This window comes from Vibrio sp. G-C-1, from assembly GCF_021728015.1.
Classification (GTDB): Bacteria; Pseudomonadota; Gammaproteobacteria; order Enterobacterales; family Vibrionaceae; genus Vibrio; species Vibrio splendidus.
In genome coordinates this window covers 576,714-690,530 of the sequence record NZ_JAKKCR010000001.1, presented here as the reverse complement: position 1 = coordinate 690,530, position 113,817 = coordinate 576,714, and the positions used below count along the sequence as shown (strand labels likewise).

At 43.6% G+C, this 113,817-nt stretch carries 107 protein-coding genes (1 of these 107 cut by a window edge); 18 read left to right on the top strand and 89 right to left on the bottom strand.

Annotation, left to right across the window (positions count from 1 at the left end):
* Positions 1 to 311: 311 nt before the first annotated feature.
* The gene (locus L3V36_RS03155) at positions 312 to 2,567 is read right to left on the bottom strand and encodes a peptidase U32 family protein (RefSeq protein WP_208774288.1); all 2,256 of its coding nucleotides are present in this window, start codon (positions 2,565 to 2,567) and stop codon (positions 312 to 314) included.
* Positions 2,568 to 2,740: 173 nt separating this feature from the next.
* Here L3V36_RS03155 and L3V36_RS03150 point away from each other — a divergent pair, with 173 nt between their 5' ends.
* The 3 genes from L3V36_RS03150 to gltS all read left to right on the top strand — a co-directional run bounded on the left by L3V36_RS03150 (position 2,741) and on the right by gltS (position 6,260).
* On the top strand, positions 2,741 to 3,337 hold the full coding sequence (locus L3V36_RS03150; protein ID WP_065681835.1) for a glutathione S-transferase: 597 nt from the start codon (positions 2,741 to 2,743) through the stop codon (positions 3,335 to 3,337).
* Between the two features lie 248 nt (positions 3,338 to 3,585).
* Positions 3,586 to 4,959 carry a patatin-like phospholipase family protein gene (locus L3V36_RS03145; RefSeq protein ID WP_208774284.1) on the top strand — a complete coding sequence of 458 codons (1,374 nt, stop codon included), beginning with the start codon at positions 3,586 to 3,588 and terminating at the stop codon, positions 4,957 to 4,959.
* Between the two features lie 77 nt (positions 4,960 to 5,036).
* Positions 5,037 to 6,260: a sodium/glutamate symporter gene (gene gltS, locus L3V36_RS03140; protein ID WP_017078222.1), complete on the top strand. Its 1,224-nt coding sequence runs from the start codon at positions 5,037 to 5,039 to the stop codon at positions 6,258 to 6,260.
* A 173-nt stretch (positions 6,261 to 6,433) separates the two neighbouring features.
* Here the strand turns inward: gltS and L3V36_RS03135 are convergent, their stop codons facing one another.
* From L3V36_RS03135 to L3V36_RS03125, 3 genes are all read right to left on the bottom strand, one after another.
* Positions 6,434 to 6,883: a GyrI-like domain-containing protein gene (locus tag L3V36_RS03135; RefSeq protein WP_102447875.1), complete on the bottom strand. Its 450-nt coding sequence runs from the start codon at positions 6,881 to 6,883 to the stop codon at positions 6,434 to 6,436.
* A gap of 67 nt (positions 6,884 to 6,950) precedes the next feature.
* Positions 6,951 to 7,184 (bottom strand): hypothetical protein, encoded by a 234-nt coding sequence (locus tag L3V36_RS03130; RefSeq protein ID WP_004733848.1) that lies wholly within the window; start codon positions 7,182 to 7,184, stop codon positions 6,951 to 6,953.
* An 8-nt stretch (positions 7,185 to 7,192) separates the two neighbouring features.
* A complete protein-coding gene (locus L3V36_RS03125; RefSeq protein WP_004733849.1) occupies positions 7,193 to 7,444 on the bottom strand; it encodes a Rho-binding antiterminator in 252 nt (83 codons plus the stop codon).
* A 244-nt stretch (positions 7,445 to 7,688) separates the two neighbouring features.
* Between L3V36_RS03125 and L3V36_RS03120 the strand changes: the two genes are divergently transcribed.
* Positions 7,689 to 8,054 (top strand): cytochrome c, encoded by a 366-nt coding sequence (locus L3V36_RS03120; RefSeq protein ID WP_102447876.1) that lies wholly within the window; start codon positions 7,689 to 7,691, stop codon positions 8,052 to 8,054.
* Positions 8,055 to 8,172: 118 nt separating this feature from the next.
* Positions 8,173 to 9,351 (top strand): BamA/TamA family outer membrane protein, encoded by a 1,179-nt coding sequence (locus L3V36_RS03115; protein ID WP_208774283.1) that lies wholly within the window; start codon positions 8,173 to 8,175, stop codon positions 9,349 to 9,351.
* Positions 9,352 to 9,420: 69 nt separating this feature from the next.
* On the opposite strand, the gene catB is transcribed toward L3V36_RS03115, so the two are convergent.
* The 4 genes from catB to L3V36_RS03095 all read right to left on the bottom strand — a co-directional run bounded on the left by catB (position 9,421) and on the right by L3V36_RS03095 (position 12,158).
* Complete coding sequence (catB, locus tag L3V36_RS03110) at positions 9,421 to 10,047, bottom strand: type B chloramphenicol O-acetyltransferase (RefSeq protein WP_102447877.1); 627 nt, start codon at positions 10,045 to 10,047, stop codon at positions 9,421 to 9,423.
* Positions 10,048 to 10,140: 93 nt separating this feature from the next.
* Positions 10,141 to 10,872, bottom strand: coding sequence for a glucose 1-dehydrogenase (locus L3V36_RS03105; protein WP_102447878.1), 732 nt, complete (start codon positions 10,870 to 10,872; stop codon positions 10,141 to 10,143).
* Between the two features lie 88 nt (positions 10,873 to 10,960).
* Positions 10,961 to 11,344, bottom strand: coding sequence for a nuclear transport factor 2 family protein (locus tag L3V36_RS03100; RefSeq protein WP_102447879.1), 384 nt, complete (start codon positions 11,342 to 11,344; stop codon positions 10,961 to 10,963).
* A 97-nt stretch (positions 11,345 to 11,441) separates the two neighbouring features.
* A complete protein-coding gene (locus L3V36_RS03095; protein WP_102447880.1) occupies positions 11,442 to 12,158 on the bottom strand; it encodes an HAD hydrolase-like protein in 717 nt (238 codons plus the stop codon).
* Positions 12,159 to 12,411: 253 nt separating this feature from the next.
* Between L3V36_RS03095 and L3V36_RS03090 the strand changes: the two genes are divergently transcribed.
* The gene (locus L3V36_RS03090; RefSeq protein WP_004733856.1) at positions 12,412 to 12,744 is read left to right on the top strand and encodes a PBPRA1643 family SWIM/SEC-C metal-binding motif protein; all 333 of its coding nucleotides are present in this window, start codon (positions 12,412 to 12,414) and stop codon (positions 12,742 to 12,744) included.
* Between the two features lie 128 nt (positions 12,745 to 12,872).
* Here the strand turns inward: L3V36_RS03090 and L3V36_RS03085 are convergent, their stop codons facing one another.
* The 37 genes from L3V36_RS03085 to L3V36_RS02910 all read right to left on the bottom strand — a co-directional run bounded on the left by L3V36_RS03085 (position 12,873) and on the right by L3V36_RS02910 (position 34,498).
* Complete coding sequence (locus L3V36_RS03085) at positions 12,873 to 13,115, bottom strand: hypothetical protein (RefSeq protein ID WP_029222243.1); 243 nt, start codon at positions 13,113 to 13,115, stop codon at positions 12,873 to 12,875.
* Positions 13,116 to 13,247: 132 nt separating this feature from the next.
* A complete protein-coding gene (locus tag L3V36_RS03080; protein ID WP_017090678.1) occupies positions 13,248 to 13,763 on the bottom strand; it encodes an adenylate kinase in 516 nt (171 codons plus the stop codon).
* 266 nt (positions 13,764 to 14,029) lie between these two features.
* Positions 14,030 to 14,488, bottom strand: a complete 459-nt coding sequence (locus L3V36_RS03075; protein ID WP_029406454.1) for a DUF302 domain-containing protein — start codon at positions 14,486 to 14,488, stop codon at positions 14,030 to 14,032.
* Between the two features lie 151 nt (positions 14,489 to 14,639).
* Complete coding sequence (locus L3V36_RS03070; RefSeq protein ID WP_102447881.1) at positions 14,640 to 15,644, bottom strand: S66 peptidase family protein; 1,005 nt, start codon at positions 15,642 to 15,644, stop codon at positions 14,640 to 14,642.
* A 139-nt stretch (positions 15,645 to 15,783) separates the two neighbouring features.
* Positions 15,784 to 16,041, bottom strand: a complete 258-nt coding sequence (locus L3V36_RS03065) for a hypothetical protein (RefSeq protein WP_004733861.1) — start codon at positions 16,039 to 16,041, stop codon at positions 15,784 to 15,786.
* A 198-nt stretch (positions 16,042 to 16,239) separates the two neighbouring features.
* Entirely contained in the window at positions 16,240 to 16,632 is a 393-nt protein-coding gene (locus L3V36_RS03060; protein WP_102447882.1) for a hypothetical protein, read from the bottom strand.
* 122 nt (positions 16,633 to 16,754) lie between these two features.
* Complete coding sequence (locus tag L3V36_RS03055) at positions 16,755 to 17,336, bottom strand: HD domain-containing protein (RefSeq protein ID WP_102447883.1); 582 nt, start codon at positions 17,334 to 17,336, stop codon at positions 16,755 to 16,757.
* Between the two features lie 66 nt (positions 17,337 to 17,402).
* Positions 17,403 to 17,810: a GNAT family N-acetyltransferase gene (locus L3V36_RS03050; RefSeq protein ID WP_102447884.1), complete on the bottom strand. Its 408-nt coding sequence runs from the start codon at positions 17,808 to 17,810 to the stop codon at positions 17,403 to 17,405.
* A gap of 85 nt (positions 17,811 to 17,895) precedes the next feature.
* Positions 17,896 to 18,318 (bottom strand): GNAT family N-acetyltransferase, encoded by a 423-nt coding sequence (locus L3V36_RS03045; RefSeq protein ID WP_102447885.1) that lies wholly within the window; start codon positions 18,316 to 18,318, stop codon positions 17,896 to 17,898.
* Positions 18,319 to 18,370: 52 nt separating this feature from the next.
* Positions 18,371 to 18,787: a VOC family protein gene (locus L3V36_RS03040; protein ID WP_009846821.1), complete on the bottom strand. Its 417-nt coding sequence runs from the start codon at positions 18,785 to 18,787 to the stop codon at positions 18,371 to 18,373.
* A gap of 119 nt (positions 18,788 to 18,906) precedes the next feature.
* Entirely contained in the window at positions 18,907 to 19,251 is a 345-nt protein-coding gene (locus L3V36_RS03035; protein ID WP_102447886.1) for a hydroxylase, read from the bottom strand.
* Between the two features lie 88 nt (positions 19,252 to 19,339).
* A complete protein-coding gene (locus tag L3V36_RS03030; RefSeq protein ID WP_102447887.1) occupies positions 19,340 to 19,810 on the bottom strand; it encodes a GNAT family N-acetyltransferase in 471 nt (156 codons plus the stop codon).
* A gap of 36 nt (positions 19,811 to 19,846) precedes the next feature.
* The gene (locus tag L3V36_RS03025; RefSeq protein WP_065675216.1) at positions 19,847 to 20,203 is read right to left on the bottom strand and encodes a hypothetical protein; all 357 of its coding nucleotides are present in this window, start codon (positions 20,201 to 20,203) and stop codon (positions 19,847 to 19,849) included.
* Positions 20,204 to 20,292: 89 nt separating this feature from the next.
* Positions 20,293 to 20,727 (bottom strand): GNAT family N-acetyltransferase, encoded by a 435-nt coding sequence (locus tag L3V36_RS03020; RefSeq protein ID WP_017080552.1) that lies wholly within the window; start codon positions 20,725 to 20,727, stop codon positions 20,293 to 20,295.
* A gap of 34 nt (positions 20,728 to 20,761) precedes the next feature.
* Positions 20,762 to 21,181, bottom strand: a complete 420-nt coding sequence (locus L3V36_RS03015; RefSeq protein ID WP_102447888.1) for a GNAT family N-acetyltransferase — start codon at positions 21,179 to 21,181, stop codon at positions 20,762 to 20,764.
* A gap of 126 nt (positions 21,182 to 21,307) precedes the next feature.
* Positions 21,308 to 22,228 carry an alpha/beta hydrolase gene (locus tag L3V36_RS03010; RefSeq protein ID WP_208774281.1) on the bottom strand — a complete coding sequence of 307 codons (921 nt, stop codon included), beginning with the start codon at positions 22,226 to 22,228 and terminating at the stop codon, positions 21,308 to 21,310.
* A gap of 222 nt (positions 22,229 to 22,450) precedes the next feature.
* Positions 22,451 to 22,882 carry a DUF2000 domain-containing protein gene (locus tag L3V36_RS03005; RefSeq protein ID WP_102447890.1) on the bottom strand — a complete coding sequence of 144 codons (432 nt, stop codon included), beginning with the start codon at positions 22,880 to 22,882 and terminating at the stop codon, positions 22,451 to 22,453.
* 133 nt (positions 22,883 to 23,015) lie between these two features.
* Positions 23,016 to 23,423: a VOC family protein gene (locus L3V36_RS03000; RefSeq protein WP_017083593.1), complete on the bottom strand. Its 408-nt coding sequence runs from the start codon at positions 23,421 to 23,423 to the stop codon at positions 23,016 to 23,018.
* Between the two features lie 87 nt (positions 23,424 to 23,510).
* Positions 23,511 to 23,948 (bottom strand): NUDIX pyrophosphatase, encoded by a 438-nt coding sequence (locus L3V36_RS02995; protein ID WP_004733877.1) that lies wholly within the window; start codon positions 23,946 to 23,948, stop codon positions 23,511 to 23,513.
* A gap of 25 nt (positions 23,949 to 23,973) precedes the next feature.
* Entirely contained in the window at positions 23,974 to 24,390 is a 417-nt protein-coding gene (locus L3V36_RS02990; RefSeq protein ID WP_102447891.1) for an NUDIX hydrolase, read from the bottom strand.
* A gap of 98 nt (positions 24,391 to 24,488) precedes the next feature.
* Positions 24,489 to 24,746, bottom strand: coding sequence for a hypothetical protein (locus tag L3V36_RS02985; protein WP_102447892.1), 258 nt, complete (start codon positions 24,744 to 24,746; stop codon positions 24,489 to 24,491).
* Positions 24,747 to 24,943: 197 nt separating this feature from the next.
* Entirely contained in the window at positions 24,944 to 25,297 is a 354-nt protein-coding gene (locus tag L3V36_RS02980) for a tRNA-binding protein (RefSeq protein ID WP_017087128.1), read from the bottom strand.
* Positions 25,298 to 25,436: 139 nt separating this feature from the next.
* Positions 25,437 to 25,994, bottom strand: a complete 558-nt coding sequence (locus tag L3V36_RS02975; protein ID WP_102447893.1) for a nucleotidyltransferase family protein — start codon at positions 25,992 to 25,994, stop codon at positions 25,437 to 25,439.
* Between the two features lie 38 nt (positions 25,995 to 26,032).
* Positions 26,033 to 26,878, bottom strand: coding sequence for an MBL fold metallo-hydrolase (locus L3V36_RS02970; protein WP_102447894.1), 846 nt, complete (start codon positions 26,876 to 26,878; stop codon positions 26,033 to 26,035).
* Positions 26,879 to 27,005: 127 nt separating this feature from the next.
* Positions 27,006 to 27,626: a glutathione S-transferase N-terminal domain-containing protein gene (locus tag L3V36_RS02965; protein ID WP_102447895.1), complete on the bottom strand. Its 621-nt coding sequence runs from the start codon at positions 27,624 to 27,626 to the stop codon at positions 27,006 to 27,008.
* Positions 27,627 to 27,724: 98 nt separating this feature from the next.
* Positions 27,725 to 28,705: a phosphotransferase gene (locus L3V36_RS02960; protein WP_102447896.1), complete on the bottom strand. Its 981-nt coding sequence runs from the start codon at positions 28,703 to 28,705 to the stop codon at positions 27,725 to 27,727.
* 126 nt (positions 28,706 to 28,831) lie between these two features.
* Positions 28,832 to 29,464, bottom strand: coding sequence for an RraA family protein (locus L3V36_RS02955; protein WP_102447897.1), 633 nt, complete (start codon positions 29,462 to 29,464; stop codon positions 28,832 to 28,834).
* Positions 29,465 to 29,525: 61 nt separating this feature from the next.
* On the bottom strand, positions 29,526 to 30,002 hold the full coding sequence (locus L3V36_RS02950; RefSeq protein WP_054546367.1) for a GNAT family N-acetyltransferase: 477 nt from the start codon (positions 30,000 to 30,002) through the stop codon (positions 29,526 to 29,528).
* Positions 30,003 to 30,219: 217 nt separating this feature from the next.
* Entirely contained in the window at positions 30,220 to 30,429 is a 210-nt protein-coding gene (locus tag L3V36_RS02945; RefSeq protein WP_102447898.1) for a DUF3955 domain-containing protein, read from the bottom strand.
* A gap of 235 nt (positions 30,430 to 30,664) precedes the next feature.
* Complete coding sequence (locus L3V36_RS02940) at positions 30,665 to 30,916, bottom strand: hypothetical protein (RefSeq protein ID WP_004733888.1); 252 nt, start codon at positions 30,914 to 30,916, stop codon at positions 30,665 to 30,667.
* 229 nt (positions 30,917 to 31,145) lie between these two features.
* Complete coding sequence (locus L3V36_RS02935) at positions 31,146 to 31,559, bottom strand: GFA family protein (RefSeq protein ID WP_004733889.1); 414 nt, start codon at positions 31,557 to 31,559, stop codon at positions 31,146 to 31,148.
* A gap of 76 nt (positions 31,560 to 31,635) precedes the next feature.
* The gene (locus tag L3V36_RS23855) at positions 31,636 to 31,770 is read right to left on the bottom strand and encodes a hypothetical protein (RefSeq protein ID WP_086049349.1); all 135 of its coding nucleotides are present in this window, start codon (positions 31,768 to 31,770) and stop codon (positions 31,636 to 31,638) included.
* A 224-nt stretch (positions 31,771 to 31,994) separates the two neighbouring features.
* Entirely contained in the window at positions 31,995 to 32,333 is a 339-nt protein-coding gene (locus L3V36_RS02930; RefSeq protein WP_017090233.1) for a hypothetical protein, read from the bottom strand.
* A 160-nt stretch (positions 32,334 to 32,493) separates the two neighbouring features.
* On the bottom strand, positions 32,494 to 33,102 hold the full coding sequence (locus L3V36_RS02925) for a sugar O-acetyltransferase (protein ID WP_048664954.1): 609 nt from the start codon (positions 33,100 to 33,102) through the stop codon (positions 32,494 to 32,496).
* 96 nt (positions 33,103 to 33,198) lie between these two features.
* Positions 33,199 to 33,573, bottom strand: a complete 375-nt coding sequence (locus tag L3V36_RS02920) for a VOC family protein (protein ID WP_102447899.1) — start codon at positions 33,571 to 33,573, stop codon at positions 33,199 to 33,201.
* 65 nt (positions 33,574 to 33,638) lie between these two features.
* Positions 33,639 to 34,337 (bottom strand): pseudouridine synthase, encoded by a 699-nt coding sequence (locus tag L3V36_RS02915; protein ID WP_102447900.1) that lies wholly within the window; start codon positions 34,335 to 34,337, stop codon positions 33,639 to 33,641.
* Entirely contained in the window at positions 34,337 to 34,498 is a 162-nt protein-coding gene (locus tag L3V36_RS02910; RefSeq protein ID WP_012604036.1) for a hypothetical protein, read from the bottom strand. Before L3V36_RS02910 ends, L3V36_RS02915 begins: the two co-directional genes overlap by 1 nt.
* Positions 34,499 to 34,706: 208 nt before the next feature.
* On the opposite strand from L3V36_RS02910, the gene L3V36_RS02905 reads away from it, so the two are divergent.
* Positions 34,707 to 35,108 (top strand): YkgJ family cysteine cluster protein, encoded by a 402-nt coding sequence (locus L3V36_RS02905; RefSeq protein WP_102447901.1) that lies wholly within the window; start codon positions 34,707 to 34,709, stop codon positions 35,106 to 35,108.
* Between the two features lie 53 nt (positions 35,109 to 35,161).
* Here the strand turns inward: L3V36_RS02905 and L3V36_RS02900 are convergent, their stop codons facing one another.
* The 20 genes from L3V36_RS02900 to L3V36_RS02805 all read right to left on the bottom strand — a co-directional run bounded on the left by L3V36_RS02900 (position 35,162) and on the right by L3V36_RS02805 (position 70,628).
* A complete protein-coding gene (locus tag L3V36_RS02900; RefSeq protein ID WP_029406108.1) occupies positions 35,162 to 35,563 on the bottom strand; it encodes an NUDIX domain-containing protein in 402 nt (133 codons plus the stop codon).
* A 237-nt stretch (positions 35,564 to 35,800) separates the two neighbouring features.
* On the bottom strand, positions 35,801 to 36,181 hold the full coding sequence (locus L3V36_RS02895; RefSeq protein WP_102447902.1) for an STAS/SEC14 domain-containing protein: 381 nt from the start codon (positions 36,179 to 36,181) through the stop codon (positions 35,801 to 35,803).
* Positions 36,182 to 36,293: 112 nt separating this feature from the next.
* The gene (locus tag L3V36_RS02890; RefSeq protein ID WP_102447903.1) at positions 36,294 to 36,890 is read right to left on the bottom strand and encodes a class I SAM-dependent methyltransferase; all 597 of its coding nucleotides are present in this window, start codon (positions 36,888 to 36,890) and stop codon (positions 36,294 to 36,296) included.
* Positions 36,883 to 37,389, bottom strand: a complete 507-nt coding sequence (locus L3V36_RS02885; RefSeq protein ID WP_102447904.1) for an HAD family hydrolase — start codon at positions 37,387 to 37,389, stop codon at positions 36,883 to 36,885. Before L3V36_RS02885 ends, L3V36_RS02890 begins: the two co-directional genes overlap by 8 nt.
* A gap of 43 nt (positions 37,390 to 37,432) precedes the next feature.
* Positions 37,433 to 37,933 carry a GNAT family N-acetyltransferase gene (locus tag L3V36_RS02880; protein ID WP_065681870.1) on the bottom strand — a complete coding sequence of 167 codons (501 nt, stop codon included), beginning with the start codon at positions 37,931 to 37,933 and terminating at the stop codon, positions 37,433 to 37,435.
* A 39-nt stretch (positions 37,934 to 37,972) separates the two neighbouring features.
* On the bottom strand, positions 37,973 to 38,917 hold the full coding sequence (locus L3V36_RS02875) for a D-2-hydroxyacid dehydrogenase family protein (RefSeq protein ID WP_102447905.1): 945 nt from the start codon (positions 38,915 to 38,917) through the stop codon (positions 37,973 to 37,975).
* 94 nt (positions 38,918 to 39,011) lie between these two features.
* Positions 39,012 to 39,479 (bottom strand): ASCH domain-containing protein, encoded by a 468-nt coding sequence (locus L3V36_RS02870; RefSeq protein WP_017090240.1) that lies wholly within the window; start codon positions 39,477 to 39,479, stop codon positions 39,012 to 39,014.
* A 262-nt stretch (positions 39,480 to 39,741) separates the two neighbouring features.
* Positions 39,742 to 40,797: a glycerophosphodiester phosphodiesterase gene (gene glpQ, locus L3V36_RS02865; RefSeq protein ID WP_102447906.1), complete on the bottom strand. Its 1,056-nt coding sequence runs from the start codon at positions 40,795 to 40,797 to the stop codon at positions 39,742 to 39,744.
* 78 nt (positions 40,798 to 40,875) lie between these two features.
* Positions 40,876 to 42,249 (bottom strand): glycerol-3-phosphate transporter, encoded by a 1,374-nt coding sequence (gene glpT / locus L3V36_RS02860; RefSeq protein WP_102447907.1) that lies wholly within the window; start codon positions 42,247 to 42,249, stop codon positions 40,876 to 40,878.
* 519 nt (positions 42,250 to 42,768) lie between these two features.
* Positions 42,769 to 43,023: a DUF3297 family protein gene (locus L3V36_RS02855; RefSeq protein ID WP_208774279.1), complete on the bottom strand. Its 255-nt coding sequence runs from the start codon at positions 43,021 to 43,023 to the stop codon at positions 42,769 to 42,771.
* 409 nt (positions 43,024 to 43,432) lie between these two features.
* Entirely contained in the window at positions 43,433 to 44,716 is a 1,284-nt protein-coding gene (locus L3V36_RS02850) for a lysine N(6)-hydroxylase/L-ornithine N(5)-oxygenase family protein (RefSeq protein ID WP_102447908.1), read from the bottom strand.
* A 77-nt stretch (positions 44,717 to 44,793) separates the two neighbouring features.
* Positions 44,794 to 45,771 carry a GNAT family N-acetyltransferase gene (locus L3V36_RS02845; protein ID WP_208774277.1) on the bottom strand — a complete coding sequence of 326 codons (978 nt, stop codon included), beginning with the start codon at positions 45,769 to 45,771 and terminating at the stop codon, positions 44,794 to 44,796.
* A complete protein-coding gene (locus tag L3V36_RS02840) occupies positions 45,761 to 47,962 on the bottom strand; it encodes a TonB-dependent receptor (protein ID WP_102447910.1) in 2,202 nt (733 codons plus the stop codon). The genes L3V36_RS02845 and L3V36_RS02840 overlap by 11 nt, the downstream gene beginning before the upstream one ends.
* A 160-nt stretch (positions 47,963 to 48,122) precedes the next feature.
* Positions 48,123 to 53,699, bottom strand: coding sequence for a non-ribosomal peptide synthetase (locus L3V36_RS02835; RefSeq protein WP_237296588.1), 5,577 nt, complete (start codon positions 53,697 to 53,699; stop codon positions 48,123 to 48,125).
* A 68-nt stretch (positions 53,700 to 53,767) separates the two neighbouring features.
* A complete protein-coding gene (locus L3V36_RS02830) occupies positions 53,768 to 64,723 on the bottom strand; it encodes a non-ribosomal peptide synthetase (RefSeq protein WP_208774273.1) in 10,956 nt (3,651 codons plus the stop codon).
* A gap of 92 nt (positions 64,724 to 64,815) precedes the next feature.
* Positions 64,816 to 65,028: an MbtH family NRPS accessory protein gene (locus tag L3V36_RS02825; RefSeq protein WP_065103530.1), complete on the bottom strand. Its 213-nt coding sequence runs from the start codon at positions 65,026 to 65,028 to the stop codon at positions 64,816 to 64,818.
* Between the two features lie 58 nt (positions 65,029 to 65,086).
* Complete coding sequence (locus L3V36_RS02820) at positions 65,087 to 66,742, bottom strand: multidrug ABC transporter permease/ATP-binding protein (protein ID WP_017078077.1); 1,656 nt, start codon at positions 66,740 to 66,742, stop codon at positions 65,087 to 65,089.
* 198 nt (positions 66,743 to 66,940) lie between these two features.
* Positions 66,941 to 68,917, bottom strand: a complete 1,977-nt coding sequence (gene fhuB / locus L3V36_RS02815) for a Fe(3+)-hydroxamate ABC transporter permease FhuB (protein WP_102447913.1) — start codon at positions 68,915 to 68,917, stop codon at positions 66,941 to 66,943.
* A complete protein-coding gene (locus L3V36_RS02810) occupies positions 68,914 to 69,852 on the bottom strand; it encodes an ABC transporter substrate-binding protein (RefSeq protein ID WP_102447914.1) in 939 nt (312 codons plus the stop codon). The genes fhuB and L3V36_RS02810 overlap by 4 nt, the downstream gene beginning before the upstream one ends.
* Positions 69,849 to 70,628, bottom strand: coding sequence for an ATP-binding cassette domain-containing protein (locus L3V36_RS02805; RefSeq protein WP_102448078.1), 780 nt, complete (start codon positions 70,626 to 70,628; stop codon positions 69,849 to 69,851). The genes L3V36_RS02810 and L3V36_RS02805 overlap by 4 nt, the downstream gene beginning before the upstream one ends.
* 239 nt (positions 70,629 to 70,867) lie before the next feature.
* Between L3V36_RS02805 and L3V36_RS02800 the strand changes: the two genes are divergently transcribed.
* Positions 70,868 to 71,641: a 4'-phosphopantetheinyl transferase superfamily protein gene (locus L3V36_RS02800; RefSeq protein ID WP_237296582.1), complete on the top strand. Its 774-nt coding sequence runs from the start codon at positions 70,868 to 70,870 to the stop codon at positions 71,639 to 71,641.
* An 18-nt stretch (positions 71,642 to 71,659) separates the two neighbouring features.
* Here the strand turns inward: L3V36_RS02800 and L3V36_RS02795 are convergent, their stop codons facing one another.
* From L3V36_RS02795 to L3V36_RS02790, 3 genes are all read right to left on the bottom strand, one after another.
* The gene (locus tag L3V36_RS02795; RefSeq protein WP_102447915.1) at positions 71,660 to 72,112 is read right to left on the bottom strand and encodes a GNAT family N-acetyltransferase; all 453 of its coding nucleotides are present in this window, start codon (positions 72,110 to 72,112) and stop codon (positions 71,660 to 71,662) included.
* A 66-nt stretch (positions 72,113 to 72,178) separates the two neighbouring features.
* A complete protein-coding gene (locus tag L3V36_RS23850; RefSeq protein ID WP_009846853.1) occupies positions 72,179 to 72,313 on the bottom strand; it encodes a hypothetical protein in 135 nt (44 codons plus the stop codon).
* Positions 72,314 to 72,337: 24 nt separating this feature from the next.
* Entirely contained in the window at positions 72,338 to 73,468 is a 1,131-nt protein-coding gene (locus L3V36_RS02790; RefSeq protein ID WP_102444681.1) for a PcfJ domain-containing protein, read from the bottom strand.
* Positions 73,469 to 73,711: 243 nt separating this feature from the next.
* Between L3V36_RS02790 and L3V36_RS02785 the strand changes: the two genes are divergently transcribed.
* The 4 genes from L3V36_RS02785 to L3V36_RS02770 all read left to right on the top strand — a co-directional run bounded on the left by L3V36_RS02785 (position 73,712) and on the right by L3V36_RS02770 (position 78,099).
* Positions 73,712 to 74,134: a universal stress protein gene (locus tag L3V36_RS02785; protein ID WP_004733915.1), complete on the top strand. Its 423-nt coding sequence runs from the start codon at positions 73,712 to 73,714 to the stop codon at positions 74,132 to 74,134.
* A gap of 274 nt (positions 74,135 to 74,408) precedes the next feature.
* Positions 74,409 to 75,803 carry a DASH family cryptochrome gene (locus L3V36_RS02780; RefSeq protein ID WP_102447916.1) on the top strand — a complete coding sequence of 465 codons (1,395 nt, stop codon included), beginning with the start codon at positions 74,409 to 74,411 and terminating at the stop codon, positions 75,801 to 75,803.
* Positions 75,800 to 77,359, top strand: coding sequence for a cryptochrome/photolyase family protein (locus L3V36_RS02775; protein WP_102447917.1), 1,560 nt, complete (start codon positions 75,800 to 75,802; stop codon positions 77,357 to 77,359). The genes L3V36_RS02780 and L3V36_RS02775 overlap by 4 nt, the downstream gene beginning before the upstream one ends.
* Complete coding sequence (locus L3V36_RS02770; RefSeq protein ID WP_102447918.1) at positions 77,359 to 78,099, top strand: SDR family oxidoreductase; 741 nt, start codon at positions 77,359 to 77,361, stop codon at positions 78,097 to 78,099. Before L3V36_RS02775 ends, L3V36_RS02770 begins: the two co-directional genes overlap by 1 nt.
* Positions 78,100 to 78,246: 147 nt before the next feature.
* Here the strand turns inward: L3V36_RS02770 and L3V36_RS02765 are convergent, their stop codons facing one another.
* The 7 genes from L3V36_RS02765 to L3V36_RS02735 all read right to left on the bottom strand — a co-directional run bounded on the left by L3V36_RS02765 (position 78,247) and on the right by L3V36_RS02735 (position 87,437).
* Entirely contained in the window at positions 78,247 to 79,131 is an 885-nt protein-coding gene (locus L3V36_RS02765; RefSeq protein WP_102448081.1) for a PA4780 family RIO1-like protein kinase, read from the bottom strand.
* Between the two features lie 93 nt (positions 79,132 to 79,224).
* Complete coding sequence (locus L3V36_RS02760; protein WP_017078065.1) at positions 79,225 to 79,368, bottom strand: DUF2256 domain-containing protein; 144 nt, start codon at positions 79,366 to 79,368, stop codon at positions 79,225 to 79,227.
* A gap of 361 nt (positions 79,369 to 79,729) precedes the next feature.
* Positions 79,730 to 83,446, bottom strand: a complete 3,717-nt coding sequence (locus L3V36_RS02755; RefSeq protein WP_102447919.1) for an AAA family ATPase — start codon at positions 83,444 to 83,446, stop codon at positions 79,730 to 79,732.
* Between the two features lie 5 nt (positions 83,447 to 83,451).
* On the bottom strand, positions 83,452 to 84,705 hold the full coding sequence (gene sbcD, locus L3V36_RS02750; RefSeq protein ID WP_208774272.1) for an exonuclease subunit SbcD: 1,254 nt from the start codon (positions 84,703 to 84,705) through the stop codon (positions 83,452 to 83,454).
* Positions 84,706 to 84,918: 213 nt separating this feature from the next.
* On the bottom strand, positions 84,919 to 85,488 hold the full coding sequence (locus tag L3V36_RS02745; RefSeq protein ID WP_017078062.1) for a porin family protein: 570 nt from the start codon (positions 85,486 to 85,488) through the stop codon (positions 84,919 to 84,921).
* 507 nt (positions 85,489 to 85,995) lie between these two features.
* Positions 85,996 to 86,652, bottom strand: a complete 657-nt coding sequence (locus L3V36_RS02740) for a glutathione S-transferase family protein (protein WP_017080701.1) — start codon at positions 86,650 to 86,652, stop codon at positions 85,996 to 85,998.
* A gap of 188 nt (positions 86,653 to 86,840) precedes the next feature.
* Entirely contained in the window at positions 86,841 to 87,437 is a 597-nt protein-coding gene (locus L3V36_RS02735) for a LysE/ArgO family amino acid transporter (protein ID WP_208774270.1), read from the bottom strand.
* Positions 87,438 to 87,941: 504 nt separating this feature from the next.
* Here L3V36_RS02735 and L3V36_RS02730 point away from each other — a divergent pair.
* A complete protein-coding gene (locus L3V36_RS02730) occupies positions 87,942 to 89,660 on the top strand; it encodes a S8 family peptidase (protein ID WP_017090254.1) in 1,719 nt (572 codons plus the stop codon).
* A gap of 299 nt (positions 89,661 to 89,959) precedes the next feature.
* Here L3V36_RS02730 and L3V36_RS02725 read toward each other — a convergent pair whose 3' ends face one another.
* A complete protein-coding gene (locus L3V36_RS02725; protein WP_208774269.1) occupies positions 89,960 to 90,484 on the bottom strand; it encodes a GNAT family N-acetyltransferase in 525 nt (174 codons plus the stop codon).
* 274 nt (positions 90,485 to 90,758) lie between these two features.
* Between L3V36_RS02725 and L3V36_RS02720 the strand changes: the two genes are divergently transcribed.
* Together L3V36_RS02720 and L3V36_RS02715 are read left to right on the top strand one after the other, a co-directional pair.
* Positions 90,759 to 92,054, top strand: a complete 1,296-nt coding sequence (locus L3V36_RS02720; RefSeq protein ID WP_208774267.1) for a diguanylate cyclase — start codon at positions 90,759 to 90,761, stop codon at positions 92,052 to 92,054.
* A 288-nt stretch (positions 92,055 to 92,342) separates the two neighbouring features.
* Entirely contained in the window at positions 92,343 to 93,098 is a 756-nt protein-coding gene (locus tag L3V36_RS02715) for a class I SAM-dependent methyltransferase (RefSeq protein WP_102575920.1), read from the top strand.
* Positions 93,099 to 93,229: 131 nt separating this feature from the next.
* Here L3V36_RS02715 and L3V36_RS02710 read toward each other — a convergent pair whose 3' ends face one another.
* The 4 genes from L3V36_RS02710 to L3V36_RS02695 all read right to left on the bottom strand — a co-directional run bounded on the left by L3V36_RS02710 (position 93,230) and on the right by L3V36_RS02695 (position 100,286).
* On the bottom strand, positions 93,230 to 95,278 hold the full coding sequence (locus L3V36_RS02710; protein WP_102575921.1) for a TonB-dependent receptor: 2,049 nt from the start codon (positions 95,276 to 95,278) through the stop codon (positions 93,230 to 93,232).
* A gap of 172 nt (positions 95,279 to 95,450) precedes the next feature.
* A complete protein-coding gene (locus L3V36_RS02705) occupies positions 95,451 to 96,380 on the bottom strand; it encodes a LysR family transcriptional regulator (RefSeq protein WP_029405227.1) in 930 nt (309 codons plus the stop codon).
* Positions 96,381 to 96,610: 230 nt separating this feature from the next.
* A complete protein-coding gene (locus L3V36_RS02700; protein ID WP_208774265.1) occupies positions 96,611 to 98,800 on the bottom strand; it encodes an immunoglobulin-like domain-containing protein in 2,190 nt (729 codons plus the stop codon).
* 487 nt (positions 98,801 to 99,287) lie between these two features.
* Positions 99,288 to 100,286 carry a DHH family phosphoesterase gene (locus L3V36_RS02695; RefSeq protein ID WP_208774263.1) on the bottom strand — a complete coding sequence of 333 codons (999 nt, stop codon included), beginning with the start codon at positions 100,284 to 100,286 and terminating at the stop codon, positions 99,288 to 99,290.
* A gap of 239 nt (positions 100,287 to 100,525) precedes the next feature.
* Here L3V36_RS02695 and L3V36_RS02690 point away from each other — a divergent pair, with 239 nt between their 5' ends.
* The gene (locus L3V36_RS02690; protein WP_004733935.1) at positions 100,526 to 100,765 is read left to right on the top strand and encodes a PAS factor family protein; all 240 of its coding nucleotides are present in this window, start codon (positions 100,526 to 100,528) and stop codon (positions 100,763 to 100,765) included.
* Positions 100,766 to 100,908: 143 nt separating this feature from the next.
* On the opposite strand, the gene L3V36_RS02685 is transcribed toward L3V36_RS02690, so the two are convergent.
* From L3V36_RS02685 to dmeF, 3 genes are all read right to left on the bottom strand, one after another.
* Positions 100,909 to 102,633 carry a methyl-accepting chemotaxis protein gene (locus L3V36_RS02685; protein WP_108194216.1) on the bottom strand — a complete coding sequence of 575 codons (1,725 nt, stop codon included), beginning with the start codon at positions 102,631 to 102,633 and terminating at the stop codon, positions 100,909 to 100,911.
* Positions 102,634 to 103,195: 562 nt separating this feature from the next.
* The gene (locus tag L3V36_RS02680) at positions 103,196 to 103,612 is read right to left on the bottom strand and encodes a MarR family transcriptional regulator (protein WP_102447929.1); all 417 of its coding nucleotides are present in this window, start codon (positions 103,610 to 103,612) and stop codon (positions 103,196 to 103,198) included.
* Positions 103,590 to 104,585, bottom strand: coding sequence for a CDF family Co(II)/Ni(II) efflux transporter DmeF (dmeF, locus tag L3V36_RS02675; RefSeq protein WP_102447930.1), 996 nt, complete (start codon positions 104,583 to 104,585; stop codon positions 103,590 to 103,592). Before dmeF ends, L3V36_RS02680 begins: the two co-directional genes overlap by 23 nt.
* 620 nt (positions 104,586 to 105,205) lie before the next feature.
* Between dmeF and L3V36_RS02670 the strand changes: the two genes are divergently transcribed.
* On the top strand, positions 105,206 to 105,712 hold the full coding sequence (locus tag L3V36_RS02670; protein ID WP_102447931.1) for a YgjV family protein: 507 nt from the start codon (positions 105,206 to 105,208) through the stop codon (positions 105,710 to 105,712).
* 112 nt (positions 105,713 to 105,824) lie between these two features.
* Here L3V36_RS02670 and L3V36_RS02665 read toward each other — a convergent pair whose 3' ends face one another.
* The 4 genes from L3V36_RS02665 to L3V36_RS02650 all read right to left on the bottom strand — a co-directional run bounded on the left by L3V36_RS02665 (position 105,825) and on the right by L3V36_RS02650 (position 110,647).
* A complete protein-coding gene (locus L3V36_RS02665) occupies positions 105,825 to 106,277 on the bottom strand; it encodes a hypothetical protein (RefSeq protein ID WP_125458470.1) in 453 nt (150 codons plus the stop codon).
* 20 nt (positions 106,278 to 106,297) lie between these two features.
* On the bottom strand, positions 106,298 to 108,253 hold the full coding sequence (locus tag L3V36_RS02660; protein ID WP_065681899.1) for an alkyl sulfatase dimerization domain-containing protein: 1,956 nt from the start codon (positions 108,251 to 108,253) through the stop codon (positions 106,298 to 106,300).
* 129 nt (positions 108,254 to 108,382) lie between these two features.
* On the bottom strand, positions 108,383 to 109,363 hold the full coding sequence (locus tag L3V36_RS02655; protein ID WP_065681900.1) for a helix-turn-helix domain-containing protein: 981 nt from the start codon (positions 109,361 to 109,363) through the stop codon (positions 108,383 to 108,385).
* Between the two features lie 411 nt (positions 109,364 to 109,774).
* The gene (locus tag L3V36_RS02650; protein ID WP_102447932.1) at positions 109,775 to 110,647 is read right to left on the bottom strand and encodes a LysR family transcriptional regulator; all 873 of its coding nucleotides are present in this window, start codon (positions 110,645 to 110,647) and stop codon (positions 109,775 to 109,777) included.
* Between the two features lie 210 nt (positions 110,648 to 110,857).
* Here L3V36_RS02650 and L3V36_RS02645 point away from each other — a divergent pair, with 210 nt between their 5' ends.
* Complete coding sequence (locus L3V36_RS02645) at positions 110,858 to 112,117, top strand: adenylosuccinate synthase (RefSeq protein ID WP_102447933.1); 1,260 nt, start codon at positions 110,858 to 110,860, stop codon at positions 112,115 to 112,117.
* Between the two features lie 97 nt (positions 112,118 to 112,214).
* On the opposite strand, the gene L3V36_RS02640 is transcribed toward L3V36_RS02645, so the two are convergent.
* Positions 112,215 to 113,156 carry a sensor domain-containing diguanylate cyclase gene (locus tag L3V36_RS02640; RefSeq protein ID WP_017093494.1) on the bottom strand — a complete coding sequence of 314 codons (942 nt, stop codon included), beginning with the start codon at positions 113,154 to 113,156 and terminating at the stop codon, positions 112,215 to 112,217.
* Between the two features lie 158 nt (positions 113,157 to 113,314).
* Positions 113,315 to 113,817, bottom strand: the 3' portion of a protein-coding gene (locus L3V36_RS02635; protein WP_102447934.1) for an OmpA family protein. It continues 136 nt past the right edge of the window; the window shows 503 of its 639 coding nt (coding positions 137–639); its start codon lies beyond the right edge, outside the window; it ends in the stop codon at positions 113,315 to 113,317.

The following is a 113,817-nucleotide window of genomic DNA, read 5'->3' as shown; positions in this document are numbered from 1 at the left end:
GAGACAGTTTGAGTCACTTCATTCTTCCAGATAAAAGAAAGGACCGAACGTTTCCACGTTCAGTCCTCTTTGTCCCAGCCAAATATCCGTTCAGGTTCAAGCAATAATGCTTATCCGAACGGCATTAACTCGATTGAGTGGCCTTTTGTTTATTGGTTCGCAGTGCTTATAAGCGGTTATAAACGGTTAAGACTTATAGCCCTTGAAGCTGAACGCTCTTTGCTTTAGAAGCTATAAGCCGTGCAGCCTATAAATCTATAGACCTACAAACCTTGAACCCTATAGACCTTGCACCCTACAAACCTTGCACCCTACAAACCTTGAACGTACTGAGCATTAGTTCGAACTTCAACCATCTGCTCTAGGTTCTGTTGTGAACCATCAACACCGTTAATCAAACCTTGGAAATGTTTAATCAGCTCTGCTTTGTCTTGTACTTCTTTCGAACCCGCGCCGATGTTGGTCAGGTCAATGAAGAACTCGTCGAACAGACCTGAGAAATCCGTTACAGCGTCATGGTTTAAGAACTGCTCGTGGTTGTAAATGCTTGGGTAGCCACCCTTCTGTTTATCAACCGCGAAAGAGATGCCTTTCACGTTGGTAATCGTGGTCGCTTTCTCACACTTCAACATACAACCTGCTTCTATGCTTGGCTTGTTACAACCCACGGTTCTTTGGAAGAAACACTGGCGGCTGGTCATCATCAAGATTGGGTGGTAGATGCTGTAGAACAGTTTGAAGTTCTCTGGGCGACGAATATGACGAATCTGACCTTTGTTGATCTCGTTCGAAATGAAAGCACCAGCACAGTTCAGTTCTTCTTTCAGCGTAACCAGTGCGTGAGAGTTTGTGGTGTTCATGAACGGGCCTGCTACCCACTCAATACCCATCTCGTAAGCTTTGTAAGCAATACCCGTGTTGTTGGTTACGATGCGAGCTGGCTTGATCTCTTCAAGAATACGAACCGCTTCGTCGTAATCTTTGCCGATTAATACTGCAGGGAACCAAGGAATCAAACGTGGGTTTGCTGCCAAGATGTCGATGTACTTGTTACAACGCTTCTTGAAGCTTTCAGGCAGTTTGAAGTAAACATCCGCGTCAGTTACGTCACACAGGTGCAAGTCTTCCACATCAGCGATAAGCATCGACATGGTTGGCTTCTCGTTAACCTTTGGTTGCTGAGGCAGTGCTGGTACTTCAACGTGCTTAATCACTTTCACAGAACCGTTTAAGATGAAATCGATTTCGTCTTTTAAGACCGACACTTCTTTCAAAGGAAGAATCAGACCTTCATCTAAGTTGTCGTAGTTACAGTTTTCAAGCGTATGAACCGCACTCTTCACTGATTTGAAACGCTTCTCAAGTAACGCCTGAGTAATCGCAGTCTCTTTAGCTTTTGCCAATAATGATTGAGATTGAACCGTAAAGTTTTCTTTTGGTGTGTTCACTGTCACCGTAAATGGTTGACCCACCTTAGCGCTAAACGACAATGACACGGGTGTTTTACGAATATCAAGGAACTCGATCTTGTCGCGCATTTCGCTGCCTAGGGCATTTTTCGCTTCATAAAGATCGCTGGTCACTTCTTGGATTTGTACCACTGAGATTTCATTGTTCTCTTTCGTCGCTTTATCAACGGCGTAGTTCATGCTGTTGTCACGAGGATTATCAATGAACATGTCTTTCGTTAGGTTGCCCTTAAGGAAAGAGTTAGTGAAATCACGGTTGAATACTTTGTGCAGGTTTGAATCGTCTTCGATCAACAAACCACTTTCTACAAAGCTATCAATTTGTTTGCGCCACGTATCAACAACTGTGTATACGTAGTGTGCGCCTTTGATACGGCCTTCAACTTTCAATGAGTCGACTTTCGCGTCAACCAATTCAGGTAGGTCGTAGTACGCTGAATTATCTTTCAGGTTCAGTGGAAACTTGTTTCCTGCATCAGTGATTTCGTATTCATCACGACATGCTTGGCTACAACGGCCACGGTTACCTGAGTTACCCACACTTACTGAGCTTGAGTAACATTGGCCAGAGAATGCGATACACAAAGCGCCATGTACAAACACTTCGGTTAGAACATCGTGATCGTGTGCCACTTCCGTCAGCATTTTGATTTCTGGCAGGTTCAATTCACGAGACAAGTTAACGCGTGTTGCGCCAATTTTAGACAAGAACTTAATCTGGCCTTCGTTGTGTGTCGTTAACTGAGTCGATGCGTGAACATCTAACGATGGGAAATGCTTTTTCACCAAATCGAACAAACCAAGATCTTGAACGATGATGCCATCAAGCTTAGTGTTCACAAGTTGGTTCAACAGTTTAGTGATGCTCTTAATTTCATGCTCCAGCAGCACAACGTTAAGAGTCAGAAACACTTCACAACCGTATTCATGAGCAAGGCGAATCACACCATTCAACTCATCTAACGATAGGTTAGAGGCTCTGTTACGAGCGTTGAAGGTGTCTAAACCGCAATAAACCGCATTAGCACCCGCTACGATAGCTGCTTTAATCGCCTCTACATCGCCACCTGGGGCTAATAACTCAATCTTTCTGCTCATTTTTGAAGTCGCTCACTTACTTATAATTTTTAAGCCGCGTATTCTACCTACATCACGATCTCTTTACCACCTAACAACACTTTTCAAACTAAATGACCTCAATAATGCCAAACGAATCCGATTTACCTATCCTTTATTCTTTACGTCGCTGCCCTTACGCCATGCGCGGACGAATAGGCATCGCACTATCACAGCAAAAAGTGTTACTTCGAGAAATCGTTACCAAAGACAAGCCTAGCGAACTATTGGCCAGTTCGCCAAAAGGTACCGTTCCGGTATTGGTGTTGCCAGATGGACAAATCATTGAGCAGAGCTTGGATGTGATGAACTGGGCACTTCAGCAAAACGATCCTCAAGATCTTCTTCGTTCAAGTAATCCAACACTGAGCCAACAAGTCCACCAGCTCATCAAAACCAACGATGAAGATTTTATTGGCCACTTAGAAAAGTACAGAGCGTCTGTTCGTTACCGAAACATCGATGTTGAACAACGCCGACAAGCCTGCGAAGCGTTCATTAGTCAGTTAGAAGCGCTACTCACCGATCAGCCCTACTTTTTTGGAGAAACCCCAAGCTTGGCTGACTTCGCGGTGATGCCTTTTGTCAGCCAGTTTGTAAGAGTCGAGAAGAAGTGGTTTGTACAATCTGAATATCAAAACGTAGGGCGTTGGTTAAGAGCGCACTTGGAAAGTAAGCTCTACACCCAAGTCATGAAGCAATACCCTTTGTGGAATGAAACCAAGCAAGATTGTATTTTTGGATGCCAGTAAGTCGCTATGAATTGCTGGAGATAACTCTAATTGTTGGGAATAACTCTAAATTGCTGGAGATAACCCTAGATTACCGAAGATGACTCTAGATTACTGAAGATGACTGTAAACAGTTCTAAATAAGCTTGTTCACCTCTAGATTGTTATGAAAATCGTGACACTGAATTACAGGTGACGCCATTGATGGCATATTAGATATCAACGAAAATAGCCTTTCACTCAACCTCAACGTTAGTTTGAAATGCGCTATGCCAAAAAACAAAGTGAACACGTTCAACACACCTAGTCCCGATTTTAAAGGGTTCGCGAAAGTTTCACTGTTAGTGGCCTTCTCGCTTGCCCTTTCAGGCTGTAGCGCGAAAAACAAAGCAACCAACACAGGCCAATCTGCCGCGCAGCAGAATCAAGCCTACACGGCGAAGAGTTTCAATAAACCCAATAGCAAAGTCACATTGATCCTCTCTTTTTCTGGTGGCGGCACACGTGCGGCAGCGCTCTCATATGGCGTGTTGCAAGCATTGCGCGACACCAACATCCAAATCGATGGTGAAACGGTCAATCTGTTAGATGAAGTCGATATGATCAGCTCGGTATCCGGTGGCAGCTTTACCGCCGCCTATTATGGTATCTATGGCGACCAGATATTCGAAGATTACGAAGAAACGTTCCTTTATCACGAAGTCTCGAAAGATCTGTTTTCCATCCTTTTATCTCCTACTTATTGGTTCTCGTACGCCACCAGAACAGACAAAGCCACCGACTATTACAAAGCCAACATCTTCGGTGAAAGTACGTTTGCCGACATGCACCGAGAAAATGCGCCCTACATTGTGATTAACGCAACCGACATTTCAACGGGTTCGCGTTTTTCATTCACACAAGAGTACTTTGACCTGATTTGTTCAGACTTAAACAGCTATTCCGTGTCTAGCTCGGTGGCCGCCTCTTCTGCTGTCCCTTTTGTATTTACTCCTGTCGTGCTTGAGAACAAAAACGACTGCGACAAAACAGACCACATACAACCCCTATTCGACGCCACCAGTTACCGCAACCGAAATCTGATCAAGTCGTTAGAGTCATATAGTAATAAGGATGATGTGAGTTATCTCCACCTTGTGGATGGCGGGATTACTGACAACCTCGGTTTACTGTCGGTGTATGAGATGTCTGAATACTTACGTTACAACGACAACGAAGAGCTGAAAAACTTGTACTACACCCAGCACGCGCGTCCTATTGTCATCATTTCGGTTGATGCATCGACGAACCCAGAATCTGGCATTGGAGAGTCAATTGAAGCGCCTTCCATGAAACAAACGGTGGACGTCATCACCGATATCCAGCTGCATCGCTATAACGACACAACAAAAGATTTGATCGTTGACGAGTTGCGGTCTTGGTCGGAGCTGGCCTCTCATCAAGGTCGTAAGGTTTCTCCGCACTTCATTGAGATAAGCTTGAATAAATCAGACAACAGTGCCAAGCGATACTTACTCAATCAAATTCCGACGGACTTTATGATCGACAAAGAAAACGTCGACCTATTGATTGAAGAAGGTAACAAACAACTTGTTGCCGATCCGGAATTTCAAAACTTCTTATCATTTGAATATAACAAATAATGTTAATCTAGTTGCTTATTAAAGCCCAATCTGGCAATCAAAAATCACGTCATAATTTCACCTTTACAAGGATCACTATGGAATTTGAAAACAACATCTTACATCTCGGGTCATTCTTTGCAGTGACCATGGGGATCGTGGTTCTATTTATCGGTCGGAGGCTCAATCAGGTCATCGGTTTTTTGAAAGAGTTCAGTATTCCAGAACCTGTCTCTGGCGGGATTTTGGCATCGCTCCTGTTCGCGGCTCTTTACGCGACGACCTCAATTGAAGTGCAGTTTGATCTGTTTGCTCGCGATGTATTATTGGTCTACTTCTTTACCACGATTGGTATTAACTCAAGTTTGAAAGACCTGTTCAAAGGCGGAAAGCCCTTGGTCATTTTGCTAGCAATCACGATCTTCTTCATGATCATGCAGAACATCGTCGGTATTTCTGTCGCATCAATGTTTGGCCTAGAGCCTGTCTTTGGTCTGCTCAGCGGAAGTATTTCACTGATTGGCGGACATGGCACCGCGATTGCTTGGGCACCCAAGGTTGCAGAAGAGTTCGGCCTAGAAAGCGCAATGGAAATTGGTATCGCCAGTGCAACGTTCGGGCTGATTTTAGCCAGCCTTATGGGCGGTCCTATTGCAAAGTTTCTCATCAAGCGTCATAACCTTAAACCTACCGATGAGCAATCAGGCTCAATCGATTCAAATGCCAAAAAGCAACAACAAGCCCTCACATCATTTCAATTTTTAGATGCCGTGTTAGCGATCCATATTTGTGTCATTGTCGGCGCGTTGCTTAATGAATTGATCAGTCAGACAGGATTACAGCTTCCACTGTTCGTATCGTGTTTGTTTGCGGGTATCGTGATCACCAACGTAATGCCAGACTCCTACCCAAGAATCTCGGGTGCAAAATGGCCGACACGCTCGCCCGCTATCGACTTAATTGCTGAAATCTCCCTGGGTACATTTTTGGCGATGTCACTAATGAGCATGCAGCTTTGGACGCTCATTGACTTGGCAGGTCCTATCTTCGCGATATTGGCAATGCAGCTGCTACTGGCCGTGATAATCAATATCTTCATCGTGTTCCCATCAATGGGTAAGACCTATGATGCGGCTGTTGTATGTGCTGGGTTCGGAGGGATTTCGTTAGGTTCAACGCCGACAGCCATGGCGAATATGTCGGCAGTAAGTCAGAAGTATGGGCATTCAGCACAAGCCTTCATCATCGTGCCATTGGTATGCGCGTTCTTCATTGATTTAGCGAACGCCCTGATTATTCCTTACTTCATGAGAATGATGTAGCTGACCTTTGTTAAGACGATATTCCACAATTTGTTAAAGCGGTGTACCGCAATTTATTTAGACGGTGTACCCCAATTCATTAAAGCGGTGTACCCCAATAAAAAGAGCCGCTCGTATAGAGCGGCTCTTTTGCTAATGACTCAATTTGACTATCACTAACGACAATCCAAAGCTTATTGAATCGCTATCGAAATCTCGACTTCAGTTTCACCTTTGTAGAATTCAAAATCTGTTGTGTAAGTTCGAACATGTGGGCAATCCGCTGCGTTGAAGTACGCCCACACCTCTCCCCATAAATCGATGACCGCTTGAGGGAGTTCACCTTCAGCAGAAAACGTTAAGTATTTGCCTGCTTGTATTTCGGTTTCTACAAGCGCATCTAAATTGTTATCGGTGAGTGCGTTAGTACAAGCGATAACATCAAATTCACCCGTAAAGTCAGACTCGTAATTGGTGTAGACACCATACACTTTTGAATCCGGCGTTAATTTTGGAAACGCTTGGTCAAAAAAGCCCTGCCACAATTGCCCTATCTTGGCTTTGGCCGGGTCAATCTCATCGGTATTAGTGGTTCTTACTGAAAAACCATACGCCTTTACGGCTTCAATCGTTTCTACTTTCATTCGTTTTATTCCTAAGCCAATTGACGATCTAACTGTATTGAATCCAATGTTTTGTAAAATAACGCGACTAATCTTGTATCTCTTTATGGCCACACTTTTCACAGACAAGGTGACGAGAAAACTCATCCATTGACGCGATAAACGGGCCAAGGAACCAACCTTTTATCATGCCTGCCCAAAACTCGCTTCGCTTTTGGTTAGGTTTGTCTGCAAACGCACTCGTCTTTCTGACCAACACAACAACATGTTGTGTGTCTTCTCTGCACGCGGTGCAATAGCATTGTTCTATGGTGTTATTCATTTGAAAGCCTATGACGTTTTGAATGAAATCTGCTGAAAATGAGGATTGTCGACACAGACTTCTAGTGTGGAAAGATCAGTGAGTACGACAAGTTGTTCTACACCTTGAATACTGACCTTAATGCACTCTTCACGGCTATCATTGCGTTGAGTATCTAATCCGACACATTCAATCTGCTCGCCAGACTTCAGCGTTAATTTGATTGGGTATCGGTGCATACACACAATCTCAATATAATCGTAATCGTTGCAACTAATCATAATACCCCTCCAATTCATCCACCACGCTAATGCGACACGCCATACTATGCAATATGCATATAATCAATCATTTACCCAAGTCACATTGATGTTCGTCCGAAACTAAACTTGCTTCTAATCCTATTTCTAAACGTGCTTCTAAACCTACTTCTAAACTTAGCTTAATCCAGCTTAACCCATTCACGTTTCTTCTACTCACGCCTGCTTATTCTTTCATTGTTAAATAATAATCGAGAACAAAACAATGAAAACCATGAACCATTTACACGTGTTAGCTTTTTTAGGTTTAGTCGCTTCAATGATGACGTTTAATGCGAGTGCCGCCTCAGAAATCGATGCGAGGCACTTTGCCAATGGTAAAGCCAAATACACGCAGCTTTGTCAGGTGTGTCATGGCGACAAAGGACACGGTGATAGCCCCACTGCCGCTTCATTGCCACACAAGCCCGCCAATATCGCTAATAAACTAGGCGGCTTTTTTACCAGTCCAAGTTCTTTGGCGGATGACATTTTAGAAGGTAACGCAGAACAAGGTATGCCAGCGTGGAAAGGGACAATTACCAAGCAAGATGCTCTGGATATTCTGACGTACGTACAAACTATCCAATAGTAAACGCTGTTCCATTCGCCTTTTGAACAGATATATCGGTTAATACTCCTTGTTCTATTGCGCTATCTATTTGATTGATTACACTCAATTTAATGGATAGTGAATAATACGGAATGTTATGACCTTTAAACCTTTAGCACTAAGTAGCCTGATACTTGTTTCTACGGCGACACACGCCGTCAGCTTTATCGATGAAATTGATGGCCAACTCGATATGGGAGAATACCTCGCAGAAAATGCCTACGGTTTTCTTCCTGTTCCCATTCTAATTACAGAGCCTGCGGTAGGATACGGTGGCGGCTTCACTGGTATCTTCATGCACGAATCTGAAGAGCAAAAAAACACACGTAAAGAACTCGCCGAAAAATCCATCGATGGTGGCGCGCAGCTTCTCACCCCTGCAATTACTGCGATTGGCGGCTTTGCGACAGAGAATGGCACTTGGATGGCGTTTGTTGGTCACAAGCGCAGTTGGAATGAGGACTCTATACGCTACCTTGGTGGATTAGGTTATGGCGATATCAACATGACCTTTTATAGACAAAGCTCTCCGAACGCCTTGTCTCCACTCGATCCAAACGAAGGTGTTGAGCTAGGACTCAAAGGCATGGGCGGGATACAGAAACTCCAATTTAGAGTACCTGACTCCCAATGGTTACTGGGTTTTTCTCAACAGTTCTTCGCACCAACACTCTCACTTAATAATCATCCTAAAGCGCAAGAAATCTTAAACAACATTGGCAACACGTCACCGACCTCTTCCGGTTTGGGTCTAATCGCCGAGTACGACAGCAAGAACAGCTTCTTGAATCCGACGCAAGGCTACAACTATGTCGCGGAATACCTTTGGTTTGGTGATGCCATTGGCAGTGATTACACCTATCAAACGTTTAATTTGGAAGGGCTGAACTATTGGGAGTTAAACAAGGAGTGGAATTTAGCGTTGCAAGGACAGTACAAATCATTGTCGACCAATGAACGCGTGCTTTCCCCTCAATATTACCCAGACATTGAACTGAGAGGTATCGCCCGCAATCGCTATCAAGGTGAACACACGGTCGCGGCAGAAGTTCAAGTAAGCAAACAGTGGACACCACGTTGGTCAACCGCGGTGTTTACGGGAATTGGCTATGCGGGTGACAGCGATAAAGACATGTTTGATCAAAGCTCTCACGCTGCTTATGGCGTCGGTTTCCGATACCTTATAGCAAGACGCTATGGTTTGATTTCAGGGATTGATATTGCGTTCAGTGAAGAAGATACCGCCCTCTACTTCCAAGTCGGTGCTGGTATCTAATTCATTACGCTGTGCTTACCCGGTAAACTAAAGCGACAACGATGAGACAAAGTGCTCAGGTAACAGCGATTACTTAAGCGCTTTCCAATATTGATAAAGCCCATCGATATCTGAAGAGCACATCAACGACATTGCGCCTTTGATTTGTTCTTCGCTCCACTCCCACCATTTCATTTCTAACAACTTAGCAATTTCAGTTTCATTGAAACGATAGCGGATGTGACGCGCAGGGTTTGAACCAACAATCGAGTATGGCGCAACGTCTTTAGTCACAACTGCTCGACTTGCGATGATGGCTCCGTCACCGACCTTAACACCACTCATGATCATGGCTTCTGTGCCAATCCACACATCGTTACCAATCACGGTATCACCCGAGCGTTCAAAGCCGTCTATCGCGCCTTCAAACTTCTCATCGTCTTGATAGAAGAACGGGAAGGTACTCACCCATTGATTTTGGTGACCTTGGTTGCCCGCCATCATAAACACGGCGCCAGAACCAATCGAGCAATAGCTACCAATGATCAGCTGATCGATATCGGTTCTATCCGGTAATAGGTAACGCGCACAGTCATCAAAGCTGTGGTTATGGTAGTAACCCGAGTAATAACTGTGCTCGCCCACGATGATGTTTGGGTTGGTCACCTGTTCTTTGAGTGACTTTCCAACAAACGGACTTTCAAAATAATTTTTCATGTTTGTACTCTTAGTTTCGTTCTTTTAGTTAGGTACTTGTGTTGCGTGTTTATGGTTTTTACTGGTCTATCTTAGTGTAAAAACTAACGAGCCCTATCGCCCGCCCGCAATATCAATGAATGATCCAGTTACATAAGAAGCTTCGTCTGACAATAACCACGCGATAGAGTTAGCCACCTCTTCTGGCGTGCCACCTCGTTGTAATGGTAACTGCGAAGCTAGTCTGTCTACGCGATCTGGCTCTCCGCCGTCTGCGTGCATTTCAGTGTAGATACAACCTGGCCTTACACCATTCACTCGGATATTGCGTGAAGCCAATTCAAGCGATAAGCCTTTGGTGAGTGAATCCATCGCACCTTTCGATGCTGCGTAATCCACATACTCAAACGGTGCGCCTGTGCGAGAAGCCGCAGACGATACATTCACAATCGAACCCGCGCCATCAGCTTGTTTAATAAAGGCTTTACTGCACAGAAAGCAGCTTGATACGTTGGATTTCATCACCCTTTCAAAGCGATCCAATTCGATGTCAACTAATGGTGACTGGGTAAACAAGATCCCGGCATTATTGACCAAATGAGTCACTGGGCCTAGCTTGTTACGAGCAATCTCGAACAAAGATTTCACATCCGATTCAACAGACACATCCGCCCGAACACTGATAGCGGTTCCGCCTTGTTCGCGAATCTCGTTCACTAGATCTTCAGCTCGCGACTCATTGTGTATAAAGTTAACGCATACGGCATAGCCTTTACTGGCCAATAATTTAGATGTCGCCGCGCCAATCCCTCGGCTCCCGCCTGTTACAATCACTACCTTGCTCAATGAAACCTCCTAATGCCACTTGTTTGTTATAACCTGATTTTTCGATACGACCTGGGTTTTCGTTACAAACTGATCGTATCGATACAAACTAATTTTTCGATACAACCTGAACCCACTGCGATCGCCACGCCGGCCCTTCGAACGGGTCTGGCCAAAATTCAGTTTGCTTTTGAATTAAACCATCAACAACCGTGTGAAAGGTAATCACTCGGTCTTTCAATACACTGTCAGTAACCGAAACGTCCGTTACTACCGTATCACCTTCACAGACAATCGAATTGAGGGCGAATTCCCAAACACCATTAGCTGGGTATTCAGAGTTGATTGCCGTAAAGTTATCGCGCCCTAATGTGAGTTCAGATGACTGAGGCCAATAGCCTTCAAAATCTGCGGCTAGCCATTCGCTTGCCTTGGCAAAATCATTACTGCGCATTGCATCCCAAAAACCTAATACCACTTGTTTTGGTGTCATTATTCTTCCTTAAAATCGTTCAGTTATAACGAATTTTCATACATAGCTATTTAGGTACGTGAAGACATCGCTTTAAGCGTACTTAAGCTGTATACCTCTATGCGTACTTACCGATGATCGTTAAAAGATCATCGACATTGTTGGCAATATAATCGGGCTTGGTTTGCCAGTTTTCAGGCTCAGATCGACTATAACCCGCAGCTACCGCAATCACTTTTGCGTTCTCACCCAGTGCTACTTCAATATTGCGAGCAAACTGTGTATCCGCTTCATGGTCACCGATGTACATCAAACAAAGCTCGTTAGACTGATCGGCGCCAAATATGTTCTCAACACATTTCACGCCACCAAACGGGTGTGGCTTTTGGTGGCCGTTCGAGACATCGTCATAGCCCACTACCGATTTAAACAAATCGCCAATGCCATAACTGTCGAGTACACCACGAATATTCAATTGTGAGTTTTGAGAACAGATCCCATGAGGAAGATGAGCAAACTGACTTACCACAGTGTTCATCCCGTCAAACAAGGCGACAGCAGTTTGGTTTTTCTCTTGATGCTCTGCCCACATTCCACCGGCGATCAACATTTCGTCATGCGATAGGCCGTAATAATCGACATATAAAGCTTGCCAGTTTTTAGCACCGTGGTTGGCTTCGTGATAAAGCGTTTCGCTCAGCAGATATTTAGGTAAGTTCTCACCTGATAAGTGTGGCGCGACCACAGAGATAATATCTTTAGTAATTGCGATATTCTTTGGAACTGAATTCACTAAGGTTCCATCGTAATCCCACAGGATGGCATCTAACTTCATGGGGTATCTCGTTGTTTAAATTGACGATTTCAATTTATCACTTGAAGGCCTGTTAAGGGAAATCTTATTGTCTTGAGTTTCAAAATTAGTCTAATTAGAACAAAGCTATAAAACAAATAATTGCTGGCAAACAAAAACCAACAATCTTTACTCACATCACTGCTTTATCAATTGGAATATATGCGTATAATCCCCCGCTCTATAACGCTACCCAGCATAGGAATAGCGTCATCCCAAATTTTGTGAGTACCCAATGTCGAAACTATTTTTCAAAGGCCGTATCGAAACAAGACAGAACCACGTTCTTGCTGGCTACAATGTAAACCGCGATGTTAAAGTGGGTACTGAAGAGTCACCAGTTGCGGTAATGGTTCAAACTGAAGCTCGTAAAGCAGAAGTTGAAGCAATCGCGGCTGAGCATTCAATTTTTGTTACTGTATCTGTTGATGCAACTAAAGAAGAAAACACGCTTGAGTTCGACACGTTGTTAAACAAGCCAAAAACAATGACGTTCGAAAAGACACCTAACCGTAACGACCCATGTTCTTGCGGTAGCGGTAAGAAATACAAGAAGTGTTGTGCATAAGGCTTCTCACTCAAACTGCCAATAGCACGATGAGTTAAGTAATACCTAACGGGAAGATCATTGAGGTCTTCCCGTTTTTATTTGCCTAAGCCAAATTCACAAATTCACAAATTCACAAATTCACAAACTCAGTCTAGGTTGTCTGGTGTATTCAGATATGTTCCACATTGGGTACATTTGTAATCACCTGTCGCGCCCGAACCTGTTACACCAAAAGATAGAAGCTCCGATAAAATTCGTTGGAGTAAGCTCGGTTCTTTATCTTCAGCTTGTGGTGCCTTTTGCACTTGGCTACTGAACATCGTGTACCTATGCAGTGTAAGTTCCTTACAGTTACAGCAGAACGCTCTCGTCTTCTCACTTCCATACATAATATCTATAGCCTTAACTCAAAGCACAAATTAAACACATGGCAAATATGCCACATGTTGAATTAAATCTAAATATTTTCATGAAGTTATGAGCAAATTAAAGCGTTTCAAAGAAAGGTAAGCTCTCACCTGTTAAGTGACGTGTTGGCGGACAAAGTTATTCAATTCACTCACGCTTCTGATGATGTGAACCTCTTTCTCTTTTGCGCGTAATTCTAACCGTGCTCTAAAGTCGTCATTCCAAAATTTCGGGCACAGTTTTAGTGTCTTGTAACTTTGTATCGTGCCTTTTATCACTGAGCTTCCATCAGGCCAGCCTTCAGGTTTAACGAACAACCCTTTGAGCATTCGCTTGGTAACAAACCAGTAGCTAATTGGATAAGGAAGGTCGATATAAACCAAAGTATCTGCGGCTTCTAAACGTGTGTTGAATGAGCCTAGAGGGCCAAAACCATCGATGATCCAGCTTTCAGAATTGATTATGTTGTCGTGTGCTAGGTCGAACACTTCACGCTCAACAAACTCTCCGTTGGCCTTATAAACAATAGAGTCCAACTGGTGAAGCTCTATGCCTGTAGCTAGTGCTAACGCTTTGCTGATTGTGGACTTTCCACTCCCAGGCTTGCCAAAAACCGCGACCTTTTTCATATGACTTCCTTTATTCAGATAAAACCCATAAGACAGCGACAAAAAACCCACCTTACGGGTGGGTTCGATAAACAAAGCGCATCAAAAATCCCACCATTCCTATGGAATGATGATAATTCGTTGGTTAGATGACGCTAAATTCAGTTTCATAACACTACTTTTATATATTGTTGCTTAGTTGTCAATGCAGCCAAACGTTGATTGGGAAGCTATATCATCGTCAAGTCGCACCCATTAATGGTCTAAATGAGTGCTTATTGGCTCGGTTATTCAGCTTTCGCCACTGTCGCTTCTGAAAGCTTGCTTAGTACACCCGATATCTTCTTAACCACTTCGTCACAGCCATTGATTGCGTGACGCTCTACCAAGTAATTAGGATCGTTGTAAGATAGCCATACTTCTTTATTAGAATCCTCAGTGACTAATACCTTCTGCGGTAAATCTATCGCGACATCTTGAGCGCATTGCATTAATGGTGTCCCTACTTTTGGGTTACCAAAGATGATGACTTCCGTTGGTCTCAATTCAAGACCAACCTTACTCGCGTTTTTCTGATGGTCGATTCTCGCAAACAAGGTCAAACCTTTGCTTTTGGCGATTTCTTCAAAGCGGTCAGCGGTCTCTTTCACTGAGTAATTACTTTGGTATTTAATCAAACCATCAGAAGCCGCAGCTGAAAATGATGCCGAGAGTAAAATGGCGCATAGTGGTAGTAATTTTTTCATCGTCACCTCTGAGATTTAGCCTAATCAAACTTACATTCATAGCGCCACTTCTTAAATCAGTGACGTAACCCATGTCAGTATAGACGCGTTTCCATTCTCAGTTTGCAGAGAGGATCACTTTTCTAATGCGTCTTATTATCATCAGTTTAGGCTAATTCGACGCTAACCATTGGCTTTGAAGCTTGAATGTCTGGTCATCAAAATCGATGGTACCTTGCACACCTAGTGGAGTGACTAGCATAGGGTGAGTGTGGCAACTGTCGAAACCATACAGGATCGGGACATTTTTACCGTTCAGCACTTCAATAAGTACATCGAGTGGTGTTCGCCCTGTCCCTTTGTCATCAAACAGTTCATGTTTGCCAAGCACAAGCGCACCTACTTTATCGAATACTCCGCAAGCCAATAAGTGTGCGGATGAACGCTCGACCGCTTCAATGCCTTTTAGCGAATCTTCAATAAGCAGAATATCGCCAGACTGAATTTCTAGCATGTATTCGCTGCCCCAAATCCCGGCCATTGTACTCAAGTTGCCACCAATCACGCGACCGCTTACTTGACCTCTTCCCATGAAGTGCCATTCGTTATTGTAAACTGGCTTTGCCGAATCTTGAGTTTCCCAATCGTGTTTAATGTCCGTCCAACTCTCAGGCATCGTGTACTGGTGTTGGTGTGAATCCGAACATAAAATGTCAGTAAACGATTGGAAGGTTTCGTCGACTAATGGCGGGAACTCACCAAATGACGCAACAAGTGCCGGGCCATAGAAAGTCACCAATCCAGTTTTGGCGTAGATGCCTAACAGTAATGCGGTGGCATCTGAATAGCCGATAATAATCTTGGGGTCATTTCTTAAGGCGTCATAATCGATGTATGGCAACAGTGAGTTGCTGTTGTTACCACCAATGGTCGACATAATGCAGCGTACGTCAGGATCTCGAATGAGCTGATTGAGTTCTTCGGCTCGCGCTTGAATGGAACCAGAACGATACCCTTCTGACTCTCCAGTTAACGAACCTTCAACTAGAATGAAGCCCTGCTTTTCCAAATAACGTTTAGCACGAGCAAATCGATTAGGTGCAAAGACCGTTGCGGGCGATGACGGTGAGAAAAATCCGATTTTGTCACCGATATTTAAAGCTTTTGGGTATATCACTCGTTTGTCCTCCATAACAAAATAGGAATAATACGCCTGATTGAAACTCACTAATTATTAAAGCGAACGAGTTCTTTAAGCGAGTTGATTTCGGGACTAGAGCTCGAAAATTAGGGTTGAATCAAATTGTCATACTCTATTAATGCCACGACTTAGTCCCGCATTTTTCACACTGGTATTCGTAATCACTGTCGACATAAAAACCAGGAACATTATGATCACCTTTAAACAATAACGTCATCAGGTACTCCATCAACACGCCTAGCTTCCATTGTTTCTTTTCAGATTCAGCGTCCGCTTTAGATTGAGCATCGGAAGCATTAACAGCAAGGTGCGGGGTAAGTGCGTTGCACTGCTCACAGTGATAAGGGTGTTTAATATACTTATTATCAAGCATTTATATAAGCCAACTAACATTTATAAAGTTGATGCATACTAACAACTTATCACTCGATTCTCGAACTTATTGTTGTCCATTAGAGTTTTATTAGAAAGAAATGAGACACAAGATAATACCATGCGTCATGCATCTACTTTAATTGACGTTGCAGTGTTCAATAGCGAACAAAAAGAGTAACCGTGTATCGTTTGAAATTTAGTTAAGCGCTTTAATTAGAACCGTGTATTTCCACAGGTTTGCTTCATCTTCTCCAAGCTCGATACTTGCTTCTCCACCCTCTTTATCAAGAATAAAAACCGGCATCTCACTACTAGACTCACCATTTTCATAATCGCATGACATTTTGGCCTCTAATAGAATAGCGTTAGCTTCATGCTTAGAAAGAACACCCGAATAAATGCACTTTTCAGTTTGAGATGTGACTTCCTGTCCGAAAGAGTCGAACTTAAAGGTTGGGAAGTTGAGTTTTGATTCAGAATCCTCGACAGTGACCGACACTTGGTAATCGATCGCTTCAATATTGGTATTGGTTGCAAATGCACTACCAGAAACACTAAGCAGCAATAAAGCTAAAGCAGTGGTTTTCATGTTGTTCTTATTCCTTTAACAATGGGCTTGCTACGCTGAAGTAACACTATGAATTCCCGAGTTTAATTTAAACGTTGTTAGGTTGAAACTTCTTTGTCATTCCTTGGCAAGATAGTTAACTTTTACTTTAATAACCCTTTGTCCGCAGCACCTTCAAGTTGCACTTCTAGCTCTTTCCATAGAGCACGACTGCCTTTAGAAATACGCTCGCCATTGAAGGTCAGTACTTTGTTTTTGGATATGTTGTGCTTCTTCCAGCTGTGACCACCACCATGGATGTTATGAAGCAAAGGTGGCACTCTATCGATCGCCTTACCAAATCTAGCTTCCGGTGACTCACCCGCTTCGAACTCAAGCCATAACTCCAAATACTCGCTTCTTGAATGGCTCGGCAATGATTTCAGCAAACGCTCAACGCAGTTTCTCTCTTTGAGCTTGTTTTCTTCGGTTTCACTGGCATAAATGATGGTGTCTCCGGCATCGATTTCCCCAAGGTCATGTATCAGCAACATCTTCATCACTCGGGTAATATCGATTTCTTCATTGGCATAGTCTTTCAACATAAGTGCGCTCAAACAGACATGCCAACTGTGCTCGGCCGAGTTTTCATATCGGTCCAATCCAACCGGTTTTGTTTGTCGATGAACATCCTTTAATTGTTCAATTTCGACCATGAATTGCAGAATGCCTTTGATTTCTTCCACGATGAGCTTCCTTAACTTAAGTTGTGATTTAGCGGTGCGGAGGGTTAACCTCACGAAAGAGAAGCGTTACTCCCAATGAACCGACATTTTGTAATACGCAACACCCGATTTTTCAAATTCAGAGCCTTCTACAGCCATCCCAAACTTTTGATAAAAACCTAAAGCCGTTGTACGCGCATCGCACCAAAAATATTGGATGTTTAAATCTTTGAGGTTAGAGATTACATGCTCAATCACGTTTGAACCTATTCCCTGCCCTTGGAAATCAGGCAGCGTGGCAAACTTTCTCAGCCTCGCTTCATGGCCTTGGATATAGATAGACGCGACACAAACCAACTGCTCACCAACAAACGCGCCGTAATGCGTTGCTTGTTCGTCATCTGGCACCATACAAAACGGCATCGGTTTATCAGGCCAAAGCACTTGATGCCTAACCGGAAGTACCTCCGTCGCTGAAAGCTGTTTTATTTCCATATTCTCGGTTTAACTCCCGACTTGATGACCCTTGTTGTAATTGCAGCGCTTGTGATTGCCATGATTATTATTACTAAGCTTATTATTACCAAGCTTGGTACGTCATTAAGTGATAACGCTCTAATCCCTCTCCCTCTGTGGACGAGATAACAAAGCCTTGCGACTGATAAAAGCCAATCGCATTTTCATTGGCAGTCAAACACTTCAATATCAGACCAGAGTAATGTTGTTTGCAGGTATTGATTAAAGCAGAGCCGACTCCAGAACGTAGCGTTCGCGGGCAAACATAGAGGTGATGGATGAAACTCTCAGGTTCCCAAACAGAGGCAAAACCTAAAACCTTGTCGCCAGAAACAGCCACCCATATCTGCTCACCTTCTGTATCTAATTCGAAATCGGATAACTCAAAAGCGTCGGCATCAGCCCAATGAAAGGTGTCCTGTCTTGATTCTAGATAGAGCGCCTGTAAAGCGGTTAAATACTTGGGTTGATACCTTGTGACTTCCATGTCGCTCCTGCCAATCCGTATGACTAGAATTATGGTTGTGGGTTAAGCTTTTCTACCTGTTAGCCATAGGGTGTTCAGGGTTTAACTGAAGCAGATCCCACAAGTTACCGTAAAGATCTTCAAACACAGCAACGGTGCCGTAGCCTTGCTCTTTAGGCTCTCGGACAAAGTTGATGCCCAAAGACGTCATTCGTTCGTAATCACGCCAGAAATCATCGGTGTTTAAGAATAGGAATACGCGTCCACCAGCTTGGTTGCCGATGAAATCGTGTTGCTCTGGCTTAGAAGCTCTAGCAAGTAACAGGCTCACACCGGTTGAATTTGGTGGAGCAACAACAACCCAGCGTTTATCTTCTTCTGGTAGATACGTATCTTCGATGAGATCAAACTTAAGCTTGTTTACATAGAAATCAAGCGCTTCATCGTAGTCTTTTACCACGAGTGCAATGTGGACAATATTCTGTTTCATAACATACCTTGTTGGGGTTTTAGCTGCGTGGAATGATGCCATGAAGCAGGCAAAGACACTAGGTGTCTCATCATAAATCGTAGTATCTCGTCCTTCACAATCTAAAAGGTATACATCATTTATAATTGCCAGAATCCCAGTTCGACGCCACCTTGAATAACAATGGCGCACATGCCGTGACGTGGTAACTCCATTGGCGGCAACGCAACTTCGGCGCCTAATTTCTCGGCTGCATTTACTGCAGACTGAATATCCTCAACCAGCGTGTAATGACGAACAGTTGGTCCTTCAGTTTCACGAAGTGGTGCTCGAATGCCAATGACCCCACCATTAGATAGCTTTGCAGTGCGCGCCCCACCAAGGTTCACATCTGCACCACTGAACTTCACGTTGTAGAGCTGAGCGTATGTTGCACAAACAACATCGACTTCTGGGGTAACCACTTCAAGATATTGAACTTTCATCAAATTTCCTTTTCGTGTTCTTTAAGACTCTCAATCTGCATACAGCTGTGCAGGTATTTCTCATCAACAATTAGTCAGTTTCATATTACTAAGCAATTTGACCGCGCATGATAAATTGCGGGCCTGCTGCGCCACCTAGATACTGTTGATTGGTATCTTCGAAGCCGCCTTTCTTATAACAGTTGAATGCTGCGGGATTTTTGCAATTCACGGTTAAGTAAATCGACTCATACGCTGAGTAATTCGCTTTTAAATATGGAAACAAACCTTTGACCGTGCCAGCTCCTAAACCTTTACCTTGCTGGTTTTTATCAACAACAAAGGCTCTTAAGCCAATGCTTCCTTCAGGGCAGAATTCGTAGTGATCTGCGTAAGCGATATCCAGCTTAAAGAAACCCACAACTTCGTTATCAGACTTAATCACGTGCAAGTGCGTCGTTTCACTGCCGTCTAATAAAAACTCCGCAGCTGTACCAGCGAACTTAACCTGTTCATCGGCGAGTTGGATGGCCTGAACTGACGCCACATGGGGTTCTTCAAGCCTTTCGATAGTTATCATTGTTGTTCCTTCTGTATAACACGCATGAAAAACCGACTAAAGCTCATCGCTAGTGTCTCGAGAACCGTAGTTTGGGAAGTTGATATTAAGAACGTTATCGTCCTCAAGAGTGAATAGAACACTTCCATTCTCTACACCGGTTTCGTTCCTATCTGAACAACCTAGAAACAACTCCCAATCAAACGAATATTGAAGTCGGTATTGATTCGCATTGATGTGTAGAACGTCTTTGATTTTGATACCGTTCACCACATGTGCCATATCATCGATGTATGACAGGTCTGGGATTAACTTTTCTTCGAAATCACTCTTATGCTCGGTGAAGAAATTGAGCAGCTCAGAACATAACTCGGAGCCATGAACCGATGGTTTAGACAGACTAGAAAACAACATTTCTAAATACTCCAAGGATTGTTTTGATATTGGAAAGATGGGCGCGAATCTGTTACAAATTCAAGCTCAGCCAGCGCGAACCTTTAAGGCTAAACGTTACTATTATCCGAGCTATTAAACGAGTACATTCGAACTTCATCTCGAGGAAACCAGCCCAATTTTTCGTAAAACTGTTGAGCGTTGATGTTGTCGTTATAGACAAACAAGTGGGTCTTCGGGATGCCTAACCCTGCAAGGGCGTTGACCGCCTCTGCAACAAGCTTACAACCTAACTTTTGCCCTCTGAAGTTGGCCGAGACAGCTAAGTGTTGTAAATACCCACGACGTCCATCCGTTCCGACCAACACAGCACCAATGATCTCGTTGTTATTTTCAGCCACAAAACTCAGACCGGGGTTACGATCTAAATAGCTCCCAATACTTTCTTTCGAATCGGCATCGCGAATACTCATGCCTTCGGTCTGGCACCACAACGCGATCACTGAGTCGTAGTCTGAAATTGCCATTTCCCGAATGTTGACCACTCTACTCTCCTTGTATATACGGGGTCTTTATTTGCTACTTTTTGACGAGCGACTTGGTGAGAAACGATAGCGAGGAATCTACAGGGTAATTTTCTAACACCATCTGGCATTCATACCCTCGTTTCTCATAGAAAGGCTTAGCTTGGAAACTTAATGTATCGATCAGTGACGACGTACAGCCTTGAGACTTCGCATACTCTTCAATAAGTTCAAGCAACGCACTACCGACTTGCTTTCCTCTCATCGAATCATCGACCCAGAGAAACTTAATCAGTAACCAGTTTCCCCAAAGATCAGCGACAATACCACCAACTTTGTTGCCTTCCACCATCGCGTAGTACGCAACTTGAGACTTGGGTATCCCTTCCAGAAACGGTGTGTTGTGTTTGATTAACCCGCCTCGGACTTCATTAATGTCTTCATCGGAGGGCTCGATATCTAATTGGTATTCCATTGACTTCCTATCTATAGATTAACCGATTGTCTTATAATAATTGAGTCTTAAATAAGGTCTATCTGGCGCTAATTGAGATATACACAGCGCCCAGATTAACCCTAACTAATTGTACTATCTATAATTTTAATTTCGAGGCATCAATTTTTTGGAAATTAACTCAACACAATGCTTTGCGGATTGACTAACACCCGATAACTGAAAGAAACCATGGATTACACCCGAATAGCGCTGGCAACTAGCATCAACACCTTGCGACACCATTAACATATAGAGCTGTTCGCCTTCGTCACGTAATGGATCGAACTCGGCAGTGATGATGGTTGTCGTTGGCAGTCCGTTAAAATCACAGTTCAAAAGGTTGAGTTCAGGTTCATTGAATGAATTAGATTTATTATTTGTGTATAACTCGAAGCCGGAAAGCAACATGTTTGCCGTTATAATATAGTTTGTGCCATTTTCCACGTAACTGCGTGAACTTCCTTTAGGATCTAGCATCGGATAGATAAGAATTTGCTGGCTCGGTAACCAAGACTCATACTTTTTTAGTCTCAATGTTGTCGCCAACGCTAATTGCCCACCGGCACTATCACCAACAAACGCCATTTGTTCGATATTGCCACCATATTTGCGACCAAACTCCTTGATACCAAGTACAGCTTGATACACATCGTCGTGCGCCGCTGGATATGTATGCTCAGGTGCCAGTCTATATTTGATGCAAATAACAATTGAGTTAGATTGAAGGGCAATCTGTCTTAATTGAACATCATGTGTTTCAAAGCCACCGCTGATAAAGCAACCACCGTGGAAGTACACTGTGATAGGTAGATTCGATTCGGTCGTAGGCTTATAAACTTTTATCTGCACACCATTTAATGCATCTAAGAATTCGTGTTCTATTTTAGGACTCTTCCCTGCTAAAACGGTACTGCCAATATAGCCAGTACGTCGCTCTTCGATGGTTTGGAGTGATGGACAAGGTTTACCATTGGATTGGAAGTCTTCGACTAGATCTTTAATGCCTGGTTCTAAATGATTCGTCATTTTATGACTCAATGATTGAAAAATCGAGGGATGATATATCAAAAGAAAGGTATGTACATACATACAGTCTTAATTTGTGAGCTCAATTAAAACTCTTGTTCAGACTCTTAATAAGCCGAAAGCAATAACTACATAAATGCTTCAGACCAAAGCACCAAATCTAAGTTTGATCTCGAAGACTAAGCATTAATAGTGTTATTAATTTATAGGTAATACGGACATTTACTTATACAAGCTAAACTTCTTTGTAAACTCACGTAGGATTTCCGTGTCACCAAACAGGCATACACCAAGATACTCAAGATCTTCTTCTTTGATTTCTTTGGTTCGTTGCTGCTGTTCAGCAGAACCACCTTCGATCATTGAGCTCGTAAAATCGGTAAATTTAATACCGCGGCTAAAGGCTTCTTCACGCACTTTTCTAAGCTTATTTGAGTTGTCTGCTTTCAGCACGATGAAAGGATAGTGAGATAGGTTTGGGTGAACATTGCCATCCAAGTCTTCATAGTCAACGTAGTAAGTCTCGTCACCTTCTAATAGGTTAGATAGGCCAACGCTCAGGTGCCCTAGCACGTTCAATGTTCTTCCTAAATCCATCTTTTTGCTTAAAATCGCTATGAATCGTTTTTGGCTTTCGTCTGGTAAATGGGTCACTGCATATCCTCATTCATTCTTAATCGCACTATTTGTATAACGCATTATCGGGGCGTGAGCAATGCAACCTTAGTACTCAGTTAATAGTGCCGAGCAAAGACCAGTATTTGGTATCCAACCACAAGGTCATGACTTAATGAATATCTTGGCAGAACCTAAAGAGATAACCGTCAGGAGTTTGAACGATGAACTGCTTCTGAGTCGCGATCGAATCACCACATTGATAAGACTTCGACTCTAACGCTAAGTAAATAGAATCAGCGGCGCTTTCGTTAACTCTCTGATAAAGTGGTTCGATATCGATAACATCCCATTGGAAGTTAACACCACGCCCTAACGGAAACTCCAGATCACCTGAAAGCCATTTTCGACTTTTGCCCGCAATCCCTTCAAGCATCACATCAACACCATCGAGCGTTAGATAAGCAAACTCTTCATCTGGGCGATCGTATTTCACTTCAAACCCCAACACATCGACAAAGAAGGATTTGCTCACATTAATATCGAAACAATAAAGCTCTGGAACTACTCGTAATGTCATGATTTACCTATTCACTAAATAGCGAGAGATTAGTAAGAATCTAATCAGGATTTCCACTCTAATATAGAGTTAATTAATCTGTGTACTTTAGCTAGCTTTGTAAAGCCTTTCATTGATCTCCCAAAGCGCGTTTCTGTTCGAGTCATATGTTAGAAGTTCAATAGCTTCTTGGTAGTCACACCAACGATAATCTGTATGTTCATTTGATAATTGAGGATCTTCCGTCACTTTAACTGAGAAGGAATGCTCAGGAATGACGAATGGATGCTCAGTCCAATAATGATTCCCTGCATAAAAGACTTTTGGAAGCATGCACATTGAATCGAGCAACTGCCAATTACAACCGACTAGTTGAGTCTCTTCAGAGAGCTCTCGTTTTGCTGCTTCAAGTAATGATTCATTGTCTTCGCCACCACCCGATATTGCCTGCCAAACACCATTGTCCCTTCTGCGTGCGATTAAAAATCGAGATTTGTTATCGACTGTTTTGTAGGGAAAGACTAAAACTTGAAAAGGTGCTCTCATTGATGTGCCCTCCAATCATTCGCGTTTACTGCGCTAGCTTCCCAAGGATGACCGGATCGCTCAACAGATTCGTCAGAGGAAGAAACAATGGCTCAGGTAACTCATCTAGCTTAAACCATTTCCATTGCTTACATTTATCAGGTTCTGTCACCTGCGGTTCGCCGCTAGCGTCAGAAGCAACAACAAACAGCGTAATATAGTGCTTGTTCTCTTTCTCAAAAATATCATTGGTAAAAGTCAGCTTCTCAAATTCACTAACAACTAAGCCAGTCTCTTCGAGTGTTTCGCGTTTGGCACACTCTTCGATACTTTTACCCCACTCAAGGTGTCCGCCCGGCGTTGCCCACGTATGAGCCCCATGAGAACCAATTCGTTCTCCAAGTAGTACTCGTCCTTCACATAGAATAACCGCAGCTACACCTACTCTTACTTCCTGACTCACTTAAAACTCCTTAAGAAAGAAATCCAACCTTCAACGATAAGTACCATGTATAACGAATCAATCTCGATTAATTCACTGTTCTACTTCGACCAATATCTTTATGACTCTAGTATTTTGTTACCACGTACGATCTGATAAATAGCGATATTTTTCTCAGTCAAAAGCCTCACGAGATCTGGTACACATTGGATAGGCATCGCAAGTTCATACCCAAACTCCAAATGTGAAATAGACGTTGACGGTGACTGACCCACAAACAACTCAAGTATGCTGAGAGCCGTTCCTTCCCACTCTCCAACTTCAAAATAAACGTTATACATGTCTTCGCTATAGTCTCTCGGCGTGCCAGCTATCATCTCTTGTTCCCTGTATTGAGTTCCATCTATGATGTTCGCTTTAAGTTAAGATACGCGTTATACATGTCTTCGCTATAGTCTCTCGGCGTGCCAGCTATCATCTCTTGTTCCCTGTATTGAGTTCCATCTATGATGTTCGCTTTAAGTTAAGATACGCGTTATGCCGCCTTACATTATTGTTCACGTTTATGTGTACGTTACCCAGCTCGAGCACCATTAGGCATTTCGGTTTCAGGACAAGCTAAACACGGATTTAATTTGTCTTCATAACCAATATCAAACAACATCCCTTGAGACACTTCACCCGCCATCTTTCTTTCAGGCAAGTTCACAACAAACAAAGCTTGCTTGCCTTCGATTTCTTTCGGGTTTTCTCGCTCTTGTTTAATGCCAGCCAAGATTGATCGCTGATGATCGCCAAAGTCGACGGTGAGTTTCATCAGCTTATCTGATTTAGCGACTTCAGAAACCTTTACGATTAAGCCGACACGAATATCTAATTTTGCGAAATCATCAAACGTAATTTCATCTTTAATTGGAGCGTATTTCATAAACCAGACCTCGTTGTTTCCAAATCACATAACGTACAACTAAGTCACTAACAATGCTGAGACTAGATTCAAATTTAGCAATGACGTCAAACTGAATTAAATACCCAATGTTAAGAACGATCCCACAAAGCTTTATAGATCAATTCCAAGGAAGCACTTTTACTTGCTGCCATCGAACCTTATAGCCAGTGGTCATTTTGTTGTAATTTACTTCTGTCATTGCTCGCTTATTCGGCTTAATCAGCATATCAAAAGCGTCCTCTACACCGTATGGGGCAAACAACTTGATGCCGCCTGAATCATCCAAAGTAAACCCGATAGCAAATGCAGAGAGCCAAGACTCGATACCTTGTTCAACACGATCGTATGGTTGAATGAAGCAACCGAACTTCTTAGCGTAATGCTCATGAATGGTCGCTTGGTTCTTTACGTCCACGTCGACACAATGACTTAACCGCGAACGAATGCGGTTTTTGAACTCATCTTCGGTGAGAGCTGAGGTACTATTGAAATAGACAACATCGAAGTCTTTGACTTGTTCTAGAAGCGGTTTGTTTTCGATATCATTCCAGATGATTTGAGTGATAGCACCGCCTGCAATATAGAAGTTTGGCAAGCCCACCTCACGACATACGTTGGCTGTTTCGATTAGCTCAGGAACTTGTTGAATGAGGTTCTTTAGTTTTTGTTTATTCATCGTGACCTAACTAACATCCATCTAAGGTTTGACCAACGCTACACATGAATACGCCGACCTGTCGGCATTGCTTCCAGACGCTTGCCTAATACTTCTTTCAACAGGTCATAAGCTTTCTTGCCTGTACAGTGCCCTGTATACAGTTTATCAATGGGGTATTGAGACAACGTCAATCCAAGATCTCTAATGTCTTGCTTTGTGCCACCAAGACTATTGAACAATGGTAAGCCCACTAGATGGAAGCCCCCGACAACCGCTTTTATTCTCTCTCCTGGGAACAGAGTAACCGCTGTATCAACCATATTAAGAACGCCACTATGCGCACATCCCGTGAATATAACTAAACCATCTGGCTCTTTAATCACTAACAGTAATTCATGATCAAATGAGTCGCGCTCCCGTCGATTTTCCGACTGTGTATAAAGGTATTTATTACCCTTAGGTTGTTCGTGTTTCACGCTAATATCTGTGATAGCAAAGACATTTGGGGCGATCTCAGTCGTACGATTAACGAAGACTAACCGCTCGTTGCTGTTTTCTAGTAAGTCCGGATTGATCCCGACATCACTTTTGAAACCGAAAGCCCGGAAATGATAGCTTTTCTGTTCGCAATTTTTCAGAAACACTTTGGCTTTAGAGTTATGAGCAACAAAATCAGCGGTGCCATTACAATGATCATGATGCCTGTGTGATATGACAGCGAGGTCTACATCTTTGATATCAATACCCAGTAATGGTGCGTTTTGACCAAACGTATCGCCACTTCCCATATCGAACAAAATCTTTAGCGATTCAGTTTCAATATGCAGTGATAGTCCGCGCTCAACGGCTAAATCTTTCCTGTTATCCAGTCGAGAGTTATCAACCAGCGTCGTTATTTTCATAGTTCCCTTTTGATTCATTTACGGCAAATGCTGTTAAGGTCTGTCGGTCACATACAATGCCGAAACCCGACTAACTTAAACATTAAGCGTACACATTTTTGGAAATACCACATGCCACGATTCACATCTAAGTTGTTTGTGGTTCTGAAACTGCAACGCTTTCATTTAACCTTATATACATCAAGTGGTTGTCGTAGAAATTATTTCTCGCACAACCATGTTGTAACGCCTTTTTATAGATTGAAGCCACAAATATATCAGCAACGCTAAAGTCACTGCCTACTGCAAACTCTGATTCACGACAGATTGACGTACTTAACTTTTCTAGACAGCACATAATCCATTCCCCACGAAGCTCACGCTTTGAACGCTCATCTAGCTCTGGACGCATGAACCTTAATACTGTTCTGTTTTGAGGGGAATGAATACTAGAGTTTACGTATTCGCAAACTCTACGAATGTGCGTTTTTTCAACAAGGTCTTGACCAAATAAGTTGGGCTTAGGGAATCGCTCTTCAAGATACTCTACAATCGCCATTGATTCAGAAAACACCGAACCATCGACCGAGAGTGATGGAACATAACCAAAAGGATTTATATCTAGGTATGTTGTCGTTAGTTCATCAGAGTTAACCTCGATTCTATCGTAAGGTATCCGCTTGAAATTAAGCACCCACTCGACCCTTTCGGAACTGTTCGATCCTTGTGCGCTATACAATAAGACTTGCGTACATCCTCCCCAAAGCATGCCGATGCGTTAATTTGTAAACTACGAAACCGGACTTCCCCATTTATCGACAAACCGAACTAGCTTCAACTAAAAATAACGCATGTTAAGATTCATTATTAAACATTTCTATGTACCGATTCAAACAAGGCACTTTCAATTTTGGACCATTGCTCCATAAAAGGGATAAAGTCACTTTGAGGTATGAATTTTTGTGCTGCGGTATTGTTTTTTAAGAACACCTCTTCTAAAGCCCAGACATGATGGTCAGCATAAACAGCCCACGCCTTTGCCCCATCATTTAGCTCGAATCGTGATAGAGGCTTAACAGACAGATAACCTTTTAACAAAACTAATGACCTCGTAAGTTCCATATTAAAGATGTACATACAAGCTCTCGCAACATCATAACCAGCAGGCATGTTTTGTATAAGATCCCAATCGATCACATTGCTTACGGCGCAATTAGAAGCAAAAAAGACGTTGAAGTGATGAAAGTCGCCGTGAATCAATTGCATGCTTGTTAAAGGGGTATACGAGTGTATAGCTTTTGAACTTGCGAGATAATCACGCTGTTGCTTTACTCTTCGTAGAACCGAATCATTCGTATTGAATTCACTATTGGCTTCTATAACCGCAATTATTTTTTCTAACCTACCCACCCAAGCATTTTTATCCCAAGAGAGAGCAATTGTTGGGAAATCATTCCCAGTAATGGAAGCGAGTTGAATATGCAAATTTGCGAGAGCTTTTCCTAACTCATAAGCATGCAATTCAGACAACTCGTCTTTTTCAATTAGCGTACCCTTGGCTTCAGGGAATAAAGCATAAAAATCCTCACCAATTTTACAAAAGGTACTGTCATCTCTAGTCAAAACTGGAGCAATTATAATGTTTAAATTTTTCGAAAGGTTTTGTAAGAGCTCATGCTCACGCTGGATTTGTACAACGTCGCGAGCACGATATTTTCTGAGGTAAAAAGTCTGTGAGGATTGAACTCGAAAGACATGATTCGTTGCGCCTAACGATTGCAGCTCTAAACTCATATCTGGATCGATTTGGCTCCAGTGTTCACTTGCCTCACGAATAAAATCACTCATAGTTCAAATCAACCTCATAGGTACATGACGTAGCGTTAAGCAGTGAGAAACGACAAAGCGCTAAAGATAAACCAGTAAACTTCAAATACAGAGCTAGCCTAAGATCAAAATGCCGCGCATTGCGAATCAGTTTAAAGTGCTCTCAGATTTTCGTTTCGCAGACGTTATTGCTTGGGCTATTTTAGCCCTATGACTCGTTTCCCACTCAGCGAGTGTTAATGAAGCTTCGTCACTTGCTTTCTTTGAAGCCATTAGAAACACTTCATCTTTTCTTGATTTAGGAATAACGACAATACCCTCTACATCAGCAACAATGATATCTCCCGTAGAGACCTTTGCTCCTCCGCAAGTGATTGGAGCACCCAATTCAGAATAGACATCTTTCTTTCCCGGTACTGGATGAACACCTTTCGCAAAAACTGGAAACTTCATATCTGAAATTTCACACAAGTCTCGAATGACACCATCAATAATAAAACCTTTGATACCTCGACTCTTAGCGACTGCGCATACATTACCGCCAGCTACTGCATATTCGCTATCAACTCCATCCACTACAATGATGGAACCTTCTGGTGCTTCGTATATGGCTGAATGAAGCATTAAATTATCACCAGACGTTAACTGGACAGTAAACGCTTCTCCAAAAATTGGCGGCATTCCCTGCCAAAGAGGACCAATACTAAAATTAATAAAGTGGTCGTTACTTAGTATGTTTCCGTAATCGGTTGTCGCAAGTTTTGAAAAATCTGACTTCATATTTTCACTCCATGTTTGAATGAAACCTGCCGGTCTATGTATGTTGCTTGATATGTTGAGGCTATCCGCTTAGTTTCTTAGACATATTGAAACCGGTAACCTCAAAGCCAACTTCTTTATACAACTTAAGCGCCCGCTCATTATGGTATGCGACCCTCAGTTTTATTTGATTGATACCAATAGCAAGTAGTTGGGTCTCTAACGCAGAAATTGATTGAGTACCATAACCTAGGCCTCGATGTTCATTCGAAATGAAGAAGTCATAGATAAACGTAGATTTATCCCCAATATTGACTGAGTGCCATAGGTAACCCACAAGCTTACATTCACCATCGACTTCAGCATCAATGCATAATAGCGAATGCTCATTGCCCTCTAGTCCGTTAGGGAAGCTGCGATGCAAGTCCTTCTTTGCCAATTCGACTGCAACGTCTAAAGAATGCCCATAGTTTCTAGCTATTTCTTGACTGTAATCGTCAATAAAATACTGACAATATGCTGGATATTCGTCTTGGCGCATTCCTCTAAGTACTACCATGTTCATCCTTTATAAACGTTGAATTCAGTTAGTAACATAACGCTCGCTTGAGCAGATGGCAACGCTACTAATGCTCTCAAATTTAACACCTAACCCACTGAAGTTAAAACGAGTGGAAACACCAATACCGCCGCATGCCAAAATGCCACGCGTACCGAATCGCGCCTAAGTTGTTTGTGATAACGAAACATCTTCGTTTACTCGCAGCTTTACTTGTCTACTGACACTTTCTGTGTCTAACGAAGGTTACAACCAAAGCCACCAACGCAAGTAGCTCAAAAAGCCAAAATAGAGAAATAAGCCCGAATGGCTCAACCAACACACCATTTTCATCTACGTATGAACCTATTGTGTTATAAACAATAAAACATAAAAGTCCACTAACGCAGAAAAGGAAACTGATTTTATACTTACGGAGAAAATTCATCGGAGCCTCGACATTTGAATATCTAAAATGTCAGACACTTTGTAAGAGAACATGGTTCACTCGGATAGGCATAATTGGATAGACAAGTTATCGCCGCTTGAAGTAGCTGACATCGAGATCACCTCATCTCACCCATTGTGCCGAAAACACTAAAGTTGATTCTAGCTGGAAATGCCAATCGTTTAGCATCATTTTTATATACCGAAATGGATGACAAACACTTGTTATGTGCTTTTTATTGAGGCCTATCTTCTGGGTTATCACGATACCAAGCTTCGAGCAGTTCCCGACCATAGATGACTTCTGTCTGCATATGCATGTAAAGAAGGAATGCAGCTAATAGAAAACTAACTCCGTTCAACCACCTTAATGCTTGTTTACGTTCTGCATCATAGAAAAACATACTGACACCAACAAGCAAGAAAGGATAACAACCTATAAGAAGTAACAACCAGCCAAGGTAACTTGATATTGCCATATCCGTCATTTACGCCCCCTCAGAACCATTAGAAAACTCATTGTATATTAGAGTAACTATTCAGCTATTAGGAGTTCACATAATCGAGTTTCGAGGCACTTCAAGTTGGGGGTTGATGCTGGGATGTTAGGCGTGAGCACCACCTAACCGAAACCATTACACCGCAAACACAAAACTCGACCGAAACTAAAAAATGCCGAGCGTTGTGAATTAGTCTTAAGCTAATAAAAACTAAGTGCTACTCTCCACTTTCAAAGTGGGCAAATACTTCTGCGCCAGTCATATTTTGTGTTTCATTTTTAAATTCGTAGTATTCGGGCTTTTCATCGATAAATATCTGATGAGTTAATTTGTAGTCATCTCCAGACATCAATAAACCGACAGGAAGGTGATACTGATTATTCGGCACCAAAAAGTAAAACAAGTGAGTACCACATTTACCGCAGAACCCTCTCTCAGCCCAATCGGATGACTTATATCTCACTACATTTGATTCACCTGATATTTTGACGGAATCAGCGCAATCAATGACTAACATCGGACCGCCAGACCAATTTCTACACATACTACAATGACAAGCGCCCAATTCATTACTGGCGTACTCTACTTCCAACTCAACCGAGCCACATAGGCACTTTCCTTTACCTTTCATGAATCCTCCAATCTTTGCAATGTGTGTAAATGAATAGCAGATCACGCTTTTTATACCGATGACTTAATTAGAAAGGCTATTTTTTGTTCCCCTTCTCCGACAGATACGCGGCATACTTTTTAGAGATCCATTTATGAATATGAAGCCCTGTTTTACGAACAAGATACCAATCTATCGCAACTAGAATCACCAAACCGATTACAGTTCCCATTACAAAACCCCCATGCTCATTGAAATGCCACTCTACCAAATAGTTAAGAAAGGCACCGTGAACCTAAACAAACTATTAAGACTAGGTATAGATAGTTAATTTTACTCAGTAAGAATGATAGAGGCATAACACTTAGCTACGCTGTAAGTGGATGTGTGCCATGTCTGAGCGAAGCGAGTTCGGCACGCGTTTACGAATCAGGTTTAGAGGCTTTGTTATATGTTTTACTTACTAATATGCCAAGCCATTACGCCACTAGCAATAAGTAAAAATATACCTATCAATCCGACATTAACTGCAAAACTTACTTTATTAGTTTCGTCTTGGAAGTCATTGGTTCGGGACACAAGTTCACGATGAATCATTAACGACAAAAAGTCTTGATTAGCTGGATTGTTACCATCAAATGTAATGCCTGCCAATACAACAAGTAAAACCCCGGCATATGCAATGTAGTCAACCAAGTCTATTGTGGATAGGTAATCAAAAAAATTGCGAGAAATTAGCAGAGCTACCGAGATCACAACAAGATAAGCTAAAATCCCTTTGAGAAAACCCTTCATTGAAACTCCCTGTACACATAACAGCTATCAGACAGAAAAATTCTGCACTTAACTCCAGAATGATTTTGTCTAGTTTCTAAGATAGACGGGCAATATACAACCAAGTCATTGCATAACAATGACTTATGTCACGGCTAGTTTCAGGCGTGCGAAAAGTCGCTTACTTTAGTTCATCAGGAATGCGGCGATCTTTGTGGTAATACTCTCGGTCGCGTTCGTTGATTTCGCGAACCACACGGCATGGGTTACCGACTGCGACGACGTTAGCTGGGATGTCTTTGGTGACGATGCTGCCTGCACCTATTACTGAGTTTTCACCAATAGTGACACCGGGAAGTACGACAGTGTGTGCGCCAAGCCATACGTTGTTACCAATACGAACGGGAACATTGAACTGCGCTGCTTTTAGCCTGAGTTCTGGGCTGATGGGATGTGTGCCAGTGGCGATGGTCACGTTAGGCGCAATCATCACGTTGTCGCCGATGAATACGTCTGTGTCGTCGACCAGAGTTAGATTGAAGTTCACGTATACGTTGTTACCTAGGTGCGTGTGACGCCCCCAGTTCGCATGTAATGGTGGTTCAATGTAGCAGCCCTCACCGACTTCGGCGAACAACTGCTTCATGATCTGCTGTCGTTTATCACCTTCGCTCGGGCGAGTATGGTTGAAATCGTATAGCACTTCTAAGCATTGAGTTTGCTCAGCAACCAAATCAACGTCGTCACAGTAGTAAACGTCTTGGCTGTGCATTTTAGCCTTTATATCCATGTTTGAACCTATTTGATCATTGCCTTATGTCGGCATAAATAAAGAAACAGATGGATAATTTGAAGTTTTCACTGGCCTTAATGCAAGTTGGATGAATCAGCGCGACCTGATGTTTTCAGCCACACGCCACAGCACACCACTTGGGTCAGTGATACAAAACTCAAGCATTCCCCAAGGCTGCTCAACAACCTCGGAAACGGTAACTTCAAATTCCGACACTACATTAGAGTTTTGGATGTGTTGACACCAACTTTTTACGTCTTCAACCAGCAAGTGCATCATGTAATTGTGACAGTGCGCAGGTTCATAAAAGTTTTGCAGAAGGATCGCACAACCGCCGTGTCGCAGATAGGCGATATCGTGAAATTCAGACATCAGCTCGAAACCGATTGACTGGTAAAAACGCTTGGATAAATCGAAGTCTTTCGCGGGTACGAAAGACTTAATTTCTGAGACTTTGAGGTTTTCCATCCTACATCCTTATAGTGTTGATATTCTTGTGCTGACACGCTTAACGCTTTAAGTAGTTACGGCGTTTATTCAAAGTCTTGCTGAAATGAGTCGACTTCGGCTTTAGTTAGATAACGCCACTGGCCTGCTTCAACATCTAAACGAACATCACCAATCTGTTCACGGTGAAGGCCAACAACTCGGTTTCCTACCGCAGCAAACATTCGTTTTACTTGATGAAACTTACCTTCTGTAATGGTCAACAGCACTTCTTTACTGGTAATCACTTCGAGTTCTGCCGGACGCGTCAGATTTTGTTCGCCCTGCAATTTAACGCCCGCTTTGAACTTGTCAGCGACATCATCTTTGATATCTCGTGACAATGTCACGCGATACACCTTCTTACATGACTTGGTTGGCAGAGTGATGTTGAATGACCATCGCCCATCATCGGTAATCAAGACTAAGCCTGTTGTGTCTGCATCTAAGCGTCCTGCGATGTGCAGTTCTGATGCTTTGTCTATCTCGATGTAGTTGAACAGTGAAGGATAAACTTCATCGATATTAGAGCAGATAGTATCCGCAGGCTTGTGCATTAGGAGGTATCGAAATTCTCGCAACTTAAGCGGAGTGCCATTTAACAAGATGGTGTTGCTTTCATGAACCTGAGTCGATTCATCGGTGACCGTCTCACTGTTTACGTTCACCTCGCCATTATGGATGCGTTCAATTGCTTCAGGCTTGGTTAGTTCAGTGCTTTTACATAGGTATTTATCAAGGCGCATTAATCGTCAGCACCACATTTTGCGCATGGCTTATAAGTACGTTCGCCTTGAGCAATCACCACATAGTCTCGAACGCAGTTATCACATAGCGCCAATTTTGGGTAAGCGTCTTTCTGTTTCTTTGCGTTGATGTCGCCTTCGGTGGTGTATACGGTTCTCATTTTTATGCCTTGTTTTAATAACTTGCTAGGCGCAAATTGTATCACTGTTTACAGCCTTGTTTGGAGTGGTGTTAGGTAGTTAAAGTAATATTAAGTACTTCTATTTTAGGCTCCCTTTTCGAAACAGTTTAACCATGAACAACAAAGTCAACGTGCCACGCCTATCAGTGGTAAAATGATAAAAGCTCACCAACCAATGAAGTCACTAATGAAAAATTGTAATCAATGCGGGAAATGCTGTATCAAATACGGAGATGGTGACCTTGCCGCAACGCAAGAAGAGATCGATTTGTGGGAGTTGTTCAACCCAGACATCTTTGAATATGTTCGAGGAAGCGAGATCTGGTTCGACCCTGAATCTGGCAAACGTTTAACTCGCTGCCCTTTTCTAGAGCTGGTTTCGACGAAAGACACCAAGGCTCAAGCCAAGTACACATGCAGCATTTACTTAGACCGACCAGAAGATTGCCGACACTATCCAAGCCTGATTAATGAGATGGTACGAGATGAGTGTGAAATGATTGAGGTGGTGGATTTACAAGACACGAAGAAAGCTCAAAGGAAACTCGACCTGTTGATGAAAGACAGCCGCCCTTCAAGCTATTCGTAAGCGATGATCTTTTGAAGATCAATCTTCAGCGTTAGCTAATAGCCGCTAAAACCTTAAGCCAAATACTGGTTCGCTTCTAACCAATCAAGCGCAACCAGTGCTGCCAATGAACATACCGCTCTGTCGTTGCCATCTACAAACTTAAGCTCTTCGATTTCGGCATCTGGAGACAGTTCGCCTGTATAATCAGCAAGATAACAAGTCAATTGCACTGATACGCCTTCCGCTTTACCATCAGCTTGGCCAGTAAACGTCTCGACGTATTTGATGGAATCAGTCACTAAATCAACTGAGATCTCTTCTTTGATTTCACGAACCAGTGCTTGCTCATCGCTTTCGCCAGCTTCACGCTTACCACCCGGTAGATAGAACAGTTCTTTGCCTTTTGATCTCACCATCAACAGCTTGCCGTCTTTGATGAATATCCAAGCCAGCTTATCAATTACCTTATTCATGTTCTTAGACCTTATTTCTGTTTTAGTTCTCGTTATTACTGAATCTGGCCGCGCTATTAGCCACGACCAAACAAAGCCTGGGTATGTTACACGCTGCAATGAATATACTCTATTGAATTGAATTGAATCGAATCGGAAATATCATAACCAAAACGAAAAATGACAGCGTTCGAGACTATGCTCATCAACTGTCATTGCGATGTTTACGGATTGCTCTCTAGCTATCCGCGAATATTATCAATCGACCAACCACTTAAGCGCAGAGTCGTGTTCTTCGAATGACTTAATCTCACCGGACACAAACCAACCCCCTACTTTTGAAGCGAATTCTTGCCAGCTTTTATCACCATAAATCGCGATTTTGTCTATCTTCGAATTGAGTTCTAATCCCAGTTTAAAATCATCCCAAGCAGCACGTAGCTCCCAGCCCGTTAAGGTGGAGATGTCGACCAGCATCTTGAGTTCAGATGAATCAAGCTCTTCTAGCGTGGTATTTAGAATTGGCATCATTGCTTGATAGTCATCGTGTGTGAGTTTGCCTTTCGCTTTGAACACAACAATGGTTTCACCGCTAACACGTTCAATTCCAACCGATATTCCATGACGTTCGATACTCATAACCTAGCCCTCATAGTAGAAACTAGAGTTAGCTTAGAGGATTAATTAACAAAGAGGTGAGAGGTTGGCGTCAAAACGGACAAGCATTCGAATGAGTTTTAGTTACTGACTTTTAACGACGCTTAATCGCAACGACCGAGTAAGTGTGCCAATGCTTCACCCTACCCAGCGACGTGAGTGCTTGTTCGTCTCGCTCATGGAATCGTACTATCTCAAAGTCGTTGAATAAGCTGAGTACTTTGGTTTTCGTTAACGGCGTTGTTGGGGTTCGATAGCCATGTGCCCAACTGTCATCGACGCCCATGAAATCACCCGCAAATACGCCCCCCACTTCAAGGCAGTTTTCAATATTATGCCAAACCTCGTCAAAACACGTTGGGTCAGCAAAAAACAGACTCGAATTGGCAATCACTACGCCAGATTTCGGGTAATCATAGTGTTCAAATCCACTTTCAGATATTTCGACCAAAGATTTGCGACCAAAACGATCCCGACATATAGCAATCGAATCAGGATTAACGTCGAAGCCATACACTTGATACGCTTGTTGTTCTAAAAAGGCTATGTCACTACCTGTTCCACAACCACAATCAATCGCAACATTTAAGCCTGATTCATTCAGTTTGATTGCGAATTCAATTCTCTTTAAATGAGGTTTGCTTAGTGCCTTTTGGTAATACTGACGCCAGATCTCTGAATGGTCATCCATGGCGCTTCTCCAACAGTTCGCTTAGGGATTGAACTTGCACGATACGCGGGTGCTGTGACTTAAGATCAACTCCTTCCGTGTTCAACCACACCGCTTGCAAACCCGCTTCAAGTGCTGGGTAAATGTCTTTCTCTAAGGTGTCGCCTACCATGGTGATGTCTTGTGGTGAAACACCGAGCTTAGAAATAATGGCAGGATAGAACCCCGACTCGAACTTAGAAAAGCCAATGCTCGCCTTACAAAAGTAACCCAAGATATATTGAGACAGGCCAACACGCTCAAAGGCACGAATGATGTCGTCTTTACTGGAATCACCAGCATTGGTGGCAACGTAGACTTGATGATTTTTGGAGATTTCAGCCAGTAATGCACGAGCACCACTCACTTCTTGTACGGTTTCCCAGTCACACATCTTCCCTTGTGCGTCTGGGAAATCGACCATCAGCGTATTGCCCCAGTCGAATAAGACTATTTCTGTTAATTCGATTAGCTTTGTCATCTTGCCTCCTGCATACGATGAATTATCTAATGTTTAAGCGAGCCTATAAAAACTTCTCGATAAGGATCTCGTCAAAGTACTGTTCGCCAATCTTACCGTGTTTTTTAGCCGTTCCGACGATTTCAAAACCTTGCTTAAGGTATACCGCTAACGCGCGCTCGTTGTCTGCTCTTACATAGGCGAACAGCTTTTCGTAACCTTTGGCTTTGGCTGATTTGAATGTGTAATCGAACAACTGTTTTGCAACGCCCTGCCCACGGCTATTTGCATCAACATAAGTACCAATAATACCAACATGGTCAAAGGCCTTGGTGTAAGTAGCAAATGGTTCGACATTCTGAAAACCAAGTAACTGGTTGGTCGTTTCGTTGACTGCAACGCTAAACACACCACGTTTTGGGAACGACTCAATGAATCCCTTTTCTTCATCAACAGTAAAAGTCTGATCCAAGATCGTATAACGCGCTTCGATAATGATTGGATTCAATACATCAATAATGCCTTGTGCATCTTCTACCGCGACTTCTCTGATTGTTAAGCTCATACTTCTCTACCTTTTTATTGCTTTGGGCAGATTCTATCGCTATATGCCATCCCTTTGACAGTACAGAATGTTGTCGAAGGCGATATCGAAGTAGAGTTCGTAGCTATTTTGTTCAACATAGCCTAAATGCGGTGTCGCAGTGACGTTTGGTAAGGCTAAAAGAGGTTCAGTCTCTGGTGTAGCGGGCTCTACTTCAAAAACATCAATCGCCGCTCGTTTGCTTGGTGCCAGACTCAACTCTCGGTATAAAGCGCCTTGCTCAACCAACTCTGAACGACTGATGTTCACGAACAGTGAGTCTGGCTTCATTAAGGTCAAATCCTCAGCAGTTACGCAACCTCTAGTGGCGTCATTCAAGCGTAGGTGCAACGAGAGTACATCTACGTCACTGAAAAACGCGTGTTTGTTTTCTGCTGCTTCAAAACCGTCTTCCAGCGCTTGCTCTCTTGAGGTTTGGCTTCCCCACACCATCACGTCCATTCCAAATACTTGGGCATATTGCGCGATGCAACGTCCTATCTTTCCATAGCCCCAAATGCCTAGCTTTAGGCCCTTTAATGTTCTGCCTAAGCCGAGTGAGCCTGAATCTTGCCATTGGCTCTGTTTGAGGTTTGAAGCATAAGTGAGAATGTGGCGCGATGCAGCCATAATCAACGCCCAGCATAATTCAGAGGGTGCAACTGGCGAGCCTCGGCCTTCTAACACAGTAACACCAAATCGTTCGCACATTTGTGGGTCGATATGATTACTCACTTTGCCCGTCTGGCTAATGAGCTTGAGGTTTGGGAGCTGCGATAACAGAGATTCGGTGATCTCGGTTCTTTCACGAATGAGCACAATGGCTTCAAACGAGACCAACTTAGCGACGAGCTCTTGCTCCGAGTAAGTCTCGGTAAATACCGAGACATCGTGTTGTTCGAGTTTTCGGTAACAATCGAGGTCTTTAACAACGTTCTGGTAGTCATCCAATATCGCTATTTTCACATCACTCTCCTTGTGATTGTTAGTTATCTTGTATTGTTCAAATGAAGACTAAAGTGCCATGCCTCGAGATTCAACATTGCACTCACTGGGGAGTTCACTGTTGATAAACCACTTTGAAACGCTCCAACATAAGTAACATGTCTTCACTTGGTGAGATCTTGAGTTCTTCACATTCACGAGAGAAGAAGTTCCAGTGAGCTTTTCTCCACCATTCTAGTGTTTTGTCACCCTCGCCTTCTGCAGCAGCAAACTCCGCACTCACTTCGTTGTATTTGCACGACGACACCGACGTGATCTCAACAATACAGACAGGCTCACCATCCCAATCGGTGACGACTTGTAAGTGACCAACTATGGGTCTCGTCTCGCCTTCATAGGTATACCAGTGTTCAAGGCCGCAGGACGCCTGTTTTTCACCTTTTAAAATCAACTGCGCGCAAAGGTTGGCGTTGTACTCGTCGGCGCAGTAATAATCAGCACTAAAGGAGGTGTATTGCGAGGCAACGTCTGCTGGCAATGTGTTGAGGTAGCTATCAAGATAAGCTTGACTTCTTTCTTCCATGATCTTTCCAAATTCAATATTAGGTTGAGCCGATAAATACTTATAGATTAAGCATCTGGCTGCATTGGGAGTAACCTATCAAGTCAGGTTATTGCTGTAAACCGAGTGAATATCAAAATGTGGGCTGAGAAAGAAGAATATGGGTAGGATTTCGAGGCCAGTACAAGAAGAGCCAAAAAGTAAAAAAGAGCTAAAAGCGCCTTTAGGCTGTGCTTTTAGCTCTTCGTATCTCGTTACTAGTACCTCGTAACTGAGAAGGAAATTAACGTTTTAAGAAGTCGACCGCTTTGTCTGGGAAGTCGGTAAACACACCATCGACTTTTACTTGATTGTAAAAGACATCCAACATGCCATCAAAATTATCGGCATAAGCTGGGATTCTTCCTGGATCAGCACGGAACGTGTACGGGTGAACGTCTAAGCCAACGTCTTTTGCTGACTTCATCAATGGTTTAATAATGATGTTATCTTTGGTCGATACGTCGTCCACCAGCATAGGTTTCCATGGGCCAATGCCATCAGCATAGCTAGCGACTTTTGCCATTCCGCCCTTCTCAAACATCCAGTCATAACTGTACGGCGTTGCTTTGTCACCTTGGTACGTCATGGTTTCATTCCAATCTGTATAAGCCATCAACTGAACGAGCTTAAGATCCATTTCCATCGCTGGCATTAACTCATCATTAATGCGTTGCAATTCATTGGCGTCGAAACACTGCAAATACACTTTGTCGTCTTTCGATAAATACCCATATTGTTGCAAGGTCGCAAGCACAGCTTTAGAGATGTCTTTGCCTTCGTGACGATGGAACCAAGGTGCTTTGATTTCAGGATAGATACCCACGTCATAACCTAAGGTCTTATTTAAGCCTTGGATCAGCTCAATCTCTTCTGCAAAGGTAGCGACACGGAAATCAGACTGCCACATTGGGAAGCGTGCTGGGAACCCAGCCACTCGATTACCTTGGTCATCTAGGTTAAAGCCTTCAGTCACTTTTAATGATTTGATCTCGGCAAGCGTAAAATCAATCGCGTAATAGCGGCCATCTGCTCGTGCACGGTCTGGAAAGCGGTCAGCAACATCAGTGACGCGATCTAAATAGTGATCATGCAAAACCACCAATTGGTCATCTTTAGTCATCACTACATCTTGTTCGATATAGTCAGGTTTCATTGCGTAAGCGAGTGCTTTAGCCGGTAATGTATGCTCGGGTAAATAACCAGAAGCACCGCGATGCGCAATCACTAAAGGATCGGCGAACGCATTTGCAGATAAGCTAAGTGCTAATAAAGTCAGAGACAGTGACGTTGTTTTCATTATTGTTTCCCTTGATAAAACAGAAGCAGGATATACCTGCCTCTGTTGTTATTAGTATGGTGTGGTTCAGCTAATAAACTACTGAGTTAGCGCTTCTTTCTCTCGTTCGAGATCTTTTTGTTTATGGTGCGCACGCTCACCGAGGAAGGCGTAAAGCAGACAAATTATTGAAGCAACACAAGCTCCGACCAAAATCATGAAGCCGCCATCCCAGCCGTAATGGTCAACCATGAAACCAAGCACCGCATTGGCAGCAACTGCCCCGCCTAGGTAACCAAATAGACCCGTTAAGCCAGCCGCTGTACCTGCCGCTTTCTTTGGTGCAAGTTCAAGTGCATACAAGCCGATTAGCATTACTGGACCATAAATAAGGAAGCCAATCGCAATCAGTGCCAACATATCAACCGTTGGGTTACCCGCTGGGTTCAACCAGTACACCAACACTGCGACAGTTACGAGAACCATAAACAGGATCCCTGCTGGAGCGCGTCGACCTTTGAACAATTTATCTGAAATCCAACCACACAATAACGTGCCAGGAATACCTGCCCACTCATACAGGAAGTAAGCCCAAGAGGATTTATCTACAGAGAAGTCTTTCGCTTCTTTTAAGTAAACTGGAGCCCAATCAAGTACGCCATAGCGGATAAGATAAACAAACGCATTAGCAATCGCGATTGACCACAGTAACTTGTTAGAGAAAACGTACTTAAAGAAGATCTCTTTCGCCGTCATTTCTTTCTCGTGAGACGTATCGTAGTCGTCTGGGTAATCGTCTCTGTGTTCTTCAATCGGTGGTAGTCCACAAGATTGAGGCGTGTCTCTTACCGTAAACCAAACGAAGATAGCAACGAGAGTGGCAAAAAAAGCAGGAACATAAAAAGCGGTTCGCCAATCATCGTTAAAAGCCCACAGTCCCAATAAGAACATCGGGCCAATCAAGCCGCCGCCCACGTTGTGAGCAACGTTCCATACCGACACTATCTCGCCACGTTCTTTACGCGACCACCAGTGAACCATGGTTCGCCCACAAGCTGGCCAGCCCATGCCCTGAAACCAACCATTCAAAAACAGCAGGATAAACATCGCAGTGATGCTGCCTGTCGCCCATGGCATGAATCCGAAGCAGAACATGACCAATGCCGACATTAACAAGCCGCCACTGAGAAAATAACGAGGATTAGAGCGATCAGAAACACTGCCCATTAAAAACTTAGATAAACCGTAAGCGATGGATACTGCGGCTAAAGCAATCCCTAGCTCTCCTCGACTGTACCCTTGCTCAATCAAGTATGGCATCGCCAAACTGAAGTTTTTGCGGACTAAATAGTACCCCGCATAACCAACAAAGATACCGAGAAAAAGCTGCCATCGTAATCGTGTGTAGGTGCTATCGATCTTATCGGTAGATAAGCGATCGATATGCGCCATAGGTTTGAATATTCCAAACATAGGAACCTCATGTGTATTGGGCGATAGAAATAAAATGCTCGAACGAAAAAAGTGTAGCGCTCATTCGAAAGCCTGGGAATTGTATGTGCTTCAGGATTATTTTCTGTGATAGAGATAGCCATTAACAAAAAATAACCTTAAATACAGCACTTTAGCTTCATTTAATTAGACTACGCTTCATGTTTTTGTTTTTGATGGGTTAATTTATCAGCAGTAATTTCGAATGTGAATCAACCCAAAACGAGCGAGCGAACATAAATCAACCAGCAGTAAGTGCATTATTCCTACGTATGCATAGTAGACGTCGACAAGTTTAATAAGCTTTGTGAAGTTATGGAGGTGGTTATTGGTTATTGGTTATTGGTTATTGGTTAAACAAGTTCGCCAGCATTAATGCAAACAAAAAGGGCCTAGATTTCTCTAGACCCTTTCAAGTAATAACTCTTAGTGACTTTATGTTTGCTAATTAGGCAAAACAATTGCTAACTACACGAAGCATTAGCTCGTCACACAAAGCGATTATTCTTCGATGTAAAAAGCTTCTACAGAGCCTTTTAGAGTAATAAGCATTGGCTGACCACGGCGGTCTAGCGCTTTTGGAGAAGGGATCTTAACCCAACCTTCGCTGATGCAGTATTCTTCAACATCAGTACGCTCTTTACCATTTAGACGAATGCCGATTGGGTATTCGAAACACTCATCCACGTGGTGTGGGCTGCGTGGGTTACCTGCTAGATGATCTGGTAAAGCTGGTTTTGAATTAGTATCGCTCATGTTCATTACCTGTATGTACGTAAATAAAAAAAGTGCGCCATTCTAGTCAATATAGGCTTTGTGCTCAACAACTGCTGCAATAAATCGTAGTGATCGTTTTAATCAACAGCGAGTTGTTTGATTTAGCAGCGGTAGTTGCAGCGTTTCAAAAGATAATTTTATAATTTGAACATACGCTGCCAACTAACGAAGTTCACATCACCAAGAGATACGGTAACGAACCAGTAACCGCTAAAAAGGAAGAGAATAAAAGGACACTATGGAAGGAAGCAAAAACGCCAACATGATATTGGCGTTTTAGGTAGAGACTATTCATAAATAAAGAGTTTTGCGTATAACTCTAATCGGCGTCAATTTCCAGTAATAGAAGTTTGTTGATGTCCATTTGACGTTAGAAACCGATTCAGATCTAAGCTTTTTCTAGTGTTAACTGTGGGCTTTCGAGAAGCGCATCTACGATCTCTTGAGAACGCACAGCTAACACAGAAAGAAGCGTATCACTGAGGCCATGAGAAGATTCACAGCAACCCTGTAGGAAGATCTTAACTTCGCAATTTGACTTCATGTCTAGTTGGTATGAACGCCTTACCGATTTGCTATCAATCAAGGGTTCAATAGAACTAAGCATTTGATTGAACTCATCGTATCGATAACCGGTTGCAAGAATGATCGCATCGTATTCATTCCATGTCTGTATTTTGTTGATCGTGTCATTCAGTCTCAACGCTACTTTATCACCTTTCATTGCCACTTCTTGGATGTCATGACAACGTAGATGTTGATGGTTACCTTCACCCGTTACTTTCTGCAAGTAAAGCAGCTCATAAATCGCGTTAAGCTCCTCGGTATCCACAACTGAATAGTTGGTCGCACTAAAACGAGAAAGAATGTGGTCACGTTGCTCTTGTGTGCTTTCGTACATATGGTCCGTAAACTCAGGGTCAAACACTTCGTTTACAAACGGGCTGTCATCAGCTGGGTGCAATGCAAATCGGCGGTTAACCATGTGAACTTCACCATCCGCATAACGGTTCGTGAGATCAACGAATATTTCAGCAGCACTCTGCCCAGCACCCACGATAGCGATTTTTGGCTCTGAGTTTGGCTTAAAGGTTTCACGCCACGCTTTGTACTTCGAGGAGTGGATGATTTGTTCGTTATCATTACCTTCAAACTGTTTTGGAAGCTTCGGCATCCCTCCCATCCCAACAATAAGATTCTTCGCGATTCGAACCGTCTGATTACCATGTATATCGGTAGACGTAACTTTTACTTTGGAGCTATGACCATTTTCGTCAATAGCTTCAATATCAATGACTCGCTGGCCGTAATTTACGCGTTCTGAGAACTGGTTAGCAACCCAAGTTAGGTAGTCGTTAAACTCAACACGAGAAGGGTTCATGCTGCCTAGGTTGATGAAAGCGTTTAGCCTGTCTTTGGTGTGTAAATAGTTTACGAATGAATATGGACTGGTTGGATTTCGTAACGTCACCAGATCTTTCAAACAAGAGATTTGCATTCTTGTTCCATCAAGCAACATGCCGCCGTGCCATTCAAAATGAGACTTTTGCTCCAAGAAGCAATAACTTAAGCCTTTATCTTTAGCTTGCTCTTCTAAAGCAATGGCTATCGATAAATTAGCAGGACCAAAGCCCACTCCGAGAACATCATATTCCTTAATTTGTTTCGTCATGTATAACCTCATAATAATTTCTTTGGGTACAAAGCACCCTATTCCGACTCCCTTTCTCAGTACTTACCGCTTCATTATTAGAACTCGTTACTGAAAAAGCTGTCTTTCAACTGACACATTAAAGCCGCACGTTTATGCGGAAATTCAAATTCTTTTACTTTGGCAAATCCATATTTCTGCAGATATCCGATCATCTTGTCGTTATCGGCTCTTGGCTCGCTAACAATCTTTTCTGTACGGGGATCTGATAGATAGATGAAGTGACAAACAGAAGGCAACCAAGCAGCCACTTTATGTGCACCACGGTGGGATTCTTCACCAACCAACATATGAATACCTCGGTCATAATCCCCTGCCGCGTAATAAGGTGCGATTCGGTCTTCTTTGGTCCAGTACACTTCGATGTAAGCGAAAGGCTGATTGTCTAAACACACAATAAGAAGCTGATTTTTTTTGTTTTTAATCGATTCTTCTAGATAAGTTCTGTGCTCTTCTAGTGTGCCCGTTTGCTCCCAGAAATTCGCAACACGTTTGCTGTTTTGCCACTTATTGAAGAAGGTTAAGTATTTGTCGACATCTAAGCCTTCTAGAGTGAGAACGGCGTTAAGATTAGGAATATAACGACGATACAACTCACCAAATAAGGGCTTGGGTCTAGCGGGGTGATACCCTGCTGAGTCGATGACTTGCTTGTGCGGGTAAAGGTTATGATTCTTATTTTTGAGCCAAAGCTCAGGTGTTTGCATAACGGCTTCACGCCAAAGCACCTTTAAGCCTTGGGCAGTTTCAAAACACAACGAATCCAACACTTCGCTTTTAAACTGTCCGAGTTCAATAGTTCGAATCTCCGGGTTAGCGGAGAATAGAAGCGCAAAAGCAGAAAGTTGCTCGGTGTTTAACGCTGTCATTTGGGTTAAACGCCAAAATTGATCTGTTTCACGCACCACTTCAACCACACCGGAACTTACTTCAACGCAGTAACTGTCTTGTGCCTCACTTAAAGAAACACTCTGCCCATCGGGCAGAGTGTTCAAAGGCTGGTGGTTACCAGTCATAAGTTACGCTCGCAATCACGTTACGGCGATCACCGTAAAAGCAGTAGTAATCACACGTCGCGACGTACTCTTTGTCTGCTAAGTTCTTAGCTGCAACTTGGAACTTATAATCTTCAATACGGTAGCTCAATGTTGCGTCAAACAAGGTGTAAGAAGACACTTTGTTTGTCTCGGTATTGTCAGCGTAAGAATCACCAACATAACGAGCACCCGCACCAATAGTTAAGCCATCTAGTGGACCATTTAGGAAACGGTAGTTCGCCCAAGCTGAAGCCAATTGGTCAGCAATTTGTGACGGCGTATTGCCTACATTGCTGCTTGTCGCATCTTCAGTTATTTCGGAATCGATGAATGAAACGTTACCAATCAAGGTTAATGCTTCAGTTACGTTTGCGACAGCTTCTAACTCAAGACCGCGGTTACGAACTTCACCAATTTGTGTTAGTTGACCGGCAACTTGACGCGCTAAGTTTTCTTTCGACACTTCGAATGCGGCAATGTTGAAGTAACCATCGAAGCTACGCGGTTGGTATTTCAAGCCCACTTCGTATTGCTCGCCACGTTCTGGTTTCGCTGGGTCACCATTTTGATCAAGCTGAATGATTGGGTTAAACGACTGAGCATAGCTCGCATAAGGTGTAAAGCCACTATCCATCAGGTAAGCAACACCGAAGTTGGTTGTCCACTCTTCGTTATCAACCTTAGTTTTAGCACCAGTAGTCGTGTTATGAGTCTTGTTTTGAGAATCGTCGTAACGAACACCGATTTGTACTGCCCACTTATCCGCAATCATCATTTGGTCTTGTAAATAAAGGCCTAATTGATTATTTTTCGTTTTAGTGGTTTGACGATCTGATTCATCAAGTGGCGCAAACGTTGTTGGATTCAACAAAGCTACATTTGTGCTGTATGACGGGTCAAACACGTTAAAGATTGGGTTCGGTATATTTCCTACACCCGGCACAGGCAAAAGACTGTTTCCGTCACCAATGATTGGATCAGCAGCGTAATCTTTACTATCAATATCGATGCTCTGGTAATCAATACCAGTCAGCAAGGTGTGCTCGACTGAACCTGTCGTAAATTTATGGATCAAACGATTATCGATGTTAAATGCGTCGGATGTTCCTTCTTCAGTTGATGCTTGGCGGATAATAGAAGAACGTGTTGGGTCGTAAGGTGCTAGAGCCGTATCACCAACATACTGCGAGTAATACATTTGACGTAAGTTAATGTCCATTTGGCTGTAGCGTGCGTTTTGCATGAAATAAGTACGATCATTGAAATGATGTTCAAATTCGTAGCCTAATGAGATTTGTTCACGCTCAAACGTTTCCCAATCCGTATTACCTAACGCAGTGCTGTCACTAATAGTGCCATTTGGATTCGACGTTAACGTTCCTTCCATTGGTAGGAACTGGAGGTACGGGTCGGAATCATCTTTCTGGTAGCTAGTTAGCAGTGTTATTTTTGTGTCATCTGTGAATTTATAAGCCAGAGAAGGAGCGATAAAAATGCGTTCAGCTTCTACACCATCGACACGGCTACCATTTTTACGACCAAGTGCTTGCAAACGAAACGCCATTTTATCGTTAACTTCAGAGTTCACATCTAAGCTAATTTGCTTGCGATCGTCAGTACCGTATTCGATAGCAAACTGACCCGAACCACCATCAAACTGTGGACGCTTACTGATTACGTTAATAACACCACCTGGAGGGGTTTGGCCGTATAGCGCTGATCCTGGACCACGCAAGATTTCTACGCGCTCCAATCCAAACGGGTCGATTTGCCAGCTATAAAAACCCGATGAATACAAACGCGTACCATCTTGATACAAACCACTGTTAGCTTGCTTAAAACCACGGATAACAAACCAATCTTGCTTGTTGTCTTCACCGAAATAGTTCGCTTGAATACTTGGCGTGTACTGTAATGCGTCGGCAATACTGATTGACGCTCGGTCGTCCATCTGTTCACGAGTAACAATAGAAATTGCACGTGGTGTCTCACCTATCGCAACGTCTGTTTTTGTTGCTGTTCGGCTGCTTAATCCCACGTAACTAAAATCTGGACCTACTGAACTGTCTTCTAGCTGTTGACCAATAACAACAACGGTTTCATCTTCGTTGGCCTGAACCATTCCTGACGATATAACTAAAGCGACCGCAAGAGCTGTTGGGGTGCGCATAAAGTGCCGATTCATATATTTCTCCTTCAATACGGCTATGAACCAATTGTAATAAAAGCACAAACAATAACGATAATGGTTATCATTGCGATTAGTAATTTAACGAAGTGTACCACGTAATTTTCAAAATAAAACATCTCAGCAATAGATATTTATAAAATTATTCACAATACAAATGTCTGTATAAGTCTTTGATTACTGTATTGTTCTGCACAATCCCTAAATGATCAGTATCTACAACAACGGAATATTGGAGCTCGTTATGCTTATTCAACCCTTTTGATAACAGCTCTGAGCGCCCATTTGGTTGCCCTGCCCACCAACAATGCAACTGGGTTTCTATGCTCGGTAATTGATAACCGCGACACAAAGCTCGCATGTGCTGTTCAACAGCCCAGCTATAGAGCATTTGTTTGGCGTTATCTGCCATGTAGTGGTCGAAGTTATTTTCCGCTAACCATGTATTAAAAACTTCTGGCCACCTTGGAGGAGGCGCAGAATCGAGCAACTGTAAACATCTCTGCCCTTGCGCTTCCGTAATTGAACCAAGCAGTAATGAAATATGTTCCATGAGTTTAGTTTTTGAGGTTGGTGAGTCCCACTGATCTTCAGCAATTTCAGTACCTGGCACATAGCAATCGAGTAACCCGACGAATGCAATATCGTCACCATTCTTCTCTAAACGTAATGAAATTTCTTGAGCAAGTGCCCCGCCCAATGACCATCCAATTAATCGATAAGGGCCATGAGGCTGGATCTGTTTGATCGTTTGGTAGTAGGTGTCGGCCATATCATTAAACGAGGAATCAAATACATTCTCTGATATAAAGCTCTGTGACTTTATGCCAAATACGCTTCTATCGCTTTCAAGTGCTTGAGCGAGCCTCTGGTAACCCGTCACACGACCCGTTACCGGGTGAATACAGAATACGGGCTCATTTTCGTCAGGCGTTCTATTAAGTTTTTCCACGAGTCGTCGATTCGCGGAGCATTGATTGGTATTTAATGTCTTGCCTTCTTTATTCATAGCACTGACAAGCACCGTTAAACGCTCGACATAGCGCTCGGCTATTTGTTGAATATCGTCCAGTGAATAGTGCGTTTCCGCAAACTCCCATAACAAACTCAACTGACCTGACACGACTTGTGAATTAACAACAAGTGGAGTCAACATCTTATTCAATCCGGATTGAGGTAGGCTTCCGTCTTCGATAGGCGTACACCAGTGTGCAAACCCGTCACTTGAGTACTGACCGAGATAGTTAAACGTTGCACTTGCTCGATAACTATCGGCCGTGTCTTTGTTTAAATACTTTACTCCATAGCCGATACCGCCATCTTGTTTAACGCTCTCTAGATAGTCATGAGTTTGGTTGAGCACACCAAGAATATCAGGTTGGAAATGCCCAATCATTGGGTACAAACTTGTCGTCCACCCCACCATTCTTGATAGATCAACAGCTGAGAAAACAGAAGCTTCTCGACCATGTCCCTCTAGATACAGAGAAATTTCCGGTTGGCCTTCACTCGTTAATGCTGACACTAACGCAGCAATCAACACGCTTTGGATATCCGCGTGACTGGTGTTTGAAACACGCAGTAACGTTTGAGTTAGATCATTCGATAACTCAGTTTTGTAGACTTGTTTGTCTTGATAAAGAGCAGGAATTATCTCTTGTTTATTTTCTATGGAATCAGCCGATTTTTGGGTTAATTCATGCCAAGTGTATTGCATCAACTTCCCTTGCTCGCTTGATGACCACTTATCAATTTCTTGAACGATTTCATCCATTGCACTCGAGTTCGGCATCAGATCGATCGCTTGTCCTGCAATTTGCTGTTGATACGCTTTCCAAAGGTCATCGAATAGAATTCGCCAAGACACACCATCCACAGCTAAGTGATGAATCGCTATCATCAAACGATTCGGTGCTTCAGTAAATTCTGCATATCCAGCTTGAATCAACCTTCCAGCCCCGATGTCCATACTTTGATGGATCTCTTGCGCAAACGCTGAAAACGCTGAAAACGCTTCTTCAGAATCCACCGAGGTGCGCCATAGGTACTCACGTTCCTGATAAGGTTGATACTGTTGTTTCCAATGACCGTGCTGTTGATTGAATGCCAATCTCAAGCTTGGGTGCTGTTTTACCAAGGCTTGGATCGCTAACTCTAAATAGTCAGTATTCATGTCTTGTTTAAGCTCGACACAAATATGCTGGTTCCAATAATCGGGCTCAGGAAACTCTTGAGCAAAGAAGTGAGCTTGTATCGGCATCAATCCAAACGGTTCTTCAGTCAGAACACGCTCTTTTGCCACTTTATGGATATCTAACGTTGCAGCTAAGTCGCTTAACGATTTCGCTTCAAACACTTGCTGTGGTGTTAAGTTGTAGCCCGCAACGCGTACTTTGCTCACCATTTGCAAGCAAAGTATAGAATCCCCACCCAATGCAAAGAAGTTATCCGAGCAGCTTACTTCCTCGATACCTAGCAGTTGCTGCCATATCTCTACGAGCAACGCCTCTTGTTCGGTTTGAGGTAACACAAGCGCCACAATCGATTGGGCTCTCCCGCTAATCGTCGGCAGAGATATTCTGTCGATTTTTCCTGCCGGTGTTAGAGGCAGTTTATCTAGCACCATTAATTGGCTTGGTACCATGTAATCAGGGAACTCTCGTGAAAGAGCTTCGAGAATGTCATCAAGCTTAAAGCGATCAGAGTCACTACTCTGCAAATAACCAAACAACTGTTTTTGTTGACCAGCTTCTTTCACTGCCACAACACAATGCTCAACCTTAGATAGTGCTTGGAGGCGGCTTTCGATTTCGCCCAACTCAACGCGAAACCCTCTAATCTTCACCTGTTGATCTACGCGCCCTATGTATTCCATCACACCTTCATGATTCCACCGAACCAGATCTCCTGTGCGATACATTCGCTGACCTATTTGCTCACAACTGTTATTACTATCATCATCATTACAATTAAACGGATCAGGTATGAAACGCTCAGAAGTTAAGTCTGGCTGTTCCAAGTAACCACGAGCAAGACCCACTTCTCCGCCGATATATAACTCTCCGACTTTGCCAAACGCCACCTTATTCAGCTGTGCATCCAAGATATACAAGCGACGCTCACCGACAGGTTGGCCTATAGGTGCGTAGGCACTGCTCAGTTTGTCTTTTGGGTACGCTCGCCAAATCATGGGAGTAACTACGGTCTCTGTTGGACCATAGCCGTTAATAATGCGTGGGGGATTCACGACTTTTTGTAAGCGTTGATAAGTTTCTGCGGTAAATGCTTCACCACCCAATGTCCAAGAACGAACGTTGAGATATGGTTTTTGATATTCAATCCAATCCAGTAAAGGGCCTACATAACTAGGCGGGAAGCAGGCAATGGTGATCTTATCATCACACAACACTTCGCAGGTTTTCTCTGCACTCCACAATTTTTGATCTCGGATAACGAGCTTGCTGCCAAACGCTAATGGGACGGTCCAACGCTCGACGGCGCCATCGAAACTAATTGAAGCAAAATGAAGCTCAACATCTTCTGATGTCATACCATACTGCTTACCAATGGTTTGAACGTGCATCGACAAGCCAATATGGTTAATCGCCACGCCTTTGGGTTTACCTGTAGAACCAGAGGTATAAATGATGTAAGCCAGCTGTTCAGGGAGTATGGTTGTTACGTGTTCACTCTGGTTATTTGCTTGGTCTTTTACATACCGTTGATTTAATGAGTTATTTAAATCTTGCGAACCATAAACGAATGAACTTGCTTGAGACGATGAGACATCAAACGCAAAATGAATGTTTTGCCAACGTAATTCTAAGCCTTGCTGGGTGATCACAAAGCCAGCCTTAGAATCCTGAATCATGAAAGCCAGACGCTCGGTTGGGTAATCTGGATCCAGTGGCAAAAACGCCCCACCCGCTTTCATTACTGCGACCATAGCAACAATCATTTCTACGCCTCTTTCAAAGAGTACGCCGATAGCTTGGTCGCGCTGCACGCCTTGGGCGATAAGTTTGGAAGCGAGTTGGGATGAAGCTGAATCCAATTGCTGATAGCTTAATTCAAGATCTTGATGTTTTAATGCGATGGCATTTGGCTGTGCTTTCATTTGAGCTCCGATCAATTCTATAATTGACTTAAAACTCCATTGCCCTTCAGGTTGCGATAGCCTTTCTAACACGGATGCATCATGTGACGTCAGGTGATTAATTTGCACTAAACTTGTATCTGCTTTGTATTCCAACTCACCAATCAGATTTTCAAGTACGGCATTCAGCTCAACCATGGTTTCTGAATCGATTCGATCCTTGGAATAAGTCAGCACGATACGCGTTTTTCGTTCAGTCTCGCGAACATCCAATGCAATATCGAATAACGCAAATTCACCACTTTGATCTTCCGACGACAGCGTAAGTTGGCTGTCTAATTGAATCTCATCAGCCAATGAATTTTGATGATTAAACAGCACTTGAAACAGCGGAGTTTGGCCTGCTTTTCGATCTAGAACTTTTTGCTCGCTATTCGTCAGTCCTTCACTCTTAGGCTCTATGTTCTTTTGTTCATTCATCAGAGCATTGACCAGTTGATCAAACGGCAGCAGTTGATGCTCTTGCGCCTCAAGTACTTTGTTGTGAGCCCCTTCAATAACATCAGATAGTGAGCTCTTAGGCATTATAGATTGCTGAATCACCATGGTATTCACAAAGAAGCCAATCAGATTGGAAACCTCATGTCGTGTGCGATTTGCCATCGGGACACCGACTGAAATATCTTCGCGATACGTTACTTTCGCTAAAGCCGCCTGCCAAACACCTAACCATAGGCTTGACGTTGTCACCGACATTTGGCGCGCTATCTGTTTGAGTTTTTCAGATTGCAACTCACTCAATTCATAACTGATAGCATCGGCAGTACGTCTTTGATTTGGGATAACTTCACTGTACCAAGGAAACAACGTGGATGAATCTGATGGTGCAAGTTCGCCCTTCCAAAACTCAATATGTTGATGCCCTTTCCCCGCATCTAACAAAGCACTCTGCCAGTGAGAATAATCACGATATTGAATCGGTAACTTAGGTAGTTCGCCTTGTTGATAAAGAGTTATCAGCTCATTTAGGAACACACCTATCGACCAACCGTCAGAAACAATATGGTGCATGACGAGTTGTAACTTCCATGCACCGTCATCAACTTTCAAACACTGCATACGAATCGGCAATTCAGTTTCAAGCTCGAACGGCTTTGCGATAAACGCTTGTTGAGCGTCTAGAACCTGCTGCTGATTCCAACTTTTGGCATCAACACTCACCGGATACATAACCGCTGCGTTATCGACAAACTGAATAACCTGATCCGTGGCGTTAGTTATAAAGCGTGTTCTTAACACATCATGACGATCCACCACTTGATTGACGAGATGCGTTAATCGCTCTGTATCCAGATCTCCATTTACCTGAAACGTGCCAGACATGTGATAGGCACTGTTCCCCTTATCTAAGCTATAGATATCCCACAGGCGTTGCTGCGCCGGGGACAACGCCACTTGTCGTTCACTACCAACCGAAACAATCGGTAGCTTTTCGAAATCTAAGCCTTTGTTACTCAGCAGTTCAATGAACTTGATTTGTTCTGGTTTACCCAATTGTAAAAACCGTTTCGCTAACGCGTGTTTGTCGATTTTCCCTTGGCTAGTGGCTTTAGGTTGAGTCATCGTTTTAGAGTGGCTCTTTGTTTGTAGATCGCTCTTATCTTTTAGGTGGCTTTTATCTCTTGGGTAATTCATAGCAGCTCCAGTTCGTCCATCAATGCTGCCATGGCATCGAATTCGTCTTGTTCATGTTCATTTTGTGTTTGATATTGATTTTGCAAACTATCCGTTAGTGCCTGCAGGCTATTGGCTTCGAAAAAGTCTTTAAGTACCACCTCTAAGCCAAGCTCTTGATGTGCCTTAGCTACTACTCGAGTTGCTAATAATGAATGGCCACCCAGAGCAAAGAAGTTATCGTCCAAGCCCACTTGAGGGACTTCTAGAACCTCTTCCCAATTAGTCGCAAACCACAATTCCAACTCCTTTTCCGGTGCGCGGTATTTGATTGATTGCCATTCAGGCGCTGGTAGCGCTTTTCTATCTCGTTTGCCATTAGGAGAGAGCGGCATTTCGCCCAACCCAATCAGTATCGTTGGCACCATGTAGTCAGGAACATGCTCAGATAGATGTTGCTTCACGAGCTCTTGCTTGTCTTGTTCCCAGTGAGAGTCGATGACATAGCCAACCAATTGATCGCCCGTTTGGTGTTTAAAGGCGATCACCGCAGACTCTTCAACCCAGTCGAGTTGATTGATCACATTCTCAATTTCTTCTAACTCGATTCGTAAACCGCGAATTTTGACTTGGTTATCCAAGCGACCTAAATACTCCAAACGACCATCGGCCATTTGCACCACTTGGTCACCAGTGCGATACATTCGACTGCCAGCTTCTCCAAATGGATTCGGTATAAATCGATCAGCCGTTAAATCCGGTCGAGCTAGATATTCACGCGCTAATCCAATGCCCGCTAAATACAGCTCACCGGGCACACCAATGGGCACCGAGTTCCAGTTATCATCAAGGACATAAAGTTGCGTGTTGCTGATCGCGTAACCTATTGGGATACGTTTAGAAACTGGCAACTCACAAGGCCAATACGTGACATCAATCGCCGCTTCCGTTGGTCCATAAAGGTTGTGCAGTTCGACAGGCGCATGGCTAAGCACCTGCTCTACAAGATCGGCAGGCAATGCTTCTCCGCTACAGATGATACGTTTGAGTGACACACAATCCGAGATATTGGTTTCAACCGAAAATGCATTCAACATCGACGGCACAAAGTGAAGTGTGGTCACTTGTTCTTGTTGAATGACTTCAGACAACACACTTGGCTGACGATGAGCCTCTGGCGGTGCGATCGCTAGTCGTGCACCAGTCATCAATGGCCAGAAGAACTCCCATACCGAAACATCAAAGCTAAATGGGGTTTTCTGTAACACACAATCGGACTCATTGAGTGCATATTCTTGTTGCATCCAATTCAAACGGTTTTGCAATGCTGCTTGAGTGTTTACCACCCCTTTGGGCAAACCCGTTGAACCAGAAGTAAAGATCACATACAACGCCTGCTCTGGATGCCAGTGAACCAAAGGTGGTACTGAAGGTTGTCCCGATACATCAAGCTTGCTTAAATCGACATACTCACAATCTTGGCTTTGTGGCCACAAGTGCACCGAGTTTGAGTCAGTCAATAACAGGTCAATGTTGGCTGATTGCAGAATATACTGCAGTCGCTCTACTGGATAACTCGGATCCAATGGCACATATGCACCACCAGCACGAGTGATAGCATGTAAGCCAATGACCAATTCAAATGAACGCTCAAGCCCTAATCCAACACGAGTTTCAGAATTCACTCCTTTATCTCGTAACCAGTTTGCTAGTTGATTGACGCGCTTATCAAACTCTTTATATGTGAGAATTTGACCTTGCATCGATAGCGCTATCGAGCCAGGTGTTTTCTCTGCTTGATGCTGAATCTGGTGTGACGGCGTCACAAACTCACCCCAATCAAGGGACGTGTCATTGAATGCACTGTTTTGTTGCTCTGCAGTCTCGTCTATCAAATGAAGTTGGCTAACTAACCCATCACTATTTGTAGCTACCCTATCTAAAAGTAATAACCAATGACCAAGTAACGCTTGTGCGAAATCTTGTTTGAAAATCGGTGACACATAGCTTACGAAACCAAGCCACTTACTCTCAGACATCTGTTGGATGTCCATACCGATTTCGAGCTGAGCATTCACAACACCTGGATCAAATGGCTCAACATCCAGCCCTTGCCAATCAAAGAGCTCTGCCTCATCAAAGCGCTGGAAGTTGAAACTGGTTTGGAAAACGGGATGGTATTGCAAATTCCCAGTAATCCCGAGTGATTCAACCAACATTTCAAATGGGAAGTCTTGCCTGCCCAAAGCTTGCTCAGTGAAAGACTTCACCTGATGCAATAAATCTGAGAAAGATTGCTCCCCATTAAACTGAGCCGGAATCACCAAGCTGTTGATGAAACACCCTTGCATCGTCTGTGTTTCAGGTTGTGTGCGACCAGCAACCGGCACACCAACACGCACTTGCTCTTGGCCGGAATACTTGTGCATCAACAAATGCCACAGTGTCAGCATTACAGTGAAAGGAGTCGTGTTATGCGACGTTGCCAATTCAGTGATATTAGAAACTTGCTCATTCGTCAGTTCAAAGTGAAGTCGGTGACCTTGTGTTTCGGTTTGTTCTCTTGGAACATCACTGTGCAGCACTAGAGGGTCGATATCGTATTTCAACGCGTCCAACCACCATGATTTTTGCTCACTCGCTTCCTCGGACTCAAGCCATTGCTTCTGCCAGTTCACATAATCTGCATATTGAACATCATGAATAGCAGGAGTCTCAAAAGCTGCTGACTCCCCAGATTCTAAATATGCAGAAATCATCGATTGATAACAGACGGCTAACTCTTTTAGCAGCAACTGCATCGATATCCCATCAGAGATAATATGGTGCGCTACGATCAATAGCTCAGCCTGTTCAACACCAGTAGATTGCTCGGAAGCTCTTACTATCCAATCAAAGCGAATCAACTGGCCTTCAGCGAAATCAAACGGTTTAGCGATCAGTTCTTTATATGCTAAGAGTCTTTGTTCATCGGACACTAAGCTTTCGTGCATCCCAAGGCAGATTTCACGCTCAGGATGGATAGACTGCATGAGCTCACCTTCAACCTGACTGAAGTTAGTTCTCAAGATCTCATGGCGTTCAACTAACACATTGATTGCACGCTCAAGGGCGGCAACGTTCACATTGCCCGTGAACTTAAGTCCTAGAGGCATGTGGTAAGCAGCACTGGCTGGCAACAGTTGTTGCACGAACCATAAACGCTTCTGCACAGCGGAGGCTGGCATGTAAGGCAGCCTTGAAGCTCGCGCTAAAGAGACGACTTCGCCCCTATTTCTAACATCTGTCAACATACATTGAGCAGCAAGATCTTTAAGCACTGGTGCATCGAACACCGCCTGTAATGATAATCTGATGTCGTCTTGTTGACTCAGCCTTCCAACTAACTGGGTCACCAGTAACGACTGACCACCTAAGGCAAAGAAATCATCCTCACGGCTTATCTGTTCTTTATCAAACAGCGCTTGCCACTGCTTTGCTAAAGCCAACTCAATCTCACCGATTGGCGCAATATAGTCTGCGCTGACAACCTCTTGCCAATTCGGCATTGGTAAGCGTTTCTTATCCACTTTACTTGCTGGAGTCAGTGGAATCTTATCCACTTTTACGACTTGGCTAGGCACCATGTAATCGGGAAGACCTTTCGCAAGATCTTGTAAAGCACCTTCGCTAGACAGCACATTATCACTTTGAATGTACGCCACTAGCTGTTTGCCTGAAGGGCTGTCACAAGCGATTACCGCACATTGCTCTGAACCTGTGATCTTTTGTAGACGAGATTCAATTTCGCCCAACTCAACCCTGAACCCACGAATCTTAACTTGCTCGTCGCTACGCCCTAGATACTCCATCACTCCGTCTGAACGCCATTTCACCACATCTCCGGTTCGGTACATTCGTTCACCGTTATTTGAGAATGGATCTGGAATAAAGCGTTCTGATGTTAAGTGAGGACGCTCAAAGTAGCCCCTAGCTAACCCGACTTCTTCGCCAATATAAAGTTCTCCGGCAACACCTGCAGGAACACGATTGAGCGCAGAATCCAACACATATAAGGTTCGGTTTCCGACAGTCTTTCCGATAGGTGCATAGGCACTTTCTAGCTCAGTATCAGAATACGCTTCCCAAATCATCGGAGTCACAACCGTTTCAGTTGGGCCATAACCATTAATAATTCTTTTTGGTTTTAGTACGTGTTGTAGTCTGAAATAGGTATCGCGAGTGAAAGCTTCACCACCGAGTGTCCATGAACGCACATAGAGCTCTGGGTCGCTACCCTCTATCCACTCCAATAACGGCAACACATAACTTGGAGGGAAACACGCAATTGTTACCTGTTCACGAGCCAAAACGTCACAAGTTTGTTGTGCACTCCACAACGATTGGTCTCGAATAACTAAACGTGAGCCGAACGCCAATGGCACAGTCCAACGTTCAATCGCACCATCAAAGCTTATTGACGCAAAATGGAGTTCAACATCGCTTGCTGTCATGCCATAGCGTTGACCTATGGTTTGAACATGCATGCTCAAACCTTGTTGCGATACACAGGCCCCTTTCGGCTTGCCCGTAGAACCCGATGTATAGATCATATACGCCAGTTGGTCCGGCAAGATGACGGGGGTATCATTAAGGTTTTTAGTTAGATCAAACGAGTCATAACTAATGATTTTCGCTTGGTTCCCAACCTGATCCCCTAAAGACTCACTCAACGCATCATGAATCAATACTCGCGCGCCACTGTCTTGAATCATGAAGTCTAAGCGTTCTTGAGGATAAGAAGGATCTAGAGGCAAGAATGCTGAGCCCGCTTTCATGATGCCCATCATCACGACCAGCATATTACAGTCGCGCTCAAACAGCACACCGACAATATCGTCGCGCTTTACACCTTCAGTGATCAACCTTGAAGCTATCGCATCGCTTTGTTCAACCACTTGTTGGTACGTTAAAGATTGTCTTTGAAGGCCATTCTCGACTTCAACGTTAGAGACTAACGCCTCATCATTTGGGCGCAGTAACATCTGTTTTGTAACCAAGTCGGTAAACGGTTCAAATGCCCATGGTTCCGGTTGGCGGTCAAACGACCTAAGTTCACGCAACTGATCTTCAGCTAATTCAGATAATCGGCCTAAATCTTCGGCTAGGTGTCCCACTAACTGAGTTAAATAATGTCGATTAGTTGCACAAAGCACTTCAATCTGTTGAGACGTAAATTTACTTTCGTCGTACGCAAAAACAATGCGAAGTGAGTCACTCGGCAAAATTGCTAAGGTTAACGGGTAATGAGTAAATTCATAGCTTTCAGGTTTACCAATACTAAACTCGTCGTTACCTTTACTATTCAGAAGCGCTTCATCTAACGGATAGTTTTCGAAGACCACCAAGGTGTCGAATAAGTTCTCTCCTGACCAACCCGTCTGCGCTTGGATATCAGATAACGATGAATAACTGTACTCACGCTGTTCACTTGATGAGGTTTGAATATCCAACAACCATTCAGATACTGGCTTCGAACGGTCAACTCGGTGCGTAATAGGCAAGGTATTAATAAACAAACCAACCATAGAATCACTATGAGCAAGCTCTGTTGGGCGCCCTGCTACCGTGTTTCCAAATACTGGAGCCTCTTGCCCTGTAAAGCGATTCAATGTCAGTAACCAAGCCGCTTGCGTTAGCGTATTAAGCGTCACACCAGCTTGGTTTAGTTTAGGTAACCATTCGCTGACGGTTTCCGATGAATAATCATCATTGTATCGATGGAAGCTAGACACCTTGGAATCAAATGCGTCAGGGTTCGATTGTCCAAAGGATTCAGCTAAACGCGTTGGCGACTCCATGTCTTGAAGGTAATGCTGCCAATACTCATTAGACTGGCTTTTGTCTTGGCGCTGCGTCCAGGCCAGATAATCAGAAAACCCACCTTTAACCGGAGTAATAGCACGACCTTGGAAAAAGGCGAACAAATCACTGAGTAGTACCCCCGTACTCCAACCGTCCATTAAGATATGGTGAATCGTGAAAATACACTGTACTTGATGATCGTGAGTTTGAACAAAATCAACACGCCATAAAGGTTTTACCTTTGAACGCTCGACAACTTGCTCTAATTGAAAGCCACCCTCAACCCTTTGTTGCTTATATTCCTCAATATCAAATTGGCTGCGCTTGCGAACATCCAACACCTCATAGTCCAGACTAAGTTCTGCCCATTCCGCGAGATAAGCGTTACCATCAAATGAGAACAACGTTGAACGTAGCATTTGGTGTCTTTGCATCACACCTTGCCAAGCTTCTACCATCTTTGACACATTGACATTGTTCAAAGGCAATGTGATTTGATTGACGTAAGTGCTGTCACTATCAGAGAGCTTCGCGTGGAAATACAGGCCTTGCTGTAACGTTGATAACGGTAGAATCGTGCTAGGTAATTCAGCAGCGGTACTCGCACACCCGCAAAGTTGCTTTAACTGGGTTTGAGATAAACCAACCAATGGCGCATCGGCTTTCGTTAATATAGGGCTGGCTTCAATAAACAAGTCATGTAAACGTTCGATACTGCTGTCAAATGCCGCGTGTAAAACATCAATTTCAAATTCATTGAAACATCCATTGTCTAATTCGATATCCCACAATAACGCTTCTTTGGCCACAGACGCATTGATAACAATGGCTGCATCTGCGGTGTTAGACTCATCTCTCCAAAGGCCTGTGTTTGTCACCTCGACTGCGTCATTAATCTGTTGAGCCGCATTACCAAGATAGTTGAACAGCACATCCATTTCGCCAACATGAGGCCAAATATTTTGCATGACACCAGCATGGAACGTGACTCCGCCAAGGTGGTCAGCATCAAAGCTGTCTTTTAAGGATTTAATCCACTCTTCCAACGACTCTAGAACAGGAATGGCTTGCGGATACAACGAGGTATACCAGCCGACAGTTCGGCTGAGATCCAGTCCAGAATCCTCGGTGAAACGGCCATGCGATTCGCGATGAATAGTTAACGCTTTACCTTGATTTAACGTGCTTACGGTTAAGGTACTGATTAAGAAAACGATTTGTTCTTGTGTAAGACGTGCAAAGCCAAATCCAGCTTTTGTCAGAGCTTCTATTTTTGAGAACGGCGTATGCCAGTGTGTCGATATAGGTTTGCCGCGACTTTGCGGATAAAGCAGATCTTTCTGTTGTTCGGCCCAGTACGCTTGCTGGTCGTCTGATATCGACATTGCATTTAAAGCGTTGACCCAGTTTCCTTGATGATGCGTCTTTTGCGTAAGTAGTTGCGGGCCAGAAACGCCTCTCGGCTCATATGAAAACTCTGATGTAGGCTCTGAAACGTATAGTTTAACGAGATCTTCGATAATGACTGGCCATGACAGAGCATCAACCACTAAGTGATGAATAGCGATTAGCACTTCACTATGCTCAGTTGTTTCATCTAAGGCGTGCATACTGCGTATGCCAACCGCCCCTATCACACCGTTGATTAAGTTTATGCTCGTTTGAACTTGGTTTATATTTATCTCGCCATCAAACGAGTGAATCGCAAACTCGACATCTTCTTGGTAATTTGTCGTCATTCCAATTGCGGTATCAGCAGAGAAACGTAATCTAAGCGCATCATGATGTTCGATAAGGCCGCGGAATGCGTTAGTCAATCTTGCTAAATCAAACGGATAGTCCCATTTAAACTGGATATATTGGTTACAACGACTGAACTCAAAGTGTTTGATGTATCTTTGCTGAATCGGCAGCAGCGCTACTGATCCTTGTCGCTTACCTTGTTCTGCAACAACAAGTTTGGCTTCTTCAAGACTCCCTGCCATATCTCGTAACTTCGGAAAATCGAAGACTTGTTTAGGCGATAGCATGAAGCCCAACTGGCGAAGTTTTCCGACCAACTGGAGTGCCATGATCGAGTCTCCCCCTAACGCGAAGAACTGGCTGTTCGCACCAACACTCTTAACTTTAAGTAATTCACACCATATTTCAGCAAGCATTACTTGTCGGTTGTTCTCAAGAGCACCTTGATCACTGCGTACCTCTGTCCAATCAGGAGCAAACAGCTCCTTTCTATCTACCTTACCTGCCGGAGTCAGCGGTAGCTTGTCTTGAACAATAATACAAGCAGGTACCATGTAATCTGGCAGTGTTTGCCCTAGCAGTTCAAGCCATTGTGATTCTTCGTTTCCATTCGAACTTTGCAATTGAGGCGTGTTTGACTGAGCATTGCTTTGTTGAACTTTGCTTAGCTGAACATAGCCTACAAGCTTTTTACCCGTTGGTGATTCGTGATCAACAACAGCACAAAACTCCGCACCAGAGAGCGCTTGAAGTTGAGATTCAATCTCTCCGAGCTCAACACGGAAACCACGGATCTTCACTTGTTGGTCAACACGACCTAAATATTCCATGACGCCATCATCACGCCACTGTACCAGGTCGCCCGTTCGATACATTCTCTCGCCGTTACTTGAAAATGGATCGGGTAAAAAGCGTTCCGCGGTTAAATTGGGTTGTTTCAAGTACCCTTCAGCTAAGCCCACTTCTGAACCAATATACAGTTCTCCACTGCAACCGAACGGCACTTGGCTGAGTTCAGAATCAAGCACATACAACTTCCGATCACCCACTGGCGTTCCAATTGGTGCATACGCACTGTTCATTGTATCGTCGGCATACGCTTCCCAAATCATCGGCGTGATCACCGTTTCAGTTGGGCCGTAGCCATTGATGATTCGTGGCGGCGCTAACACATTTTGAATACGCTCAAAGGTCTCACGAGTGAAGGCTTCGCCACCTAAAGTAATAGAACGCAATGCCAGTGCAGGCTTCGTCGCTTCAATCCAATCGAGTAGCGGACCTACATAGCTCGGAGGGAAGCAAGCAATAGTCACACCTTCTTGCTGAAGTACGTTACAAGTTTGCTCGGCTGTCCATAATTCTTGATCGCGTATCACTAGCTTTGAGCCAAACGCTAATGGCACAGTCCAGCGTTCAACAGCACCATCAAAGCTGATGGAGGCGAAATGTAATTCGACGTCTTGTTCACTCATGCCATAGCGCTGACCTATGGTCTGAACGTGCATGCTCAAACCTTCATGCGATATGGTGACGCCTTTTGGCTTTCCCGTTGAACCAGAGGTATAGATGATATAGGCCAGCTCTTCGGACAACGGGCGATTAAAATAATTATCTGTAGGCAAGCTCGCAAGCTTTGCATTCTCAATACAGAATTGAGTGACACCGTTACCTCCACTCAAGACGTCTCTACATCTATCGTTAGATTTTGAGTGAGTGAGAAGTAACTCTGCGCCACTGTCTTCCAACATGAAGCTTAATCGTTCCGTTGGATAATCAGGGTCTAATGGTAAGAACGGCGAGCCAGCTTTCAAAACTGCGATCATAGAGACGATCATATCGACACCGCGTTCCATCATCACACCGATTGGTGATTTAGCCGCGGTGCCTTGAGATAAAATAGAATGCGCTAATTGGTTAGAGCGAGTCTCTAGTTCTAGGTAGCTCATTGACTCGTTTTGGTGTTTTAACGCAATGCTGTTCGGGCACTTAAAGGCTTGTTCAGTCACTAAGTCAGTGAATGGACGGTATTGCCATGAGTGGTCACCTGAACCATGTTGGTCGATTAACCTCATGTCTTTACTTGATAGAGCATTAACTGAGGCGACAGCAGCGTTGGGCGATTGAACAATGCTCGCTAAATTAATCTTAAAGCTTTCGATAAATTTGGTAATAAACGGTCGGGTAAACTTCTCTTTTGCATAGACAAATCGCAACGGAGCATCACCTTTATTGATGACATCCAACACCAACTCAAACGGTGTTTCTAATACTGGAAACTCTTCAAATTCAGCAAACACTCCGTTGGTGTTAATCGATAATTTGTCACCATGATTTCTAAAATTTAAAGCGGTTGTCGGTAGCGGTAAATCGCCCACTAGCGCCTCTAGCGGCGTGCTTTCAAATGCGAGCGATGCTTTCATAGAAGCCTGGGTATTATTGACTAGCTGCGACAACGACATTTCAGCATCAATGCGATAGCCCATCACGGCACTATTCACATAGAAGCCTACCGTTCTTCGATTCTTAGCATTACGGTTTAGCGCTGGAACACATATAGAAGGATGAACATTGGAAGAGTACTGGCGCAACGTTAGCATCATTGCCGACGCTAACACCTCAAACTTAGTCGCGCCTAGCTCACTCCCTAACAGCTTGATCAAATCATTGATCTCTTTAGATAAGTGAACAAGTTCATGTCTCGCCCCATAAGTGTCTTGCGACTGGTCATTCAGGTTTGATAACGACAGCGACTCTTCACCGATAAACTGATTTTCTATCCATGCAGCTTTCTGTTGCTTATAGATATCAGACTTTTCTGTACTAGCCTGATCAGCTGCGTAATCAAGATAACTTTGAACCTCTTTTCCACTGTAGGTTTTGCCTGCAACTGAGTTGACTAGCATCCTAATTTTGATTTGAAATGACCAAGCATCAGTAACGATGTGATGAGTGGCAAGCAACACAGCGAAGCGATGTTTACTGACTTGATAAATACAACAGCGAGCTAGATTGCCTTCCAATAAATTGAACGGTTGTTGCCAACGTTTGCGAGCATCTTGATGGATAAACTCGACGGTATTCGAGTCACCTTGCATGTCGATATAATCATATTCAACAGAACTAAAAGGCATCACTCGTTGAACCGCTTTTCCCTCAACTTCAGCAAACTGACTGCGTAACGAAGGAAATGCCGACACCATTTCATTTAATGAATGTTGGATCTTTTCAGCGGTGATATCTTTACCTTCAAACCAAAGTAAGCCGCCTAAGTTATAGGCTAGGCTCATCGGTTGTAATTGCTGAAATAACCACAAGCGTTGCTGAGAGTATGAGATTGGGTTCCAAGGCGTGACGGAATCCAAAATTTGTTCATCATCCACTGACATTTTATTACCTAAACATGAAATTTGGTTGCAGAAATCCTCAATTCGCCCGTTATAGGCGAAAAGTACAGGTGCTGACTAAAAGTTAAACGGGTTTAGTGTTCTAGAGCGTCTATCGCGTCGCGTAAACTTTTCGGACGCATATCAGTCCAAACTTCTCGGATGTGCGCAAGACAATGTTCTTTGTTGCCTTTTACACCGACCTCAGTCCAACCATTGGGCACTAAGTGGTAGGTTGGCCAAATGCTGTATTGTTCTTGTTCGTTTATAACAACGGTAAATTCCGTATTTGGGCTATCAATACTCATTCTTTCCTCAACTAACTTTGTTTTATTGTGTTTTTGAACCTAACTTGGCTCTTAAAACTCAAGCCACAACACTCTCTAGTGCTTGGTGTGCTTGGGCTAAATTCCCTTTACTCAACTCAATAAGATTGCCAGTATCCATTTTGAAAATACGGTCAGCGGCATCAAAATAAGCGTCATCATGAGTAATCGCGATTACAGTCACGCCACGTTGTTTAAGCAGTGGCAATAACTGACGGTAAAACAGTTTTCTAAAGCGTGGGTCCTGATCAGCGGCCCATTCATCAAGCAGAATACAACCGCGTTTTTCGAGTACTGACATCATCAGTGCCAGTCGCTTTCGTTGACCTTGTGAGTAGCGAACATCACTTAACTTGCCTTGTTGATGATCAACCTTATGTGCCATTTCAAGACGTACCATCCATTCGTCAATATCTTTGCTATCGATGTCTTGACCTTCACCATCGACAATTTGATGGAATAAATGGAAATCACTGAATACAGCCGAGAATTGATGGCGATAATCTTGCCAATGCGCTTGAGTCACCTCATTACCATCAACATAGACTTGGCCAGAATGCGGTCGGTAGAGCCCAGTAAGTAAACGAGCAAAGGTCGATTTACCACTGCCATTGCCACCAATAATGAAGATGTGTTCACCGCGTTCTATTTTGAAATCGATTGGACCTACGCCGAATGCGTCGCCATCAGAATCTGAGCGATATCGATAGCGAGCCCCCACGAGTTCTAGTGAACTGAATACTTTGGTTTTTGCCGATTTCGGACTCAAGCTTCGATCGGTACTCAACTCTAACGACGACAACTTCTTCATAGAAATATTGGCAGTAATCAAGGTTGGAATTGAACCTACTGCAGACATCAATGGTGTTCTCATAAACAACACGACCAATGCGAATGTAGACGCGACTTCTAACGTCGCCCAACCTAAGCCAGTCGCTAGGTAGAAATTCAAACCAATCAGCGCCAATACCACGGTGTTCGCCATGTTGGCAGCGAAACCATTTAAGATATCGGCCTGTGTCACTTCATTTCTGTAACCTTCCGCATTGACTGAAAAGGTTTCATCAAAGTAACGCTTGGCTCTGAATGGATTTAAAGACAGCTCTTTACGTCCATCAATCAAGGACTGGTAGTCGTGATACAACTTGTCGTCGTACTCACGAACCTGTTTAACGTGTTTAGTGATGCGCGTAACAAGTAGATAACCAATGACACCGGTTAAAGACAGCATTAAAACGCTGACACCAAACAGAGGCATAGACAAAAAAGCCAGGTAGACCAATGCCACCACCGTTAACACCAAGCCATAAATCAGCTCAGGCAAATGTACGAACGCGATAGTGATATTTCGAATGTCTGTGTTCAGTGACGCGAGTACCCCTGCACTTCCAACCTTCTCGACTTGTTCAATATCGGTATTCAATAGTTGAGAGACCAATTCACAACGCTTGTTATAAACGAATTTGTGTCCTAGTTTATGGAGAGCGACTTGAGCAACGGTAGCTGTCACCAACAAACCAATCAGCAGCAAACTAAACTGAATTAGGGTATTGGAAAGTGACCCATTGCTTTCAAGTAACTTATGCTGAATAAACGCGATCACGCCAACGCTCAGGAACGCACTCGCAATACTCAATAAGATCACGAACAACAATGATTTTTTCTGTTTTTCAGCCAGCAATAGGATCAAACCCATTTCATACACACCATTCAATTAATTATTATTGTGATTATCATTATCAATAAAGAAAAAGATAAACCTGTATAAACCAAGCACGATAATCTTGTTGTCTAGTCTTGGCCTCTAAAAGCTCAACCCGTTCATTCAACAGAAATCCGTTAACAAGCGTTCAGTAGTCGCTATAAGTAACGACAAGGACTACAAGCAGCTAAGCTATAACCTTCTTAAGCCCCACATCAGATACATGCCACCGATAATCGAAGCCACCAATCCTGCTGGGATCTCTTGCGGGTAAAGCCACTGTCTACCAAGCCAATCCGAGATCAACATCAGTGCCATACCAATTAACGAAGAACAGATCAGATGCTCTTTAGCACGGCTATAACCAAATAATCTCGCCATGTGTGGAGCCATCAAACCGATAAAGCTTAACGGGCCCACCACCAGTGTTGCGCTCACGGTTAAACATGCCACCAGCACCAACAATATAATTCGAGATTTTGATACATTAATACCAAGAGATTGCGCACTCGCCTGCCCTAATGGCAACACATCCAACCATCGCGCACAGAGGAAACCTAACGAGATAAATACAACCGAAGATATCAGTAACGGAACGAGTGTTGCCTCGGTGACGTAATACGTTGAACCTGCCAACCAAGCCAGAACTTGATAACTTCTTGGGTCGCCACCTGCCAATACAAAACTTTGCACAGCGTTCATCAGTGCCGTTATCGCAACGCCTGTTAGTAATACTCTTTCCGGTTGGAAGCCCGACTTCTGGTTGAGCACGACAATGATGCCCAAAGTACAGACCGCGCCAATAAAGCCACCGACATAAAGCCCAACAACGCTGCTTCCAAAGCCCACAAAAATTGCGATGATCAAACCTAGTGCGGTACCAGAACTGATACCAATCACTTCTGGGCTAGCCATTGGATTTCCACTCAAACGCTGAACGATCGTGCCTGCTACTGCCAACATACCACCCGCCAATGCCGCTGCCGTTAATCGAGGTAAACGCCATTCAAGCATTGCCCAGTCTTGAGTTTGAAATAACCAACGCCAACCTTCAGTTTGTACAGAGAATAAACTGAACACGACCAGCGACAGAGCAATAAACAAGCTAGCCAATACCACTGAATGCTTGTTTAAGCGAGAAGCTACTTCCTTATGACGCGTTAATACAGTTTGCGTTTGTGACTGGCTTTTCATTGATAACTTGGGCAGTAACCACAGCAACAATGGAGCACCCAATGCAGCCGTTGCAGCACCTGTCGGTATAAACATCGACATGATGCCTGGTAGTTGTTGAATCAGCAGATCGGTAAGGCTTAACAGCAAGCCGCCTAACACCATAGATACCAATAACTTAGGAACTAAACGGTGCACACCCATCAAGCGTGCTAATGCGGGGGCCGCTAAACCAACGAATCCAATTACACCCACCGCACTGACAACCCAAGCCGTCAACAATACGGCTAACCCTAAACAACCAACTCTCAATTTCGGTAACGAAACACCTAAGCTCATAGCGCCCTGCTCTGATAACTGGAGCAAACTCAGTGGTTTTACGAACAGAAACGCCATCAGAGTCGCAATCGCTAAGCGCGGAGCCAAGTACTGAACATCTTCCCATCCGGTTTGAACCAATGAACCTGCGCCCCAAATCATTAAGCCATTCAGTTTGTCTTGGTTCACCATCAATAAGACAGTACTCACAGCGCCAAAATAGAGGTTCACGACTAAGCCAGATACAATCACCACAGTTGGAGACAAAGCTCGTCGCCAAGACAAAGCAAACACCAAACCAATGGTAGTTACGCCACCAACAAACGCCACCAGCGAATAAGACCACTCTAAAAGCCAAGGGGCGTAAAGCGTCGCTAACATAAGTGCAAAGCTCGAACCACTCGCGACACCTAACGTAGACGGTGAAGCCAAAGGGTTTCTGAGCACCTGTTGCATCAAGACACCCGCAACTGCCAACGCTGCGCCAGATAGCAATGTAGTGAATAACCTCGGCCACCAAGCTAAATGCAGCTTCACTGAGTCTGGAGAAGTGAAATCAGCGCTCCACAAACTAGAAAATCGGCTCAGTCCGAACTGAGGGACAGATAGGTGCTGGCCTATTAACACCAGTGTAGAAACCAATAAAAGAGTCATAACACCTAACGAGAGAACTCTCATAGCACGTCTCCTTGGTTCAATTCAGAGACAATGAAGCGCGCAAAGCGTGTTGCAGAAGGTATCGCACCGAAACTCCACACCGCTGGTACTTGTAGCGCGGGATAACCCGACTCTTTCACAATGTATTGCCAAAACTGATTTGCTTTAAGGCTCTCTTTAGTTCCTGCTGGCATTGGCGAAATAATCACGATTTGTCCTTTAACGCCAATAAGCTGATCGACACCAACCAAACTGTAACCCCAAGCGTTGGTTTGCTCTTTCCATGCTGATTCAAGGCCAATCTTGTTTACTGAGGCTTTGTATAGGCTGTTATCCCCAAAGACGCGAACGTGATTAGTGTCCATGAATTGCACCATCAACATTGCAGGAGCACTGTTGGGTAGCAGAGATCCTAAACGATCCATTTCAGTGTTCGCTTTCTGAATCAAAACTTCAGCTTGAGGTTGTTTCTCAGAGACTTCTGCTAGCTTTCGAGTAACCGTTTCTAGCGCTGACCAATCAACATCACCACTTCGGTACAAACCAATGGTCGTAACAGGGGCAATTTTGCTAAGTTGAGTCTCCAACGTTGAAAACATTGGAGAGAGTAATATCTTGTCTGGTTTGAGCTCATGAATGCGTTCGAGGTTTGGCTGTGTTCGTAAGCCAACATCCGCAACAGTTGACGGGATTTGAGGAGACTTTACCCACGAGTTGTAATCGGGTATTTGCGCTACCGCAATAGGAGTAACGCCCAACGCCAGAAGCGTTTCGGTGTGAGTCCAATCGATGGAAACCAATCGAGGTCGATCGTCATCATTCATCTCAGGCGTATCTTGCTTGGCTAACGAAAGTGGAGAAAAAGCCAGCAAGCTCGATATGACAACACTTGAGATAAGAGTACGAGTGACGTGCGAGCGATGTAATATTGATTGGAAAGACTGTTTAAGCATCATGCTGGCTCCAAATCACCAGGCATCGCGACTGGGTAACCCGCAGAGTGTTGAGTAATGTGCATAGGCACACCATAGATATCTTTCAATATCGACTCTTTGAATACCTCATAAACCTCGCCTTCAACTAATAGCTCACCGCTACGAAGGGCAATAATGTGGTCGCAGAAACGTGCAGCCATATTGATGTCGTGTATCACAATGATCACGCCAATTTCCAATGTTTCACTCAGGCGCTTAATCAATGTCAGCATCTCGATCTGATGACCAATATCGAGCGCTGCTAAAGGCTCATCCAGCAAAAGGTATTTGGTGCGTTGAGCCAACAGCATCGCAAGCCACACACGTTGGCGTTCACCACCCGATAAAGTATCCACCAAACGATCAGCGTATTGCGCTGTGTCGGTAAGTTGCATCGCCTCTTCAACATACTGCTTATCTTTACTTGAAAGTCGACCCAATAAGCCGTGCCAAGGGTAACGACCAAAGCTCACGAGGTCTTTGCCGGATAAACTGTCGGTTGCAGGTAAATGTTGAGGTAAGTAAGCAATTTGTTGTGCGAAGTCCTTATCCGACCATTTAGCGACCGGTTTATCTTTCAGGAAAATATCGCCTGAAGTGGCGTGCTGTTGCTTCGCTAGCAACTTTAATAAGGTCGATTTCCCCGAGCCATTATGCCCAACCAAAGCGTAGATCTTTCCTTGCTCAAACGACACATTGAATGTCTTGAGCAATTGCTTATCCCCTACACTAAAACCGAGTCCCTTTGCTTCGAGCATACCTTCAACCTTAAAACACATCATTCACTAAAAAATTAATGAAATACGAACATATTCATAAAATCATTAACAGACAAACATTTATACACTTGCAAAAACCCTAATGCAAACGATTTTCATTTAGATTAAACTATATGCCATACGACCTTTTCCCCTATTTTTTAGAGGGTTAGAGTCCTTACCATGAATAATAGATGCCTATTATTGATTATTCACCTTGTTGCAAAATGGTTAAGCTAATGATGAACAACACCTTTAGTCCACTACCAACGGATCATCCATTTATTGTGGCCGAATTTAACTTTCAAAAAGAATTGAGCTGCAAAACTAAGGGTATTGAAGTCCATGTCGCGCAGTTTGCTCTACAAAGCTTTGACGACAATCTGTTTGATATAACAAACGTGTACTGCCCTATCGCGATCGCTCAATCAGTCGACAAAAGAAAGGCGGAGTATTTTGCGGGACGTTATTTGGTTGCGAGGGAATTACAAAATCTGGGCTTTTCACATCAGCCCCTTGAACAGAATGTCGACCGAAGTCCACGCCTACCAAATGATGTCATTGGTTCTATTTCCCATAGTGACGACATAGCCGCTGTTGGAGTTTTACCTTCTTCTAATGCGAATAGAGAAAACATTGGGATCGATATCCAACAACGAATCTCCAGTGAAATTTGTGATGATATCGAGAACATGGTCGTAACCGTTCAAGAGGTCGATTTGGTGGTGAAGTATGGATTAACTCGAACAGAAGCTGTGACATTGCTGTTTTCGGCGAAGGAGGCCATTTACAAAGCATTGGCTCGCTTTGTTAGAAGAGGACTGGATTTTAACTCGGCAACATTGATCAAAATTGACGAAGACACAGTTGAATTCGAATTGTCCAAAGATATTACTTCGCTGATTTCGGATTCAGAGAGTCATGATGATTCGAGAAGCGTAATTTGCCAATACGACTACATAGCACAACAGAACGCGTATCTGACGGTGTGTTACTACTCGGCAGATACATAGCGACTATTTAGTTTTAATCTAAAACAAAACGCTCATGACGTGATGATTGGGTTCGGTTTCAATCTCGACGATTGACCAACCAAGAGAAAGGTACAAAGGCGCAATATTGGTGTAGGCGTACAACTTAGACGTTGAATCTTTCGAGGATTGAGATTGATAGTAAACTGGCATTTGTTCAACAGCTCGATTAATCAATTCACTTGCAATACCTTGGCCACGCCATTGAGCATCAACATAAACAGCATTAATCCAAACCACATCCCGAACTTGATGAGGTTCCTGAAAATGGGAATATGCCAAGCCACCAATGACCACATTATCGCGAAGCACTACTATTACTGGAGGAAGTTGTACGCAGTCTTTATAGGTATCTTTAAACTTGAAATCCGACCATTCACTTTGAAACAAGCGCTCTAATTCACTCCAATATGGCGAACTTTCATCGCAATTTCTAAAGATTACTTTCTGCATGTTTCCGTCCTTTGAAAGGTAGTAATTTGGCCATCCTAGCCTTGGTTTATATCAGTGTAGGTAAAGTTACTCTTCTTCGTCGTAATCGTCTGCAGGGTCTTGATTGATTTCTTCGCCACACCCTAAGCATTCGGCTTGCAAATCTGTTGGCATGACAATAATCAAACCACAATGCGGACATAAATCGCCTTGTTGAAACATCCTGCTACTCCTTCTACTTCATGGCTATTGCTTAGGATACTTTTGTTTACTCGCTTCTAACCAGTCATGAATAACTTGGCGAGCGGACTCCGATGGCGGTGCATTTCGTTTTCCGCAAATTTGGTCAATCTCAAACGGAAAGGCTTTGCTTGGAACACGACGTAAACCTATGGTTAAGCGCTGAGGTTTGAACATGCGGAATACCACATAGCGATCGCTCATGATTCGATTATGATAAACACCAATGCAGTGTTTTTGCTCCATGCCTTCTTTTTCAAGGTCGTAGTAATCAGTAAGCGGATGAATATTGTCGTTACCTAGCAAAGGAACCGGGTAAGGAATGTCTTTATCCATTGGGCGGTTACCTTCTAAACGACGCAGTTGACGTTGCTCTGTCCATCTATCGTGAAGTTGTTCGAACATCGCAAATGAGTTCTGGCTGGTAATGGCGCGTAATGGATCATCCATCTCCAAATCTAGTCCTAACAATATCGCATCTTGGAACATCGCCATTTTTGAAGGCGCATTAAGCCTGCCCTCTTCCACCATCGCAATGCCCAATCGACTGCCGGTTAGAAACGGATGAACTTGGTCCAAACGAAGCGCTGTGTAGCCAACTTTGGAGTAATGCTTGAATTTAAGAACACGTCTTTGCAGCGGTTCGAGAATTCGCACAATGTGGTCAAGCTCATCACCGACGTTGTAATGAAGCTCTAGCTTATCGATAAATTTGAGTGTGGCTTTACTGCCGTCTAAGCCCAGTTTGGTTAAGATTCTCTTCTGCCCTAAACGACTCAGTTCCAATGCTTTCTTGTTATCGACACTGTGTTTCATGCAAATCAGCGCCAAGATAACCGGCCTCAATTCAAGCAGTTGAGCTGCTTCATAAGTATTCGCCGCGAGCCACAACATCTGGTATTGATACTCTGGGAAATCATCGGTGATCTCACGATAACGAGCTGGCAATGAATCTAACCAACGACCATTCACATCAAACTGCTCAACGAGGTTTAAGCTCAAGCCAATACCACCATCGAGCGGTCGTCTACCATCTTCAAATACGTGAAAACCGACAAGTTTTTGAGACCAATCGCGGATCTCAATATCGTAGTCAAAGCCTAATGTTCGAGTTGGGATGGTGAGTAATGCTGTCATTAATGCCTCTTGGTTATTGACGAGTTGGACTAGCGAGCTTATCTAATAGCAAAAAGCATAAAGATCGAACTCACTTCACTATAACAACCTTTTGTAAATTTCTTATCAATCAAAGCGATATAAATACGAGAGTACTTAGAAGATCTTTGAATGATGATTTTACGCAATATGAGACCTCTTCGATATCATTTACTTAGAGAGAAACTATGCTTGTAACATCACTAATAACAAGAGGCTTTAATTATGGAATACCGACATATTCTGGTCGCACTTGAAATGTCTGATGACTCGAAAATACTCATTGATAGAGCAACCTTCTTCGCGAACAAACTAGAAACGGAACTTTCGTTTGTTTATATCGACGGTACTCACGGAGAAATCTACCCAGAACTCGTTGATATTCAGCAAAATAATGGTGACTTACCTGTCAATGATGATGCGATAAAACACTTAAGAGAGTTTGAGGCTTACGCTAAACAGCCGGTTCAGCATATTTTTGTAGGTACGGGTGATTTGAATGACAAACTCAAAGATGCTGTGAAAACGCACAACATTGATCTAATGCTCTGTGGTCATCATCATGATTTTTGGCATAAGATCATCTCGCACTCGAAGCAATTGATAGACTCTTCTCCCGTCGACATACTCGTCGTTCCTATGGACTAGAGCTCGTTCCTAAAGACTGACTGCTGCTATGGACTAGAGTTTCTATGGATTGTCTGTTCCTAAAGACTGTCGCTCTTAAAAAATAGCTGTTTGGGCTTATAAAGCCAGGCTTCATTAGCCAACCTCTATCGGTATTATTGGTTGGCTTCTGTCCCCTCCTCAATCCTCTTCTTTCCCCAAATTCAACCAATACCCATTTGACGTAATCATTTGTGATCTTGTTTGTTCATCCACTCGTAACCGTCTAATAACTAACAAATCACGAGTGCAAGCAATGAAAAAGATTGGTCTCTATCTTTTTGCGAACGACTTAAGAATCAACGACAATCAATTGCTCCATTACGCTGCGCAGAGCGTCGATAAACTCATTTGCGTGATTATCGAACCCACTTTGGTTCGTTTCTCTGCTGATTTAGCGCAAGAGCAAAGTTATGGCGCACATCGCCAGGCTTTTGTTTCACAATCGATAGTCAATTTGAAATCGAATTTAGTAAAGCTTGGGCAGCAAATTGTCGTGATTCGCAGTAATCATTTAGAACCCGACACAACCGAGCAAACACTCAGCCAAATTATTGCTACACAGCACGTCACCCACTTTTTCGCCAATGCACACTGCGGTTACGATGAGCGACGATTGATTCGATCAATACAAAGACAGTCGCCTAACTTAGTAATGTGTTTACCACATCACTCAACCTTGTTTGACTCACATGAGCTACCGTTCGAATTCTCAAAAGTCCCGAGCTCTTTTACCAAATTTAGAAAGCTAGTCGAGCACTTAGACGTTAATCGCAATGAGACGGTTATTTCGGCTCTACCACCAGCAGTGAGACTAGCATTAACATCGACATCGACATCGACAATCTCATTATTCAGTTCACCAAATGATGAAAGCGCAGTAATAAGCGATTATTTGGGTGGCGAAGACGCTGGACTAGCGCATTTAGAAAACTACTTTTCACATGATTACGCTCTTAATTACAAGCAGACTCGAAACGCATTTGACGGCATCGAAAACTCAACCAAGTTCTCACCGTGGTTAGCGCTCGGCTGCGTTTCGCCTAAAACGATTTATCGCCATTTAAAACAGTTCGAAGCCGATCATGGCAGTAACGATTCAACCTATTGGATCTACTTTGAGTTGTTGTGGCGCGAATATTTCTATTGGAAGTGTTTGTCACTGGGTTCCTCGTTGTTCGGTGAAACCTCAAACCATGAACTCAATTCTTCAAACTCCTCAGCGACGTCGAACCTGAATTTCGCCAATTGGAAAAGTGGCAATACCAACTATCCGATTGTCGATGCGTGTATGCGTCAGCTCAATACAACTGGCTATATGTCGAACAGAGGAAGACAACTAGCAGCAAGCTGTTTGATCTACGAACTAGGGATCGATTGGCGACACGGCGCAGCCTATTTTGAGAGCCAACTAATCGACTATGACGTGGCATCAAACTGGGGCAATTGGGCGTATATAGCCGGAGCACTGAACTCTCAGGTAAACACTCAAGCCAATAAGCAAAATGATGCTAACCAAGCACAACCCAAATCACACCATTTCGACTTGGCTAGGCAGACCGATATGTATGACCCAGACCATATATTTATAAACAAGTGGAATGCCAGAAGCAAAGAACTTGTCTTAACCAACAATCAGGATGTGTTATGAATTTCAAAACCGTGCGCCTTGTCTTAGGTGACCAACTCAATATCCAACACTCTTGGTTTCAACAGGTTGATGACGAGGTCATTTACATCATCGCTGAACTCAAGCAAGAGACTGACTACGTTGCATCGCACATCCAAAAGGTGGCCGCTTTTTTCTCTGCGATGGGCTATTTTGCCGACGAACTCAAACAACAAGGTCATCAGGTACTCCACCTCACTCTTGATGACACCACGCAATTTGAAAATCTCGATGCTCTATTGCAACACTACGTACACGAATTCGGCGTAGAGAAATTCGAATATCAAAGGCCAGATGAATATCGCCTTTTAGAGCAGATGAACAAGCTAAAGCTCACTAATGCGACCAAAGGTTGTTGTGATTCCGAACACTTCCTCTTTCCATTCGAAGAAATCGAACAACAGTTTCCGAAAGACAAACACATCATGATGGAACACTTCTATCGCCGAATGAGAAAGCGCTTCGACATTTTGCTAGAAGACGGAAAGCCAGTTGGCGGCAAATGGAATTACGACGCGAACAATCGAAAGAAACTCAAGAAACAAGACATTGAAAGCCTGCCTCAACCTCTGATGTTTGCCAACGACATTTCCGCGATTTTAGAACGCATCGAGCGTCATCAAATTCAAACCATTGGTGAAGTTGGCGACCAATTATTATGGCCAGTTAACCGCGCACAAAGCTTGTCTTTACTCGCGCACTTCTGCCAAGTCTGTTTACCGCTGTTCGGTCAGTTTCAAGATGCGATGACGACAGAACACGATTCAAAATGGAGCTTGTATCATAGCCGCCTCTCCTTTTCGTTGAACAGTAAACTGCTGAGTCCCCAAGAAGTGATTGATGCTGCGCTGTCAGCTTATCAAGCTCCTTCTAAGCCAAACGCAGCAACTATCGATATTGCACAAGTCGAAGGGTTCGTGCGCCAAATTCTAGGTTGGAGAGAGTACATACGCGCCGTTTATTGGGCAAACATGCCTGCGTACGCCAATAAAAACCATTATTCAGCAATCAATAATCTGCCCCATTACTTTTGGGACGGACAAACCAAAATGAATTGCATGAAGCATGCGATTGACCAGTCCCTTGAGTTTGCTTACGCGCATCACATCCAAAGGTTAATGATCACTGGCAACTTCTGCTTAATTACAGGCATAGACCCCGACCAAGTAGACAGTTGGTACCTTGGTATATATGTTGATGCGATTGAGTGGGTCGAAATGCCAAATACGCGAGGTATGGCACTGTTTGCGGATGGCGGGATTGTCGGAACCAAACCATACTCTGCCAGCGGTTCTTACATCAACCGTATGAGTGACTACTGCAAAGGCTGTCACTACAAGATAAAAGAACGCAGCGGAGAGCAATCTTGCCCTTTCAATAGCTTGTACTGGCGCTTTATGAACCAGCACCGCGATGCGTTAAACCGTAACCCACGCATGGGCATGTTATATCGCTCTTGGGACAATATGGACGAACAAGACCAACAAGCGATACTCGACACCGCAGAACAACGAATCACAAACTTGGAGAATTTATAATGGTTGAGCAACTCAGATTACACATACTAGTTGTTGGTGGGAGTGGCGGTATTGGTTTCGCTGTGGTTAAACACCTATTATCTGAGCTGTCTCGGTTTGATTTTCTTGATGTGCATGTAGACGCGACTTACCACTCTCAACAGCCAGAACTAGAAAACAGTCGTTTGAACTGGCACAAAGTCGATGCAACCAACGAAGCTGATATTGAGCAACTCAGCAAACAGTTTGAAAAATTGGACTGGTTGATAAACTGCGTGGGTATGCTTCACACATCGGAGCTCGGGCCGGAAAAAAACTTGTCTTCTATCGACCCTGAGTTTTTCCTGAAAAACATTTCGGTGAATACCCTACCCAGCTTATTATTGGCAAAGCACTTCACACCGGTTCTTAGAACGAGCGACAATCCAAAGTTTGCTGTAGTTTCCGCAAAGGTAGGTAGCATTTCAGACAACCGATTAGGAGGTTGGTATAGCTATCGGTCATCGAAAGCGGCACTCAACATGTTCATCAAAACCATGTCGATTGAATGGCAACGCACCATAAAGAAAGGCACAGTATTAGCGCTACACCCGGGCACAACAGACACGGCTTTATCGAAACCTTTTCAGACCAATGTCCCTGAAAGTAAGTTGTTTGAGTCGAGCTATGTCGCCCATCAATTGGTGGACATCATTCGCACTGCCACACCGGATAACAGTGGGCACTTCTACGCTTACGATGGTGAGCAGTTAAGTTGGTAATTAATACCAGTGGCCGTCTTTTATGAGTGCTAAAAAAAGAAAACCCAACAGAGTTGAGGCTCCATTGGGTTATTTTTTGAAAGAGCGCCTCAGTTTTTTAAGGCGTTATGACTGACATTTACGAAAGATCAAAACGGATCATTACGACTACTCAGCCCAATTGAACTTACTGTCGTCTACACCTTCTTTCTCTTCTTTAACACGCTCGCGTCGGTATTGTTCTTCAATTCGCGCAGCATCTATCTCTTGCATAATGGCTTCGATATCAGCCAAATCGTCAGTTTCTGTAAACTCACCCGTTAGCTTGCTGTCTGGCTTCAAGTCGCCTTTTTCGTAAAGCGCCCACATTTCCTTGGCATACTCGGTTTTCGCCAATTCAGGGGCAAACTGAGCGTAATAATCACGGATGTTATTGATGTCACGAGCCAACATCCACTCAGCGTTGTTATTAGCCGAAGCGTCGACAGCTTGTGGTAGATCGATAATCACAGGGCCGTATTCATCAACCAATACGTTAAACTCAGACAAGTCACCATGGATCAAACCAACGCAAAGCATTTTAACCACGTAAGTCATCATCACCGCATGATCTTCAATCGCTTGTTCTGGCGGCATTACAACATCGTTCAATCTTGGAGCCACATAACCGTCATCATCAGTGACTAGCTCCATAAGCAGCACGCCATCAAAACAGCCATAAGGCACAGGCACACGTACGCCCGCTTCAGCCAGTTTATACAAGGCATCCACTTCAGCGTTTTGCCACACTTTCTCTTGCTGTTCTCGACCAAAACCAGAGCCTTTTTCCATCGCTCTGGCACGGCGACTATTTCGGACTTTTCGGCCTTCACGATACGCCGTTGCTTTTTTAAAGCTGCGCTGGCTTATTTCCTTATATACCTTGGCACAACGGATCGTATCGCCGCAGCGTACGATGTACACTGACGCTTCTTTGCCACTCATTAATTGGCTTGTCACCTCGTCGACTAAACCATCGTCAACTAAGGGCTGTATTCTTTTAGGTATCTTCATGCCGCCTTTATACATTAGTTGTCTTACAGATAGAAATATTAACTTAAGAAATAAATGACGAAACTATTAACGTGTTCTAAAAACGAACAGAAATTACGCCAAAGTTGGCTTATGACGACGACAACGTTCAGAACAGTAAATCACGTCATCCCAACAACGTTGCCACTTTTTACGCCATGAGAAAGGCTTTTGGCAAATAGGACATGTCTTAGTTGGTAAATGGGGCTTCTTGTGCATGGCCGTTTCCTTTTTGATGAGTCCACTTCCTGCGTTTGCCAGAGAATCCTTATTACGCTCGATTCTCGCTTCAGGGAATGACGAAGGTAATACGACTAACCCCAAATTCCCTATTACGTTCGTACCTCACTTTAGGAAATGAAGAAAGTAATACCAACAAGCCCGGATTCCCTATTACTCTCGTGCCTCGCTTTAGGGAATGACGGCTGCCTTTTATTCGATCCTGACATTAAGGGATGACGGCGAAGTGATTAATGACAACTTCCGACTCCGTCATCCTCGAGAAGGAGGAACGACTGAGTCGGGGATCTGCTTAATCCAGCCCTGTTTCTATTTCTGCGCTGATGAATATGACTAGAAGCTAAGCAACAACCTTGTACTGCTTCTCCATCTCACTGACACCTAAGCCAGAGTGTTTTGTTACTTTAAGCTGAACAGGCACTCGCTCTTTCAGTGCTTCAACGTGACTAATGACGCCAATCATCTTGCCTGATGCATTCAAGTTATCGAGCGCGTTTAAAGCAATGTCCAATGTGTCGCTATCCAGCGTGCCGAAACCTTCATCCAAGAACAGAGAATCAATACTGGTTTTGTAGCTCACAAGATCAGAAAGCGCTAATGCCAACGCCAAGCTCACTAAGAAGCTCTCGCCACCGGACAAAGTCTTAGTATCACGCATCACATCGCCCTGCCATGTATCAAGCACTTGCAGCTCTAAACCATCATCGGCTTTACGTTTTAGCTCGTAACGACCATGCAAACGCTGTAGCTGCTTGTTCGCCAAGTACACCAAGTTTTCCAGTGTTAGACCTTGAGCAAACTTACGAAACTTGTCGCCGTTCTTAGAACCAATAAGTGAATTCAGGCGTGAAATATCATCAAAGTCGACCTGCTGCTCGTCTATTTGCTTAAACAGATTCTGCTGATTACTGCGGTTCTGGTTATCAGTTTCAAGATTGGCAGAAATCGCGCCGATCTTTGTCGCATGGCTTTGTTGTGCGTTTTGACATTCAGTTGTCGCTTCTTCAACTTGCTGTTGGTCTTGCTCTTGCCATGTTTTAGCATTTGCGTGATTTTTTAGCTCCACTTGCGTCGCTTTGGCGGTGTTCAACCTTACTTGCGCACTGACAATCGCTTCGTCTAAAGACTTTTTCAGGCTTTGAAGTTGAGTTCTAACCTCTTCATCTAACAACGCTGCTTCAAAATCAGCCTCACCTTCGAATGGGCTAGCTTTCAGCGCTTCTGACCAAGCATTCGACGCTTGTATGTAGCTCGATTGCTTACTGACCAACTCGTCCGAGAAACCAGTGTGTTTGGTTTGCTCGGTTCGATGTTCCAGCTCGCAACGGTTAAGCACTAACTGCGCAGCATCAAATGCATTTACCGCTTCAGTGACTTTTTGCTTCATCGCATTGCTGGTGGCTTGAATGTCTTTATCACCAAACAATTCTGTTCTTTCAGCCGTTACACGAGTGAGCTCTAACACAAAAGACTCACTCTGTTGCGTCAGTGTCGCAAGCTCTTTCTCAACACTGCTTAGCTTGTCATCTAAAGTTTTCAGTTCGGCAGTTTGAATAATCAGTTGCTTCTCAATATCAGCCTGTTGCTGTTTAGTTTGCTGCCATGTGCTTGATGCTTGTGATTTAGCAGTAAACCAATCATCAATATGTTCAAGTTCAGGCGCTTCGATAGCCGTTTGAACAATGCTCTCTTTCAGAGCGTTCCATTGCTGTTCTTTTGCTAGAGCTATCTGAGCCACTTGTTCGTTCGTGCTGTGATTTTGCTTATTCAGATCCGCTAAGCGTTGCTCGGCCAACTCGAGATTAGACTGTGCCTTGTCAGCCATAACACTTGCAGACAAGCGTTGTTTCTCAGCTTCGCCATAGTGTGCTTTCGCATCAGCCAACGCTTTGAGTTGCTGTGAGCTCTGACTTAGTTGAACTTCACACTGCTGAGCGAAGGTCGCGACTGTAGCTTCATTGCCTAAATCGTTAATCGTTAGCAGCGCCAACTCTGGAGCCGTGCCAACGAAATCCGATAAGCTCTGTTGAAGCTTGCCGACAACGCCTTGCCAATTCAATTGAGCCTGCTGAATATCCGCTTGCGTACGTTGAATGTCATCGTTAAGCGCCGCAATCATAGGGGCAAGAGAATCTAACTGCTGACGATGCTCTTGGCCTTCTTTTTTGATAGCCGTTAGCTCTAGGTTTTCCCTATCTTTTTGAGCAACCAAATTTGCAATGTCTTGCGACTGTTCAATCGAATGGTCTGTTGAACCACACAGTGGGCATTCAGAGCCTGACTCTAGAGCTGCACGGTATTTTGCTAATTCGCCCTCTTGATCAATCAAACGCGTTAATCGCTCAAGCGAAGTCTCTTTCTCTTTATATCGCTCCACCAGCACTTCACGTTCTTTCGAAAGCTTGTCGACCAACTGAATGTTAGTTTGATGTGCCTGTGTTTTTGCATGCAGCTGTTGCTGGGCATTTAGGAAACCACGGTTGATCTCAAGTAATGAGTGCGTATTGCGATTCCAGTACTCCAACAGATCTTTTTGCGCATTCAATACTTGTTCGCTGATGTTGCCTTGCAATGCTTCCCACTGTTGCTTTGCACTACTCTCTAGCACAACCAATTCACTTAAAGTTTTGTCTTGCGTTGCTTTAGCTTCTTGCGCAGATTTGATGATCGTTTGCTGTGCATCAACCGCACACAAAGCTTGCTTCGCTGAGTTTAGTTGTTCTGCATGTTGACGCTCTAAAGTACGAACTTGCTCAACTTTGGCTTGCCATTGACCTAGGTATTTTTCCAGATGTTGGTCAGCTTGATGTGTATTTAAATACTCAGTGCTGAGTTGATCTTGTTGCTTCAGTGCATCTGTTTTTTGGACTAAAACGACTTGTTGATTACGCTGCTGCGTATGTTGCTCGTTTAGCGTATTTGCTGCATTAACGGCCGCAGTTTGCTTATCTTTGAGTACGGCAATTTGGTTATCTAGCGGACGGACAAGATCGATGATCTTCTCTTGTTCTTGTTGCTCGGTTTTAACCTGTTCGACAATTGCACTGCTTTGAGTCAGTTTAGTTTGCGCGTCTTTCTTCTCTGCATCACGAACAGCAAGTAACTTGGTGCTGTTATCTAAGTGAGCTTGAGTGGTGTTCACCTCTTGTTCGCAACGCTTTAAATCTTTGTGCATTGGGCGCAGCTTTTCAGCTGGTGCACTGTTTGCCAAACGCTCTAGTGCAGGTTGGTTTCGGTCTAGTTCATCTTGAGCTGTTTTAAGATCGTGATCACTGGCCGCAATAGTTTGCTCAGCTTTGGTCACGTCTTTCCACCAGCTAAGATGCGCTTGCCACTCTTTTAACTGCTCAGACAAACGCTTCTGTTCCGCTTCTGACGTTTCTCGTTCTGTGGTTAGCTCTTTGATTTGCTCTTCAGAGAGTAAGCTCACACCTTCTGCTTTCGCTTTAAGGTGATTAAGCGACTCTTCACTCGACTTGAAATGATCGTAGATGCGCTCAGAGATCAGGCTATAGACTTCTGTTCCCGTCAGCTCTTCAAGTAGCTCTGCACGGTCGTTAGCATTGGCATTTAAGAACGCCGCAAACTCACCCTGAGACAACATGATCGATTTAGTGAAGCGTGAGAAATCGAGACCGGTTACCTGCTCCACCAACTTGGTCTTCTTGGTCAACATAGTTTCTAAAACTTTGTCAGTTTCCGCATCGGCAAATTCACACGTTGGCGTTTGTAATGCGCCATCGTGTTTTCCGCGCGCACGCTTTTGGTGGAAGTTAGAGCGATACGTTTTGCCCTGCACTTCAAATTCAAGCTCAGCGAAACACTCACCCGTGCCACGCGTCATTAATTCGTTGTTGCCTTTAGCGATGCTCTTTAAACGCGGTGTGCGGTGGAACAATGCCAAACAAATCGCATCAAGAATGGTGGTTTTACCCGCCCCTGTAGGGCCAGTAATCGCGAACAGACCATTTTCTGCAAACGGTGATTGGGTAAAATCGAGCTTCCAACGCCCTTTCAAAGAGTTCAGGTTTTCAAATTCTAGGCTTAAAATCTTCATACTGGTTACTCTTCTACTTTGTTTGGCGCTTGAGCGCTCTCAGACACTTCAACCATCACTTGTTTAAACTTCACCGTCATTCGCTCTAAACGTGCTTTTTCAGAATCGGTTTCAAATTCTTCTAAGGCAATACGCTTCATAAACACGTCCATCGGGCTCAATTCTGACAGCGTTTCTGCTGACTCTTGCTCTAAGGCTTGATTACGACGTTCTCTTGCTCGGCGCAGTTGCAGCACTTCAACGTTCAATCCTTCGGTTAGTGCGCGCATACGTTCTTGAAGATCCGATAAGTAATCTTGCGCTTGCACTTCTATCGATAACCACACGCTTTGTTCGCTATCTAAACCTATGTATTGGTTCAGCTGAGATTCGATCTCGCTCAAGTCGCCTTTGATTTCAGCTAGGGGTTGGAACGCTGGAACTGGCAATTGAGAAATGGTGCGCTCGCCTTCAACAAACTCAACCACACATACCTGCTTTTGAGATTTAAGTTCATCAAAGCTTAATGGTATTGGTGAGCCGCAGTAACGAATGTATTCACGCTTTGCCACCACTTGTGGACGGTGGATATGACCAAGTGCAATATAGTCTGCGTCTGGGAAGCCATCAGCGGCAAAACCATCAAGGTTGCCGACATAGATATCGCGTACAGAATCCGATTGTTGAACACCCATCGCCGTTAAATGACCCGTAGCGATAATCGGCATGTGCTCGCTGTTTTCAAACGTCGCACGTTTTTCTACAGCGGCATCATAAACACTTTGGTAGTGCTGTTTGATTGCATCGCCGAGTTGCTTCTGACGCTCAACGCCTGTGACACCCGCCTGGCTGGTCAACACATCGCGAGGGCGAATAAAAGGAATGGCACAAACCAGCGCTTCTACATCGCCGTTCTTGCCTTTTAGTTCGACAACCTGAGTCGCATGATCTTCATTGGTGTTCGGAATCACGTCTGCACCCATGTATTTGAGCAACTGTTGTGTCTCTTTAAGCACAGAGACTGAATCGTGATTTCCACCTAATAACACCAATTGGCAGCCGATCTTGTTCGAATCGACCACAAACTTGTTATACATCTCACGAGCGTAACTCGGCGGAGTACTGGTATCGAAAATGTCGCCAGCAACAATGATCGCGTCGATGTCGTGCTCTGTAACTTGCTCAAGTAACCATTGTAAAAACCGTTCATGTTCATTCTTACGGCTTTTATTGTAGAAGTTTTGGCCAAGGTGCCAATCGGACGTGTGAAGAATCTTCATTGCTGCTCACTGGAAGTCGGTAATACCTTTAATCTAACAAAATAGTCGACATAATTCCCTTTTATAAGCTTGTGAAAACCAACTAATTTCAGGCTTTGGACCAACTCCGCCCATAGCGTGACCAATCGTTATTTTTGATATAAAAAAACCGCTCAACGTTAGAGCGGTTATGGGTGTCCATGACATTAACTGTAAGTTATTTCACAGAGGTCATTAAAAATTGTACGAAGCACCCAGTGTTACTGTGCTAAACGCGACATCGCGACTCGCCAGCCTATTACCATTAGGGCCGAAGAATTCGATATTTACTGCATCTGCTTGCGAGATTAAACGTAAGGTTAGGTTTTCTACTGGCGTGTATTCAACACCTATACCAAAATGGAAGCCTGCACCAGAATCATCATCAATGTAACTAGAGCCCTTAGAGTTTAGATCAACGTAGCTAAGGCCTGCGGTTACAAACGGACGAATTGAATTATCAAACGTGTAACCCAAATTTGCCGCAACAGAGAAAGATGTTGGTGATAGTACCTTAGTGCCAAATTTTTCGTAATCAGCATAATCTGTGTAACCAAGTTCGATACCAACAATGCGGTTAAATTGGTAACCACCGTAAAGGCTATATCCCATGCTTTCAGCATCTAGACTGCCTGCGCCGTCAGTGTCTGAGTCTTGATACACACCAAGGCCTGCGCCAATGTATGGACCGCCCTCAATACCAGCAGCAAGTGTAGGAAGTGAAACTAAGCCAATTAGGCCCAATAGAAATGATGATTTAAGCATGAAAATACCCTTTTTTTGTCTGTCCTACAGTAACGTTGATCAACAGCCAATAGTTTCCGACACTATTTCACCTGTTGCGCTACTGTTTAAAATAAATTAAATAAGCAACTCCTAATGAATAATAAAACACTGTTCATTTACGGAGCGAATGAGAAGGTATCACAAGATTTTTAGGTCATCAAACGAACAATCATAGATATTTAATCCAGTCTTATTTATGAGACAGATGCATTTCCTGCGGCGTAACGAGTACTAAAATACGTATAAACCTGATAGTAAACCTGAGCATCATCAATATTAAGTTCATTATAATCATGTTGTTACCGTACTAACTAAATTGTTACTCGTTCTCAAAAACAACCTGAATCTTCACGCCTAAATATAAAAACTCATCCTGCTCCTCCCTTTTTCCAATAAAAGATATAAAGAGAAGAATGAGTTTAATTTGGGAGGGTATTTATTTAGAACAGCCTGCTATTAAAATATATTTCAATTTAATTCATATTATTAACGAGCTTCAGCGAGACTAGCCAAATAGTTATTCGTTAAATAAAAGCCGCTGAACTTCTCAATAAAGTCCGCAGGAACGGTTTTATCGGTCAAGCCAGATTCAATCAGCGCCACTTGCCACTTCTGTACTTTAGGGAAGCCTTCAAGCATATCAAAACCAGAGCCCTCTTTAATTACTGACGCTCGGTGCAACAGTGGTAGCCAAGCGATGTCGACGTTAGAGATGTAATCGCCTTTGAAGAAGTCGCTGTCACCCAGCTTGTTCTCGGCCTTTTGGAAGGATTTTTGAAGATTCGCTAAACGCGTCTCAAAGGTTTCTTTATCTTTACTGCCCATCGTTCCACATTGCGGCATGTAATGTTTGCTTGCCTGATAAGACCAAGCGCGATCTAGTGCTTTTTGCTCTGGAGACACCTCTTCTATCGGCGCATATTTATCGTCTAAGTATTCAACAATTGCATCTGACTCAAACAGAACTGTGTCATTTTCTGTAATCAATACTGGCACTTGTCCGTTTGGCGAAATATCTAGGAACCATTGAGGTTTATTATTTAGCTCAATGTATTCAATTTCAAATGGGACATTTTTCATTACTAAAGCACCCATTACACGTTGAACGAATGGGCAGTTTTTAAAGCTAACAAGTTTAATCATGGTTGACTCCGAATTAGGTCATTAATTTGTATTTGTACCCCTAAGACGAACGCCAAAACCGAAAGACGAAAAATAATTCCATTTTTGTGGAAATAATTAAATACGAAGGCAACTAAAGGCAGTCACTTTAAGTCGTCACTTTCGGTAGGAACTTTAGATAATATGTTTGAATGCCTAATTACGAGCGGCTAAACGATCAAAGATATTGCAATAGACGCCATGATCATGCCAACGACAAATTCCAACACCTTCCACGCTCTCGGGTTCTTAAACATTGGAGCCAAGAAGCGTGCGCCATATCCAAGTGAAAAGAAGAACACAAACGACGCCGATACTGCACCAGCGCCAAACAACATTTGATTAGGTTGATATTGCGTTGAGATAGAACCCAGCAATACCACAGTATCCAAATACACATGCGGATTAAGCCAAGTAAACGCCAAACACATCGCAATCGCTTTGGTTAACGAGTCTTTGGTTTCAGCAGTGGCTTCTAAGGCGTGGGTTTCAGTAAATGCTGAACGGAAGCTTAAGAATGAGTAGACACCCAAAAAGATAGCGCCGCCATAACGAGCGAGCTGCTCAATTTGTGGGAACTGTTTAACGATTGCGCCAAAGCCTGTAACGCCGAAGCTAATTAGTAAGGCATCAGAAATGGCACATACAGCACAAACTGCCAATAAGTGTTGATTCTTAAGCCCTTGCTTTAAAACAAATGCATTTTGAGAACCGATTGCAAGAATCAGCGAAAGCCCAAGGGAAAAACCAGCAAGATAAGTCGTCATGGAAAAAGGTCTGTAAAAGTAGTGACGGTAATAATTGACACAATACTGCCAATTAATCAGATTGTTAACAAGTGACTCTGTTGTTTATCAATGACACGTTTCGTGTATTTTTGGCCATTAGAGTAACAAAAACACGAGGAGCAGACGCACACTTCGACTCTAACCGAAACGAGTCACCCTACTCTCAGATACAATAATTAACAATCCAATCAATTGATTTTAAACACCTTTAATTCCAAGCTTTATTTTATAAATATTGATTTTATTAATAGAATTCAGCTCAAAGTTTGAGAATTAAAAATCGATCACAGTGAGATCTTCCTACCATTTCATTGACCAAGCGAATGATACAAGTCTGATTGCATATTACCTTTTAACTGCGTTTTGAGCGGGCATTTCCCTCTCACTCAACTGACTTACTGCGTGTTTTTTACACTTCGTTTCGAAGAAGTCAGCGTTAGTCGCACAACTATTTAGTCGCACAATGATAAGGATGCACCACAGATGAATCACGGACAAAGACTTACCACTATAGCCCTAGCTATTATGGCTTCAACCCACGTATCAGCTACGACTCTGAACGAGAGTAGCCCAGAGCCACAACCTATCAACTCTCCTTTTATTCAAGATGTAAAAGGCACGATTGTTGAGGATTACTCACGAGAAACCATTCAACCTTCATTCTTCTCTATGAGAATGATGAGTAACGCCGATGAACAGCGCGGCGATTGGTTTAACTTATCGGCGAGCTACACAAGACTTCAGGGCGTGGGTTCAGATATTGTGTATGACTACCTAATGCCCCCTCTTATGCCACAGCCAGTTATCGTTGCCGTTCTTGATTCGGGTGTCGATGTTGAACATGAAGACCTAAAAAACAAACTTTGGACCAATGAAGGCGAGATCCCAGGCAACGGCATTGATGATGACGGCAATGGGTACATCGATGATGTCCACGGCTGGAACTTTCTGGGTAACTCGTTAGGTATTAACGTTGATCAAGACACACTAGAGGTTACCAGAGAATACAAAAAGTACCTCGAGTTAAAAGAAAATGGACATTGGATTCCGCGTAAGAAACGCAAGTACTATCAAGGTGTTGAATCTGATTACTTGTCGTCTCTAAAAGATGACCAAGATGCATTGAATCGTGTAACAACAGCAACTGAGCAAGCCAACGAGTACAAAGCAGAAATCCTTAAACTTACCGATCACAAAGACTTCACGGTAAACGGATTGCAACCGCTATTGAATAACGAAAACCCGAGCATTGTTACTTCAGCTGAAGGGCTTTTGAGCGTATTTGATTCATGGTATTCATTCGAATATCTAGAATCACGTCGTAGCCGCTATCAAGACTCTCTAGATTTCCACCTTAACCTAGAGCTCGATACGCGTGGCGATATTGTTTGGGATGACATTTCTAACCCTTGGGAAAAAGGCTACGGCAACAACGATGTAAAAGGCCCTGTAGGCTCACACGGCACACACGTTGCTGGAATAATCGCTGCTGAGCGTAACAACTCAGTGGGTATTGATGGTGTGGCAGATCATGCTCAAATCATGGCAGTACGTATGGTGCCAAATGGCGATGAGCGAGACAAAGATATTGCTAATGCGGTGCGTTACGCCGTCGATAATGGCGCGAAGATCATTAACATGAGCTTCGGGAAAAGCTACTCACCACGCAAATACATTGTCGACCATGCATTCCGCTATGCCGCTCGTAAAGGCGTGTTGATCGTTCACTCTGCGGGTAACAGCCGCAACGATAACGACATCAAACCAAGCTTTCCAAACCGTTACGCTAAGCACTATCGCTCGAAGCCTATTTCAACGTGGTTAGATGTGGGCGCATCAGCGAAATACGCAGACGAAACCTTGGTCGCAAGCTTCAGTAACTTCGGTCAGAAATCGGTTGATGTATTTGCACCGGGATATCGAATTTTGTCAACCACACCGGGGAATACTTACGGTTCGAAAAGTGGCACAAGTATGGCTGCGCCTGTCGTTTCTGGCGTCGCTGCGTTGGTGTGGTCGCGCTATCCTGATTTATCGGTAAAAGAGCTAAAGGCGATGTTAATGGGTGAATCAAAAATCTACCCAGAGCTGCTTGTTAAAAAGCCATCAAGCCCAGAAGATTTGGTTCCTTTCAGTACCCTTTCTATCTCAGGCAGCGTAGTAGATGCCGAAGCGATATTTGCAGAACTAGAAACACGCTAACGCTTTATCCATTATCGTTAGTCATTGATACCGGATATTCGTCATTCCCTAAAGCGAGGGACGAGCGTTATAGGGAATCTCGCTTTGCGGTTAGAGATTCCACATACCTCATCCCTCGGTTCTGGAATGACGCTGGGGAATCAAGTCAATGTTGTGCACGTCACTTCCAACTACGAAAAACTACAGCCGTGACACTCTAGACAGCGATGTACATCGCTGTCTTCCCTACAGTGAGGAACGAACGTGATAGGGAATCTTTCTTTTACTTCGATCTACAATGTCGACCGCATCTACCTCATCTACCGCAACTCAATACTCATGAACTGGCTGTGCGGATCCAACACATAGTCAGCAAAGGGTTCGCAGTATCCAAAGCCAAACTTTTCATACAGGTTACGCGCTGGCTTAAAGTAATCTTCTGAGCCTGTCTCTAAACTGATTTGTCGATACTGGCGAACGGCTGCTGTGTCTATTACATGCTGTAACAGTTGGCTTGCAACACCTGACTTTCGAGCAAACTGTGAGGTTCTCATTGATTTCAGTTCAGCATGTTGGGTATTTAACTCTTTAATGGCAACACACCCAAGCAGTTGGTTGTCTTTCCAAGCGCTGAAAAAGGTAATTTCTGGCGACTTAAGTCCATCCAGATCCAATGCATGAACGCTTTCAGCTGGTGATGTGGCATACATATCGGTAAGGTGTTCTTCAAGCAATTCAATGACTTCCCCACCAGACAAGTCATCAAGCTTAATTTCTATTGATGTGCTGCTTTCCAATGCTGTTCCGTTTCCCTTTGAATCCTGTGTTTTTATTTCTGGTTTCATTACCTCAACTCTCCTTGTTTAGTTCGCTTATTCAGCTTGAGTGATTTGGCTTTAATTACTGGCCTGCTTTTCTGACTGTTTCCTTTTCAATAACTCGGTTTGAATCAGTAAAATTACTGATTAATCATGAAATTATAAATGCCATACTGACCTTACCTAGATAGCATATTTTTCTTATCTAGTCTCTTCATAAAAGTGTTCCACAATGCCTGTGTGGTCACTATGCCGAGGAACAACACCTGTTTCAATTTAACGAATAAGTAGCCAGGTCGATATGAGCATTCAATTAGATTTAACCACCACGACACCCTGCCAAAACTTCGATTCCGCGCAAGGGCGCATGACACTGCAAAATCACCGAATTATTGATGTCGACAACGAAGTCGCTCATATCTTTGGTTACCGAACCCGTGAAGAGCTGTTATTGAACGTTGAATTTGTTTATGCGTTAGTTCCTGACAGTTACCAAGAGCTAGCCAAGAAACGTTACTTAGAGGCTATAAAAGGCAAACTAAAAAAAGGAAAGTTGTACACCGATATTCCAGCCAATGGCCGCAACATCTCTATCTTTTGCCTATCACACATTATTGAACTCAATAGTAAACCCGCCCTCCAAGTCACTATCATCGACATCACATCCGTAGTCGAAGCTCAGCGCAAACGTAACGAAACGGATCGCATGTATCGCAAGCTGCTTAATACATCGAAACAAGGGATCCTGATCCATAGAAACTTCAAACCTTTAATGGTCAACCAAGCATGGGTAGAACAACAAGGTGCGGACTCAATAGAGCAAGTGCTTGCGATGGACTCCATCCTATCCATCGTACCTGAAGATCAGCGTTCAACGGCCATCAGACGCTGCGAGAACATTCTCAATGGCAATACACCCAACTTTAGTTCCGTGGTGTCTAACCAATGCTTTGATGGCACACACAAATACTTCAACCTCTATGACAACGTGATTAACTGGGAAGGTGAAGACGCGATACAAGTGATCCTTGAAGAAGTCACCGATAAAGTATTACTAGAAAGGGAATTACTGCATCGAGCGATGCATGATGACTTAACGCATGTGTTCAATCGTCGTGCTATTTACGATTGGCTCAAGAAGCCGGTTAATCAGCATATGGAGATGTCATGTCTGTTGATTGATATTGATGACTTCAAATCGATTAACGATCGATTTGGGCATACCGTGGGTGACACGGTGATTAGGCACTTAGCAGACACAATTAAAGCTCACATTGAGTTGTTAGGTGGCGTAGTTGGACGTTGGGGTGGCGAGGAGTTTATTGTGTTCATTCCAAAAGCGAAATCGGCCCATACCAAAATCATCAGCGAACGAATCTGCCACACCTTTAACCAACATACCTTCTATGGCATTAATCGCCGCGCTTTTACAACGAGCGTGAGTATTGGCGTTACCAACCAGTGCGAGTGCCACTCTGCCAACACCATTGATACACTTATTCGTGTTACCGACGATGCACTATATCGTGCAAAAGCGAATGGTAAAAATCAAGTCTCGATCAACGATGATGTGGTTTGCTATGAAGCACTAGCTTGATCGCAGTTCCCTGTTCTCCTGCATAACCCACCAGCTCTCCTTCATGTTCCTCTGGCTCTCCTGCATAACGCGCCAGTTCTCCTTCACAATCCACCGCCTTTTTAAGCTTGCGCTAAATGAGTCGGCTAACCGTACAAATTGAGCACAGCCACACATAATTAAATTACAGCCACCGAGAATTAAAGCACATAACTTGATCGAATATTTGATTGCGATTTCGACATTTCGGTATATGATGCGCCACCCTCATTATATCAGCTAACGCTGTAGGCACTTATGTCCGCCAATATGTCAGCTACTATTTCTTCCAACGCACTTTATACCGACCTATCCGGTTACTACGATTTAATGTGTGTTGATATTGACTATCAAGCGCAAAGTAACTGCGTACGTAGGCTACATCAAATTTTCGGAAATGGTGGAAAGACTCACCTCGACTTAGCTTGTGGCACTGGTCCACACGTTCGTCACTTTATCGATTTTGGTTACCAAAGCAATGGACTCGATCTCAACGCGCCAATGCTAGATATCGCTCAGGTTCGCTGCCCCGAAGCCAATTTCTCGGTGCAAAACATGAGCAGTTTTGAAGTGGCAGAACCTCTGGATTTGATCACCTGCTTCTTATACTCAATCCATTACAACGATGGTTTCGAGAAGCTAAAAGAATGTGTTGAGAGCGTACATCGCGCTTTAAAATCAGAGGGGATTTTCTGTTTTAATGTGGTGGATAAAGACAAGATCAGCAATGATCTTTTTGTTCGACACACCACCAATCTTGAACAAGATGATTTCACGTTCAGCTCAGGCTGGTATTACTCTGGCAAGGGTGACAAGCAGGCGTTAAAACTCAGTATCGAAAAAACGACTGCTGGTGAAACTCAAGTGTGGAATGATGAACACCCGATGGTGGCATTCTCGTTTAAAGAGCTAATCGAGATATTGAAGCCCTACTTCGAGGTTAATATCTTCGAGCACGATTACGACAAGCTGATTCCTTGGGATACCAAATCAGGTAATGCTCTGATCGCTTGTGTAAAAATCTAGGTAAGTCGATACAAAACGAATTAGCCAGATTCAAACACAGACAAAAAAGAACCCACACTCGCCGTACTCTTTATCGAGCATCAGCCAGTGTGGGTTCTTTTGTATCAAGCTATCAGTTACTGAACTCTAGATTAGAAGTCAGCTGTCATACCTACGTAGTAAGTACGTGGCTCTTCAACATAACCTAGATATTCTAGTTCTTCAGATACTGACTCGTCCGTTAGGTTCGAAATACCTGCACGTAGTCGTACTGAATCATTCACGTTGTACACTGTGCCGATGTTCAATGTTGTGTATGCGTCTTGAGTTAGGTCGCTTTCGATCTGACGCTCACCACGGTAACGAGCACTAACAAAGGTGTTAAGGTCGTAAGTCGGGCTCCAGTTTAGTTTAACTAAACCCGAGTGCTTGTAACGCTCAAGTAGTTGTTCGCCTGTCGACTTGTCTTCAGTATCTAGGTAAGTGTAGTTACCAGAAAACGCCCACTTATCAGAGATTTGATACATACCACCTAGCTCAACACCTTGAATGATTGCTTCAGAGACGTTTTGGTAAGTTTTCGCGCCTAAATTACCCGTTGGTGTGCCGTCAGGGTTTTCACATTGACGAGCACTTTCGTTCCAATCACCGCCTTCTGGACAGTAACCTTCCGTTCTTTCAATCAGGTCATTAATCTCATTTCGGAATAATGCCGCTTCGATGTTCCAACGAGATTGAGTGTAAACCGCCGCCAACTCGTAGTTTAAGCTTGTTTCTGGGCTTAGATCTTCATTACCGACTAACGCACAGCCACCTTTACAGCTTGGTACCTGATAGTCAGATTGGTTTTGAGTCAATGTTGGTGCTTTAAATGCTTTACCCACACCACCCTTGATGATCAGGTCATTCGTTGTTTGATGAACCAAGTACACACGTGGGCTGAACTCTTCACCGTACAATTCGTGCTTATCTAAACGACCACCAATAGTTGCCGTTAGTTGATCCGTCATTAACCATTGGTCTTGAACAAATAGTGCACCTTGATAAGCTTCAGACGAACCACTCACTAAGTTCTCTTTGTTGGTCAGCTCGCTCAGTTGGTAATCCATACCAAACGTTAGCGTATGGCTTTCACCAAGATAAGTGGTCGCAGACGCTTCAACAATCTGAGTCAACTCTTCGATATCGCTGCTGAAGTTATTACCCAGATCAGCCGCATCATTGTCAGTCACATTTTCGCGTGAGTAACGTACTTGCGTGTCACCCCAGCTCCAAAAACCGCTGTGTGTAATCGCTTGACTGTTACGTACAACACGCGTGTCAGACTCAATAACTGAGCTTGAGCTTTCAGCCGCTGAATTACGTTCGTCGTCGCTGTAACCAAAATCGAAATCGATGGTTTGGTTATCCGTTGCATGCCATGTCAGGCTTGCAAGCATGCTTAGCGTGTCACGGTCTTCTAAAGCTGTAATATCTTCACGATCGTAGCCAGAGCTGTGTGTACCAGAATATGGTTGCCATGCGTTACGGCTTGTTTGGTTAACAGAAACTCGCGCAAACAGCTCATCTTCAATCAACGCACCAGAAGTAGTGAAACCAACAGACTGCTCTTGGCCACCGTTACCATCCATTGGAGATGACGAGTCCATGCTCAATGTAGAGCTCCAATCATTTTCTGGAGCCTTAGTGATGATGTTGATTGTACCGCCCATACCATCTGAACCGTAAAGTGCAGACATTGGGCCACGGATGATTTCAACACGTTCAATTGAATCAGCAGGAATAGTTGATAGGTCGAAGTCGTTACCTCGGATGATGGCACTCGCCGAGCTTAGACGACGGCCATTAACCATGATAAGCGTGTAATCTGAATCCATACCACGAATAGAGATCATCTGACGGCCAGCACGTGTGCTATCAAAGTCAGATTCGACACTGGTTGATTCTGCAACGATGTCAGCCAAGGTAATACCAGGGCTGTCTTCAATGTCTTGAGCGGTGATCACTGACATTGAAGCCGGCGCTTGTTTTAGTGCCATTTCAGTACGAGTTGCCGTAACAACCATTTGCTCATCTGTAGCTTGCGCTTCTTCTTGCGCCAACACGTTAGCCGAAAGTGAGGTACAAATAACAGCGACTGCGATCGAAAGGGGTTTACGAACCAAAAGAGGTTTGCGAATCAAAAGAGATCTCTCAGACATGATATTCATTCTTATATGTAATTGGTAATGATAATGGTTTGCATTAAACAACCAGTTACCACTCTTATCAACGAAAGTTTCATACCAAAAATTGATTCTCGTTATTCAACTTTCAAATAATAAAACCAATACATATTCATTTTAATAGCATGACCTCAATAGCATTCACCACCTAGATAGATTGGGTGTATATCTCTTTAAATAAATCACGAACCCAACGACACATAGGGTCATTATGGAAACGTTTATGCCAATAGAGATAAACATCTTCTGATGGGCTTCTGATCGCTTTGGGAACGCGTTTACAAATTAAATCTCGTTGATTGGCAGCTTGTGTCGCAAATGGTGTCGGCAAGTGAAAGATAATGTCGGTCGTCTCCGCAATATCCGCAGCAATATTGAAGTTGGACAACTGAATTGGGATCGATAGTTGGCGCTGCTTATCAATCAAGCCAAGGTCTTTAAATCGACTTTCAATCGAGAGCTTCTTATCCCCTTGCAGTGAGATTTGACCAAGTTGGCTATTCAACAAGTCATCAACCGTGATCTCTTTATCCGCCAGAGGGTGGGCTTTGCTCATTAATAACCGATAATCGCGACTGATTACGAACATTCGATACAGGTTTTGTTCAGAACTTAATGGCTCATGCGTCGACAACACAAAATGCGCATCACCGGATAACAGAGGCTCAAAGTGTCGTTTAGGAATCGAGTCGATATCGACAACCATATTCGGCGCTTGCTGACGAATTTGTGCCACTACTTTTGGCAAAAGGTGTGAAACCTGAGGAACCAAACCAAAAAAACGAACCGTACTATCACTCGTTTGTGGTTCAAACACGTCTCCGTGAACCAGTTTCTCAAGGCGCGTAAGCACAGAGTTGAGGTCTTGCTTGATGACCTCTGCTTTCGGGGTCAGTTCATAGCCATAAGCAGCTCGCACCAACAAATCATCGTTGAACACAGTGCGAAGTTTTTGTAGAGATCGGCTCACCGTAGGTTGGCTCATATCCAGCGCCAACGCCGTGTTGGAAACGTGCTTCTCTTCAAGAAGGTGTTTAAGAATAACGAGTAGGTTTAGGTCGACTTGGGCAAGATTCATTATGCAAATATTCACAACAGAGAAAATTCAGTATGCGCATAGTGCATCTACCACCACATTAATACAATTGATAATCACTCTTATTTTGATCTAGAGCAAAATGCAGAACCGAGTTTGAGGTTAGGAAAGGTTTGAAGCTCTAAGTCAGAAATGTTTGAACATAAGAAAAGAGAGGCACAATGGCCTCTCTTTGATCGTCTACTTTATATTGCTAACGTTGAGCTATCAGACTACAGCTTTGTCCAAGCATCTTGCCAATATTGGCTATCTGCTGGTGCGTAAGATGCACTTGCACACCAAGCAGTGTATGGCCAAGGTTTACATTCGTACAGACCATTATCGCTGCCTACCACAATGTCACCCGCTGCGTAGTTTGTGCCCGCTTCATACGGAGGGTAATCACCTGGAGGAGGAGTTGTTCCGCCACCGTCTTTAACAGCGAACGAATCATTTACCATCACCATTTCACCGTCAGATGCTTTACCGACCACTTCAAGTGCATATTGCCCTTCCGCTACATCGTACAAGTCCATGGTAATAGCGCGGCTTTCCGTTACGTTAACCTGAGTTTGCTCAACCACAGTACCTGCACTGTTGATCACCATAGCGGTAACATCTAACGCTTCATTTGATGTCAGTGTTAGATCTAAACGAACATTGCCGTTATCTGGCGCATATTCTGACTGAAGGCCTGAAACTGCAAGCTCTAAGTCATCGCCCGGATCTGGGTTACCACCACATGAAGAGTCTGAAACTTTTCTCCAAACGCCCCACTCACCTGTCGTTCCTGGTTCTTCGCCACGAGTGTACCAACCCGCTCCCCACGTTGAACCGTCGTGAGATACTTGGTCACCTTCAACATAAACGGTGTCGGCATCCCATGCAGCAGCACAGTTAGAACCATCCGTCACAGACACTTTACGGTCAGCGGTTACAGTTTGGTTCGCGCTATCTGTTACGCTATACACAAGCGTGTAGTTGCCGATTTCATTCACATCAACACTGCCAGTGTGTGTGATGGTACTTGTAAGGTCGCCATCTTCAGCATCATTCGCCGTTACGCCTGCCATAGCATCAAATGCAGTTCCCAACACAACAGTTGTGTCAGACACACCATTGAATACTGGCTTCTGGCTGTAAACCTCTACGGTTCTCGCCTTAGTGGTTTCGTTGTTATCACTGTCTTTCACTCGGTAAGTCAAAACGTAAGTGCCAATCACACTGGTTTCAACGTAACCTTCAACATCGATTGATGACGTTAGATCGCCGTCTTCTTTGTCTGTTGCCGTTACGCCGTCCATTGGGTCAAACGTTGTGCCGTGAAGAACACGCGTATTTTCGACACCTTTAAGAACTGGCTCACCCTCGACTGGAGGTGGCGTCACTTGACCGTGTACAAACGGGCCGTAGTCTTTAATAAACTGCTCGTTGTATTGTTGACCGTTTTTGTTAGTACCCATGTCCCAGTTGATAGACCAAGTCATTACACCACGCAGCGGTTGGCCTTGAGTTGTTAAGGTCTCGAACGCGTCGTATAAATCTTGAGGATCTTGCACAAAGCCAGTTGCTGCAGCATCAATGCTAGAAGGAATACCAAACACCAACTTGTCATGTGGAATTTTGTGAAAACCGCGCGTTCCGTTGATCAGAGAATCAGAGATGTAGTAGATGAATTCTTCTTTTAATGCATCGTTGTTTTGAGCAATCCAGCCCACACCGTCAACCCAGATACCGTCGCCACCTTGGTTGTAGAACTGTGGGTTAATCCAGTCGTAATAACCTTCTAGATTATCGATATAAGGAACGTACTTACCGCCTGTCGTTAGATACGGGAACTCAGGCGCCATAGTAATAAGGAAGTTTTTACCTTCTGCGCGGTAGTGATCTTTCACTAGCTTAAGTGCATCTGGAATCACGGTTTGGTTGTTTGCTGCGGTTACGGCTGCTTGTTCAAGGTCGATATCTAGACCATCGAAACCGTAACGCTCGGTAAGACGGATAATCTCATCAGCAAAGGCTCTTTCATCACCGGTTTCTAGCTCTACGTGTGCATCAGCACCACCCAAAGCCAACAGTACAGAGCGACCTTGCTTGTTGAGCTCAGAGATTTGGTCAATAAATTGTTCTTCTGAAAGCCCAATGGTTGGGTCCAGTTTAAAAGTTGGGATTCGACCATCAGCCACATCGTAAACCTTCATAAATGACACATTCACGATGTTATACATTGGGTTTACTTCATCCAGCGTCACACAAGGCGCATTACCACCTTGGTAGCCGCCACCGTCACACCAGTTGTGCCAATAACCGACCACGACACCAGAATCTGGATTCGTCATATCTGAACCATTCGCATAAACAGCGCCAGACATCGCGGCCATGCCGACCGATACAGCTAATTGTAGAGCTTTACGTTTCAACATTAGTCCCACTTCCTTACTTAACAGCTGTGCCAATCACAACTGAACCAATTCATTGTAATCATGAATATTTATAGAGAAGTAATGGAATTTATAGGAAAAGATGACCTTTGATTTAACTTGTGATTTTAAGTCACAGATTGAATATCAGAATCAATATGATTTTGACTTTTCATTCAAATTGAAATGCTAAAAGCTGTTATTTTCGGCCGAACACATTGACCATGCAAATATTTAATCAACCTTAATTCACATAGATAATTAACCGAAAATATAAAAAATCACCAATAGGAAAAAACGAACTTTAAATCGACAAAAATCGATCCAAACACACCGTAATTACTGACCTCAGACCAGATGCCATTGCGAGTGATATCACTAAAACAGCTTGGATATAGACGTCATACATGTGCTAGAGATACACACGTATAACGGAATATAGGAGTGAAAATTTGTGGAATTTTGGATGTATACCTCAGGAATTTTTCAGTTAACCCTCAGCGCCAGATGAATAATATGCATCCAATAGTGAAATAAAATTCACCTTATCACGTTCATTAAGTTGATTAATACCAGCCGCTGCTTTTCTTCCTCCACCCGTTTCAAAGCTTGAGCAAATTTCGTCTGCACCCGTTCTGTTTGATAATGGCGCCCGTAAGCTCACCGTGTAAGACTCGCCATCTTGGTTTTTCGTTAATACTGCTTGAGCTCGGTTTGGATCTTGATTAACGATTTCATTACCAAATACGCCACTGATGCGCCTCGCCCAAGTCTCACCTGGTAGTTCAAACACACGTGCGACTTCACTTTCATAAACAGGAGCAAGGTTTGATAACTGCTGGCGATCATTTTGATAAGCAGCTCGTAGTCGATAAAACACAGAGTTTTTATCATCTAAAAGGTCAAATGGGTTCGGGTATTGATAAAGGGTTTGGTAGAGCTCAACTGGAGTGAAATGCAAATCACTGAGTGACGAACCGTAACCGTTGTAGTTAACCAAGGTACCTAGCTCTTCTAAAAACTCTGTGTGAGATTCATCGAATCCATTTTCATCCGCTAGCCGCGCGGCCACAGTTTTTAGATTGTCGCCAAAGGCCGCCGCGATTCCCCAAGCCACATGCGCACCATTCAGCTTCTGGTTAATCAGCAAGCTCGTGCAGCTCTCTGGCGCGGTATCAATCAGAGTATCCAAATAGCTAGAGTCAGGTACCTCACCAGTTCGATGATGATCGCAATAAAATACACTAATGTTGGCGTCTAGCAGTGAGTGCAATGCAGATAAGTTTTTCTCCATCGACACATCTAAAACGGTAACGGAAGAAATGTCACCTTGATCACCCGGATCCATAATTTGAGTAACAACTTGAGAGACCAACTTAATATCACGCTTTACACCAGTAATGAGCACGCTCTCACGTGGCTCACTTAATCGCAGCTGTAACAACGCGATTATGCCATCTGCGTCTCCGTTGAATACGTCGTAGTGCATGTTGTTCCTCTTCCTATAGATTTAACCGTTTGCCAGAAACGCGCCAATACGTTCGTTTATTTGATAGTCTGTCATTATTTTAGTTATATTTCACAGATACTTAAGTCTATTTTGGAATGCCTTATTCTCATTAGATTCAAAAGATAAACACATTAATAATATTGTATGACTTATATCACAGTAAAAGAACCTGAAAAGATTATAAAATAAGCGCCTCCCACTTAATGATAAAGAGACGAATGAACACTACCACCACTCTTGTTTATGACACTTTGAAAAGCCTTGCTGCTCACGCTCCTGAGCAACATGCCGAGATTCGCCAGCGTTTATATGAGCAGTTGAGCCTGCCATTTAACAAGCAGCTCTCGTTATACGCTAATGTGCTTGGTCCTATCAGTTCAGGTAAGTTAGCGGGATGCGACAATATTGATAAAGCGGTTGAACTGGCACTGGATGTGCTGGAAGGCCGAAATAAGTAATTCCCCTTAAAATACGTAATATAACGGCCCAGATCTTCCCCCAGATCGGGCCGTTTTTTTATTCTCTTCATTTATCTAGTTGAATTTTAGGCACAAAAAAGGCGCAGATGATCCACGCCTTTGGTTTAGTTTACTCTAAATTTTTAAGAGGTCTTGAACTGCGCCACCGCTTTATCCATCTCATGGGCTTGCTCTGCGACTTTATCCACTTCAACTAAGCAATGTTGCGCCGATGCGTTGTTATCACTTGAGATGGTGTTTAACTCAGTGATTGAGTCGCTCACTTGTGCCATAACAGCACCCTGCTCTTCAATCGCTGATGCAATACGCTCAGAGTTACCTTGGATGCTTTCCATGTCGCTTAAGATAAGCTGCAGGCTAGCATCGAGCTCTTCCGAATCTTTCAGAGTCAGTTGGCCTTGTTGGTTACATTCACCAATCTCGGTCATAGAAGCGTTCATTTGACTTTGAATTGCCGTTACTACACTGGTAATTTCAGTCGTTGATTGGTGCGTTCTGCTTGCAAGAGCACGAACTTCATCGGCAACCACGGCAAAGCCTCGGCCTTGTTCACCGGCACGTGCTGCCTCAATGGCTGCGTTCAGTGCCAGCAAGTTGGTTTGCTCTGCAATGCCTTGGATGATGTTTACTGCATCGCCGATTTGATCAACATGATGGTTCAATGAGCTGATCGAATCTTGGCTGCTAGAAAGGCGTTCAGACAACTGAGTAATGTTGTTGATCGTATCAACCACCACTTCACGACCTTTGTCCGCATTCACTTTCGCTTGGTGTACACCTTCAGCCGCAACCGATGTGCTTTCTGAGATTTCACCAATTGTGAGTACCATCTCTTGCACTGACGTTGTCATTGTAGAGGTGTGATTTGCTTGAACTTCAAACTGTTTGATGACTGACTCTAACTCGTCATGCATGTTTGATGTGCTTTGCGTCAGTTGCATTGACTTAGACTGAGAGGCAGCGATAAGCCCTTCCAGTTGATCCAACAGTTGGTTGAAGTATTGGCCTAGCGTGCTGAGTTCGTCTTTACCATCTAGGTGAGAACGAATAGACACGTCGTTTGAATTAACGATATTACGTATAACCGAAAGCAGTGACTCAATTTTGCCAATAATAGAACGGACAATTAACCAACTGAACAGAATGATCGACACAAGTAGTGTGACGCAAAGGATGTTGTTGATCAGCGATAGTTTGTCCATCTCTTGTTGGGTTTCTTGGTCTAATACCGCTGAGAACTCTTTAAATTGAGTTTCAATCGCGTGAGAACCTGAACGTGCTTGCCCTAACAGACCTTCATTATGCTTCATACCAATCACACGTTTCTGCGCGACGACTTGCTTTGCAGCATCTAAAAGTGCACTTGAACTGCCCGCATTCGAAGTAATAGAAAGAACACTCGGGTCGAATGTGCCCTTTTCAATCAGATCGTTAAACAGGTACAGCTCGACTTTTTGCTCCGCGCTAGCTGTTGCGTTGATATTGTCTAACACTTCATGAAATTGGCCTAATAAACCTCTGTCTCGTGCTAATCCATACACTTCGTTGGCCTTTACTAGGTTAACAAAGCTTGTGTGGTACGTTTCAATATCTTCACGCAAGTGTGTGCTGTTCGCTAAACCCAAATCGTTCAGCACGGCGTTAAGTTCTGATTCAGACGCTAGGAATTTGTTGTAGTTAACATCGAACTTGTCGAGGTATTTCAAATCACTGCGCAGCAAGAAATCTTTCTCGTTTCGGCGAAGGTTGAGCAATCGCACTTCGAGTTCTTTGGTGATTTGTTTGGCTTCGCTCATTTGAGCGGTGGTGTCTGCGAATTGTGATGTGGTAAACAGCAATGAAATCATGCCGAAGATGGAGAACATCCCCAACGAATAGAGCTTTTTCTTTATATTCATATACGTGGCTCGTCTTTACTAAATGAACTATGAGTATCTAATTGATCACATCGAAACATGGTATACAGCTCGTGTGACCTGGTTATTGTTATGATTTTTGTATCAGTAATGAGCACTAAATCCAGAGACTGTTCAGCTCGCTAGCAGTGACATCCTCATGGCATTCAACCAGAGAATGAATCTTCTCACTAAAGATAAAAACATCAATAACACAAATTGCTTACGTGTACATTAGTTGAATTGAAAATTTGGGAGACAGCTATTTGACGGGTCGAACACGCCTTGAACAGTAGTTATAGCAAGGCTTTGAATTAAAAGACTTTCGTACTTTTCAGTCCATTACGTTTGTAGTGACATTATTTTGGCTCATCAGAGGAGCCAAAACGAAACTCAATTTCTTAGATTCATAAAAAATGGACCGCCTCTATTCGAGTACGGTCCATTTATCTGTGTTCTTGGTTGTTGACTCTTGGTTCTAAGTTCTGTGCTCTGTGCTCTGTGCTAACTAAGCCTAAAACGCTTTCACCATCTTAGTCAGGCATTTTAGTAATACGGCTTTCTCATCTTCTTCGAACTCTTGTGTGAGTTCATTAACGAGATTCAAGTGAAGCTGATTGTGGTGAACGTGGATCTTCTGACCTTCATCGGTCAAGGCCACCACAATCGCACGACGATCCGTTGGGTGTTCATGACGCTCAATCAACTGTGCCTTAACCAGCTTTTCGATTTGAACGGTGAGCGTGCCAGTAGTAATGCCAAGCTTTTCTGCCAGTTCTTTCATTCTTAACGCACCATGCATACCAAGCACTTCGATGGTATGCACTTGCGCTAAGGAGTAACCCGTTTCTTTGACAACAGATTGCTCCCACGAAGACATTTTATCGTAGAACTCAGTCAGTATTTGATTAAGCTGTTCTATATTTCGCATGGCTGTTTGAGTGCACTTCAAGAGTAAGATGGTTAATCTTATCAAACTTGGCGAGCATTTGTTTATATTCAGAGACGCTTTTATCACTGTTTGATTCAAGAGTAATCGCCGCTGAGTAGTGATGCCCGCTCACCTTCCACATGTGGAAATCGGTTACCGCTGCGTATGGCGTTAGTGTTTCAGTTACCGAATCTCGATAGTCTTGGTGGATATTCTCATCCAACAGAATTGGGCTCGTCTGCTTCATCAGGTTCATGGTCCATTTCGCAATCACAACCGCGCCAACCATCCCCATTGCGGCATCCAACCAGTTCCAACCGTAAAACTTACCAAATAGCAGTGCCACGATCGCCAGCAGAGACGTCAATGTATCGGCCAAGACGTGCATGTAGGCCGCACGCAGGTTGTGATCGTGATGATGTCCTTTGTGCCCTGCGTGTTCTTGATGTTCATCATGTTGATTATCGTGGCTGTGTCCCTTATGTTCAGAATGAGAGTGTTCGTGTCCATGATCATGTCCGTGGTCATGATGATGATCCCCTAGCAAAAACATACTCACAACATTCACCGTCAAACCAATACATGCCACGATGATCGCTTCATTGAACTGAATGGCTTGCGGGTTGAACAAGCGGTGTATTGACTCCACCAGCATCAACAGCGCCACAATTCCCAATGCTATTGCGCTGGTGTATCCCCCTAGCACACTGACTTTGCCAGTACCGAAAGAGAAACGTTCGCTCTGCGCATGTTTCTTTGCATAACGGTAGGCGAACAAGGTAATACCAAACGCCGCCGCGTGTGTTCCCATGTGCCAACCATCGGCAAGCAATGCCATGGAGCCGTAAACAGTACCGGCAACGATCTCGACAACCATGGTGATGACAGTCAACAAAAGAACGTAGAAAGTACGTTTTTCACCTTGTTGGCTGTGTGAAGAGAAGTTGTGTTGATGACGTGTTGGAAAACTCAAAATGGCGTCCTTAGCTCGTGTGTTCAATGTTAGAAGTCCTTACTGATCAATCTTGCTCAAATAAGTACCTTGACGGACAAGTAGTTTGATTATCAAATCAATAGCTGGAATTTAGTTTGATCGTCAAACATTGTCAATAATCAATTTTATTTAACAAGATTTCAGATAGGTAAGTCTGAAGTGAAGATTGGGAATTGGGATTAGTCTGGTTGTGGCCACGCAAAGCAGATTTATTCGAAAACTCAAATGTGTAATAGGAAGTAACATTGATACCATTTGTGCATTCAAGGCGATACACTGGCGGCCTACTTACGGCAATCGATACGAGGAGTAACAATGCACACACTTGCTTGGCTAAGCTCTTCAGACGCGATCTGCCCGATAACAAACACCTTTCAATCTGTTGGAAGTTCCCTTCCCTTAAGAGCTATCGCGGTTTATCTCCCCAACGCCTAACACATCACTGATGGTTTGATATCTCAAGACTCTAAATAAACCAACAACAATAAGTTTGTCGGTTCAACGACTTGTATTTGCTTGCTCGTTTTAAAAATTCATCGATATCACAAGCCGATCACTCAATCTCCCCCGTGTTACTTCTTTCTGTTGTTGGAGGACTTGTGTCCTTTTTTATCGCATCCCAAATATTGGTAGGTTTGGCTTCCCTATTCGATATCGCTTCATTTCAATTTAAAAGCCGCACCAAATTGTTGGCGACATTGACGATTTCAGCCTTGTTGATCGCCGCGCATTTCGCATTGCTTCAAGAGTGGACAGCCGCATGTCTGTTGGTGATTGGTGCGTGTCGTTATTTCGCAGGGATCTTTATCTCAGATCCTAGAATGAAATGGCTATTTTATTTTGTCACGGTATTAGGCACCATCCTCACCTTCAGTGACCTTGTAACTACACTCAGCTGTATTGGCTCACTACTTCATACCAAGGCTTCATTCACGGCCAATGATAAGCTAATGCGCTGGTTAATGGTGATTGGTACTTTGGTGTGGGTAGCTCATGACATATTGGTTGGCTCACCCGTAGCGGTGTTATTAGATGTGTTGTTTATCATTAGTAGCGGCGTTGGTTATTACCGACTTCATATTAAGAAAGCCGCTTTGATTGTGTAATCGTGCGCAGGGTTTAGTTGAGGCAGTTTGAACAATAGTAAAGAGCAGCACTTCATTTGCTGCTCTTTACTGGTTGCTCTTTCGATAATTCTCTTCAATTTCTGAATTAGCATTAGCTTTTCGGAGTGCGATTTCGTTTCACCACACCCACATCTAACGCACTTTGAAACTCTATTGTGTTAGAGACTATATTCAACAAAGCAGCTTCGGACATAAGTAACACTGGTGCAGAGGTTTGAGGCTGGTCTACATGTATCATTAGCTTCATGTCAGTATCTATTTTACTCCACAGGCGACGATCAACTAAGTAAATGTACGAACCAACCGTTAACTCACGACTCTGATTTTGAATAAACAAGGTTAACAACCAACTGGCACGTCTTAACCCAGCTTGTCCATCTAATTTATCCGGCTTTATCATCGTACGTTTCTGAACTTCGTTATGAGTAGCAAGTGCAACATCGAACGCTCCTGCGTAGCTCTCCACAAAAGGGTTATTAAAAACACCATCGAAGGTGCAAGCCCACAAAGGGTCTGCACTCAACGTAAAGTATAATATGACCACTCTTATTAACTTTGGCATCGTTAAGGTGTCACGATGTTGAACCAAAACTTAAAGCTATCGAGCATGTTCATAAAGTCTTTAAAAACTTGCGAGTCGCCCTCAATCACTAAATCTCCATTTGCCACTGAGCTTTCTAGAGATACAGTACCCAATTGAATGTCATCAAGGGTCTTTTTGGACAAAGTTAGACTGACATCTGGTGTTCTAGTCACTTCACGAGTGTAATTGAGTACCGAATTTTCCATTGAAAGTGTGTAGGCTTCCTCTAAATCCGTAAACGCAATGTTGATTGAGAAGAGCTTACCTTCCGCTTGCTCTGGCAGAATGCGTACCGACAAGTAATCAAAAAGCATTTCAGGAGGCATATTTTTGATGATATCTGGAGACGCTGTGGTTAATCCACCTGACTCTGGCGTCCCATTGCGAAGTTCGTAGGCTCCTTGAAGATATACTGAACGCCAAGGGCCTGACTCAGATTGGTAGCCTAGTTGTTCATAGGTGTCGGCCAACAGCATTTTGCCTTGCTTGGATTCTGGATTAGCGAAAACGACATGTTTCAATGCTTCAGCAACCCAACGATATTCACCTTTGTCAAAATCGACTTTTGCTTTTTCAATAACGGCTTTCTCTCCCCCCATATACTCGATGTATTTCACAGCAACATCCACTGGAGGCAAGTTATTCAGATCTGAAGGATTTCCTGTGTACCAGCCCATATAGCGCTGATAGATAGCTCGGCTATTGTGTCTTAGTGTTCCATAATAGCCTCGTGTTGCCCAATTATCTTCCAACGAATTTGGCAGCTTGATCGTTTCTGAGATCTCTTCTCCCGTATAGCCTTGATTCATCAAACGTACCGATTGGTCATGGGTATACTTGTAAATATCACGTTGTTTTTTGAAGTAATTATTAATGTCTTCTTTGCCCCATAAAGGCCAGTGGTGACTTTGAAACTTCACTTCAACTTCATCTCCCCACATCTCTATGGTTTCATTCAAATAGCTAGACCATTTCAATGCATCACGAACTTGTGCTCCACGCAGAGTTAGGATGTTATGCATGGTGTTCGTGGTATTTTCAGCCATCCAAAGTGCTTTTTTCTCCGGTATCCACGTGTTCATCTCAGTTGGAGCTTCTGTGCCGGGCGTGTATTGGAAAACCATTTTTACGCCATCGACCACTCTTTCTTCGCCTGTTTCTTTAATTAGGTCTGTTGGCTTAATCAGGGTAGCCTGACCTGTAGAGGTAGTCTGGCCCAACCCACCATTCACGCTGCCAAACTCATTACGCGGAAGAAGCGCGCCGTACATATAAATAGCTCGACGACCCATAGTGTTGCCAGCAATCACGTTTTCTGACACCGCGTGTTCGGTAAAGCCCTGTGAAGCGATGATCTGTACTTTACCCGATTCAACGTCTTTTTCGTCCACGATGCCACGTACGCCACCAAAATGGTCTAGGTGACTATGACTGTATATAACGGCAGTAACAGGCCTCTCACCCAACTCTTTGTTCACGAAATCTAATGCAACTTTCGCCACCTCTTGTGAGATCAGAGGGTCAAAGACAATCCAACCCGTCTTGCCTTCAATAAACGTAATATTTGATAAGTCATAGCCACGAACTTGGTAAATGCCATCGGCTACTTTGAAGAGACCATTGATCATGTTGAGTTGGGCATTTCGCCATAAACTGGGGTTAACACTCTCGGGAGACGCCTTATCTAACGAGATGTATTTTTTATACTCCTCGAGATCCCAAACAACATCACCAGCTTCATTTTTTACGGTAACGGTATCTTGAACCGCAATAAGCCCTCGCTTAGCGTCCTCAAAATCTTGCTTATTGGAGAAAGGTAAAGCCTTCAGTACAGCCTGGTTAGTAGCTATAGTAGCCTTTGAGGCAGGTTTGGATTCGATGGCTATCGCATTGGCAGACAGCGCCAACGCGATAAGCGGAACTAAATTCTTGTACATATAATGATCCCTTTATTGGTAACAAATGAATGTAGAAATTACGCTTCAAACATAAATGCTATCAATATAAACAAGGAGGTTATATGCAATTACCGCAAAGTGAATGCTGTTTAATATTTGAGACTACGGTTACCACTTTTTATGGCGCAGCGTTTCGGACGGCAGTTCGTTGTAAAATTCGGCGTATTCTTTGGCAAATCGGCCGAGCTCTAAAAAGCCCCACTTTAGTGCCACATCAACGACCCTTGGAACACCTTTTTCTAAACAAGTGGATAAATCACGATGGGCACCATTAAGTCTCACAATCCGTAAATATTTTATGGGTGTCACACCTAGCAGCTCTTTGAATCCGTATTGCAAGCTGCGTTCACTAAGCGCCGCCACCTCACACAACTCGGGAACGGTTGGAACTTGGTGTGCATGTTCACTAATAAACTCTATTGCTTTTCGCGTTCCCCTAGTTCGCTTAGAAAAAGGGGCGAGATCCTCTGAAAGCTCCAGAGTCGGGAGCAGAGTACCCATGAGTAGGTTAAAAGCAGCATCACTTAATAGTTTTGTGATTGAAGGGTAAATAAGAATAGTCGGTTGAAGACGAACAAGAATAAGTATTCGCTGGATGCCATGGCTATAGCGAGCAAGCGCTTGGCGAGAAGTATTTGTGACTCGGCTAGACAACCACTCTTGAGGAAACTCTCGCCCCGTTAGGTTGTAATAGTTTGTGTAAAGGCGTTCTCGGTTAAATGCCGAGCACACATACTGCATACGATTAGAGACCTGAATATCCCACTCTCCGCCTGTCGCTTGAATGAAAGGCTTATCAGGCAATGGACATCCGTAAAAGTTACCTTGGGTTCCTTCAGAGACAATCGCTGCAAATGGCAAATAGTGGCTCGCTGGAGCGGCTTGAATTCTTGCACCGACATTGAGAGTTTCAGTGAATACCTGTACATCATCGAGGTTAACTTCAATATAATTAACGTGAAATGCACCTGAAGCAAGTTTGGTGTAGCTGCGGTTTTTACTCGACTGGAACATGGCGAGCTCATCAGCATCAGATGTGCTTAATGAGCGCAGCCTGTGTTGAATACCCAAATGTTGACTCTCTAACATACCTTACATATCCATATATAAGTTATATGACTTCACCACCTTTAGAAGCTTAAGCCAGATTGAGATAACCGGTTTCTTCAGCGCTAGCTGAATCGGGCTTATCGAATCCAATACAAACTAAGCATTCTTGTACTGTGCTAACTTAGGGTTCCAAACAATATTTTCGAGCAAAGTATCTAATTAACGTCATGGTATATTAGTTTATTTTATAAAATTTAGTCAATTATCAAACTGGCGAATAGTTAACCAACGCAAACTTCCTATGCAAAGAGTTTTAGTTCGTCGAACAACAATTCTGCTGTGAAGGTTTACCAAACCTTAAGTTGTGTAACTTCTCTAGATGCTAGTTTATAGAGCAGGATTTAGACACAAAAAAGCCCACACGAGGTGGGCTACTAAGATCAGAAGGAGTTATTGGTTTTGCAACAGAGTAATCTCATCATTCACCCAACCTAACAACTGCTTGGTGGCTTTCGACAACACTTGGTTCTGCCGAACAATATAACCGAGGCTGGTGCTCGAGAAGTTGGTCAACGGTGTCACTTTCGAATGCAGATACTGCTTGGTGGATACCGCAAACTCAGGCACGATAGCCACACCAAAACCGGCTTCTGCCCAATCGATTTGAGCGTCGACACTCCCTACTTCCATCACCCTATAATTAGGCAGATTAAGGCTTGGTAAACCTTCATCAATGAAGTCACGCGTTCTCGTATCATGGCCAAGTAGAATCAAAGTGAGCTCTACATCAGAGTCTTGGATATCAAACCCATCGCCAAGCGCACACCAAGAAAGCTCTTGTAGCTTAGTGAAATATAATGACTCGTTGTGCTGTTCTTTAGCTATAACAAACCCAAGATCCGCCTGAGCGTTCTTAACTAAACTCGATGCCTGAGATGACGTGGTATTCAGCAACGTGAGATCGATACCCGGATACTGCGCTTTGAACTTCTGAAACGGGCGAATCAACAAGAACCGGGAAATAATGTCACTTACAGCAATGGTTAACGTCCCTATTTTAAGGTCGTTAATGGCGTTGAGATCGGCCTGACAAATCTGCAGTTCGAGTAGCGTTCTTTGGCTTGTTTCCAATAGCCGTTCACCCGCTTGAGTCAATTGAAAAGGGCTTCTCTCTATCAACTTTATGCGTGTTTGTTGTTCCAGTTGTTTTAGGTGCAAACTCACATTGGGTTGTGTCATATGCAGTGCAATGGCCGCTTTCCCAAAATGCTTGTACTCCGCTAGCGTCACAAACGTCTTCAACAAATTAATATCGAGCATCATGTCCTCTCTCTCGTGTCACTTACATCATTCCCTAAAGTAAAGAATGCCCCGTCATTCCCTACAGTGAGAAACGAACGCGATAGGGAATCTCGTTTGTAGCTTAAGACTTTAAGGATATATGGAATCCTTATCAAGATAATAAAGATAATTAATTTCTCTTATCCACTTTGTAGGCCTAACATGATTTCTCAATCAGTTAGGAGAAAAATTATGCCATCTATCGTTGTTGTGGGCGCAAACTGGGGTGATGAAGGCAAAGGCCGCATCGTCGATTTTTTAGCAGACCAAGCTTCTGCTAGCATTCGTTTTCAAGGCGGAAACAATGCAGGCCATACCGTAGTAAACGACTTCGGTACATTCAAACTGCACCAACTACCTAGTGGTATTTTTAATCCTGATTGTACGGCGGTTCTTGGCCCAGGCATGGTGATCAGCCCTGCTGCGCTAACTCAAGAAATTGCAGAAGTTCAAGAGGCTGGCATCAAAGTGAAAATGGCGATCTCAGATCGTGCGACACTGTGCCTCCCTTTACACGCCCTTGAAGATACGCTTGAAGAAGAGCGTTTGGGTGACGGCGCTTACGGTTCAACACGTCAAGGTATTGCACCAGCTTACGGCGATCGCGTGATGAAGAAAGGCATTCTTGTTGGTTGGTTGAATCAACCTGAGATTTTAGAGCAGCGCATTCAATTCCTGCTTGATTGGAAGATGCCTCAACTGAAGGCTCTATACCCTCAATGTGATTTCACTCAGACAGCTTCTGAAATGACAGAGTGGCTACTTGAAGTGACTAAAGCGTGGCGCCCGTTCATCTGCAACGTAACTGAGCCGCTAAAAGCACTGCAATCACAAGACGCGAACCTACTATTCGAAGCTCAGTTAGGCGCAGGTCGCGATCTTGTCTACGGTGAATACCCTTGGACAACGTCTTCGAATGTAACCGCAGCTTATGCTGGCATTGGTAGCGGTTTACCTGCCCTTCGCCCTGAGCGTGTTATTGCTGTTGCTAAATCGTTCAGCTCGTCTGTTGGTACTGGTACGCTAGTAACTGCAATGGAAGAGCAAGATAGCTTCCGCGAAAGCTCTAACGAATATGGTGCAACGACGGGTCGCCCACGTGATATGGGTTACTTTGATGCAGTAGCAACTCGCAACGGCGTTGACCTACAAGCCGCGACTGAAATCGCACTGACTAAGATTGACTGCCTATCTGGTTTGTCTGAACTTAAGATCTGTACCGCTTACTCAGGTGAACATACTGAGAACCCGATTTGGCCACAAACGGCTGAGCTAAAACCTGTATATGAAGATATGGCTGGCTGGGATGAAGACATCACAGGTTGCCGCACGTTTGAGAGCCTTCCTCAAGCAGCACAAGATTACGTTACGCGTATCGAAGAATTGATGGGTGTGCCAATCGTGATGGTATCGGTAGGTCCAGAGCGCGAACAAATGATCATTCGAACTTAGTTTAGAAGACTGCAATATTTACATCTACATCTACATCTACATCTACATCTACATCTAAGCCCACACTAGTGGGCTTTTTTACGCCTGTCACGAACATCTAAATCTTGTTCTTCTTATTGAGGTACATGTTTTCATCGGAAGACTTTATTAGATTTATGATGTTGAAACTTCGGGAATCCGCCGTACCACAACCATATGAAAAACCGAGTGGCACCTCATCATCGCAACGAAAGCCTTCAATGAAATCATCGAATTCAGCGTGAATGTTATTGACCAACTCAGAAGCATAACCAGCCTCTTCTGAGTGTATGACGACAATGAACTCATCACCACCGACCCTAGCCGATATAATGTTGTACTTTGAATTGTTTTTTATGCATGACGCAAAGCCAGAGATATAGTCATCACCTTTGAAGTGGCCATAGGTATCATTGATATACTTCAAATTATCCAAGTCGAAATACAAACAAACGATCTCACCATCGCTTATGTTTGCTTTATTGAATTCGTGGAAGAATCCCCTTCGATTAAGCAGCGTCGTCATGATATCAAAATGACTATTTTTGTATAAAATCCGGCTCTCTTCTTTCATTAGAATTTCAGAACGCAATAGAGTCGATATGTTTTCAATCAAGCTAACTTGGCTCTCGGTATACGCTGTTGGGCTTAAATCAAAAACCAAGAGCACCGCAAACACTTCGCCATCGATATCTCTTACCGGGACGCCACAAAACGACTTATAAGCATCCGCCCCATTCGCAGAAACGGAATCACCACCAGCATGACCACTCAAATAGACCGTGCGATTTTCGTTATGCACATACTCACAAAAGAGGCTAATTTTGCTCTTATGTTGGTTACACGATATGTTTGAGGAGCTCCAAACACTCTCAGAACCAGAGCAACTCAAATCAGAGATCATGATGATGCCCGCATTCGATGCGTCCATTATGTCTCGTATGTTATCCAATATAGATACCCAAGTATCGACATCGATATTTTTTTGCATCCCTTCAGAAGAGAACTTATCAAAAAGCATTAATATTTCTTTAGTATCAGACAGTTAAACTTAATTGAATATTCATTAGTATACGTTGTAACAAAAATCCCAAGAGCGACAATCTAGGGCGGTTATTACCTAGTACTAAGCAACAACCAAGCACTAAGCAGAACCAAGCAACAACCAAACCCTACATCTTAATTTTCTAATTCAGTGGCATCGTTCGTAGAGGCCCAGATTTCTGAGCGTCGATTACTGGCTCTACCCTCTGAAGTTGCGTTGGAGGCAATAGGTTTACTTTCACCAAATGAGCGTAGAACAAGGCGATTCTTCTCGACACCATCCGCGATTAAACCATTCGACGTCGTCAGTGCTCTTTGAAGCCCCAATGCTTGGTTATAACCTTCTGCGCCGGTGCTGTCAGTGTGTCCATCCACCGTAATCGCACTGCCGTTAGTCTTGAGCTCGCCTGCAAGTTGGCTCAGTGCTTTGCTGCCCATCGGCGATAAGTTGTGTTGGTCAAAACCAAAATGAAGTCGTGCCAACAACCCGTGACGCTCTTGGTTACTGATCCAAGTCTTACATCCTGACTGGTTCATACCTAGATTGGATTGACCTGCTAACGCTTGTTTTAGCTTACTGCTGTCAGACGGCCGTTCAATTTGTAAAAAGCCCTGTCTGTGCTGTGCAATGCCAACGA

Coding starts and splice junctions, on each gene's coding strand:
- L3V36_RS02685 (WP_108194216.1), bottom strand. CDS start 102,633: ATGATTTCATTGCTGTTTACCACATCACAATTCGCAGACACCACCGCT.
- L3V36_RS02760 (WP_017078065.1), bottom strand. CDS start 79,368: ATGCACAAGAAGCCCCATTTACCAACTAAGACATGTCCTATTTGCCAA.
- glpQ (WP_102447906.1), bottom strand. CDS start 40,797: ATGAAAACAACGTCACTGTCTCTGACTTTATTAGCACTTAGCTTATCT.
- L3V36_RS03120 (WP_102447876.1), top strand. CDS start 7,689: ATGAAAACCATGAACCATTTACACGTGTTAGCTTTTTTAGGTTTAGTC.
- L3V36_RS03080 (WP_017090678.1), bottom strand. CDS start 13,763: ATGAAAAAGGTCGCGGTTTTTGGCAAGCCTGGGAGTGGAAAGTCCACA.
- L3V36_RS23855 (WP_086049349.1), bottom strand. CDS start 31,770: ATGGGAACTGTAATCGGTTTGGTGATTCTAGTTGCGATAGATTGGTAT.
- catB (WP_102447877.1), bottom strand. CDS start 10,047: ATGAAAAATTATTTTGAAAGTCCGTTTGTTGGAAAGTCACTCAAAGAA.
- L3V36_RS03025 (WP_065675216.1), bottom strand. CDS start 20,203: ATGTTGTTTTCTAGTCTGTCTAAACCATCGGTTCATGGCTCCGAGTTA.
- L3V36_RS02795 (WP_102447915.1), bottom strand. CDS start 72,112: ATGCAGAAAGTAATCTTTAGAAATTGCGATGAAAGTTCGCCATATTGG.
- L3V36_RS02910 (WP_012604036.1), bottom strand. CDS start 34,498: ATGAGAACCGTATACACCACCGAAGGCGACATCAACGCAAAGAAACAG.
- L3V36_RS03115 (WP_208774283.1), top strand. CDS start 8,173: ATGACCTTTAAACCTTTAGCACTAAGTAGCCTGATACTTGTTTCTACG.
- L3V36_RS03145 (WP_208774284.1), top strand. CDS start 3,586: ATGCCAAAAAACAAAGTGAACACGTTCAACACACCTAGTCCCGATTTT.
- L3V36_RS03060 (WP_102447882.1), bottom strand. CDS start 16,632: ATGAAAACCACTGCTTTAGCTTTATTGCTGCTTAGTGTTTCTGGTAGT.
- L3V36_RS03085 (WP_029222243.1), bottom strand. CDS start 13,115: ATGTATGGAAGTGAGAAGACGAGAGCGTTCTGCTGTAACTGTAAGGAA.
- L3V36_RS02765 (WP_102448081.1), bottom strand. CDS start 79,131: ATGAAGATACCTAAAAGAATACAGCCCTTAGTTGACGATGGTTTAGTC.
- L3V36_RS02680 (WP_102447929.1), bottom strand. CDS start 103,612: ATGCGAAATATAGAACAGCTTAATCAAATACTGACTGAGTTCTACGAT.
- L3V36_RS03050 (WP_102447884.1), bottom strand. CDS start 17,810: ATGGAAATAAAACAGCTTTCAGCGACGGAGGTACTTCCGGTTAGGCAT.
- L3V36_RS03100 (WP_102447879.1), bottom strand. CDS start 11,344: ATGACACCAAAACAAGTGGTATTAGGTTTTTGGGATGCAATGCGCAGT.
- L3V36_RS02730 (WP_017090254.1), top strand. CDS start 87,942: ATGAATCACGGACAAAGACTTACCACTATAGCCCTAGCTATTATGGCT.
- L3V36_RS02840 (WP_102447910.1), bottom strand. CDS start 47,962: ATGCGCACCCCAACAGCTCTTGCGGTCGCTTTAGTTATATCGTCAGGA.
- L3V36_RS02650 (WP_102447932.1), bottom strand. CDS start 110,647: ATGATGCTCGATATTAATTTGTTGAAGACGTTTGTGACGCTAGCGGAG.
- L3V36_RS02980 (WP_017087128.1), bottom strand. CDS start 25,297: ATGAAATACGCTCCAATTAAAGATGAAATTACGTTTGATGATTTCGCA.
- L3V36_RS02850 (WP_102447908.1), bottom strand. CDS start 44,716: ATGACGAAACAAATTAAGGAATATGATGTTCTCGGAGTGGGCTTTGGT.
- L3V36_RS02855 (WP_208774279.1), bottom strand. CDS start 43,023: ATGAGCGATACTAATTCAAAACCAGCTTTACCAGATCATCTAGCAGGT.
- L3V36_RS03010 (WP_208774281.1), bottom strand. CDS start 22,228: ATGACGAATCATTTAGAACCAGGCATTAAAGATCTAGTCGAAGACTTC.
- L3V36_RS02810 (WP_102447914.1), bottom strand. CDS start 69,852: ATGATGCTTAAACAGTCTTTCCAATCAATATTACATCGCTCGCACGTC.
- L3V36_RS02720 (WP_208774267.1), top strand. CDS start 90,759: ATGAGCATTCAATTAGATTTAACCACCACGACACCCTGCCAAAACTTC.
- L3V36_RS23850 (WP_009846853.1), bottom strand. CDS start 72,313: ATGTTTCAACAAGGCGATTTATGTCCGCATTGTGGTTTGATTATTGTC.
- L3V36_RS02725 (WP_208774269.1), bottom strand. CDS start 90,484: ATGAAACCAGAAATAAAAACACAGGATTCAAAGGGAAACGGAACAGCA.
- L3V36_RS02705 (WP_029405227.1), bottom strand. CDS start 96,380: ATGAATCTTGCCCAAGTCGACCTAAACCTACTCGTTATTCTTAAACAC.
- L3V36_RS03065 (WP_004733861.1), bottom strand. CDS start 16,041: ATGCTTGATAATAAGTATATTAAACACCCTTATCACTGTGAGCAGTGC.
- L3V36_RS02950 (WP_054546367.1), bottom strand. CDS start 30,002: ATGGTAGTACTTAGAGGAATGCGCCAAGACGAATATCCAGCATATTGT.
- L3V36_RS03130 (WP_004733848.1), bottom strand. CDS start 7,184: ATGAATAACACCATAGAACAATGCTATTGCACCGCGTGCAGAGAAGAC.
- L3V36_RS02640 (WP_017093494.1), bottom strand. CDS start 113,156: ATGCTTTTTGATAAGTTCTCTTCTGAAGGGATGCAAAAAAATATCGAT.
- L3V36_RS02920 (WP_102447899.1), bottom strand. CDS start 33,573: ATGGAAAACCTCAAAGTCTCAGAAATTAAGTCTTTCGTACCCGCGAAA.
- L3V36_RS02880 (WP_065681870.1), bottom strand. CDS start 37,933: ATGAGCTTAACAATCAGAGAAGTCGCGGTAGAAGATGCACAAGGCATT.
- L3V36_RS03030 (WP_102447887.1), bottom strand. CDS start 19,810: ATGATAACTATCGAAAGGCTTGAAGAACCCCATGTGGCGTCAGTTCAG.
- L3V36_RS02940 (WP_004733888.1), bottom strand. CDS start 30,916: ATGACGGATATGGCAATATCAAGTTACCTTGGCTGGTTGTTACTTCTT.
- L3V36_RS02830 (WP_208774273.1), bottom strand. CDS start 64,723: ATGTCAGTGGATGATGAACAAATTTTGGATTCCGTCACGCCTTGGAAC.
- fhuB (WP_102447913.1), bottom strand. CDS start 68,917: ATGAGAGTTCTCTCGTTAGGTGTTATGACTCTTTTATTGGTTTCTACA.
- L3V36_RS02900 (WP_029406108.1), bottom strand. CDS start 35,563: ATGAATAAGGTAATTGATAAGCTGGCTTGGATATTCATCAAAGACGGC.
- L3V36_RS03040 (WP_009846821.1), bottom strand. CDS start 18,787: ATGAAACAGAATATTGTCCACATTGCACTCGTGGTAAAAGACTACGAT.
- L3V36_RS02945 (WP_102447898.1), bottom strand. CDS start 30,429: ATGAATTTTCTCCGTAAGTATAAAATCAGTTTCCTTTTCTGCGTTAGT.
- L3V36_RS02890 (WP_102447903.1), bottom strand. CDS start 36,890: ATGGATGACCATTCAGAGATCTGGCGTCAGTATTACCAAAAGGCACTA.
- L3V36_RS02870 (WP_017090240.1), bottom strand. CDS start 39,479: ATGGAAGAAAGAAGTCAAGCTTATCTTGATAGCTACCTCAACACATTG.
- L3V36_RS02985 (WP_102447892.1), bottom strand. CDS start 24,746: ATGATAGCTGGCACGCCGAGAGACTATAGCGAAGACATGTATAACGTT.
- L3V36_RS02955 (WP_102447897.1), bottom strand. CDS start 29,464: ATGAAGTCAGATTTTTCAAAACTTGCGACAACCGATTACGGAAACATA.
- L3V36_RS02845 (WP_208774277.1), bottom strand. CDS start 45,771: ATGACTGGTAACCACCAGCCTTTGAACACTCTGCCCGATGGGCAGAGT.
- L3V36_RS02785 (WP_004733915.1), top strand. CDS start 73,712: ATGGAATACCGACATATTCTGGTCGCACTTGAAATGTCTGATGACTCG.
- L3V36_RS03045 (WP_102447885.1), bottom strand. CDS start 18,318: ATGGAAGTCACAAGGTATCAACCCAAGTATTTAACCGCTTTACAGGCG.
- L3V36_RS02715 (WP_102575920.1), top strand. CDS start 92,343: ATGTCAGCTACTATTTCTTCCAACGCACTTTATACCGACCTATCCGGT.
- L3V36_RS02740 (WP_017080701.1), bottom strand. CDS start 86,652: ATGATTAAACTTGTTAGCTTTAAAAACTGCCCATTCGTTCAACGTGTA.
- L3V36_RS03015 (WP_102447888.1), bottom strand. CDS start 21,181: ATGGAATACCAATTAGATATCGAGCCCTCCGATGAAGACATTAATGAA.
- L3V36_RS03125 (WP_004733849.1), bottom strand. CDS start 7,444: ATGATTAGTTGCAACGATTACGATTATATTGAGATTGTGTGTATGCAC.
- glpT (WP_102447907.1), bottom strand. CDS start 42,249: ATGTTTGGAATATTCAAACCTATGGCGCATATCGATCGCTTATCTACC.
- L3V36_RS03095 (WP_102447880.1), bottom strand. CDS start 12,158: ATGAAGTTAGATGCCATCCTGTGGGATTACGATGGAACCTTAGTGAAT.
- L3V36_RS02755 (WP_102447919.1), bottom strand. CDS start 83,446: ATGAAGATTTTAAGCCTAGAATTTGAAAACCTGAACTCTTTGAAAGGG.
- L3V36_RS02660 (WP_065681899.1), bottom strand. CDS start 108,253: ATGTACAAGAATTTAGTTCCGCTTATCGCGTTGGCGCTGTCTGCCAAT.
- L3V36_RS03075 (WP_029406454.1), bottom strand. CDS start 14,488: ATGAAAAAATTACTACCACTATGCGCCATTTTACTCTCGGCATCATTT.
- L3V36_RS02690 (WP_004733935.1), top strand. CDS start 100,526: ATGAACACTACCACCACTCTTGTTTATGACACTTTGAAAAGCCTTGCT.
- L3V36_RS02695 (WP_208774263.1), bottom strand. CDS start 100,286: ATGCACTACGACGTATTCAACGGAGACGCAGATGGCATAATCGCGTTG.
- L3V36_RS03035 (WP_102447886.1), bottom strand. CDS start 19,251: ATGAAAGTTCAATATCTTGAAGTGGTTACCCCAGAAGTCGATGTTGTT.
- L3V36_RS02970 (WP_102447894.1), bottom strand. CDS start 26,878: ATGAAAATAACGACGCTGGTTGATAACTCTCGACTGGATAACAGGAAA.
- L3V36_RS02965 (WP_102447895.1), bottom strand. CDS start 27,626: ATGCTTTGGGGAGGATGTACGCAAGTCTTATTGTATAGCGCACAAGGA.
- L3V36_RS02700 (WP_208774265.1), bottom strand. CDS start 98,800: ATGTTGAAACGTAAAGCTCTACAATTAGCTGTATCGGTCGGCATGGCC.
- L3V36_RS02745 (WP_017078062.1), bottom strand. CDS start 85,488: ATGCTTAAATCATCATTTCTATTGGGCCTAATTGGCTTAGTTTCACTT.
- L3V36_RS02895 (WP_102447902.1), bottom strand. CDS start 36,181: ATGAGTATCGAACGTCATGGAATATCGGTTGGAATTGAACGTGTTAGC.
- L3V36_RS02790 (WP_102444681.1), bottom strand. CDS start 73,468: ATGACAGCATTACTCACCATCCCAACTCGAACATTAGGCTTTGACTAC.
- L3V36_RS02960 (WP_102447896.1), bottom strand. CDS start 28,705: ATGAGTGATTTTATTCGTGAGGCAAGTGAACACTGGAGCCAAATCGAT.
- L3V36_RS02800 (WP_237296582.1), top strand. CDS start 70,868: ATGATGAACAACACCTTTAGTCCACTACCAACGGATCATCCATTTATT.
- L3V36_RS02805 (WP_102448078.1), bottom strand. CDS start 70,628: ATGCTCGAAGCAAAGGGACTCGGTTTTAGTGTAGGGGATAAGCAATTG.
- L3V36_RS02995 (WP_004733877.1), bottom strand. CDS start 23,948: ATGAGAGCACCTTTTCAAGTTTTAGTCTTTCCCTACAAAACAGTCGAT.
- L3V36_RS02710 (WP_102575921.1), bottom strand. CDS start 95,278: ATGTCTGAGAGATCTCTTTTGATTCGCAAACCTCTTTTGGTTCGTAAA.
- L3V36_RS02770 (WP_102447918.1), top strand. CDS start 77,359: ATGGTTGAGCAACTCAGATTACACATACTAGTTGTTGGTGGGAGTGGC.
- L3V36_RS02835 (WP_237296588.1), bottom strand. CDS start 53,699: ATGACTCAACCTAAAGCCACTAGCCAAGGGAAAATCGACAAACACGCG.
- gltS (WP_017078222.1), top strand. CDS start 5,037: ATGGAATTTGAAAACAACATCTTACATCTCGGGTCATTCTTTGCAGTG.
- L3V36_RS02775 (WP_102447917.1), top strand. CDS start 75,800: ATGAATTTCAAAACCGTGCGCCTTGTCTTAGGTGACCAACTCAATATC.
- L3V36_RS02825 (WP_065103530.1), bottom strand. CDS start 65,028: ATGAGTATTGATAGCCCAAATACGGAATTTACCGTTGTTATAAACGAA.
- L3V36_RS02820 (WP_017078077.1), bottom strand. CDS start 66,742: ATGGGTTTGATCCTATTGCTGGCTGAAAAACAGAAAAAATCATTGTTG.
- L3V36_RS02735 (WP_208774270.1), bottom strand. CDS start 87,437: ATGACGACTTATCTTGCTGGTTTTTCCCTTGGGCTTTCGCTGATTCTT.
- L3V36_RS02935 (WP_004733889.1), bottom strand. CDS start 31,559: ATGAAAGGTAAAGGAAAGTGCCTATGTGGCTCGGTTGAGTTGGAAGTA.
- L3V36_RS02925 (WP_048664954.1), bottom strand. CDS start 33,102: ATGGATATAAAGGCTAAAATGCACAGCCAAGACGTTTACTACTGTGAC.
- L3V36_RS02885 (WP_102447904.1), bottom strand. CDS start 37,389: ATGACAAAGCTAATCGAATTAACAGAAATAGTCTTATTCGACTGGGGC.
- L3V36_RS03135 (WP_102447875.1), bottom strand. CDS start 6,883: ATGAAAGTAGAAACGATTGAAGCCGTAAAGGCGTATGGTTTTTCAGTA.
- L3V36_RS02975 (WP_102447893.1), bottom strand. CDS start 25,994: ATGAATAAACAAAAACTAAAGAACCTCATTCAACAAGTTCCTGAGCTA.
- L3V36_RS03000 (WP_017083593.1), bottom strand. CDS start 23,423: ATGACATTACGAGTAGTTCCAGAGCTTTATTGTTTCGATATTAATGTG.
- sbcD (WP_208774272.1), bottom strand. CDS start 84,705: ATGAAGATTCTTCACACGTCCGATTGGCACCTTGGCCAAAACTTCTAC.
- L3V36_RS03155 (WP_208774288.1), bottom strand. CDS start 2,567: ATGAGCAGAAAGATTGAGTTATTAGCCCCAGGTGGCGATGTAGAGGCG.
- L3V36_RS02780 (WP_102447916.1), top strand. CDS start 74,409: ATGAAAAAGATTGGTCTCTATCTTTTTGCGAACGACTTAAGAATCAAC.
- L3V36_RS02930 (WP_017090233.1), bottom strand. CDS start 32,333: ATGAAGGGTTTTCTCAAAGGGATTTTAGCTTATCTTGTTGTGATCTCG.
- L3V36_RS02645 (WP_102447933.1), top strand. CDS start 110,858: ATGCCATCTATCGTTGTTGTGGGCGCAAACTGGGGTGATGAAGGCAAA.
- L3V36_RS02915 (WP_102447900.1), bottom strand. CDS start 34,337: ATGCGCCTTGATAAATACCTATGTAAAAGCACTGAACTAACCAAGCCT.
- L3V36_RS03090 (WP_004733856.1), top strand. CDS start 12,412: ATGTCGAAACTATTTTTCAAAGGCCGTATCGAAACAAGACAGAACCAC.
- L3V36_RS02905 (WP_102447901.1), top strand. CDS start 34,707: ATGAAAAATTGTAATCAATGCGGGAAATGCTGTATCAAATACGGAGAT.
- L3V36_RS02655 (WP_065681900.1), bottom strand. CDS start 109,363: ATGTTAGAGAGTCAACATTTGGGTATTCAACACAGGCTGCGCTCATTA.